Origin of the sequence: Paenibacillus alginolyticus DSM 5050 = NBRC 15375, assembly GCF_000422905.1 — a bacterium.
In the GTDB taxonomy this organism is placed as follows: Bacteria; Bacillota; Bacilli; order Paenibacillales; family NBRC-103111; genus Paenibacillus_E; species Paenibacillus_E alginolyticus.
The window spans coordinates 1-115343 of record NZ_AUGY01000013.1; the positions used below are offsets into that span (position 1 = coordinate 1).

The following is a 115343-nucleotide window of genomic DNA, read 5'->3' on the forward strand; positions in this document are numbered from 1 at the left end:
AGGCGTACAACACGCGATTAGAAGCATTCGGCGTTAAAGGCAGCCACTCTCGCAAAGCAACCTGCCTGGATAACGCATGCATCGAATCCTTTTTTTCGCATCTCAAGTCAGAGAAGTTGTATCTCAAACAGTGTAAATCAGGAACTGAAATTCATCAAGCGGTGGAAGATTATATTTATTTTTATAACTACCAACGGTTTCAAACCAAACTTAAAAAGCGCGCCCCGATTGAATATCGGTGCGCGCTAGCAGCATAGCTTTTTTCATCTGTCTACTTGACAGGGGTAAGACCACTCTATCTTGTGTACGGCTTTTTTGTTTAAATGGCGTTAGGATTCGCGAATGTATTCTCGGTCCCCTGACCTAGGATTGTAATACACGCGATAAGTGAATCCATCCTTTGGATCAATGAACACCTCTGATGTTGAGACAAAGCCGTTTGAAGGCTTACTAGGCGTCGTTGAACCGTTGTTTTTATAGCGTTTGTCATAAATGAGATAGCCCAGAAGAAGGAGAATAATAAAGCCGATGACCCATGTTCCATAGATAAGTAAAATTGGACCGAGTCCACTCATAGCCTTCGTGTCCGGACGGCGGTGCCATAAGCGACAATTTCACTCATATTTTGTCCGATGTCACCGCTATCGAAACGCATCATTACGATAGCATCAGCACCCATAGCTGCGGCGTTTTTGACTAATCGGTCCATGGCTTGCTTGCGTCCGTCTTCTACCATCTGTGTATATTGCGTGACTTCCCCGCCGACAAGTCCCTTTAATGAAGCAAGAATATCGCCGCCAATCCCTCTTGCTCGAACAACGACCCCAAATGTACTGCCCAATACTTCCGTGACTTCATAGCCTGCGATGTTTTCTGTTGTAGCTACGATCATGAAGATCATCTCCTTTTTTTGTAAAATTGACTCTTGCTACTTGATTGAGATTCGATATTATTAACTTAGTACGAAAATGAAAATAGGGGGTTTCACATTGAGTATGATAAAAACAATTGAATTATGGCCCGGAGCATCCAAGATTAGCATAGGTGAAAATAACCAAGGATGCCCGAGTTTGACTTTGTACCCTGTGTCTAAGGAAGGCCTGAGCTCTGCAATTATAGTATTTCCCGGAGGAGGCTACGGTACGCGTGCTGCTCATGAGGGAGAGCCTATTGCGAAATGGTTAAATGGACTTGGGATTTCAGCTTTTGTTTTGAATTACCGTGTAGCTCCATACGAACACCCGGTTCCACTCCAAGATGCACAACGGGCAATTCGAACAGTAAGGCATCATGCGGAAGAATGGCAGATCGATCCGAACCGCATTGGTATTCTCGGCTTCTCAGCAGGTGGGCATCTGGCTTCTACAGCCGGTACACATTACGATGCAGGGGATCAGGAGTCCGTCGATCCGATCGAAAGACAAAGCAGTCGTCCCGACGTGATGGTGCTCTGTTACCCCGTGATTACATTCTCCACAGAGTATGGACATGAAGGCTCAATGCTTAATTTATTGGGTAAAACACCGGATGAGAAGCTGGTCTCGCTGCTATCCAATGACCAAAAAGTTACAGCGAATACGCCTCCGACGTTTCTCTGGCATACAGCTGATGATGCGGCCGTTGCTGTTGAGAACAGTTTGCTATTTGCAGGGGCGCTTAGCCGCCATAAGGTGCCTTTTGATTTGCACGTTTTTGAGAGCGGGCGTCATGGTATTGGCTTAGCGGATGATCATAGTGAAGCTTACATTTGGACTGAACTTTGTGCGAATTGGCTCAAAAAACAACATTTTGCATGACCAAGCTCTCTTACGAATGCCATATGCTTGGAGATTCCGCTATTGTGATTAAGCTTGGTGCGGACATTCATGTATCCATTCTGAATCGAGTACGTCAGTTAGCAGCTTACCTAGAGAATAATCGTTTTGAAGGTTTTATCGAAGTCGTATCGGCATATACAACAATCACGATCTATTATGACAGCTTTCAGGTTTACAACCACTATTCAGAAAAGGGAACCACCCGTAAAAATGGACGGGCCAGTTGGACGAATACGTTATTACCCTATGATATTGTCTTTTTACATATACAACATCTCTTGGATAATTATGAAAATGAAATTGAGGATAATGGCATCGCGCCTGAACGAATCATTGAAATCCCTGTTTGTTATTGTGAAGATTATGGTCCAGATCTTGCAGATGTCGCGTCCTATCATCGGGTTAGCAAGGAAGAGATTGTGCGGATGCATACCTCACGGATTTATCCGGTATTTATGATAGGCTTTGCGCCTGGATTTCCTTATTTGGGTGGGTTGAATGACAAGTTAGCTACACCAAGGAAATCGGTACCTCGGACGAGGATACCTGTCGGTTCGGTAGGCATTGGCGGCGCTCAAACAGGCATTTACCCCTTTGAAACGCCGGGCGGCTGGAATTTGATTGGTCGTACCCCGCTGGCTTTATTTCGTCCAGAATCCGATCCGCCATCTCTACTGAAGGTAGGAGATCAAGTAAGATTTGTAGCCATCACGGCAGAGCAGTTTCAATATGAAAAAGAGAGGAACATGGGAAATGGGCTTTGAGGTCATCAAGCCAGGGTTATTATCAACCTTGCAGGATGAGGGACGGTATGGACAGCGGAAATATGGTATCGTTACTTCAGGCCCCATGGACCTCTTTGCGCATCGAGCAGCCAACATACTTGTTGGGAATGATAGGGGCGCAGCTGCGCTAGAAATGACACTGTTAGGACCGAGCATGGTAGCTAATATGGACATGCTTCTATCCTTATGTGGAGCTGATATGGAAGCTGATGTGGACGGTGTTCGGGTTCCATTGTGGCGACCCTTTCTGATCCGCAAAGGAGACCAGCTAAATGTGCATTACGCAGTCAAAGGCTGCAGAGCCTACTTAGCAGTATGTGGCGGTTTCGAGGCCAAACCTGTAATGGGCAGCAGAAGCACCTATTTACGTGCGGGCATAGGCGGTCACCAAGGAAGAGGACTCCAAGCAGGAGATGATTTGCGGGTAAGACAAGACGTGGTAGGCGATTATCTTCACCATCCAGGGTCTGTGAGTGCTTTTATTCGTCCGGGCTATGAAGAAAATCCAGTTGTAAGAGTCATACAAGGTAAGGAAGCCGCCCTTTTTACAGACGCAAGCAGACAGAGCTTTCTGGCTCAAAGCTATATCGTTACCGCGCAATCAGATCGTATGGGTTATCGCTTGGAAGGGAAGAAGCTGGAACTATCTGATGGCGTACCGAGTGAGATGATCTCGGAAGCGGTCGTTCAAGGTACGATTCAAGTGCCCCCAAGCGGACAGCCGATCCTGCTGATGGCGGACTGCCAAACAACCGGAGGCTACCCGCGCATCGCGCAGGTCATCACGGCCGATCTTCCCTTAGCCGCTCAGGTGAAACCAGGCGGAAAGCTTCGTTTCCGGGAGGTCAGCAACAAGGAAGCGCAGGAGCAGAACTTGCTGCAAGCGATGGATTTTCGGCTGCTTGAGGCTGGGGTTCGGGCTTGGGTGCGGGATCGTGGGTGAGGATTGAGCTGAAGGAATGAAGGAATGAAGTGCTAAAGAGATGAAAGGATGAAGTGACAAAGAGCTGATTGAATGAAGGAATAAAGTGCAGAGAGCTGAGGAATTGAGGAACTGAGAAACCGTGAACTAAAGTAGGAAAGAAATGAAGAGTTGGGAGTGAGGATTCTGCGTATTGACTTGAATTGTGACATGGGCGAAGGCTTCGGCGCTTATCGCCTTGGCCGGGATGAGGAGCTGCTCGACTTCGTCAGCTCCGCCAACATCGCCTGCGGGTTCCACGCAGGCGATCCCGCAACCATGCGCAGCACTGTGCAGCTGTGCTTGCGCAAAGGCGTTGCGATCGGGGCCCATCCGGGCCTTCCCGATCTACAGGGCTTCGGCCGGCGCGAGATCGCCATCACGCCGGCGGAGGCTTACGAGCTGACGTTGTATCAGCTCGGGGCGCTGCAGGCGTTCGTCCACGCCGAAGGCGGACGCCTGCAGCACGTCAAGCCGCATGGCGCGCTCTATCACATGGCTGCGAAGCGCCATGATCTCGCCGCGGCCATTGCGGCTGCGACCGCCAGCGTCAGCGCGGAGCTGACGCTGTTAGGCCCGCCCGGCAGCGAGCTGCTGCGGGCGGGTGCCGCCGCGGGGCTGCGGACCGCGAGCGAAGCCTTCGCGGACCGCAGCTACCAGCGGGACGGCACGCTGACGCCCCGCGATCAGCGGGGGGCGCTGCTCTCCAGCGCCGCCGACGCTGCGGCGCAGGTCGTAAGGCTCGTCCGCGAAGGGAAGGTCCTCTCCCGAGAGGGAGAGGACCTGAGCATGCGCGCGGACACGATCTGCATCCACGGTGATGGTGTACACGCCGTGGAGTTTGCGCGCGACATCCGCGCTCTGCTGAACAGCAGCGGCATCGCAGTTGTGGCGCTCGGGCAGTAGTCACGATGCCGGCACCGCCGTAATATCCCTAAGTTCCGAAAAACATGTATTTCCTAGTCAATTTCATAATTCAAAACCCTTGCTACATAAGGACTTATAGCGCATTCAAAAACAGTCACCTACCCAAGATATCCATTGGGTGCCAAGATATCTTGTTATTCTCCGTTTAAGTACTACAAATCAGGGCATTTAAGTGGATAATCCTTTTCTGAATTCTGTAATTGGTTTGAATGTCAATAGCTTGTACGATTTTTAAGGCGCCTTGTAGGAAAATTCGGCTTTTATTGTGAAATTAGCTCCTTACTTGAACGTTAAAAGTCTCTAGGGACTCTTATTTTTACAAAATACGCTGGAAATGAAGACATAGCAGTCTCTAAAGAGGCTCTTATCCAACTTCGCATTTCTCCTGAATTGATCAGCCTCTAGTGTTTGAACTCTCGTTAGTTAAACAGCTCTGAACGGGTGTTGATGGCCGAAAATCATGTAGGAAAGAATCGATTTCATAATAATTTCCACAAGGCTGCTGGCATCAGGTCGGTGGCTTTTTCTCTTCTACCATTTATTTTGAATGTCCAATCAGGTTGTGGTTCTCGACATAGAATAAGTTGACGCGTAAATTGCTCTGTTGAGATGTCATTACTTGAATGGGGGATGCTGCCTTGATTCAAATGGACGAGTACATGAAAAGGAAAATAAAAGGGAAGAAATACATTGGGGCTGGGGGAACGAGAGTTGTATACGATTTAGGTAACGGGTATGTGTTGAAGATAGCAAAATCAAAAAAAGGGATCATATGCAACCAGATGGAAGTAAACCTGTATAAATCATCTTTGAAATCGATAAAAAAATATCTTGCGCAAATTATTGATTACGACGCGGCATATCGCTGGGTAACCATGAAAAAATATGATAGAAAATTCCCCAATTCTCCAATATATAGACGAGAACTTAAGAAAATTGTAAAGAAATTTTTGGGCAATGGCATCATTCCATCAAATGGTGTGGGTCAGTATCATAACCCCCATACTCCTAACCTGCGTTTAAAGCGGAATAATCAGGTCGTGGTCATTGATTATGGGGGATTTAAATATGACCATAAATGAGAAGGAAAAAATATAAACTGTTTACAGTTTTTAATCAGTTAGAATCACGTTGCTTATTCGCCGCTGAGCGTTTATTCCGGAAATCATCCATATATACCCTTTGTGCACTAGTTCTACGTTATGTGCTGTCGTAACGCCATACAAGCTTCGCTAAGCTACACGTTTCGCTAACAAAAAGCGACCCCTCCAATACGTATTAAAATCGGTAAAAGTAACCCCGGGCTGCCCGTACGTATTAATGAATCTCCCATTACCCGCATATATCCCCACATGGCCTACAATGCGATTGCTAGCAAACCGCCCAGGTGTGTAAAAGAACATCAGGTCCCCGGTTTGCAAGTTATTGATGTCTACGGTTTGTCCTACTTGCGCTTGAGAACGTGAAGATCTTGGCAGATCAACGCCGAAATGGGAATACACATACTGGACGAAGGAAGAACAGTCAAACGTATGCGTACTATCGTAGGGTCCCGATGAAAAGCTGTACGGCGTTCCTAAAAAGTTCTGGGCATAGCTTATTAAGTTACTTTTATCTACATTATTTACGGAAAGGCTCTGTATTTGTTCTGTTGAACTTCCAGGCTGCTGTGCAGATGCGTTTTGTTGTTCGGACAACGCATTGTCATTGATCGGATTAAAGACAATCTGCGAATTTTGAGCGTTCCAATTTACTGGGGTACCCATCAATGTTGATAACGCCTGTGTTGTCATATAAGGTTTGTGATCGAATAATCTCGGAGCCTGCGGAAGTTCAATGGGTTTATCGCCTACTAAAGCTTGAGTTTGATTCAGTTTAACGGAATAAACGGGGTCCGTGGCACCCATTGTGAAACTCTCGCCCACGTAGTGCAAATCAAAATCTATCGATGCAGAGGTTTCCTCCAGCGGTACCCAGACTAGTCCGTTTGTTTCACTGTAGACCTTAACATTGGAAAATGTCGAATTGTCCGATACAAACATGCTGGCACTCTGGCCGGCTTGGGCAGGAGTAGTCGTAGGCGCTCCGATGTTTTTGGTTTGTTTAGTTGTACAACCTCCACCCATGAAGATTATAGTGATACAAAGGGTGGCTAAAACAACCTGCCATTGCGTTTTCTTTTGAAGCATCATAAACAAAACCCCTTTACCAAGTTGTTATGGGTTAGGTTTTGTCAGGAAAAAATAATTATGCATGAAATAGACCGAAGGCGGAATGTTATAACTAGGAGAAAACGAATATAACCATTCTTTCACTTGAGAACAAGTTGGAAATATGAGTAAATATAGAGGTAGCCGGCCGGCTAATTACTTCGGAAAGGAGTGATCAAGGTGATTACAACAAAAACAGAGGTGGTCTCTGCGTAAGCAGAGTCCATCGTTCCAAACGGGGGTCGCTAGGCCCCCGCATATTTTTCCTTAATGAGTAGACAGCGAGATGCTTTTTACATATAATGAGAATGTGAACACAAAGTGAACACCATTAAATAGGAGAGACTTTGCTCTCCAACCCAAATCCCTAAATTAAACTATAAGGTGAAAGGAGTGCTTTTTAATGAACACAATGACAGTAGCGATGAATGTTGCGGCCGCCGCAGAGGTACTCGTCTCCTAACTGAATATCATTCGTGGAATAACCGTTCACCTGAATTGTATAATTGCATACAACCGACAGGCACGATTATGATCGTGTTTTTTTTATTCCATTTTTGAGAATGGTAGGAGGTTAAGGGGCGATGAAGATACTCTCTGCAAATCAGACAAAGTTTAACTTTGCTCGACAATTTGAGGAGGTTTTCATCTATGAGTTACAAGAACGGGAAAGACGTTCTTCCCCCTAACCTATTGAAACAATTACAAGAATATATCCAAGGTGAAATTGTATATATCCCTAAGAAAGAGCAGAAGCGCGCTGGATGGGGAGAAAATAACGGAACACGCATTATCATTGAGCGTAGAAATCGAGAAATTTTCCGGTTGTACCAAACCGGTTCCACGGTGATGGAACTAATCAAAGTCTTTCATTTATCGGAAGACAGCATCCGTAAAATCATCGTGAAAACACGTGAATTAACAGCCAATCAAGCATAGAAGCAGCATCCCTAGAGGTGCTGCTTTTTTTTCGTTGAGCTTGCCAAGTGCAGATTGCCGTCAAATTAAAGGAAATGCTTTTATTTTCTTGAAATTAAAAAGAAAGAATATGTAATGAGCGTCCGGTCCGCTTGGGAGGTGGTTCAAGACAAATGCAAAATGAGCTGGATATCCGCAGTTTTATCGGCACGCATGATGCCGATTTTTATGATGATGGATTTCACCGTCATTCGGCCGTTGAAGTCAGTATCGTGCTAGAAGGACGCTGTTTGTTCGAGTGGTCGAAGCGAAGTTGGATGGAAGCAGGCCATATCGTTATTATCCCGCCAGACTTGGCGCACAGGTTTGAAGCCGTGACGAATGTGAGGTTCGGGGTTATTTTGCTGCAGGGCGTAACGGCACGTACGATGGAGCTGGTCGCGAAGCTCGGAGGCAGCGGATTTACTGGTGACGGAGGTGCAGATAGATCACCTATATTCCTTGCTTTATCCCGACTGGACAAAGAGCGATTCGAGCGATTGTTCCGGGAGTGGCTTCGGATGAAAGCGTCGTTTTTAAAGGAAAAGCAAGCTAATTATTCAGCATGGATGGAAGTGCTGCTGCTTTTTTTGCTCGAACACTCGCAGCAGGATTTGCAGGGGATGACCGTGACGAAAGCGGCTGACTACATCCGTGAAAATGTGCAGGAATCTGTTCACATTTCTGATTTGGCAGAGATGGCTGGTTTTACGGAGCCCGCCTTTCGTCGCGTATTTGAACAAATGTACGGCGTTAGCCCAAAGCAATATCAGCAGCAGTGCCGTTTGCAGGAGGCAAAATGGCTGCTTAGCTCAACAGATAAGGATATACGTGAAATCGCCGAGCAGGTAGGCTTTTTCAGGTTGCATTCCTTTTCACAGTGGTTTAAAGAGCAAGAAGGTCTCCCACCTACGGTTTGGCGGAAAAGTCAACGGTTGCAGCATGGTTCGATGTTGGACTAGTTGCGTTTTGCGTAAATTGCGGTTCGGTTTCCCTAAATACAAGCGCTTTCTGATTCGGTATGCTAGTGGAGTAAACGTAAACACATAGGAGGGCTCAACAGATGGAAAAAGTAAGAATTGGATTTATCGGTGTAGGCGGCATGGCGGAGTACCACATGAAAACATTGCAGCAAATCGATGACGCAGTGATTACGGCCGTATGCGATATGAACGCGGATCGGGCGAGGGAAATAGCTGAAACTTTCGGCGCAAAGCCGTACGGCACTTTGGAAGAAATGTTGGATGCAGGAGTAATCGATGCGCTTTATATATGCACGCCACCTTTTGCTAGGGAAGGGATTGAAGAAGCGGCTGCCGCACGGGGCATACATCTGTTATCGGAGAAACCTACCGGCTTGCAAATGGAGGAAGTGCGTCGTAAAGAGCAGATCATTCGCCAATCGGGCATCATTCATTCGTCAGGCTATTGCTTGCGCTATCTGGACACTGTGCAGAAGGCAAAGGAGTATTTGGCAGATAAGCAAGTAGATATGGTGCTCGCGTACCGAATTGGCGGCATGCCAGAAGTAGGTTGGTGGAGGCTTATGAATCTTTCGGGCGGTCAACTTGTAGAGCAATCGACACATCAAGTGGACTTAATTCGTTATTTGGCAGGTGAGTTTGACTACGTCCAAGCGAACTACGAGCAGCGACACATCCATCGAAATTATCCAGAGGCAACGGTGTATGATGTGGGTATCGTATCTTTCGGCCTCCGCAGCGGGGCACTAGGCACGATTAGTAATACGGTCTTGTCCCGTAAAATTGGACGCGGGGATGTGGAGTTTTTCGGGCATGACTTCTACGTGTCAATTAGCGGTATGACGGTTCGGATTGTAGATGACACGCAAGACGTGACGTTGACGTCGGAGATGGATTTTTACCTTGAGCAGAATCGGGCGTTTGTTGCAGCTGTGAAAACAGGACGGCAGGAGCTAGTGCTAGGTGATTATAGTGAAGCGGCAGCGACGCTTGAGGTTACATTGGCAGCGAATGATTCGGCGGTTGCGAAGCAAACGATAAAGATCACTTCAGCATAAGAATACGAATGTTTCCATTTTGAAATACACGAAGGAGGTTAAGGCATGTTAAAAGGAGTAAATCAATGGTGTTTCCCTGAAGGGCTGCCGCTTCAGCAGTTATTCTCGATTAGCCGTGAGGCCGGTTATGACGCGGTTGAGCTGAATGTCAATCCATTGGGTGGCGTTGGTTTGACCATGGAGACGACTGCGACGGAGGCAGAGGCGATTGGCCGCATGGCAAAAGAGTACGGTATTCAGCTGAGAAGCTTGTCCACTTCTTTGCTGTGGCAAACTCCACTATCTTCGGCGGATGCGTCTGTACGTGAGCAGGGACGTCGCGTTGTCGAGAAACAGCTGGAGCTAGCGGAGCTGCTAGGTATCGATACGGTACTTGTTGTGCCTGGAGCCGTCAACGAGATGACCTCGTACGATGAGTGCTACGACCGCAGCCGTGCGGAACTCGCTTTGCTGGTGAAAGAAGCAGAAAGACGTCGCGTTCGCATTGGCATCGAAAACGTGTGGAACAAATTTTTACTTTCGCCGCTTGAAATGCGTGCTTATGTCGACGATCTTCAATCATCTTATCTCGGTGTTTATTTTGATGTAGGCAATATTTTGCATAATGGTTATCCGCAGCAGTGGATCAAAATTCTTGGATCCCGTGTATTCAAAGTGCATGTGAAGGATTACCGACCAGGTGTAGGTAACGGTAACGGATTTGTCCCGCTGCTCGCAGGAGATGTCAATTGGACGGCAGTCCGCACTGCACTAGAGGACATCGGGTATACCGATACGGTAACGGCTGAAGTAGGTCTTTATGCAGAAACTCCGCTGCAGACGGTGTATGACACTTCTCGGCATTTGGATATTATTCTTGGCGGAGCTGCGCGATAAGATCAGGGAGTGAGGCTATGATATCCGTTTTTGTTTATGGGACATTGCTTGTTGGAGAGAGCAACTATTATGTTGCCGAGCCTTTTGTGCGCTCCGTACAGCCTGGTGCGGTTCGCGGCCGTTTGTACGATGTTGGACACTATCCATCACTTGCTTTAAATACTGCCGAAGATGCTGAAGCGCAAGAAGGGATTGTCGTCGGCGAATGGTTAGAGGTCACAGAAGAAGGACTGAAGGCCATGGACATTTTGGAAGATTATTACGGCCCGGGTCAGTCCAATGAGTATGAACGAGTGTGGATAACTGATGTGAACGGCTCACGAGAAGGTTGGGTATATATTTGGCAAAATGTCAGCGGTCTTATTGAAATAACGAGCGGATCGTGGAAAGTGAAATAATAATATGGAAGGGCCAACAGGATAGAATTCTGTAGGCTCTTTTTTGTTAATAGGCTATAATTGCGATGGAAATTTGGAACATTTTAGTTCCTTGCTTCGACACTAGATGCTATAATTGGTGGTAATTCTACAGGTTGAGGAGAACGCCATGTCTGTTTATAAAATTTTACTTGCAGATGACGAAATCGCGCTGCGTTTTCTGCTTACGGAAACTCTTTCTGATGAAGGTTATGCCATCTCGGAAGTTGAAGATGGTCAACAAGCGATGGAGCAATTGCAAAAAGATACCTACGATCTTATCATACTTGACTATATGATGCCGGAGCGGACGGGTGTTGAAGTCTGTGAATGGCTGCGGCATAGCGATAATGCCAATCGGGATATACCGGTTATTTTACTGACGGCTAAAGCCTTAGATAAGGACAAAGAAAAAGCCAAAGCAGCAGGCGTTACCACTTATATTGTTAAACCATTCAGCCCTCTTCAATTAATAGATACGGTCGGACAATTATTACAACGTTAATTCGAACGATATAGGGATTATTTTATATATAAAAAAGGGTGATTGGCTGTCATGAGTAATACGAATCTAGAGGGGTTGAAGGACTCCAAGTCAGAATCGGAAAGAGATGCAAGAATTCTTAGACAAGGAAGAAAGCTGTTTATTCGTGAATTTGAAAAGCAACTTAAACAGCTTAACTCGCTGTTAGATACGATCCAAATGGCGGCTGCAGCCGAGGATTTAAAACAATTTTATCGCATCGTACATACGCTTAAAGGCAGTGCGCCTATTTTTGGTTATGTCCGGATCGGCAAACTGGCTGAGGATATGGTTCGAGCTTGGGAATGGACGCAATCCATGGATAATGACGGAGAAGAGTTACTCATGGCGATCAACCCGATTATTGAATGCGCAGAACGCAGTATACATGCACTTCGTGAAATGAATATGGAATATGATATCTGTGTGACGGAAATCAAGATGGACGAACAGCAGGATCCTGGAGGCGGATCTTTGCTTGGGTCTATGAAGAGTCGATTGCTGCTTGTCGATGACGATGAGGTGCTGCGTAATTACTTGACCCGTCGACTTCAACTCGATGACTGTATTGTTGATGAAGCAGCCGATGTGGAGAGTGCGATGAAATTATTGCGTGAACACACGTATGATTTAGTGACGCTGGATCTCATGATGCATCCTCAGTCTGGGTATGAGCTATTTGAATTTCTCAAAGAGGATCCTACATTGAAATGGTTACCTCTAATTGTATTGTCGGGACGCAACGATTTGAATGATAAAGTCCGCTGTTTCCACTTAGGAGCCGATGATTATGTGACGAAGCCATTTCAGTATGAGGAATTGGCCGCAAGAATTTATGGACTGCTCAAAAGGACTAAAAATTTCGAGTAGCTTGCCTTCCGTGATCCGCTGACGGGGGTGTTCAACCGGCGTTATTTTGATCTTCAAATTGGTATGGAATTACAGCGTATTGAACGCTATCCGGCACCAATCTCGCTTGTGTTTATTGATATTGATTGCTTTAAACGGATCAATGATACTTATGGGCATCACGTAGGAGATTTAGTACTGCAAGGCTTAGCTCATTTGCTCCAAGTGAACTTGCGTTCGACAGACCTGCTAGCACGTTTCGGCGGCGAGGAGTTCGTTATTGCCCTTCCGAATACAACGGTGGAGCAGGCCTGTGCAACCATGCAGTCCATTCTTAATAAAGTTCGTTTAAATGCAGTTGCACAGTACGAGGGCCAAACCTTCTCGATCACCTTTTCAGCAGGTGTTGCAGAGTGGCATGAGGGGATGACGGTTGCGGAATGGTTGGCTAAGGCTGATGATGCGATGTACCAAGCTAAGCAGCAAGGCAGGGATAGGATTGTTATCGCTTCGGAAGAGGATGAAGGGACAGAGCATCGCAAGTTGACTGCCAGTCCGCAAATTGACAAGAAAAATCTGCTCATTGTGGACGATGATCCGATTTTGCGAGCGATTCTCACATCACATTTAGAGCATTTACCGATAACAATTACGTATGCTGCCGATGGTGAAGTCGCGCTCAGCTTAATGCTCGCTAATACCTATGATGCTTGTATTCTCGATGGCATGATGCCGAAGCTGGATGGGTTCTCATTGTTGTCGCAGAAAAAGAAAGACCCGCGTCTAAACGTTAGGGATATGAAGGTACTTATGCTTTCAGGTAAGAAGAAGGAAGATGATCTAGCCAGAGGCTTTCAAATGGGTGCTGGCGACTATATGACGAAGCCGTTCTCGCTCGTTGAGTTGGAAGTTCGCGTAAGACAGTTAATGAACCTAGTATGATGAATAAATAAAAAATACAAAGCTGCTTCTGCCCTATGTGGCGAGCAGCTTTTTTTGTTTTGTCAATTTGTATTTGACTTCTATGGATTACACATGTAATATAACTATTGTATTACATGTGTAATCCATATAAGTCAGGAGGTAAACCTGTGAAAAATGTTCCCCATATCTCCGATGCAGAATGGGAAGTAATGAAAGTTCTCTGGGCTAAGACACCATGTACGGCAAATGAAGTGATTGAAGCTTTGGAAGTCCGAACGGATTGGAAACCGAAAACAGTTAGAACGCTTTTAAACAGATTAGCCCAAAAACAAGCGATTTCGTATTCACAAGAAAACAGGGTGTACGCCTATTTTCCATTAGTATCCGAAGACGAATGTGTGAAATCAGAAACGCAATCGTTCCTCAAGAGAATTTACGGCGGTGCCTTTAAGCCGCTGCTTGTTAATTTTTTGAAGGAAGAACAGCTCTCAGCGGAAGACATTAAGGAATTGAAAAATATTCTAGATGACAAAACAAAATGAACGATTTGCGGGTTTGCATCGTGCTAGCTTTTACCTCTTTAACTCAATGAAGGAAGGGCAGGGTGAATGTGAAACAATTAACGGAACACCTTATTGATTTCTTTGATTGGGTTTGGTCAGTCTCGACTATGGCAAGTGTTCTGGTTGTGCTGATTATAGTGATGCAGCACATGTTAAGGCATCGCTTGAAACCAAGATGGCACTATTTGATGTGGCTGCTGGTTATTGTCCGATTAGTTTTGCCATGGGGCCTAGAGAGCGAATTCAGTATTTATAATTGGATCGGTTACACAGATGCCGTTCATTCGGCAGTACAAGTTAATCAGGAAGTCATACTTACAAGAGCTGCTGTATCGGAAACTGCTGCCCAATCTGTTTATCGGAATTTAGTTGTATTATGGCTGGTTGGCGTGTGTTTTTTTGGGATATATACCATCATGATCAACAGGAAATTTGCCCGAAAAATGAAAAATGAGACGGTTGCGATAACCGATGGAAGAGTAATGGAGCTTTTCAATCAGTGTAAAAAAATGATGTCGGTACATAAACCCATTGCTCTCGTTGAATCTAGCAATTTGGCGACACCAACCCTATTTGGTTTTGTAAAACCCCAATTGATTATGCCCAAAACCATTTTAAACAGCTTGAATGACGATCAATTGCAACATGTGTTCCTACATGAACTGGCTCATAGTAAGCGTAATGACATTGGGGTTAATTGGTTCATGCATACTCTACTGATTATTCATTGGTTTAATCCAGTCCTTTGGTATGCTTATCGCCGAATGCGGGAAGATCAGGAAATCGCCAGTGATGCTCTTGCTCTAAGCTGCCTTACTCCGGACAAAAGCCAGGATTATGGCTATACGCTTATCAAGCTGTTGGAAAATTTCTCGCGACCTGTTCAATCTTTTGGAAATGTAAATCTAACAGGAAGCAAAATACAACTGCAAAGGAGAATAAAAATGATCAAACAATTTAAAACAAATTCGTATCGTTGGTCGTTTCTTGGAATAGCAACCATCATCTTCATAAGTGGATGCGCGTTAACGAATCCTAAGGACAGTTCGACAACTACACCATTGCAAAGTTCGGCTGTTTCCGAAGAAAAAGTAAAACAGCAGGATTCTGTAAACTCAAATACGACAGTTTCCCAAGAGACGACGAAGGTGGCCGTTTCCGTAGTGCCGCAGGCAACTCCTTCGGATGAGAAGTCGAGAACTGCGACTTCCGTAGGCGTGCAGCCAACGGTGTTGGATGATAAGCCGAGAACGGCGCCGGTAAGTCCGGAACCAAGAGCAGCGCAAGACAAACCGAGAGTGGCAGCTCCCGTAGGACCATTACCAACCGCTGTTGCTAACTAATCGTTCAAATTTAAGATCTTCTCAGCCTCTAGAACGATAATCCCCCCTCTAGGGTCGAGGTTGTTAACCCGACGTATGGTTGGTGTAAAGACCATCTCTTTTCATTATGCTTTAAGAAAGCAAGTTGAAAAGGTGGAGGGGAGAATTAAGATGAGGTTAGTATTACGTATCGTTATTTATGTATGTATTTTCGTTGTTTTTGTGGGGGGAGTCGGAGCTATCGGATATTCTAGGACGATGCAAAGCGAGATGTCGGGTATCGATAAGCCATCTCCACTTTTGCAAGAAGTTAAGATACCCGAATACGATCCGCGGAAGCCGACCGTAGCCGTTATTCTAGGGGATAGCGTGACCGAAGTAATCGATTTTCTGGTTCCTTATGAAATGTTCTCCCTTACTGGAGCCTATAATGTTTTTGCCGTTGCCTCGGATCGTCATATTAAGTCATTAACGGGCGGTCTTGATCTGCTGCCGCATTACTCTTTTAAAGAGATGGATGATTTATTAGGTAAAAGTCCCGATATTATAGTGATTCCCAACATTCCCATCATGGAAGACAAGAAGGTTCACCCCGTGCAAGACTGGATCATAAAAAATTCAGGAAATAAACCGATTCTACTAAGCATTTGCAATGGAGCCGAGACACTTGCCGAAACTGGTTTGTTGAACGGGAAATCAGCAGCAACACACTGGGGCGATATGAATAGATTGGAAAAGAAATATCCCGAAGTCCACTGGCAAAGGGACCAGCGTTATGTACCCGACGGTAACATTGTATCCTCGGCAGGTGTGACATCTGGAATCGATGCTGTCTTATATGTCATTTCACAACAATTAGGCGAAGCTGTAGCAGTGAAAATAGCAGAAGAAATGAATTACCCTACGTACCAATTTGTTCATAACCCGAAGATGGAGCCCTTTTCCATAGAACCAAAGGATGCGGCTTATATTTTAAATTTTGCCTATCAGTGGAACAAGAAACAAGCCGGCGTACTGTTGTATAATGGTATAGAGGAAACGGCATTAGGTTCGATTTTTGATTCTTACTCTGCTTCCGGTACGACAAAGACGATGACAATTTCAAGCTCAGAACAACCCGTAGTGACAAAATACCACCTTAACCTGCAGGCTAGATATCAAATGTCCAATGCCCCGAGATTAGATAAAATGATAATTGCAGGCACTCAGGCAAAGACTCTAGCGGCTGAAACCGTAAACCAATGGAAGCAGCTTGGTAAAAACACTGAACTTCTATTCATCCATAGCGATTCTCCGAAAAGATTTGTCATGGAAGCACCATTGGAGGATTTATCGAAACAAGAGGATGTTCTAACTGCTCATTTTGCTGCAAAACGACTTGAATATCGTGCTAACCATCTAAGTCTTGACGGCAAACCATTTTCACTTGATGCGTTCGGCATACCTCTTTTAATCGGTGCACTTTCAGTTGGAGTAACTTTTTATATAGATCGAAGATTTATCAGGAAGAAGAGAATGACTAAATCTAAATAATTGTTAAGTGAGGGAGTTGCTAATCGGCGGCTCCTTTTTTTGTTTGTAAGAGGATTTATTCTTTGGAATAAAAAACCGATAATCATTATGAAAAATAAATGTTATAATCAGAATCATCTATGTAAATGACTGCTAGTTCATTATCCTGTGTGTTCATTTAAAGTGAAAAGGAAGGTTAAGGAAGAATGATATGCATAATTGGTCAAAGGCACTAAATCTCAGAAATCCTTTTAAAATCACTTTGGTCTATATCTTTTTAGGAAGTCTATGGATTATCCTATCCGATAAATTTATGGACATTTTTAACTTATCAGGAGCAATCACTATTCATTCAACTAAGGGGTTATTTTATGTATTACTTACGGCATTGATTCTATATTGGTGGGTAAAACGTTTGAAGAAAGCCCTTACAGAAAGCGAGGAACGGTACCGAATACTTGTAGAATACTCACCAGAACCGTTAGTTGTTCACAGTAAAGGAAAAATAGTCTATATCAATCCGGCCGGTGCCGAAATATTTGGCGCAGCTAGCCCAGAGGAACTTATTGATTATCCTATAATGAATTTGGTGCATCCCGATTATTTAGGCATAGCGAAAGAACGAATTAGGCTGATCGAAGAGGAGAGAGTGCCTTCTACTCCCATTGAGCAGAAATTTCTTCGTGTTGATCGTCAAGTTATTGATGTAGAAGTCAGAGCGGTACCTTGTATCTATTTAGGCAAACCGGCCGTACAGCTTATCTGCAGGGATATCACTGAGCGTAAACGAGCCAGGCGTATGCTGGAAGAGAGAGAGCAGAGTTATAAGTCCCTTGTTGAAAATAACCCCGATGCTATATTTGAATTAGATCTAAATGGGCGAATACTTAATATGAATTCAGCTACTGAAAGGATTACGGGCTATCAGCAGGAAGAGCTGCTGGATCAAAGTCTTTGTAAATTAATGGTAGGCGAAGATCACCTTAAAGCAAGCAATCTGTTTGAAGCGTCTACAAAAGGTGAATCAAACAATATCGAAGTCACCATTATTAATAAACGAGGCTATAGTGTCGAATTAAATTTAAAGACGGTTCCGATTATCATAAATGATAAGATCGATGGTGTGTATGGTATTGCAAAAGACATAACCGAACGTAAAAGAACTGATGAGCTTCTGATTAAGTCAGAAAAGCTATCCGTAGTGGGGCAGCTAGCCGCTGGAGTTGCTCACGAGATTCGGAATCCATTAACTTCTCTAAGAGGATTTGTCCAATTATTACAAACCAGAATGGATAATTATAATGAGTATTTTCAAATTATGTTAACTGAATTAGACCGAATTAATTATATCGTGAGCGAGTTTTTGGTTATTGCCAAGCCGCAAGCCGTGTGTTTTGAGATGAAAGATCTTCGTAAAATTCTACTTGATGTGATCTCGCTGCTTGACACACAAGCCATTCTTAGCGATGTGCAAATTCATACGGTATTTGATCCGGACATTCCGTTAATCAATTGTGAAGAAAATCAATTAAAACAGGTCGTTATTAATATTCTTAAAAATGCGATTGAAGCGATGACAGAAGGCGGTATTATCGAAATTATTATGAGTGTAGACGACAATAAAATCGTTATTCGGTTTATTGATCAGGGGTGTGGAATTTCTGAAGATCGAATAGGGATGTTAGGAGAACCCTTTTATACGACGAAAGAGAACGGGACCGGACTAGGATTAATGGTGAGCCAAAAAATTATTGAAGCACATCACGGTAGTCTTACGATTAAAAGTCAGATCGATAAAGGAACAACGGTTGACCTTATTTTACCTTTAGATCCAAATTAAAATGCTAATGAACTCCTGAAGAGGAGTTTTTTTAATGAAAAAGAGGATTACTTGACAAACAAATTAGCCTAAAGTTAGCATAGTATTATGACAACTCGATGTAGAGAAGACTAAGAAAGGATTTACACCAAAGGAGGAACGATCATGTACCAGGGAGACGAACAAAGCCAGCTTGATTTAAGATTATTCCGAATCTGGAGTAAAGCAGCTAAAGCTATAGCTGATAATACCAAACGAGATATCGAAAGTCATGGAATCAGTCCTGACCATTTTATGATTTTAGAGCTCCTCTACAACAAAGGACCTCATCCTATTCAAAGGATTAGTGAAATATTTAGCATTCCAAGCGGGAGTATTACCTACGTGGTAGATAAGCTTGAACAGAAAGATTATGTGAGACGGCAATCAAGTCCTACGGATAGAAGAACCTCCAATGTCGCCCTTACTGAGCAGGGGGAAACCTTATTTAATGAGATTTTTCCGAAACATGCAGCTGTTATATCTGAGAATTTCTCTTTTATAAGCAATGAGGATAAACTTCAGATGATCGATCTGTTAAAGAAACTGGGGTTTGGAGCACAGGAACTCAGTAAGGATAAGTAACAAAATTACGGATATCCGCTAAAACCAAAAAGGACCGTCAGGGTGATCTTCCCTGGCGGTTTTTCCTTATTTGGATGGAGTTTTGCAGTGCCTTGTTGAAAATGGTTGACAAATAAATACCCTAATGTTAGTGTATATTATAATAATATTAGGATATCTAATTGTAGTCTATCTATGATTAGGTAAAAAGAGGAGAGTTTTAGCATGAGTATTGCAGCAATTATTATTCAAATCGTTTTAGCACTTGGGTTTTTGATGTTTGGAGCCTCGAAGCTAGGCTCAAAGCAAATGGTGGATGAATTCACACGTTACGGGATGCCTCAGTGGTTTAGGGTAATAACTGGCTTGCTCGAAATTGCCGGTGCCGCACTTCTGGTTGCAGGAATTTGGAACGATCGACTTGTTGTTTTCGGCGGATGGTTGTTGGTCGTAATTATGGTTGGAGCCGTCATAACGCATCTACGTATTAAGGATCCTGTATCTAAAATAGGTATGCCCGTTATTTTAATCATTCTTACATTGGTTGTTCTGTTAATAAAATAAGAATTACAAACATGAATAGTGCCTAATTATCAATTTCATGGATAAAACTAGAACTAATAAATGCCGGGTCCTGTTCAATAGGATCCGGCATTTTAATTGTTATTTTGCTTATACCGGGGATTTTCTCATCGAAAGTGAACGGTTTTGCGAATTCGCTCCTAGTAAGGTTTGCTACAGAGCTCCTTTCTGCTAGAGTAAGGGTATAGGAAATGTTATACGAAAAGGAGTGGGCGGATGTCTGACAAAGAAAATCTAGTGCGCTTTGGAATCTCCATGCCGCAATCTCTCATAGAGCAATATGACCGGCTCATTGCCTTGCAGGGCTATGATAATCGCTCAGAAGCCATACGTGATCTTGCGCGCAAAGCGCTGTTAACGTCTAGCAGTATGCAGCCGGAAGAAACTGTAGCTGGAACGATCGTGATGGTGTATGACCATCATATTCGTGATTTGCCGATTACCTTAATGGAGCTGCAGCATGATTTCCATTCTGCGATTATTTCAACGATGCATATCCATTTAAATCATCAGCAATGCTTGGAAATACTAGTTGTTCGCGGTAAGGTGCAGAAGCTCAGAGAGCTTCAACAGCGAATTCAAGTACTCAAGGGTGTAGGTTATGCGGAGCTGTCTGTTACTCATGTGGACGAGCATGGGCACTCGCATGAGCATCCTCATTCTCATTTGTAGAATTCGTAGTTGATCTGTTTTTTTGATAAAATTAAGGCACGGAGGTGCGAGATGTCGGTTAAAAAGTGGTTCAGTTTAGAAGAGGCAAATGGCATGCTGTCGTTTGTCGATCAGGAATTGAAGAAAATGCAAGCATTGAAGCGGAATTTTGAAGAAAAATATGCAGAGCTCCGTATGAAGAAAAACGAGCATGCTGAGAAACCCGGCGCAGAGAAGGACCCGTTTTTCGTCATGGAAGCAGAGCTGGAATTCCTTCAAATTGAAGCTCGCGGGCTTATTCACAATTTTCAGCTTACAGGTGTAGAGCTCAAGGATATAGATACCGGACTTGTTGATTTTCCCGCGTTGATGGATGGACAAGAAGTGCTGCTTTGTTGGAAACAGGGAGAGGATAGAATTCGTTTTTACCATGGCAAACAGGATGGTTTTGCCGGACGTAAACCGATTTCGGAATAGAGGAACATAAATGCAAAGATCTTTACGTTATATGGCTAAACGCTTTTTCATACCTACATGGCTTATATGTATGTTCGCCTTTATTCTCATGAGCGCAGTTGCTGTTCCTCAGACAGCCTCTGCTCATGCGTCATTAGTACAGGCTCAACCTGAAGCGGGCACCAAGCTTGAAAGCTCCCCCCCTCAAGTTGCTGTTACTTTTAATGAACAGTTAGATGCAGGACTCTTTTATATCAAAGTATTGGATCATAACGGTAACGAAATAACAAGGAATAAAGCTTATATGAACAAAGAGCAGACAGGATTAATTCTTGATCTGCCGAAATTAACTGAGGGTTTTTATTTGATCAGCTATCACGTCATTTCTGCTGACGGTCACCCCGTTGCAGGGAGTTATCCGATAACGATTGGCAATCCGCCGCAAGAAGAAGCTCTTGATCTGCCTTCCGTATACGGTGGGCACAATCATGGAACGGGTCAGTTAACAACGAAAGATATCCTGCAATATGCGTCTCGCGGTCTGTGGTATTTGATGATGTTGGCGTTGACAGGTTGGGTTATCTGGTTAAGGCTGTTGGGAGCAAGCGGGACTGAAACCCGGAAATCACTTTCAGCTTGGACTCTTAATCTTCAGCGTGCACAATTAGTAGCCTTATTGCTGCTCATTTTCACGCACATCGAAGCACTGCTTGGCGGCGGTGGGGTGGAGGAGATTTGGAAACTATTTAGTGCAACTAGTATCGGTATTTCCTGGGCGCTGATGCTAGTACTATCTTTCCTTGGATTTGTACTTGTGGGTAGGGCAAAGTGGCTAGATTTATTATGGCCTTTATGTTTCCTAGCGGTGAAAAGCTTTAGCGGTCACGCGGCGTCATTTTCTCCCTTATGGGCAACAATCGGGCTGGATTTTATTCACTTGCTCGGCGCGGCATGTTGGGTTGGGGGCTTAGTGCTGCTCTATGCGAAATGGCGTCAAAAAAGTGATGATGTCAGTTCCTATATGCAGCAATTCTCGAAAATGGCTTTGATCTCCATTCTTGTACTTACCCTGTCTGGATTTTTATCCGTCTTGTTATTCCTGCCAAACTTGCGTTACTTGCTCTACACGTCGTGGGGAATATTGATGCTTGTGAAAATTGGTGCTGTAGCACTTGTGATACTCATTGGTTTTATTATACGGCTCAATTTGCGCAAACAGAAGGCCAAACAATCGGTTCTCTGGATTAAGGTTGATCTTACCTTCATGGTGATTATCGTGCTGCTGGTTGGGCTCATCACATATATGGCGCCAATTCCTGTCAATGAGCCGCTTGAGTGGCATCAGATGGGCGAGAAGGTCCATGTATCTGCGGATATTACGCCGAAAATCCAGGGAACCAATACCTTTGTAGCAAAAGTATGGCTCCCAGAAAAAGCAGGGAAACCGAAGCAAGTGCTCATGCTGCTTCATTATTTAGACGATAAAGAAATGGCGCCAATTTCTGTGCCAGTAACCTTGTACGAGGATAACACACAAGAAGAATCATACGGTTTTGTGAAATTCAGCTATAAAGCACAGGGGGCCTACCTGCCGTTCCGCGGCAATTGGGAATTAGAGATGCGTGTCATGGATGCGGATGATAATGAAACGGTGTACAACAAAGAATTTATGGTGTATTAAAAAGTATTAAATACATGATGGCTGAAAGTGGGTGGCGATAATGGCATGGATTCAAGTGCTCGACAAAGAACATTTGTCAGTCAAATTTGATGACCAGGATGAAATGGCATTGCTGGAGATCAACGATGGCGGCATCTCGCCTAATTATGTAACCATTCGTTTAAATGAAACGGAGATTGATGATCTGATTGAGGCATTACATCGGATTAAACAAGCCATTCAATAATAATGACTTAGGAGGAGGGGCACATTGTGCCCCTTTTTTTCATCCCTTCTTACTCTATTCAAATTGCGTATATCATGATATATTAATGGTATCGTATGATATAACATTTGGTTGGGTGCAGGGGGTAGGTAGCATTGTCAACGGATTCGAGACCCATTTACGAGCGAATATTCGAAACGCTGCGTGAAGAAATTATACAACGTAAATATAACGTTGGAGACCGCGTTCCTTCCGAGAAGGAACTGGCGGATGAATATAACGTAAGCCGTATTACGAGTAAAAAGGCGCTGGAGATGCTCGCAGAAGAGCGTCTCATCGTGCGTAAGCCAGGGAGAGGCTCCTTCGTCATGGAAGGAGGGGGGATTCCGGCTGAAGGACCATCTACGGGTGAGAGAACCAAGCATACGTTGATTGGCTTAGTCATAACGGATTTCGGCAATACCTTCGGTACGGAGATGATTTATGGCATGGAGCGGGCTTCCGCTGAGAACGATAGCTTCCTAGTACTGCGCAGATCGTTTGGAGTGCCTGAAAATGAAGTGAAAGCTATTCGATCGTTTCTTGAATTAGGCGTGGATGGCATTATTGTGTTTCCTGCACAAGGGGAGTTCTATAATGATGAACTTCTGAAGCTGGTCATACAGCAATTTCCCTTAGTTCTCGTTGACCGTCATCTCAAAGGGGTGGCCGCAGCTTCGATTAGTACAGATAACATAGCAGCTGCTCGCACGGGTGCTGACTATTTACTTGATTTAGGGCATAAGCAGATTTGCTTACTTACGCCGCCTCCTATGGATACAACAGCTATTGAGGACCGTATAGAAGGCTTCGTACGGGCTCATGCGGAACGCGGGGTCATGGTTGACCGGTCGCTCTGGTTAGATGAAATCACCTCTACGCTGCCAAATTCATTTCATTCACCTAATATTGATAAAGATATCGATATGATTAAGGAACACCTGCGCAGCAATCCGCAAATTACCGCCTTGTTCGCTATAGAATATAATATTGCTCTATTAGCCAAGGCTGCCGTGGAACAAATGGGACTTCAGATACCTGCGGATATTTCCATTATTTGTTTTGATAGCCCTCCTACGACGCTTGGCAGCGGCTATCGCTTTACCCATCTGATCCAAGCCGAGGATGAAATCGGCAAGCTCGCTGTAGAGAATGTGCTAAAGCTGAAACAAGGCGAGAAGGTAGCCAATAAAATAAGTCTGGAAGCCAAACTAATCATTGGGGAGTCAACGGGACCCTCCAAATGATCGGTGTACTCATCATCATGGATTCGACACTTGAGACTGCTAATCTAGTAGTCTCTTTTTAATTGGTATATCAACCAATTTAAATGATATGTAAATAGTATGATAAATATATATTGACATACTTTATACATACCAATATAATCGTAAATGTAAGCGGTTTATTTGTCGGAATAGAGAGGAGCGAACCCGATGACGAATGAGGCTAAGTTACCTGCATCGATGAGTAAACTCATTGAGCAAGTAAGTGACGAGTTACTGAAGGAACAACGGCCGAAGCTAGCTGCCATGTTCCGCGATTGCTTCTCCAACACGTATCAAACAACGATTCAAAGACTAAAGGATGGATCAACTTTTGTAATCACCGGTGATATACCGGCCATGTGGCTCCGTGACTCATCGGCTCAGGTTCGAGCTTATCTGCTTCTAGCGAGTGAGGACTCCAGCTTGGCGGATATGATTGAGGGTGTGGTTAAGCGGCAAATGCAATATATTCAACTAGATCCGTATGCCAATGCCTTTAATATAGAGCCAACCAGCGCAGGGCATCAGCAGGACTTGACCCAAATGAGCCCATGGATCTGGGAGCGTAAATACGAAATCGATTCACTGTGTTATCCTATTCAGCTCAGTTATTTACTTTGGAAAGCAACAGGGAGAACCGCACATTTCAATGATGCCTATCGATCTGCAGTACGTGAGATCCTTCATCTTTGGCGCATTGAACAAGATCATGAAATGAAGTCTCCTTATCGCTTCCAACGATTGAATTGTCCTCCGACAGGCACGTTAACGAGAGATGGAAAGGGTAGTCCAGTAGGCTATACAGGAATGACTTGGTCAGGTTTTCGCCCTAGCGACGATGCTTGCTCGTACGGATATTTGATTCCAGCTAACATGTTTGCCGTTGTGGTGCTCGGTTATATCGCTGAAATTGCAGAGCAGGTATGGCAGGATGCCAGTCTTAGCCTTGAATCGACTAAGCTTGCCGCTGAGATTAAAGTGGGGATAGAAGCATTCGGAACGATCGAGCATCCCAAGCTCGGTACGATGTTTGCTTATGAGACGGACGGACTTGGCAACTTCAATCTGATGGATGATGCCAACGTACCCAGCTTGCTCTCGATCCCATACTTGGGATATGTCGCCGAATCCGATCCAGTTTATCAGCATACACGCAGCTTTATACTTAGTGATGAAAACCCTTACTTTTATAAAGGTAAAGCGGCTCAGGGAATCGGCAGTCCGCATACGCCGGATCGCTACATTTGGCATATTTCCCTGGCAGTTCAAGGTCTTACGGCTTCAAGCCGGGAGGAAAAGCTGCGTATCCTTGATATGTTAGCCGACACGGATGCTGGAACGGGCCTGATGCATGAGGGCTTCCACGTGGACGATCCATCGCAATATACGCGGCCATGGTTCTCTTGGGCGAACTCCATGTTCAGTGAGTTGGTGTTAGACGTATGCGGCCTATCGATTAAGAAGCTTCTGAGAGATCGCGTGAACGCATCGCACTCATCTTAGGTTATACAGGGGGTGGAACCCCTATTAACATAGCAACTGCACTTGTAACGTTTACTTAAAAAGGGAGGAAGAAACATGAAAAAATGGATGACCGTTTTAACTGCTCTCTCGCTCACGTTTGGTTTGGCAGCATGCAGCACGAAAACTGGCGGGGATCAACCGGCTGATAGCAAAAAGCCTGAGGCCACGACAGCACCGGCAGCATCGACAGCCGCCACCAAAGCAGCACCTGTTGAAATTACGTTCTGGGGCGACTGGGGCGGAGAAGGTGAAAAGCAGTTTGTGATGATGGCTGATGCATTCAATAAATCGCAAGACAAGATTAAAGTTAAATATGTTCTGCAGGAAGATATGATCACGAAGTTTCTGACAGCGGCTACCTCAGGCGGTTCGCCAGATATTATGTTCTGGGACAGATGGCGGACTTCGCTGTATGCATCCAAGAACGTGCTTCACCCGATAGACGATTATTTGAAGAAAGACAATATTAACCGTGGCGATTATTACGATGAAGCCTTGAAGGAGCTTTCCTCTGGCGGAAAGCTGTATGGCCTTCCATTAACGGTTGATGCTCGCGCACTATTTTATAATAAGAAATTGTTCGCTGAGAAAGGTCTTCAGCCGCCGAAGACCTGGGATGAGCTGGAGAATGCGGCTAAGCAGTTAACGGTATGGGAAGGCGATAAGCTAGTTCGCTCCGGCATGTCGATGCAGGATAATGGCCTGTTCAATATGTGGCTGCAGCAAGCAGGCGGTTCTATGATGACCAGCGATCTGAAGAAGACGAATTTCAATAATGAACAAGGCAAACAAGTATTGGATTTCTGGGATAAATTGATCAATAAGGATAAGGTGTATAAAGTAGGGTTTGAAAAAGGTCTAGGCGAAGGCACGGATGCTTTTGTGACAGGAAAAGTAGCTATGACTTATACAGGTCCGTGGATGCTTTCAACTTATAAGAAATACGGCAAGGATCTTGACTTCGGTGTTGTTCCTCCTCCAGCAGGACCTGGCGGCGCCAAAGGAAGCGTAATGGGCGGTTTCGGTCTCGTGATACCAGCGGGCTCCAAGCATAAAGACGAGGCATGGGAATTCGAGAAATGGTGGTTAGCGAATAAAGACAACACGCTGCTATGGGCGAAAACAAGCTTAAACCTGCCAGGCTTCAAACCGGCTCTGCAGGATCCGTTCTTCAAGGACGATCCGAACTGGAAGCCATTCATGGATACACTGGAATTCGCCAAGATTCGTCCGCAGCATCCAGGATATTCAGTTATGGAAGGCGATGGTCTAATGCCGAATATTGAGCTATTCATTCAAGGCAAGCAGGATGCGGCCACGACGCTCAAGAAGGGGCAAGAGCAAGGTGATAAGCTGCTGGATCAGAACGCAGCAGGGAAGTAACTAGAAATGCCGGGGAGGGGTATCCCTCCCTTTTTGTGGAAGGGGGAATTCGCTTGGCATCGATAACCAAGCTGGGTCGACATCAAGCTAGGATGGGTTATCTCTTTATTACGCCAACGATTTTGCTATTTATAATTTTTACGATCATTCCGGTCATCATGGCATTCTATCTAAGCTTCACGAATTATGACATTGTAAGTAAAAACGATTTCGTTGGATTGGATAATTATAAGCGTCTAGCTGAAGATAACATCTTTTGGACGACTCTGAAGAACGTTTTGTTTTACTCCGTTCTTTATATTCCGCTGAATATTGCCATCTCTTTATCGATGGCCTTGCTGTTTATGCGCAGCCGTTTTGGCGTAAAGCTGTTTCGTACCGCCGGTTACTTGCCAACGTTAACCTCTGGCGTTGCTGCGGCCACGGTGTGGATATGGCTGTTAAATCCCGAGTTTGGACTCGTGAACGATATTCTGAGCAAGTTTGGAATCACAGGACCTTCCTGGTTGGCTGAAATGCCTTACGCCATGCTGTCCATTGTGTTAGTGACCTTGTGGCAATCCGTTGGATCGAACATGATCATTTATTTAGCGGGACTTAACGGGGTTCCCGATCATCTGTATGAATCCGCAAAGCTGGACGGAGCTAATGCTTGGCAGTCCTTTCGCTATATTACTTGGCCAGTGCTGAGGCCAACCACCTTTTTCGTAAGTACAATGGCCATTATTGGTGCGCTGCAGTTGTTTGACCAGGCTTTCGTATTGACCAAGGGCGGTCCCGCCAACTCGACGAAAACAACGGTGTATCACATTTATCAGCAGGGCTTCAACCAGCTCCAGATGGGCTACGCGGATGCGATGGCGTTTGCGCTGTCTATTATTATATTAGTGTTTTCGCTCATTAATATGAGACTAAACAAAGAGGAATCCGTGATTTAGGAGGGATGGCAAATGAAGCTACAAACCTATTGGCAAACGACAATCTTGTATATCATTTCCATCGCCGTCTGCATCGTCATGGTCGTCCCGTTTGTATGGAGTCTTATCACTTCCATCCGTCCGGATGAAGAGATTTTCATGCTGCCGATTCAATGGATTCCTTCCAGCATAACGATGGAGCATTATCGCAAGGCATTTGAGCTCGTTCCATTCGGTCTATATTTCTGGAATTCATTTTACCTTGCGTTCATGGGCGTGCTCTTCAACTTGCTTTTCGGCTCTTTAAGCGGCTATGCCTTCGCTAAGCTTCATTTCCGCGGAAGAGATGCGATTTTCAAAATTCTGCTTGCTGCCATGATGATCCCTGGTGTTGTGACGATGATCCCGCAATTTTTCGTGCTGAAGCACATTCCTTTCATAGGTGGAAATGATTGGCTGGGCGTTGGCGGCAATGGCTTGCTCAATACATTTTGGGCGATTATTTTGCCAGGAGCATCGGGATCCTTTGCGGTATTTTTTATGAGGCAATTTTTCGTATCTTTACCTAGTGATTTGCAAGAAGTATCTCGAATTGAAGGCAGCGGGGAGCTTCGTATCTTTTGGAACATCTATATTCCGCTCGCGAAGCCGGCTTTGGCTACACTCGGCATATTCACCTTTCAAGCAGGCTGGAACAGCTTTCTCGGCCCACTCATTATGCTTAACGACCCTGCCAAGAAAACGATTCAGCTAGGCTTAGCTGCCTTTACTTATAACAAACAGGTCGACTTCGGCCCGTTGATGGCAGGTGCTTTAATTGCGGTAGTGCCGATACTGATCTTGTTCTTGCTGCTGCAGAAGTATTTTGTGCAAGGAATCGCTTTTACAGGAACGAAAGGATAGTACGCAGGTCGGACAGATAGGTGAAGCGAATTGACAATTCGATTAAAAATGATCATAGCCCTGATGATTGTTGGGATAGGCATTATCGTGGCTGCTAGCTGGGGAGTGGAGACAATGGACAAAAACAATAAGATGACCGATGTGCAAGTGAGCACAAAGAGAGAAACCTGGGAGCAGCGTGCGGATCTAGCGCAAGCCGGGCTGCTGAAGCAATATTGGAACGGAAAGCTGAACTTATTCGATAATTTGTCGCCTTGCAATGATCTATGCAATGAGAAATTCCATTACTGGTGGCAAGCGCATGGTGTAGATACGCTGGTGGACGCTTATGCAAGAACCGGCGATACGGCATATAAAGGCTACCTGGCGAACATGTATCAGGGGATTTTGGACCGCAATGGCGGCGTATGGCCGAATGATTTTTACGATGATATGGAATGGTTGGCTCTAGCTTGGCTCCGTGCGTATAACGCTACAGGCGATGAGAAATATAAGGAAGCCGCACTTGAGCTTTGGGAAGATATTAAGACGGGATGGAACGAAGAGCAAGGCGGAGGCATTGCATGGCGCAGGCCGCAGCTTGATTATAAGAATACGCCGGCGAATGCGCCAGCTGTCATTCTAGCTGCTAGATTGTATAAGCAGTTCGGCAAGTTGGAGGATCTAGCTTGGGCGAAAAAGATTTACGATTGGCAGAAGGTAAGTCTCGTTGATCCGGATACGGGCTTCGTCTGGGATGGGAAAAACCGCGAAGGGGACGGCAAGATTGATAAGAGCTGGGAATTCTCCTATTGCCAAGGTGTTTATATCGGAGCAGGAGTTGCGCTGTTTCAGGCGACTGGGGACAAAAGCTATCTTGCGGATGCGGCTCGGACTGCGCAAGCATCGAAGCTCAGACTGACAAGTCCGGCAACAGGCATGCTGCCTAGTGAAAGCAATGGCGACGGCGGATTATTCAAAGGCATATACGTTCGTTATTTGACGGAGCTCGTTCTTGCTGACCCAGGTCAGAAGGAGTCGCTTGAGCTTCTTGTAACGAATGCAGACAGCCTCTGGAAATACGGGAGAGATGAGCAGCGCGTCATGTTCAGTAAATCATGGGCGGCAACACCTGAGCCTGCAGAGGATTTGAGCGTAAATCTAAGCGGCGTTATGCTCCTTGAGCGTATGGCCGCGTTGGAGAAGCAAGGATTGCTGAAACAGAATTAAGGCATTGAGAAGAGGGGCAGCCGAAAATCTGCCCCTTTATTAATAACACAGAGGAGTCGAAGGATAGATGCGGAAAGGAGGTGAAATTTACAGTTTTGAAAGCGCATTCACAACAACTAATTTTATGTGAGAAAAGGAGTTGTTTTATGTGATCGTGCAAAGAAGATCAGTTGTCAAATGGTTAAGTGTGAGTTCAGTAATGGCCCTTTTCCTATCCGTTTGGGGAGGTGCGAATCGTGCATCTGCTTTCACAGCGTCGAATGCTGACACCGCGATGAATTCATTAGTAAACGTATTCTACGATGCTAACGCTAAATACTTCTACACGAACAGCGATCATCTCATACATGCTGCACATGCTTTTGGACCGAATGGAGGACTGTACACTGATTTCTGGTGGGAGGCTCAGATGTGGGAGACGGTCATGGATGCTTATCAGCGGACGGGAAGCAGCACTTACCGCACAATGATCGATGATATTTACACCGGATTCAATGCAAAATATACGAATATGATTGATAACCAATTCAATGATGATCTTGGCTGGTGGGCGCTTGCTTGTCTGCGTGCATACGAAATTACCGGTACGCAAGAATATTTGAACCGCGGGTCCTTCCTTTTCGATCAAGTCTATGCCTACTGGGATACGACTTATTACGGAGGAGGAATCTGGTGGAGAAAGGATGCAACGGACCCGGCAACCAGCAGTAATGCTCAGAAAAATATGGCTTCCAATGCTCCTATGGTAATGACGGCTATTAAACTAAAAAATGCCTATAATAACAGCACTTATCTTACGAAAGCCCAGCAAATGTACACTTGGATTAAAACGAAGCTGGTCAGTGGAAACAAAGTAAATGATCACATGGAAGGCACTGGAGCGGGTATCGTCAAGGATTGGGATTTCACCTACAACTACGGAACTTTTCTTGGAGCGGCGACCGCTTTATATGGGGCTACTGGTACGAGCAGCTACCTAACGGATGCGAATAATGCAGCTGGATATGTGATAGACAAAATGACTTCGGCTACTACCTTGATGTACGAAGAAGAGAATGATGCTCCTGGATTTAAAATGATCTTTGCCCGCAATCTGAATCAGCTTCGCGTACAAGCAGGCCAATCGCAATATCTAAACTTTTTGCAGCAAAATGCCACACAAGCATGGAATCATAAAAGAACTTCGGATGGCATTATCGGAAGTGATTGGACGGCTCCAACTGGTTCCGCCTATATCCAAAGCCTAACTGCGGCTGCGGGTGCATCTATTCTTCAATTCGTTTCTCCGGATAATTATACGGGCAATATAGCGGGGAACGGTCTTTATGAAGCGGAAAATGCCCGGCGCACCTTAGCCAGCGGTGTTGGCATGATCAACGAAAGCACACAGACCGGCTTTAATGGCCGGGGCTATGTCGCAGGCTGGAATACGAATGGAACATCGCTTGATTTCTATGTGAATCAGAATAATGCGGGAACGAAGACGATTACATTCCGATATGCAGCGGCCGCCGGCAATGCAAGCCGATACGTCAAAGTAAATGGTGTAGACGTGGCTGCTAATTTGAACTTTTCGGGAACTTCCGGCTGGAGCAGTTGGAATACTGTTTCTATGACCATATCCCTTCAAGCAGGATCTAATACAATACAACTTGGTTATGACACCTCGAAAGGAAACAATAACTGGCTGAATGTAGACCAACTTTATGGCTTGTAAGCCCAATTTATTTCCAAAATGGAGGTTTTTTATGAGAAAATCGACTCGGAAAAAAATTCATTTTATCGTGCAAATCCTACTCGCTTTCCTGCTTGCTATGCCCATTGTGCTGTTTGGCAGCATCGCTCCGCAAACAGCATCTGCCTTAAATAATGGCTTATCGCCAACTCCGCCAATGGGTTGGAATAGTTGGAACTTCTATGCTTGTAACGTGGATGAAGTGAAAATTAAGCAAGCGGCCGATACGATGGTAAGCAGCGGTATGCAGGCAGCCGGATACAAGTACATTGTGATCGATGATTGCTGGCAGACAGGCCGGACCAGCGACGGTACCATAATTGCCGATCCGGTCAAATTCCCAAGCGGTATGGCATCACTTGCGAGCTATGTGCATAGCAAAGGCTTAAAATTCGGGCTCTACACGGATGCCGGGTTCACTACTTGTGCTGGAAAACCGGGGATGTATTCACATGAGGTACAGGATGCGAATACGTTTGCTTCCTGGGGTGTTGATTACGTCAAGATCGACTGGTGCGATAATGGAGGCATGGATCCGCAAACCAGGTATACGATCATTCGGGACGCTCTCGCTAACTCGGGAAGGCCCATCCTATTCAGCATTTGCAATTGGGGCATCAACAAACCATGGGTGTGGGGTGCGGCCACGGGCAATATGTGGAGGACAACGGACGATATCTTCGACTACTGGGACCGAGTAACTTGGATCATTGATCAGAACGCTCCGCTTGCCAATTTTGCGGGGCCTACCAAAGGCTGGAATGACGCAGATATGCTCATGGTTGGTAATTATGGAACTGGCGCCGTCTTCGGCGGAGGCATGACGGATACGGAATACCGTTCGCATTTCTCGATGTGGACGATTATGGCTTCGCCATTAATTGCTGGAAATAATTTGAGTACGATGAGCCAATTTACCAAAGATACACTGATGAATTCTGAAGTAATTGCTGTAAATCAGGATGCGCTTGGCAGCCAAGGCATTTTAGTAAGCGATCTCGGAGGATTGCAGGTGTACTCCAAAAAACTGCAGACTACTGGAACGCGTGCGGTAGTGTTGTTTAATCGTACAGGTGCGGCTGCGAACATGACGATCAATTTTTCGAGCATCGGCCTCAGTGCTACCGCTAGTATCAGGGATTTATGGTCCAAGACCGAGAAGGGGTCGTTCACCAACAGCTACACAGTGAATGTACCTTCACATGGGACGGTTATGGTGAAATTGACGGGATCAGAAACAACGAGCGGTTCCTTTATCTCAGGTAAAACGTACCGAATCGTACCCAAATCGACGGGCTTATCCGTTGCCGTTGAAGCAGCTTCCTTAAACAATGGAGCGAAAATATTTCAATGGGATTACGGCACTGCGCAAAATGACCAATGGGTGATTACATCAACAACGGCAGGCTTTAATAAAATTATCAATGTGAAGAGCGGTAAGTCAATGGCTGTCAGAAACGCCTCCTTGATGGACGGAGAAGACGTGATCCAATGGGATTTCGGCTCGACCCTCAATGATCAGTGGGAAATTTCGGGCGTAGGCGGCGGTTATTTTAAAATTATTAACAGGCTATCCGGCAAGGCATTGAATGTAGCCGATAACTCGCTCATCGCTGGCGGTAAAATGATTCAATGGCCGTATTCCGCCGCGGATAATATGACGTTCCAGTTAATTCCGTTGAACTAACCCAGTATTTTTCTAACATGCCCCAAAAATACCCCGAAAAAGGTCAAAGAACCTTCCCGATAATGGGAAGGTTCTTTTTAGTATTAATGAACTCTATTATAGCTAAAATAAGCTCCAATCAAATTCCTGCGACAGCGTGCCCAAAAGGTGAACGCCAGCAGTGCTGTTGCCTTTGCGGTTCAACGCCGGTCCGACCAAGCCGATACCGTACTGTCCCGGCACCATCGTCAAAATGCTGCCGGACACACCGCTTTTGGCGGGCAGCCCAACGTTCATGGCGAATTCCCCAGAGGCGTTGTACATCCCGCAGGTAAACATGAACGTCTTAGCGATCTGCACGAATCGCCGTGGTATAAGGCGTTGATTACGAATTGGATCTACGCCATTATGCGCAAGAACGAGGGCCAATCTAGCCAAATCGGTACAGTTCACCTCGACAGAACAATGGCTGAAATAGACGTGGAGAACGTCGTCAACCTCGCTATCCAGCACACCGTTGTCTTTCAGGAAGTAAGCTAACGAACGATTCCGGTGTGCGGTATCCGACTCAGATTGAAACACACTTTGATTAATTTTAAGTGAAGGATTATTAGCGATGTCTCGGAAAAAATGGAGAATTCGCTCGACTTGCTCCCTAGGACCACTACCTGCAATCAAGGATGAAATCGCAATAGCCCCTGCATTGATAAGCGGGTTAAACGGGATGCCGGGCTCGACGAGTTCGAGCTTCAGCATCGAGTTGAAATCGTCTCCGGTAGGCTCCATGCCCACCTTGGAGAAAACAACCTCTTCCCCGTTATCCATCAATGCCAAAATTAACGTAAATACTTTCGAAATACTTTGCAAAGTAAAACGGAAATCAGATTCGCCGGCTACAGCGATATTCCCATCGGCATCCATAATACAGATACCTAGAACATCCGCTGGTGCGTTAGCAAGTTCAGGAATGTAGGAAGCAACCTGTCCGTCTGATGTATGTGCCTTGCTCTCCGTAACCCACTGAGGCAAGTGCTCCTTGAGCTGCTTCCATGTTTCTGCGTGTTGTGTATGACTCATTCCGAAGTCAATTCCTTCCTCATCACTTAAGCTTTCCAAGCCTGCGGGTGGTTATCGCTGATAAGCTCCGTTGCGCTTGCATTGGCAATAACCTGTTCAGGGTTTTTACAACCTGGAATGACCGTTGTAACAGCATCATGCTTCAAACACCAAGCTAATGCCCATTTGGCCATGTCCATTCCTTCAGGAACCTCTTCCTTTTGCATGCGCTGCACGTCCTCAAGCTTCTGCTTCACACTCTCGGCATCATGACGATGGCGAACGTCTGTGTTGCTGAACACCGCGCCAGGCTTATACTTACCGCTTAAATAGCCGCTAGCCAAAGGGACACGTGCCAGAACGCCAAGATCTTGATTCACACAGGAAGGGAAAACAAGCTCTTCGGGAGCTCGATCCAAGCGATTGTACACGACTTGAATGGCTTTGGAATTGACCTTGCTGGAGGCTTCTGTTTGATGAATATTTGCATTGCTGCCAATGGAAGTTCCCAGATGGCGGATTTTCCCAGATTGAACTTGTTTGTCCAAAGTCGTCCAAAGATCATCATTATCAAATAAATGATCAGGTCCGGAATGGAATTGATATAAGTCAATGTAGTCCGTTTGCAAAGCTTTCAGAGAATCGTCCAGTTGTTTGACGACGTCTTCCGAACTGAAATCATCTGTTCGGGTGAACAGATCGTGGAAATGGTGGCCAAATTTCGTAGCCACGATCCAATTCTCGCGATTGCGGCGGGATAAGTAATTACCGATTAGAGATTCCGATAAATGGTCACCATAGCATTCTGCTGTATCGATCAGATTTATACCCAGTTCAGCTGCTTGATCGAGAATAGCATCTGCTTCAGCTTGCGTGTAGGTAAGTCCCCATTCTCCGCCGAACTGCCAAGTCCCAACACCTACGATGGACACTTTCAAATCCGTTTTACCAAGTCTGCGATATTTCATGGCGAGCACTCTCCTTTTTAAGGTATCCAAGTTTATTAAACGCTATAGCTTGCTCCGTGTCAAAAAGAAAAAGCTCTTTCCTCTCATGAAGAGAAAAGAGCCTTTTGTATTAAGCGAGTCCTGGTGAGAGTTCATTTTCTTTGTTCTCATCAGTTTTCTTAGATTTACGGTCAGAAACTTTAATATTTCCGATAAACAGTGTCAGAATAGCCCCAAGTAAAACGAACACTAAGCCTACAATAAACACTTGGTGAAGCGATGTAACCAAGGCATTTTTTAGAATTGGCAGCATATGATCCACGAATTCTTTTGGCATTTTAGCCAGGGTCTCAGGACTTAGCAGTGAAGAATATAAAGCTTGTGGATTGGTATGGATCATATCCGTCATTTGTGTAGCGAGCCCGCCTGCTTCCGCGGGAAGCTGATTGACAACAGGAGTTAAGTCTTGTTCCAACAATACAGTTGACTTGTGATTCATAATGGCTCCGAGAATCGTCATACCGAATGTACCGCCAATTTGACGGAAGAATTGACTGGAAGACGTAACGACACCAAGCTCAGATTTCGGGAAGCTCTCTTGTAAAGCAAGTGTTAGGATTGGCATAACTAGCCCCATACCGAGACCAAGAATAAGCATGTAGCTTGAAGCGATCAACTTCGTGGTGTTTATGCCCATAGTACTAAGGAAATAAAAGCCGATAGCCATAATAATCATTCCACCAAGCATTTGCTTTCGAACGCCGATTTTTTGAATGAATTGACCGGAAACAACGCTGGCTGCAATCATTGTAATCATGAGCGGCGTCATCACTGTACCCGATGCTGAAGCACTGATACCGACGATGCCTTGCATGAAGAGAGGAACGAACATAATAGCTCCGAACATCCCGACAGCCATTAGGAAGCCTACACCGTTAATTGTTGTAAATGTTCTATTTTTAAATAACCGAACAGGAAGGATCGGCTCTTCGGCTTTACTTTCAATAATAACGAAGGAAACCAACGATATAATAGCTAATGCAAAAAGTCCAATGATTTGCCAAGACAACCAAGCGAAATCTTTACCGCCAAATGTTAAAGCGAGCAGTAAGCTGACAACCCCGACAATCATGGTGACAATTCCCGGAATATCGAATTTTACTTTTCCTGTTGCTTTATGCTTTGGTAAGGCAATTGCAATTAAGACAACAGCAAGGATACCGACTGGAAGGTTGATGTAGAATACCCAGCGCCAGTCCAATGCGTCAACGATCCAACCACCGATTTGGGGGCCAATAACCGATGATAAACCGAAGATCGCACCGAATACGCCCTGCCATTTGGCACGTTGTTTTCCGGTAAATAAGTCCCCGATAATAATCATCGCCATGGGCATCATAATACCGCCGCCAAGACCTTGCAAACCGCGGAACAGAATCAGTTCCGTCATGTTCTGAGACATCCCGCATAAGGCGGAAGCCGCGATAAAGATGACTAAACCTGTTACATAGATGACACGACGACCAATTAAATCGGCAAGTTTACCTGCAATTGGAACGACAACCGTTGATGTCAACATGTAAGCAGTAGTCAACCATGCCATGAGGCCAAGACCGCCGAATTCACCGACGATACGCGGCATTGCTGTTCCGACAATCGTACCGTCCAAAGCGCCAAATAGCATAGCAATGATAAGACCGGTAAGCAGGAGACCTCGATTTTTGAGTTCGGGTCCTTCTGCTTCTATGGAATTCTCTGAAGCTGTTTTTTGTATGTTTTCCACTTGTACCACTCCTTGAATATGATGAAATTAATAATAATTAGTTAACTTTTCAAAGGCACTCACAAGAATACGCATTTCGTCCGGAGGAAGCTGTGACAGTCCACGAGCAATGACTTCTTTCTGGACATCTTCTGCTTGTTTGAGTATAGCCTTTCCGGTTTCGGTTATTTCAACTAGCACAATCCGTCGATCTGTCTCATGGTGTTTACGTATAACATGCCCACTTTGGACAAGTCGATCAATCATAACGGTGATCGCACTCGGTTTAACGCCTAGTTTATCAGCGAGATGAGTTTGTTTCGGAGCGCCTTCTTTAGAAATCATGAATAACATGAATATTTGTGGCTTCGTTAACTCCGAATTTAACTGGCTAAGTACGGTGTGACTAATTTTCCGATGTGCTGTTTCAAATGTTGTGCGAAACCGATTCGTATAAGCAAGCAGTTCATCTTCCATTTCAAAAACCTCCTTACCACTTTATTAAAGTATCAAATCATTAAACAATAAAATGTTTAAATTAATTAATGTTTAAATTGTTTAAATAAAATATACGCCGATGATGATTCGAAGTCAACAGGTAAATTCAGTACCCAGGCTAGTTAACTTGCATATCCGGCATATCTTGCATATAATAATTGATACATATACGTGAAAATGCTTTGACGGAGAAGAGTACGCAGTGCTTCTTGACAGGGAGGGAAAGCCGATGATTGAGAGCTATCCCCGAGAATCAGGCTGCTGAAGTTCGCTCCCGAGCAGTCCTTTGAACAGAGGCTTTATCAATAGCTTCTAAATAGAGGGAACCGGACACAACGTCCGTTATCTGAAATGAAGTGAGAATCGTTTATTTGGCTTTTTAGCCGGTGAGCGAATCTAATTAGGGTGGTACCACGGCTTTTCGTCCCTTGTAAGGGAGCGGAAAGTCTTTTTTGTGTTTTCATTTAGGGTGATTAAGGGGCCTAATTCAGGAGGGATTTCGATGAAAGAGCGGTTAGAAGCTTTGAAGCAGGAAGCGCTGCAAGAGCTAAGCGGCGTACAAAGTCAGCAGGAGCTAAATGATCTACGTATTAAGTATTTGGGTAAAAAAGGGCCACTAACTGAGGTACTGCGCGGTATGGGTGCATTAAGTGCAGAGGAAAGACCGGTTATCGGCCAAGTAGCGAACGACGTTCGTGCAGCGATTGAAACCGTTATTGAAGAGAAGCAAGCAGCATACCAACAGCAAGAAACCGAGAACAGATTGCGTGCAGAAATGATTGACGTAACCCTGCCGGGACGTCCATCACAGCAAGGTGCCGTGCATCCTTTAAGCAAAGTTATTCAAGAAATTGAAGATATTTTCATTGGTATGGGGTACACCGTAGCGGAAGGCCCAGAGGTAGAGCAGGACTACTACAATTTTGAGGCGCTTAATCTGCCGAAGGATCACCCAGCTCGCGATATGCAGGACTCATTCTATATCACGGATGAAATTCTCATGCGTACACAAACCTCCCCAGTTCAAGTTAGAACAATGGAGAAACGTAAAGGGGAAGTTCCGATCAAAATCATTTGTCCGGGCAAAGTATATCGCCGAGATGACGATGATGCGACACATTCCCATATGTTTACTCAAATCGAAGGTCTGGTCATCGACCGTAACGTACGGATGAGTGATCTGAAAGGAACCTTGCTTCAATTCGTTCAAGAAATGTACGGCAAAGAGACGAGAATTCGCTTGCGCCCAAGCTTCTTTCCATTCACAGAGCCAAGCGTTGAAGTTGATGTGAGCTGTGCGATGTGTGGCGGCGTTGGCTGCCGTACTTGTAAACAAACGGGCTGGTTAGAAATCCTCGGAGCGGGCATGGTACATCCACGCGTTCTGGAGATGGGTGGATATGACCCGAAGGAATACACAGGATTTGCATTTGGAATGGGCGTTGAGCGCATTGCGATGCTGAAATACGGCATTGAAGATATTCGTCATTTCTACACGAACGATTTGCGGTTCTTAAAGCAATTCTTACACTTGTAAGCATCAGGAAAAGGAGGGGTTAAGCATGAAGGTTTCTTATCAATGGTTATCGGAATATGTAGACGTATCAGGCTTCACAGCCGAGGAATTAGCAGAAAAACTGACCCGAAGCGGCATCGAAGTGGATATCGTGGAAGATCGCAATAAGGGTGTAACGAACGTCGTCGTTGGATTTGTAAAATCACGCGAAAAACACCCAGACGCAGATAAATTAAGCGTGTGTATCATTGATGCCGGACAAGGCGAAGACTTGCAAATCGTTTGCGGGGCTAAAAATATTGATGCCGGACAAAAGGTGCCTGTCGCTATGATCGGTGCCGTGCTTCCTGGCGGATTGCAAATCAAACGCGCTAAGCTGCGCGGCGTAGAGTCACAAGGCATGATTTGTTCAGCCAAAGAACTTGGTCTGAACGATAAGCTGCTGCCGAAGGAAATTCAAGAAGGTATCCTAGTTTTGCCTGAAGAAACCGAAATTGGCAGCTCAATTCTGGATGTCCTTGCTATTAACGACAAGGTGTTAGAGCTTGACTTGACACCAAACCGCTCCGATTGCTTGAGCATGCTCGGAGCAGCTTATGAGATCGCGGCGATCCTCGGACGCGATGTCAAACTTCCTGATGCGGAAACAGCGCTTCAAGGGACTGGAACAGCCGCAGTAAAAGCTGCTGATCGCATCAGTGTGAAGATCACAGCGACGGAGCAATGCACGCATTACGCGGCTCGCCTTATCGAAGGCGTACGCGTCGGCACTTCTCCGCTGTGGATGCAGAACCGCTTGATGGCGGCTGGTATCCGCCCGATCAACAACATCGTTGACATCACAAATTTTGTGATGCTCGAATACGGCCAACCGCTCCACGCTTTCGATGCCGAGCAGTTGAACAATGGCCACATCGATGTACGCCTCGCTGAGGCCGGCGAGAAGCTCGTTACGCTCGACGATGTGGAGCGTACGCTAGAGCCGCACATGCTGCTCATCACGGACGGCACAAAGCCTGTAGGGATTGCAGGTGTTATGGGTGGCGCTAACTCAGAAGTGACAGAAAGCACCACACGGATACTGCTTGAATCCGCCAAGTTCACAGGCAGCTCTGTACGCCGAACGTCGCGCCAGCTAGGGCTCCGCTCTGAAGCGAGTCTTCGCTTCGAGAAAGAAGTGAACCCGGAAGCGGTACTTCCGGCATTAAACCGTGCTGCTGCGTTAATGGCTCAGTACGCAGGAGGTCAAGTCGCTGACGGCATCGCCCAAGCCGTAGCAGGCACACACAAGCCAGTCAGCATCGAGCTTGCAGCTGACCGTGTAAACAATTATCTCGGCACTGAACTTTCCTTGGCCGAGATGGGTCAAATCATAGAGCGCCTGCACTTCACCTTTGAGCAGGCAGGAGAAGGCAAGCTGCTCGTGCATGTGCCGAGCCGCCGCGGAGACATCACACGGGATGTCGATTTGATCGAAGAAGTAGCTCGCCTATTCGGCTACGACAACATCTCGACAACCTTAATGACCGGCGTGACGACGCCCGGCTCCTTGACCAAAGAGCAGTCGATCCGCCGCATCATTCGGAATCTCCTGACTCAAAGCGGACTGCATGAAGTCATCACCTATTCCTTCACGCAGCCGGATCAGACCGTTTCGCTGCCGGGTCTATATCCAGCAGCTAAACCAATCTCACTCGCTATGCCAATGAGCGAGGATCGCAGCCAACTGCGTACTAGCTTGCTTCCGCATCTGCTAGACGTTGTTAGCTACAATCGTAACCGCACGATGGATGATGTGGCTATTTTCGAAATCGGCAAAGTATTCATCACGGATGAGACTACACTTACAGCTTTGCCGCAAGAGAAGCTTCTTCTCTCCATTGTACTGACAGGCAAACGCCGTCAAGCACATTGGGCTCAGAAGTCAGAAACTATCGACTTTTATGATATCAAAGGTGTTTTTGACCGTCTTGTAAACTACCTAGGCGTTAAAGGGCTCACCTATAAATCAGCATCACCAGATGGTTTCCATCCGGGCCGAACAGCGGAGCTTCTCTTAAACACAGCTGAGGGTCAGCAAGTCATAGGTCGAATCGGTCAACTGCATCCTACCGTTCAACAACAGCGTGATCTTGACGACACTTACGTACTAGAGGTTGAACTTTCCCCAATCTTGGAAGCTGCTGGAGATGCAATTGTATATAAATTGCTGCCGCGTTATCCGTCCATTGGGCGTGATCTTGCTGTAGTAGTGAACCCTAGTGTACCTGTAGGTCTTATGGAGCAAACCATCACCGAAGTTGCCGGAGACTTGTTAGAATCTATTCAAGTATTTGATATCTATACCGGAGAGCGTTTAGGTGCAAATCGCAAGAGCGTAGCCATTGCCTTAGTATACCGTCACGCAGAAAGAACACTGTTGGATGAAGAAGTAACAGAGCTCCATGCCAAAGTTGTGCAAAGCCTTGAACAACAATATGAGGCAGAGTTAAGAAAATAGTCTAACTTTCATTTAAGTTGCAGGAAAACAGGCTGGTCTTATCGAAATTACACTCGATAGGGCCAGCCTTTCATCTAAGGGAGGATATAAAAAAGTGAACGCTGAAGATAAAACGAGGATTACCGTTGATATATATGGACACCAATACAAATTAAAAGCAAGCACCAGCACCAATTATATGAAGCGAGTAGCTGAATACGTAAATGAACAAATGTTTCGTATTGCCAAGGGCTATCCGCGGCTAGATTCACAGAGAATCGCTGTTCTGGCTGCGGTGAACATGGCTGATGAGTGCTTCCGTATGAATGAAATTATGGAAGAACTGACCAAAGCTCAAAAGAACCAAGAAGCAACAAAAGCTGCCTATGACAAATTAATTGTTAACTTTAACGAAATGAAACTAGAATACGAGCAACAACAAACATACATAAGTGAGCAAAATGCTAAACTAGTACAAGGTAACCAAACGCAAGAGCAAATGAAACAAGAAGTTCAGAAAGCAATACAAGAACAAGAGCAATTGAGGCAACAATTACAACAAGCTAAACAACATCAAGAACAAGTTAAACAACAACATCAAGAGCAAGCTAAACAACAACAAGAACAAGCCAAACAGCAGCAAGAGCAAATCAAACAACAACTAGAACAAGTCAAACAACAGCTCGAGCAGGAAAAACGTCAACAAAAACAAGTAAGACAACAGCTAGAGCAAGAAAAACAACAACACCAACAAACAAAGCAACAATTGGAGCAGGAGAAACAACAAAAGGCGCATCAGCTGCAAAAGCTGAACGAACAGCACAGAGTCGAAAAACAGTCACTCTCAGAAATCCACCAACAAGACAGAGAAATGTTAAATCAGCAATATCAACAAGAAAAAGAAGCACTAATGCAGCAGCATCTGCAAGAAAAAGAAATCATAAACATGCAACATCAAGAAGAGATCTTTAAGCTTTCGAATCACTACCAGTTGGAAAAGGAAACACTCGTAAATCAACATAAAGAGGAACTAGAAAACATCACAATCCATCATCAAACGGAAATTGAAACTATCACAAACAAACATCAAGAGAGAATTGATACTATTAGGAACCAACTTCAAGAAAAACTAAGTACAATTTCAAATCAACATAAAGAGAAAATAGATAATATTACAATTCAACATCAAGTGGAAATAGAAACACTCACAACTGCGCACCAAAAGGAGATAGATACACTCACAACCTCGCACCAAGAAGAAATAGAAACACTCACCGCCCTATACCAGGACGAGGCAGAGGCTAAGATACTGAGTTATGAGCAAGATAAAGGCAATCTAGTTGGGGAATTTCAAGAACGACAAACAAACATTATTCAACAGCTTGAAGACCAAAAATCAACAATTATTACACAATATCAAGCTCAAATTGATGCTTTACTAGAGCATCAGCAATTAGAACGAAGTGCACTTGCTCAACATTTTGAAGAAGAAAAAGAACGGATCTTAGCCCAAGCACGCAGAGAAAAAGAAGAATTAATGCATCAAAGCTTGAACGACGAGGCTCAGCAAAAAGAGCTTCAAAACATCAAAGAAGAGTATAAAGAGCTGCGCGAGGAATATGCTAAACTGCAGAATGAATACAATGAGTGGATCGAGCTTGTAGAAACAGATAGTCCTGGCAGGTAATCCATAGTGACAATGAATACATTAGATTATGTCATGTTGTCAATAGTAGCTTTGGGTCTGCTGCTTGGTTACTTTAGAGGATTTATTGCCCAGATTGTCTCACTCTCAGGTTTTGTTCTCGCCTACCTCGTTGCATTTTATTTTTACAGGGATTTCGCTCCGCTGCTTCGAAACGCAGTTTCACTGCCTACCTATCAAAATTACCAAAAATACGAATTTATTGTAAAAGGCCTTAATCTGGATACCTATATCCTGAACGCTTTAGCCTTTGCTATATTGTTTTTTGGTGTAAAATTCGCACTAGTCATCGTAGGCAGAGCACTTAATATACTAGCAAAAACCCCAGGCCTAAACTTCATCAACCGTTGGAGCGGCGCATTGTTGGGCTTAGCAGAAGCACTTTTGATCATCATCATAGCCGTCAATGTTATCACCATCATGCCCTCAGATGAACTTCAAAAGCTGCTCTCAAGCTCAACCATAGCTCCATATTTAATTAACGAATTACCCAATATAGCAGGTAAACTCCAAGAACTCTGGAAGCAAGGAATCCCCTTATAGAAGCTGCCTTCTATCTAATATAGAAAGGGCAGCTTTTATCAGTAATACCACGTTGATCCAGAGCGAGTACTTCCGGACTCACATCCACTAAACATATGAGTTCTGTAGTATCTACAAAGTCGCGAAATATCACAAATCCATAACGCGGCTGCAGCTACGTCCACAACTATCTCCAGAAGCACTTAAACAACGATAACTAAACGACGGCCACGGTCAAAGGTACAAATACATCCATAACTATAACCAAACGACCGCCGCAGCCACAATTACAATCACATCAACTACGATAACCAAACGACTACCACAGCCACATCCCAAACTGAACCCGAACCCGAACCCGAATCCGAACCCGAACCCGAACCCAAAACAAAAACCATACTCATCAGCCTCAACCACAGCCACGGCCACAGCACAGCCAAGCACCAGCACCAGCCACACCCACACCCACACCCACACGCACCATAACCTATTTCAGTAGCTTTGAAGTCATTACTTAAGTAATTGAGGCTGGGAAGGTCGAATAAAACTACTAATCACATATAATATCAAGTCCAGTAACCTTCGCGACTGGGCAAGAATGATTATTCTTATAATTCCGAAAATACCTTCACTCGAAAAGATATCATCTAAAATTTAGTTTTCTGTAGTATCTACAATCATCAAAAAACTTCAACTAAGCCTAAAAAAACACATTCTATGTCCCTGACTGAGACGACATCTGTTCAAATTCTTACAAAGGCTTAAAATTAAAACTAACAAATTATTTATTAATCGAACTCAAATTGAAATTTCATTGTAGATACTACAGAAATTGAATATTCATCATATTAATCTTAGAAAAATAATTTTCTTTACATGCAAACAGATGTTCTATATAATACAAATATAGGAAATTATTTGGGTCGCATTATACTTGAGAGGAGTCAATTCATGGATGCATATTTATTTGAATCGTTGGATGACACTTTTAAGACGGAGGAAGATTGTGTAAGATTTTTGGCGAAAAGACGGTGGGCGGGTGGGTTTTGTTGCCCGAGTTGTGATTATCATTTATTTTATATAGTGAAGACTCGCAATTTATTGGAGTGTAAAGAATGCCGTACGCAAATTTCATTAACAGCTGGAACGGTTATGCATAAATCTAAGCTTCCCTTGATGATTTGGTTCAAAGCTATTCGAACATTGATCCAGGATAGCCAAACTTATTCGATTTCAGCTTTTGCGAGCTTGCTTGGAGTGAATTATCGAACTGCTAAATTGATGCTGGAGAAGCTACAACTAGCTTTATATAAGCAATATTCACGTATGGGCTCAGGTGCGCGCAAGATGAATGAACAAAGAGTAAAATCCAATCCAAATAAAAGAAAGCATACAACTATTACCTCTCGAAAGATCAACACTAACTTCTGTAAGTATTTATTCACAAATTCAAAGAACATAAAGTATGTAGAGGATGTTTTGTTTAGAAAATGGATGGATGCTTTCTTATCCGTTTTTTTGTTTCCTGTCTATTTAAGGTATTGTCAAGTGCTTTGATGTAACGTTAAAGTCACTTATGAATGCACATGACCCCAACCTAGTGGCTAGGGCAGCCAAGGAAGCCAGGGATACATGAATGGACAGGCTTTAACAAATCCAACATTCATTTTTTTGAGCTGATGGCTGCTTTACAGGTAAGATCTACCAGCCCTATTTAATCATCAATTGTTGTTGATTAATGATAAGTGATTGGAAGTTTGAAGAAAAAATGTTATACCTTGTGCAAATAAAAAAGACTTACCGCCTATTACCGCGATAAGGTCTTATGAATTGACTGAATTAAACTATTCAACAATCAATGTAGTTTTCATATTAGCGTGACCACTGCCACACATGATGGAACAGTTAATTGGGAAAGAACCCGCTTTATCTGGCGTAAAGGTAACTGTTTTATTGCTGTTATCGAGGTTAACTTTGAATTCTTTAATGGATGCACCATGAACGCCTTGCGTATTATCAAGCGTAATTGTAACGGGCTCTCCTTTTTTGACGCGATATTCGGATTGGTCAAATTTGAAGTTAGAGGCTTTCAATAATACTTGCTGGCCTGCTGCTGCAGTAGCGGCGGGAGATGAGGATTGTGTTGATTTTGTATCTTTGTTTCCACAAGCGGCTATCGCAAAGATTAAGACTATTCCCATAAAAAGAACGAGTAATTTCTTCAATGTATACCCCTCCGAAATTGTATTGATTCCCCTCATCATTGTACACGACCTCTTCCAAAAAAACAGTGACAAACTCGTGAAAGTGATTTTTAACATAGAAAAGATCGGTCCGGCGAGTGAATACGCGGCAGACCGATCTTTTTTGGGCCTTAGCATGGATATCAGTTATCGAAACTGATAGGTTTTTATCGACGATCTTCTTTTCCTGAGATCCCTTGTTCAAAGGGGGTTTTCACAGGAATGAATAGGTCGATGATTCCGATGACCAAAGCAGCTAAAATGGCACCTATTATGCTCGTAGATACATTACTTACGACAAACTGGGCGGCCCAAATAACAAGCGCGCTCACCAGAAAGCCTACGATTCCCCTGCCAAAGGGAGTGATTTGTTTGCCGAAGATCCCTTCAATGATCCAAGCAGCAACAGCAATGACCAAAGCTAGAAAAAATGCGCTCCAGAAACCGCCGACTTTAAAACCTGGAACTAACCAGCTGACAAACATTAAAACCAAAGCAGAAACAATAAACCTTACCAGATGTCCGAGAAGATGCATCTCGTGAACCTCCTTCTTTTTGTGATGAGAACAAGTTCTCATGACAAGAAGTGATTTTTTGCAAACAATGCCTCGTGTGTTCAAGTCTTGCATTCCTTTTGGCAGGAAGATAGGTGCACAGCTTAGTGTGTCCAAATCCAGTGAATATTATGGTAGGCAGCATCTTCCATATAACGATTGTCTCCGTAGCTAATCAAGCTTGTTTTGGTTTATAATATAGGGTAGAGAAAAGAGGTTGGGATCGTTGAATAAGAAAATAATTAAAACATTAGATTATCAGAAGATTTTACATAAACTAGCTCATCATGCGTCAACTTCGCTTGGTAAGGATGCCGTGGAAAAGCTTGAACCTAAGGGTGATTTTGAACTTGTCAAGCTTCGGCTGCAAGCAACCGATGAGGCTGTTAATGTAGAGCGATTAAAGGGGAATGCCCCTTTCGGTGGAATTCGAGATATTAGATCTTCATTGCACCGAGTTAGAATTGGCGGAATGTTAAACCCAGCGGAGCTGCTTGATATTTCGACGACAATGTTCGGTACACGCAGGTTAAAGCGATTTGTTCTCGCGGTTCATGAAGAATATGCAATACCGATGCTCAAAGGGCAGGTTGAATTACTCACAGAAAATAAGCCATTAGAAGATAAGATTAACAGCTGTATCGATGAGAATGCTGTAGTTGTTGACGGTGCGAGCCCTGAACTGGGACGTGTGAGAAGTGAATTACGCACAGGTGAAGGAAGAGTCCGAGAGAGGTTAGAGCAGATGCTTCGCAACTCATCTGTTCAGAAAATGTTACAGGACGTATTGATCACTATTCGTAACGACCGTTTTGTAATCCCGGTTAAATCGGAGTACCGATCCAGCTTTGGCGGGATGATTCATGATCAGTCAGCATCGGGAGCGACGCTATATATTGAGCCCGATGCTATTGTTCAATTAAATAACAAAATTCGTGAATTAAAGTTTAAGGAAGAAGTTGAAATTGAAAAAATTTTAAGAGCACTCTCAGAGCTTGTTGCTGAACAAGTGGATTTGCTTGTGCTTGATGTGGATCAATTGGCTGAGCTTGATTTTACGTTTGCTAAAGCTGGTCTGGCTAGGGAACTGAAAGCCACAATGCCTAGATTAAATGATCGAGGCTTCATTAAGATAAAGCGAGGCCGGCATCCGCTTATCGCGGCTGATTCGGTAGTGCCGCTTGATTTGGAGTTGGGCAATGATTTCTCGCAAATCATTGTGACAGGGCCTAATACAGGTGGTAAAACAGTCTCCCTCAAAACAGTGGGACTCCTTAGCCTAATGGCAATGTCAGGCTTGTTTGTTCCAGCAGAAGAAGGCAGTCAGTTATGTGTATTCGATGCGATTTATGCGGATATTGGTGATGAGCAGAGCATCGAGCAGAATTTAAGTACTTTTTCGAGTCATATGACGAATATCATAAGCATTTTAAGAGATATGACACCAAAGAGCTTGGTTTTGCTGGATGAGCTTGGAGCAGGTACCGATCCTGCTGAAGGTTCGGCTTTAGCGATCTCCATTTTGGATTATATTCATCAAATCGGCTGCCGAATTATTGCAACGACGCACTATTCGGAGTTAAAGGCTTATGCCTATCAAAAGCAAGGCACCATTAATGCAAGCATGGAATTTGATATACAAACGCTAAGTCCAACTTACCGCTTGCTTGTAGGTGTTCCTGGTCGAAGTAATGCGTTTGCGATTGCAGAGCGCCTAGGCTTATCGAAGCGCATTATTGAGCACGCACGTACGCAGGTGGGCGAGGAGGATAAGCGCGTCGAGTCAATGATCGCGTCGCTTGAGGAGAACCGCCTGATAGCGGAAGCTGAGCGCCAAAGCGCTGAGAGGATGCGACGTGAGGCGGAAGAGATGCGCCTAACGTTAGAAGCTCAGCAGGCCAAGTTCGATGAGCAGCGCGATAAGCTGCTCGAGAAGGCCGAGCGCGACGCGCGTGAGGCTGTTGCCAAGGCGCGCCGCGAGGCGGATGAAATCATCGCCGATCTGCGGCGCATGGCGCAGGAGGAAGCCGGTGGGGTCAAGGATCACCGGCTGGTAGAAGCGAAGCGCCGCCTCGATCAGGCGGCGCCGGAACTGCGCGAGAAGCAGGTTCGCGCGGCGAAGAAGCGGCCTGAGAGAATCGAGGCCGGGGATGAAGTGCGTGTCGTGACCCTGGGTCAGAAGGGTCACGTCGTAGAGGTTGTTAGCGCCACAGAAGCAACGGTGCAGTTGGGGATTATGAAAATGAAGGTCGAGTTGTCGAATCTCGAGAAGATTGGCAGCACGGCTCAGAAAAAGCCAGCTCATCAGGTGGCTACAACCGTCAAACGAACAAGAGATGATAACATCCGGATGGAACTGGATATGCGCGGTCTCAACATGGAGGATGCCTTGATCGAGGCAGATCGATTCCTGGATGAATCTTTCTTGGGCAATTTAGGTCAAGTGTACTTGATTCATGGCAAAGGAACAGGTGTGCTGCGTACTGGAATGCAGGAATACTTGCGCCGTCATAAGCATGTGAAGAGCTACCGTATGGGGAATTACAATGAAGGCGGAGCAGGAGTTACAATCGTCGAATTGAAATAACTTTTAATTTTTTTCATCTTTTTGAAACTCATTCTTTGGGACTGCGTATGTAATATGTGTAAGCACCGGTGATTAAAAAAGAATTCGCATTACCCAAATATTAAATATACGTTTATAAACCTTAGGAGGAATTCAGAAATGGGAATTTTTAAAAGACTTCGTGATATGACAATGGCTTCAGTCAATGACTTGTTGGACAAAGCAGAAGATCCGGTTAAAATGTTAAATCAGTTTCTGCGTGACATGGAAGAAGACATCTTAGAGGCTGAGACTGCGGTAGCTAAGCAGATCGCAATTGAGAAGAAATTCAAGCTTCAAGTCGAAGAATCCGAAGAGATGGTAACGAAGCGTACAGAGCAGGCTATGAAAGCCCTCGAGTCTGGCAACGAAGACCTGGCTCGCCGCGCGCTGGAAGACAAGAAAGAGCACCAAGGACGTTACGATGAATTGAAACGCCAATATGATCTTGCGAAAACGAATGCTGATCAACTTCGCAGCCAATTGACGGAAATGAAAGACGAGTTCAACAAAATGAAGAACAAGAAGGATTTGTTGATTGCTCGTGCTGAAACAGCAAAAGCTCAAAAACAAATCAATCAAGCGATGTCTGGTTTTGGTACGGACAATGCAGCTAAAGGTTTTGACCGGATGAGTGAGAAAGTGCTTCAAATGGAAGCTGAAGCGCAAGCAAGTGGCGAAATCCGCGCTAAAAACCGCAGCTTAGATGATGAGCTTGACGGACTTGGCGGAAGCAGCAGCGGAATAGATGACGAATTGGCAGCTATGAAAGCAAAGCTTGCTGAAAAAAAACAATCCTAATGCTATACTAATAGTACCTGCGAGAGACTGAGTCAAACTCAGTCTCTTCTATCTTTCGTGAAGGAAGGCAGGAGACGATATGAACGAAGAGGTGGATGTATTGCTAAGTAACCCATATTTATCGACGCTTGCCTTTTTTGCAGTTGCTGTAATCGCGCTTGTTGTATTTCTAACGATTTTTGAAATGGTCACCAAATATGATGATTGGGCTGAGATCAAAAAAGGCAACTTATCTGTAGCGATGGCTACAGGCGGGAAGATTTTTGGGATTTGCAATCTGTTCCGGTTCGCTATCCTAAACAACGATACGATGATTCATTCCCTTATTTGGGCAGGGTACGGATTCTTGCTATTGCTGGTTGCCTACTTCATTTTTGAATTCTTGACGCCTTATTTCAAGATCGATGAAGAAATCAAAAAAGACAATCGCGCTGTAGGTTTCTTGTCTTTGACACTGTCTGTCTCCCTTTCCTACGTGGTCGGAGCTTGTGTAACTTAGAATCATACATAATCTTGGAGGCTTGAACAATGAAATACCTGTGGGGCACTTTGTTTGCCATTGCATTTGTATTTATGGCGGCAGGGGTTTATTATTTATTGAAATATGCATGAATGCATTAGGTTGGAGGATTATGTAATGAGTGCCAATGATGAAATAGTTTGTCCATGGTGCCAAACGGAGATCGTTTGGGATCCGGAAATTGGACCAGAGGACGAATGTCCACACTGCTTTAACGAACTGAATGATTATAGGACTATTGATTTAAAGGTGAAACAAACGGGTCAACCGCTCCGCTTTGATGAACAAGAATATGCCGATTCGGATGAAGATTTGTCATTAGCTTGGGATGATTCGGATGAACCTCTCGATAAATACGGAGAAAAAGTTCAGCATATTACGGATGAACAAGAAGAGGCGCCTGAGTGTTCAAGCTGTCATGAACTAATGTTATTTGCTGGTACTGAGGTCACGAGTGGCACTTCTTTCACGCCAGTTATTCCCAAAACGTTAGGAAGTGCTTTCCTAACAGGTCCCTTTACTTCAAATGTTTTTGTATGCCCGTCTTGCTTCAAGGTAGAGAAAATCTTGTCTGATACCGATCGACTGCTTATGGTTGAACGTATTAAATCGGAGTAATAATGGAACCGAGTCCTTGATGGATTCGGTTTTTTATATGTCCAGCCTCATATTTTCACTCGATTGGGGAAGCTTAACAAGAGCTATTTCGATCTATGGGGAAAGGTGAGGAGGAATATGCAAAAGGATAAGAGTAAGCAATTTGTTCAACCAAGCAGAGCAATAGATGGCACAAGAAGCAATTATTTTGAAGAACGTGGAAGTGGAGCCGTCGAAGCTAAAGGTTCACAGAAGAAAGGCCGGCTAGATGCGCAAGCGATTCTTTTGCTCATCGTTCACACGCTATTTGGCAGTGCAAATGCCTTGTCCGGAACTTTCGTTGGTGTGTATTTGTGGAAGGCTAAAAATGACTTCGCTTTAATTGGTTGGTTTACGTTGACGACTCATTTGACAATGGCGATTACCTTCTGGTTAGCAGGGAAATGGGTGAAGGAACACAATAAAATGAACTGCTTACGGATCGGTGTTGCGGTTTCCGCGGGTTTTTATATGCTGGTATTGTGGCTTGGAGCAAGCAGCTTTCACTATTTTGTTTGGTTAGGTATGGTCCAGGGAATTTCAGCTGGCTTCTTCTGGGTTGCTTTTAATGTTGTTTATTTTGAAGTGACGGACCCCGATAATCGAGATCGGTTCAATGGCTGGGTTGGGCTATTGGGTTCCGGCGCAGGCATTATCGCACCATGGATCTCCGGTTTACTAATTGTGAGTTTGGGAGATGTTGCTGGATATCGGTTAATTTTTTCAATCTCATTGGGTATCTTTGTGCTAGGTGTGATTATCAGCTTCTTTTTGAAAAAAAGGAAATTACAAGGCAGCTACGAATGGTTGTTTCCTTTTCGTTGTTTAAGGCAAACTGAAACACCCTGGAAGCGCGTTTGCTTAGCCTTGGTATTTCAAGGAGTTCGAGAAGGGGTCTTTGGCTTCATGATTGCCCTCCTCGTCTACATAGCCACATCAAGTGAAGCGAGCTTAGGTAAGTTTGTACTGATTACTTCTGCGGTATCTCTAGTGAGTTTCTGGGCGGCGGGACGATTTATTAAACCGCGTTTTCGTAAGATCAGTATGCTGATTGGCGCTGCTATGATCGTGGTCGTTATTATTCCTTTTTTCTGGAAAATGGGGTACAGCACTTTACTTATTTTCGGCATAGGAGCTTCGCTCTTTTTTCCGATGTATTCGGTGCCTATGGTGTCGGCTGTATTCGATCTAATTGGTTCAAATGAAGCCAGTGCTAAGCAGCGGGAGGAGTATGTTGTTCTTCGTGAGCTTTCACTCAATGTGGGGCGTGTGTGCGGTGTGCTCTTATTCATTTGTGTCATTTCGTGGAGTACGGCGCCACTTGTAATAAACGTACTGTTATTAATCATTGGCAGCTCATCGCTGGTCAGCTGGTACTTTATGAAGAAGCAGTTAACTGTAATTAGAACTTGACATTTTTCGTGCTTCCCGTTAAAGATGTGGGTATAGATTGTTTCATTGGGAAGAGGAGGGGGAAACCCTTGACACATAAAAAAATGGTGAATAGCATCACAGAGCTGATTGGTGATACACCGGCTGTAAGGATTAACCGATTGGTAGGTCCAAATGATGCGGAGCTCTACGTAAAGCTTGAATACTTCAATCCAAGCGGCAGTGTAAAGGACCGGGCTGCGTTTAATTTAATCGAACAAGCGGAGAAAGATGGGCTGCTTAGTCCAGGTGCTACGATTATCGAGCCGACTAGCGGTAATACTGGCATTGGACTTGCTATGAATGCGGCTGCCAGAGGCTACAAAGCCATTCTAATCATGCCGGACAACATGACCAAAGAACGGATTAATCTGCTCAAGGCCTATGGCGCAGAGGTCGTTCTCACTCCCGCCGTGCTGCGGATGCCTGGAGCGATCGAGAAAGCGAAGGAGCTGAGGGATCAGATACCAGGCAGCTATATCCCACAGCAGTTCGAGAATCCGGCGAATCCGAACATTCATCGGACGACAACAGCTCCTGAAATTCTGGAGCAAATGGACGGGCGTCTGGATGCATTCGTAGCAACCTCAGGTACGGGTGGAACGATCACCGGAACCGGTGAGGTGCTGAGGGAGAAGCTGCCGGATATTCAGATTTATGTGGTTGAGCCGAAGGGCTCACCGGTTCTGTCTGGCGGAAGCCCGGGTCCGCACAAACTCGTCGGTACGAGTCCAGGCTTCGTACCCGCTATTCTGAACACAAGCATTTACGATCAGATCGTGCAGGTGACGGATGAAGATGCGATCCGCACCATGAAAGATCTGGCCAGTAAGGAAGGCATTCTTGTAGGACCTTCAGCTGGAGCCTCGGTGTGGACAGGTTTGCAGGTTGCCAGTAAATTAGGAGCGGGCAAAAGAGTGCTCTGTATTGCTCCGGATACGGGCGAAAGATATCTGAGTATGGACATTTTTGATTAAATTCATGAATAGGCTTTGTAAATATATAGCGGCTCACCGGATCTAAAAGATCCGGACGGGCCGTTCTTCATTATTTTTTAACATAAGAGTTGATAAAAGAATATTGAATAAAAATTCATAATTGAGTATAATTATAAGTATAAGAAAGTTGGAAGCGAAAGGTGGAAATGCTGTGAAATTAGCTTATATTAATGCACTTCCTGAAAAAGATCAATTCCAGGAGTTTATACAGACATATACAGAAGAATGCATAACATTAGGAGCTCAAGCGATTGTGAATTGGAACGATTTCCAATCTGAGCACGTTATCTCGGTTTATGATGAGAATAAACTTGTCGGAATCGGTTGTATGGCGGGAGAATGTCATGTCCATGTGCGTCCTACGTATGAGCATCGTGAAATTGAATCTATGGTGAACAAATTGCTGCAAGCGGAATCTAAGCTTAGTTTGGTTCACGGACAATGATTATAGGCAGGCAGAGGCTACTCGGAGTTTCCGGTGGCCTTTTTCTTATTTATGAGGTGGAAATTTCGGTTATACAAAAATATTCCGCTCTAAAACAAGCTCAGTAATTGAATTAGGACGGCAATTCATTGTAAGATTAAAGGATGAACGAATCAGATTTCAGAAAGGTAGGTTTAACCATGGATGCTTTGAAGCTAAAAATTCTCGAAATACTGAAGGAAGATGCCCGCAGGAGTGCGGACTTGATCGCCACTATGCTAGGAACGGCGGAGGCCGAGGTGGCGCGAGCGATAAGCGAGATGGAAGCGGATAAGGTCATCGTCAAATACGCGACAGTAGTTAACTGGAGCAAAGTGGATGACGAAAAGGTTACCGCCCTGATTGAAGTGCAAATTACGCCGGAACGCGGACACGGGTTTGATGCTATCGCGGAACGGATCTATTTATATCCAGAAGTCAAATCGGTTTATCTCATGTCTGGCGCCTATGATTTACTTGTGGAAATTGAGGGCAGTTCCCTCAAACAAGTCGCTTCTTTCGTGTCTAACAAGCTTTCACCGATCGATCGCGTACTTTCAACAAAGACGAATTTTATATTAAAAAAATACAAACAAGACGGCATTATATTCGAGGATCAGGAAGACGATCACCGAATGCTCGTTTCGCCGTAAAGAAGAGGGAACGCCATGATCAAAGATGAGATAACGATCCAGCAGAACAAAGTCAAATCGATGCAGGACTACCTCGCTCCTGCCGTACGTGAAATGAAGCCTTCAGGTATTCGGAAGTTTTTTGATTTGGTGAGCAACAGCAAGGAAGATATTATTTCTCTTGGTGTAGGGGAACCGGATTTCTCAACACCTTGGCATGTCCGTGAAGCGGCTGTGCATTCCTTGGAACGCGGTAGAACGAAATACACGCCAAATTCAGGTATTCCTGAGCTTCGTGAAGCGATTGCCGATTACCTTCATACGTCCTTTAAAGTGAAATATGAGCCATCGAATGAAGTCCTTGTAACGGTTGGCGGCAGTGAAGCGATTGACTTAGCTCTCCGAGCTTTAATAACGCCTGGCGACGAGATTCTTATACCTGAGCCTTGTTATATTTCGTATTCTCCAATTACGAGTATAAGCGGCGGCGTAGCTGTTGGGATCGAGACCTTCGCGAAGGACCAGTTTAAGCTGACAGAGAAAGCTCTTCGCGATGCGATTACACCACGCTCCAAAATATTAATTCTCTGCTATCCTAGCAATCCAACAGGCGGCATTATGACCTATGAGGATTGGCTGCCGATTGCCAAAGTCATTGAAGAGAACGATCTTATTGTTATTTCCGATGAAATATATGCAGAGTTGACTTATGGTCAGAAGCACGTGAGCTTCGCGGCTATTCCTGGCATGAAAGATCGGACAATTTTGGTTAGCGGGTTCTCCAAAGCTTTTGCCATGACAGGCTGGCGGATGGGATATGCTTGCGGTCACCATGAGCTTATTTCGGCGATGACCAAAATTCATCAATACACGGTGATGTGCGCACCGGTGATGGGTCAAGTTGCTGCTCACGAGGCGTTGACGAACGGCTTGGAAGAGAAAGATCGGATGATCGAGTCTTATAACCAACGCAGACGTTTGATTGTAAAAGGGTTCCGAGATATTGGTCTCGAATGCCATGAGCCGCAAGGTGCTTTCTATGCATTTCCAAGTATTGTCGCAACAGGATTAACCTCAGAAGAGTTTGCGCAGCGGTTATTATTTGAGTCAAAGGTTGCTGCCGTGCCTGGAGATGTGTTTGGTTTAGGCGGAGAAGGCTTCCTTCGCTGTTCATATGCCTATAGTGTTTCTCAACTAAATGAAGCATTAGAGAGAATTGGTAATTTTATGAGAAAATTGTAATCTATAACGTAAATAAATATGTTCATTATTGATGAAAACTGGTATTCTTGTAGTAAGGAGGGATGAGCATGGCTTTTATGGAATATCAACTATCAACCTATCAAAAACATTTTCAAATTCGTGAACAGGATTTCGGACAACGTTGGTTGACCAAGCGTGCGAAGAAGCAAAACTCCCTTACCTTATTAGAAGAAGAGATTCATTCTCTGCGACGCAGGTTAGAACAGATGGTTTTTGACGGGGAAGAAATGACATCGGAATCCGTCGTTGAATTGAGTACAATCCTAGACCAAAAAATAAATGAATATATGCACAATGGGAAAAAAAGTCGGTGAAAACCGACTTTTCTCACGACTATCGATGGATTCAGATAACAAACGGAGGTACGCTCACAACATGAAAGTGAAATGGCTGTTGGTTATGATGATGGGTCTTATGGTGATGCTTACGGGTTGCGGCGGGCCGAAGCCGGATGTATCGATATTTATTATGGGCGCTAATGGTTTTCCAAGTGAAGCGGGGGACAAGCTGGAGAGTTCATTGAAATCCAAGGTTGGCGAGGTTCCTACAGTCAAAGTCAATACATCCCCTATATTTTCGTTGGAAAAAATGATTGTGGAACTGGCAGCAGGAGGCAACGGCATCTTCATTCTTGCTGAAGATCAATTCAAATCACTAAGTAATCAAGCGGGTTTCGTTTCTTTGGATGATACGATCAAACCAGAAGATTATCCGGATGGCGTTATTCAAATAGCGGAAGAGGGCAAGCCTGCTGAAAAACATCTTTATGGTATTCCGCTTGCAGGAAACAAATGGATGAAAGAGCAAGGTTTTGAAGGGAAAGGCTTGGTAGCTTTTATTCCTCAAAATGCTCCGAAGATGAATGAGTCGAAGCAAGTGCTCAAAATAATTGCACAAAAGTAACAAGAAGTCTATAATCGACAAATAGATTGATAGTAAAATATGCAGCCACAGGTGCTGGTAAGCTCATAGAGATTGCCACTTAAAAGGGAAGCCGGTTAAAGTCCGGCGCGGTCCCGCCACTGTAATCCAGGCATGAATTGCCGGGAGAGTCAGGATACCTGCCTATGGTGCCGTTTACGACATCCTTCGAGGAAAAGGATCGCGTTAAATCAGGAAGCAACCGTAAGGGTTGCTGAGCGCCGCGATTTATCGTCCCCTTTGTTCCTTTGAGAACAAAGGGGCTTTTTTGTTAGTTGATAAGAAAGTATAAGTTTTATACTTTTGCTCCACATCAACCTTGACAAACGCGCTCGTCTCTGAGAGACGGCGCAGCCGTTTATCCTTGGGGTCAATCGAAATAAATTGTTCAGAGAGAGGGTTTACCAGATGAAAAGGAATTCAGTAAAAAATGCATTTATTCTTACAGTAGCGCTAGCAACAGCAATGAGTCTCGCAGCTTGCGGTAAAAAGGAAACGGAAATCTCTAATCCGTCCAAGCTTGGCGGGGAGGGGACGAAAGCCCCTGCTGCAACGGCGGCACCAACAACAGCAGCAGCCAAGAAGACGGTTTATCCTTTGAAAATAAAGGATGCTACGGGCAAGGAGTTTACATTTGATAAAGCGCCTGAACGTATTGCTTCTGTGTCCCCGGCTGAGACTGAAGCCCTTTTTGCAATTGGACTTGAAGCTAATATTGTTGGTGTATCTGATTATGATGATTATCCAGAAGCCGCGAAAACGAAGCCAAAGCTTGGCAGCATAACGAAGCCTAACCAAGAAGCGGTTATCGCAGCAAACGCTAATGTCGTTTTTACGGGGGTTTCGATGAATCCCGATACGGTAGAAAAGCTGCGAGCTTTGAATATCAACTTGTTTAAAGTGGAGCCTAAAACAGTGGATGATGCCATTGCGAATATTCAAACGTACGGAATAATTACGGATCATCAGGAGCAAGCGGAAAAAGTGGTTGCTAAAATGAAAGCGGACCGTCAAAAGGTTGTTAATGCAGTGAAAGACGTGAAGCAAGAGAACAAGAAAAAGGTATACATTGAATTTGCCCCGGGATGGACAGTGGGCAGTGGCGAGTTTATGGATGAATTGATCAAGATTTCTGGCGGTGTTAACGTTGCAGGGGACAAAAATGGCTGGTATCAAATCAGTGAAGAGAAAATCATTCAACAAAACCCAAGTGTAATTCTGTTCGCTAATGGGGTTGTCGATAGTAAAAGTAAGAAACCACTAGATGAAATTATCCGTACAAGAAGCGGTTGGGATGCCATTGATGCCGTGAAGAACAAGCAGGTGGTTGGCCTCGACCAAAACATGCTTAGCCGTCCAGGCCCAAGATTGACCGACGGGTTGCTTGAAATGGCGAAAGGCATTTATCCTGAACTGGTGAAATAAAATGAAAAGAAAATTAATGCTATGGGGAGGAGTAGGGGTTATACTCCTTCTTCTTTCTATTGTGGCGAGCTTGTCGCTGGGTACCGCAAATCTCCCGGTTCTGCAAATTGCAAGTATTCTCGCCAAGCATATCCCTTGGCTGGGAGATCACATCCATGCAACCTGGCCGCAGTCTTCAGAACAAATCATCAATAAAGTGCGATTTCCCCGTGTATTATTAGGGATTCTTGTAGGGGCTTCACTTTCAATCGCAGGGGCAGCCTTTCAAGGTGTGCTGCGCAATCCACTTGCGGATCCTTATGCACTCGGTGTGTCCTCGGGGGCTTCTGTAGGAGCCGCATTTTTAATCTATTTCGGACTGCAAGTAGCGTGGTTTGGGCAATGGTCGATTCCAATTGTTGCCTTCGTAACAGGACTTATTTCTTTATTTCTGGTTCTTAAGCTTGCGCAGATCGAAGGGAAGCTGAAGATGGAGACGCTTATTTTATCAGGCGTGGTCATGCAGGCATTTCTAGGGGCAATCGTATCCTTCATGGTGTCAATTTCCAAACAAGTCATTAATGAAATCATTTTCTGGCTAATGGGCAGCTTGGCTATGCGAGGTTGGTCGTATACGTATATCATTTCCCCCTATTTAATAATCGGTTTTATCGTGCTGCTTAGCTATGCAAGGTCGTTAAATTTACTGTCTTTGGGCGAGCGGCAGGCGTCACATCTTGGTGTGAATGTAGAGCGTACGAAGCTGATTGTGCTTATTGTGGCCACTTTCCTTACTGCTGCTGCGGTATCGGTTGCTGGTGTAATCGGCTTTGTAGGGCTCATCGTGCCGCATTTAGTGCGACTTTTGGTAGGTCCGGATTATCGGTTGATTATTCCATTGTCCGCAATTGGAGGAGGCATTTATGTCCTCTGGGCAGATACACTTGCTCGTACCCTGCTGAGTCCAACTGAAATACCACTTGGGGTCATTACAGCATTTCTGGGCGCGCCATTTTTTGCTTATTTGCTCCATAAGGATAAGAAAACGTTAAGAGGTTGATCGAGATGATTAAAGTGGAGAACCTTTCCCAGAGCTTTAGGGAACAGCAAGTGCTGGAGGGCATCAGCTTTGAGATCAAGCAGGGTGAATTTTTTGGCATAATTGGGCCAAACGGCAGCGGTAAGTCGACGCTGCTCCGTCTATTATCAGGGATTGATCCTGTTAAAACCGGACGTGTTGACCTGGGTGGCCGTTTAGTATCCTCCTATTCGCGAAAAGAACTGGCTAAATGGCTTGCTGTTCTCCAGCAGGATGCGCTGCCTCCAGTTGGCTTTACGGTCCGTGAAGTGGTGGAAATGGGCCGATATCCTTTTCAGAATTGGCTTGGTGAGGAGCCGGCTGATGCCGAAGGTTTAATTGATGGGATTGTCCGGAAGCTGCACTTGGAACCGCTGATAGATCGAACAATCGAGCGTCTTAGCGGCGGTGAACGGCAGCGTGTTTCTCTTGCTAAAGTGATGGCGCAGCAGCCGCGGCTGCTTATGTTGGATGAACCAACAACGTTCTTGGATATCGGATATCAAGTACAGATGATGGATTATATCAAGGAATGGCAGCGAGAATCCGAGTTGACGGTTGTAGCTGTCCTGCATGACTTGAATTTGGCTGCGCAGTACTGCACGCGATTAATGGTTGTACATAATGGCAAGCTTGCAGCGATAGGAACACCTGATGAAATCATTACTAGCGGATTAATCAGCGAAGTGTATGGAACAGAACCGATTGTCCTGCAGCACCCCGTTAACGATGCGCCGCAAATTTTATTACAGCCCGGAAAATAGTTGAGCTATCGGAGGACACAATCATGAATAAGATGCAAAAGATTATAGATAGCATTAAGCCTGTTCATCAAGAGGTGGTGAACCAAGCGAATGAGCATTTGAATCAGTTGACTAAACCGCAGGGAAGCCTCGGTAAACTGGAAGATATTGCGCGTCAAGTTGCTGGAATTACGGGCGAAGTGATGCCGATTTTTGAGAAAAAAGCGGTCATCGTAATGGCTGGAGATCACGGTGTATGTGAAGAAGGGATTAGTGCATACCCGGCGGAAGTAACGCCTCAAATGGTGCTTAATTTCCTTTATGGCGGGGCTGCTGTCAATGTTCTTGCCAGACATGCCGGCGCTGAAGTCGTCTGTGTCGATATGGGGGTTAATGCTGATCTGGAGCACCCTAATCTCCTTTCTCGCAAAGTAAGAAAAGGGACGCGTAATATGGCGCGTGAAGCGGCATTAACGCTGGATGAGACTGTGCAGGCGATACAAGCTGGCGTAGAAGTTGTAGACGAGTTGGTGGAAAAGGGCTATCGACTCTTCGCTATGGGAGAGATGGGGATCGGTAATACAACGGCTAGCGCGGCGATTTTGTGCGCTTTGACGGGCTTGGATGCCAGCATTGCTGTTGGCCGAGGAACGGGCATTGATGATGGCAAATGGCTGCATAAAGTGTCCGTTGTGAATAAGGCGCTGGATGTGAATGGGCTTCGTGTGGATGAGGTGAACAGATCAAGCGCAGAGTATGCGTTCGATGTGTTGATGAAGGTCGGCGGACTGGAGATCGCCGGACTTGTTGGTGTGATTCTCGGCGCAGCGAAGAATCGCTGCCCGGTGGTCGTCGACGGCTTCATCTCGTCGGCAGCTGCCCTTGTGGCGAGCCGATTAGCACCGCTAAGCGCGTCCTACATGCTCGCGTCGCACTTATCGCAGGAGCAGGGACATGCGAAGCTGCTCGAAGCGGTTGGCCTCGCAGCGATACTGCAAATGGATATGCGCCTGGGCGAAGGAACAGGCGCGGTGCTTGCCTTTAACTTGATCGATGCCGCAGGCAAGATCATGAAGGAAATGGCGACATTCGAGAGCGCAGGCGTGTCGCGGGGTTAGAGGCTTGGCTGCAGCGATGATTCGTTAGCTTACGCAGTAAGTGGAGAGAGGGAGGCGAAGGCGCCATGGCGGTTTTGGTTACGGGCGGCGCGCGCAGCGGCAAGAGTTCTTTCGCGGAGAAGCTCGCCATGCATGGCAGCGAGCGTGGGATTTATATCGCGACTTCCCACATCTACGATGAGGAAATGAAGGAGCGGGTTGAGCTGCATCAGCAGATGAGGCTTGCCTCGGGGTATCCCTGGGATACCCGGGAGGAGCCTTTCCAACTGCGGGAGCTGCTGCTCCACCTGCAGGAGAGCGGGGAGGATGCCGTGGTCTTGGTTGACTGTTTGACTCTTTGGCTGTCCAACTGGTTGCTCCAACATGAGGGGGAAGTAGATGCTTCTGCTCGGGTAATGAAACGTATAGACGAGCTTGTAGAAGCCGTGTCCTCCTACCGTGGACACCTCATCTTGGTTACGAATGAAGTAGGTGATGGCATTGTGCCGGAATATCCGCTTGGCCGCAGTTTTCGCGACTTGGCAGGACGAATGAATCAACGTTTAGCTGGGGTATGTGAGCAGGTATTCCTTGTCACGGTTGGCATACCCATGGAGCTCAAAAGCAGAGCTTATCGACTGGAAGAATCGACTGGAATAAATACTGGAATAAATAAGTCTTTAAGCATAGAACGGTGATCAATATGTGGATATATTCTTGGCAGGAAATCGTTAGTATGACGGCTGCTGCCATTGCGCTGGATTGGCTGATTGGTGATCCGAAGTGGCCTACACACCCGGTTATTCTCATTGGACGCTTCATTCGCTGGGTAGAAGGCAAGTTACATAAAGGAAAAGAGACATCAGTTATCTCATCTGGATGGGTACGAACGAAGGGTGTCATGCTTACTGTTTCTACTGTAGTGCTGAGCTTTTGCGTGATGCTGCTGCTTATTCTTGCTGCTCGCTCGATCCATGAGTGGCTCGGCTACTTGGTCTCTACATGGTTCATTTCCACAACGATAGCTATAAAAGGATTAAAGGATGCCGCATATCTAGTTTATAATCCGCTGCGTGCAGGTAATCTCGCAGATGCTCGCAAGTACACGGGCTACATCGTAGGCCGCGATACGGATGAGCTCGGCGAGGAAGAACTGACGCGCGCGGTTGTGGAGACCGTGGCAGAGAACATCGTCGACGCGGTCATCGCGCCTTTGTTCTATGCGCTGATCGGCGGAGCACCGCTCGCGATGATGTACCGGGCATCGAATACGCTGGATTCGATGGTCGGCTACCGAAATGACAGATACCGTCATTTCGGTTGGGCGTCGGCCCGCTGGGACGACGTTATGAACTGGATCCCGGCTCGGCTGACCGGCCTCCTGTTGATCCTCGTCGCCCTGCTGCAGCCGGGCCTCTCGGCGAAGCGCGCAGCGGCAGCGATTCGCCGCTTCGCGCATCTGCACCCCAGCCCGAATAGCGGAATTCCGGAGTCGGCGGTAGCCGGGGCACTCGGAATTGAGCTGGGCGGGCTGAACGTCTATGGCGGCGCTGCGAGTGAGCGCGCTCGCCTCGGCTGGCCACTGCGTCAGCGGACGCAGCAGGATATTGTCTACGCCGTAAGGATGCTTTACGGCGTCAGCTTTGTAGTGATGGGAGGATTGCTGTGCATACTACTCGTACTGTTTTACTAGACTGGCTGCGTGCTTGCATAGCAGCCTTTCAGTTTTTAACTCGTTTGCCTATTCCTGTGCAAATTGACTATACGAACCGAGTATTCCAAAGAAGCGTGATATTTTATCCGCTAGCAGGATTCGTCATCGGTCTTCTTTTACTCCTAGCAGGTGAGGGGGTTAGCCTCGTCCTGCCTGCGATGCCCGCAGCCGTTCTGCTGCTTGGGTTCTGGATCGTCTTAACAGGGGGCCTGCATTTAGACGGGCTAATGGATACCGCTGATGGTATTCTTAGCCACAGACCCCGCGAGCAAATGCTAGAAATCATGAAAGACAGTCGCGTTGGCGCCATGGGTGTCATCGTTTGTGTTATCCAACTGCTCCTCAAGTTTTCGCTTCTATACACCTTGCTAGATACTGGTGGGATGGGCGGCGTATGCTTCTTACTTGCGGTCGTGCCCATCTGGAGCCGCTGGTTTATGGTTGCAGCTATTCATGGTTGGCCCTATGCCCGGCGAGACTCGGGATTAGGTAGTTTTTTTCGCGGAGTTACCAAATGGCATGTGACTTTGTCTAGCCTAGTAGCTCTCTTTACTACTACGCTTTTTATTACAATATTTTCCGTATGGCAAGCTGACTCTGGCGTTACATTGATCTCCTTCACCAATGGTTTAGCTATCATTTTTAGCTTTGCTATAGGCACAATTCTAATAGGTTGGATTTTGGCCACGTATATAAGTCGTAAATTGGGCGGTTTAACTGGAGATACATACGGTGCATTGAACGAGCTTATCGAAACTCTACTTTTATTGGGTGTTACCATCTTCTCAGCTTCCCACATGTAGGTTTGCAAATCCCGAACAATGATCATCCATCCAGATTATACCTCAGAGAAAGGAGTGAATATCATGCTAGAACGCTATGGGCATGGTGGCGATCTCTGGACGGCAGAAGAAGCCTTTGGCCGTCCGAAGGAGCAATTCTTGGATTTCAGCTCGAATATGAATCCGTTAGGCCCTCCTTCGATTGTGCAGCATATTCTCAGAGACGGGTGGCGCGATATGGTGAAATATCCAGACCCCGCCGTGCGTGAGCTGAGAAACAAGCTTTCGTTGAAATATGATATCGAGGTGGATAGTATTCTGGTTGGCAACGGGGCTGCGGAGCTGATCGATCTTACTGCGCGAGTGTTAAAGCCCTCTGTTACCGGAATAGCGAGGCCTTCTTTTAGTGAATATGAGGAAGCGGTTCATAAATCAGGTGGCGGTATTTACAACATCCCTCTATCATCAATACACAATTTTGAATTGCAGAAACAAGATATCGAAGCCGCCAATTCGGCCGTGGACTTGTTCTTTCTAGGTCATCCGAATAATCCAACAGGGAAGCTGGTTCCTCGTCAGGTGTTGGACATGCTTATGCAGAGTAACCGTAGATTGGTGCTTGATGAGGCTTTCATGGATTTTGTACCGAATGAGCAGGAACACTCTTTCCTCAAACTCGCTTCCACAAGTCAGCAGCTTGTCGTCATCCGTTCGATGACGAAATTTTATTCCATCCCGGGTATACGTTTAGGCTTTATGGTGGCTCACCCCGATAGGATTCGGCACATCCAACAACTTCAGGTGCAGTGGAGCGTAAACTATTTAGCTCAGCGCATCGGAACTGCCGTGCTTGATGATTTGGATTTTGAGCAGTCCAGCCGGCAGTGGCTGGAGGAAGAGAAGCCTTGGCTCACTCAGCAGCTCGAGCAATTAGGTCTTGAAGTCGTTCCTAGTGATGTGAATTTCTTGCTTTTTTCATTTCCTGAGTGGATGGGTATCGATGTGAAGATGGCCCAGAAGCATTTGGGTCAGCAGGGGTTATTGATCCGAGATGCTTCCCTTTTTGAAGGTCTCCATAAACGCTATTGCCGAGTTGCGATACGACTTCGCGAAGACAACGAACGGTTAATAGCTGGTTTACATCACATGATGGCCGAATTCATGCAGAACCGGGGGCAAGCTGATGACGAATAAGACTGTGCAAGCTGCAACACTGATGGTTCAGGGCACAGCTTCCGACGTGGGTAAAAGCATTCTAACGGCCGCATTGTGCCGCATTCTCGTTCAAGACGGCTGGCAAACGGCGCCATTTAAGTCGCAAAATATGTCCCTTAATTCGTATGTTACTTTTGATGGCAAAGAGATTGGCCGAGCGCAAGGGGTGCAGGCGGATGCCTGTCGTATTTTAGCTTCAACAGATATGAATCCGATCCTGCTTAAGCCGAAGCAAGACATGGTTGCTCAGGTTGTTGTTCACGGGAAGCCATACTCGGATCTAGATGCCAGGACGTATAGAGAGTCCTATTTGCCGCAGGCTGAAGTCATTGTGAAGGAAGCTTTAACCCGTTTACGCAGTCAATATGACGTAGTGGTGCTGGAGGGGGCAGGAAGCCCTGCTGAGGTTAATTTGAAGGACCGTGATATTGTAAATATGCGGCTAGCGGGTTGGGCGGATGCTCCTGTACTTCTTGTTGCTGATATTGATCGTGGAGGCGTATTTGCCTCAATTGTAGGGACACTGGAGATCTTGACGCCGGAGGAAAGAGACCGGGTTAAAGGCTTTATTATTAATAAGTTTCGTGGAGATGTTAGTCTGTTGAAACCGGGCTTAGATTGGCTAGAAGAGAAGACGGGTAAACCTGTTCTTGGGGTCATTCCTTATCTGCCGCAGTTAGGCATTGAGGATGAGGACTCAGCTTCACTAGATTCCAAGCGCATGCAGAACAAACGGAATGAGAGTCCTCAAGGGAAACAGGCTGATCAGCTGGATATCGCGGTTATTCGCTTGCCACGCCTCTCTAATTTTACGGATTTTGATCCTCTGCAAGAAGAGAAAGATGTCCATTTCCGCTATATTACACACCTTTCCGAGTGGGGAGAGCCGGACGTCGTATTGCTGCCGGGCAGCAAGAATACGATGGATGATTTACGATATTTGAACGAATCCGGTCTGGCAGAACGAGTAAAGGCTTTTGCGCAAATAGAGAATGGTTGGGTCGCCGGTATTTGTGCAGGCTATCAGATGCTAGGCGCTAAGCTGCTGGATCCAAACGGCTACGAATCCGATCATCCTGAGCTGGAGGGGCTAGGGCTTTTACCAACGGAGACGGTATTTACTTCCGATAAACGGACCGTTCAAGTTCAGGGGAGCAGTACACTTTTTGCTGAAAATAGTGCTGAGATTGTCATCGATGGCTACGAAATTCACATGGGACGGACGCGTTATTTGCAAGAACTGGTGACGCCTTTCCAGATCAAGGCTCTTACCAGCCTCGATAAGGATAGCCCTGACAACGTTCTGCACGGAGACGGGGCAGCTGCGGATCATGGGCGTGTTTGGGGGACGTATTTACATGGAATATTGCATAATGATGACTTCCGCAGAGCCTGGTTAAATCGTATTCGCAAGCATAAAGGATTATCCCTCATCGAGGGCGGACTTCGTTTTAAAGAACGTCGAGAGGCTGCTTTCGATAGATTGGCTGACCACGTTAGATGTCACTTGGATATGAATCGTGTTTATGAGATGATGGAGTTATCAAAGCCTTGGAAAAGGGAGGATGTTTGAAAATGAAAATTTATACTCGAACTGGTGATGCGGGGCAGACAGGCGTAATCGGTGGCCGTGTGGATAAAGACGATGTTCGTGTTGAAGCTTATGGCACAACAGATGAACTGAATTGTTATGTGGGTCAGGCGATGAGCTTTATGGATCCAGAGAAATATCCTGATTTACTCCCGGATTTGCTGCAGGTGCAGCATGAACTGTTTGATTGCGGCTCAGATCTTGCTCTCTTGAAGCAGGAGCTGCGTCCTTATAAAGTAACAGCCGAAATGGTCGATATGCTGGAGACTTGGATTGATAAATACGATGCTGAAACTCCGGATATTACACGATTCATTTTGCCGGGCGGCGGAACCGTTTCATCCACACTTCATGTTTGCCGTACCGTTTGCCGTAGAGCTGAACGCCGGGTGGTAACGCTTGCTAGAACACAGGAAATTAATCCGGAAGTCCGAAGATACTTGAACCGACTGTCCGATTTATTCTTCACCATTGCCCGCACTGCGAATCACCGTGAAGGAATTACGGATGTGGAATATGTACGAAGCGCTGAGGTGTTTAGACGTAAATCATGAGTTATTATGAACCGTTAGTATACATCGTACCTCCAGAGGAAGAGGGCTTCATTCTCAAGACGGTGCTGCAAAAAAGATTGATGGTCTCACGCAAATTGCTATCCCGTATTAAGCTGACCGAGCAGGGCATAACGGTGAATGGGGTTAGACAATACATCAACATTAAGGTGAAGGCTGGCGATCGTGTAGAAATTCGTATGGAAGAAGAGCAATCCGAGGATATCTTGCCGCAAGATCTTCCACTGCAAATTCTGCATGAAGATGAGCATCTGTTGATATTAGCCAAAGATGCGGGTATCATCGTACACCCAACGCATGGGCATTATTTGAACACAATCGCCAATGGCGTTGTGTATCATTGGCAGCAAGCGGGCATTACGTGCCGTTTCCGCCCAGTGCATAGGCTAGACCAAGAAACCTCAGGTGTATTGGCAATCGCAAAGACGCCCTATGTGCACCAGCAAATATCGGAGCAGATGATTCAGCATCAGGTGAAAAAAGAATACCTAGCCTTTGTGTGGGGCGTCGTCACAGCGCAAAGCGGAACGATCAATGAACCTATTGATCGCGATTCTGAACAGCCGCATATTCGCATCGTTACCGCTGACGGGTATTCGGCCGTAACTCATTATGAGGTCGTGGAACAATTCGCGCATGCCGCTTTAGTTCGGATATGGCTTGAAACCGGTCGAACACATCAAATCCGTGTTCATATGCGGCATTTGGGTCATCCGCTGCTTGGAGATAAGATGTACACACTGCCTGAGTTTGAGCATAGTTTATCAGCTGCAGAGGCTAGTGAACGACTGGGTCGTCAGGCACTTCACGCGTATAAACTGGGCTTTGTGCATCCAGGAACAAGGGAATGGACGGAGTTTCATGCTCCTCTGCCTGCGGATTTAACTGTTTTGCAATCATGGCTGCAGGAAAGTAAGTAATTAAACAGAAACCATCCCTTTTTAGGATGGTTTTACTTTGTTATAACTTGACTTTCCGTATCAATTAGCTCAGAATTTTAAGTAGTTCGTTTCATTTCAACTTAGACTTAAAGGAGCTTTAAACATCATGGGAGTAAAAATATTTTGTTATGATAAATGCGGGACATGCCGTAGTGCCATAAAGTGGCTGAAAAATCATCATGTAGATATTACAGAAAGTGTCCCTTTATTCGAAACGCCGCCTTCTGCCAAGGAATTGGCTAAGCTGCTTGGTGATAGCGGTCTGGAAATAAAAAAGTTTTTTAATACTTCCGGAGACGTATATAAAGAGATGAGTCTGAAAGACAAGCTTTCCAGCATGTCGCAAGAGCAAATGCTCGAATTGCTCGCCTCAAACGGCAGGTTGATTAAGCGTCCGATCGTAACCGATGGCCATAAAGTAACTGTTGGTTTCAAGGAAGCAGAGTATGATGAAGTATGGGCGAAGGGGTGATCATAGGTTGGAAGAGAAGAAGAAACCAGCAGGTAAAAAGTCACCGCTAGCCATTGGAGGTTTCATAGCCGTTCTATTATCACAAGGAAAGCTGCTCTTAGGCTTACTAAAGCTTGGTAAGGTTGGCGGAGCCATCATTTCGATGTTCATAACAATTTGGGCCTATGCCTATCTGGCTCCGCTGCCCTTTGCAATTGGCATTGTTCTGATGATTCTCATTCATGAGCTCGGTCATGTTTTCGCTGCCAAGATAAAGGGGCTTCCCGTGTCAGCTCCCGTATTTATTCCTTTTCTTGGAGCACTGATAACAATGAAAAAGAATCCTTCCGATGCTGCAACAGAAGCGTTTATTGGCATAGGTGGTCCTATTCTGGGGACTGTTGGTGGCGTTGCCGCTTTTGGTTTGGGTGTATATATCAATTCTCCTGTCATTGTCTCGGTTGCCTACGCTGCATTCTATTTAAATTTAATTAATTTACTCCCCATTCATCCACTAGATGGAGGGCGAATTTCTACAGCAGTAACTCGTTGGCTATGGATTCTGGGTTTAATCGGCGGTCTGGTATTTATTTACTATATAAATAGCCGTGTAAGTCAACTTATTTTCTTTGTAATATGGGCCATGTTTGCTTGGGACTTGTATAAAAAATTCGTGAAATACAGAAATCGAGAAGAGATTCTTTCGGTTTCGACTCGGTTCGATTTTAGGGCTGATCATCTACTTCAACAGGGATATATCATTCCAGGTGAAAATCATACACGAGATCTTGAATATACAACTTATTCGGATTTACAGGGCCCTGGGGAGAGTAGACAAACTATTGTGTTGTATTGGCAGGGGATCGGATTCGAGGGGCATGCGTTATTGCCTCAGCAATCCATTATTAAAAGAGTTCAATTAACCAAAGTGGAACGTATGCAGAAAGAGACGGGGTTTTATTTAGGGTTGCAAGTAAAAGTGGATTATACACCTCTAGGGATACAGGAGCTTTATTATGAAGTCCCTGCGAAAACCCGTTGGAAATTCGGAATCGCATATCTTGCCCTCGTATTGTTTTTGCTTTATATGATTAGACTTGTTCATCAAGTTGGAATTATCGACTGATGATTTACACTCGCCCTATTAATTAATGATATGAAGTGAATTCATTATAAAGAGGATATGAACCATGAAAATTACAGGATCAAAGCGACTTAGTCAACTAGGATCGGCTATTTTTTCAGAAGTAGCAGATTGGAAGAGAGAGGTTATGAACCAAGGGGTAGACGTCATAGATTTAGGTATAGGAAGTCCTGATCTACCTCCTTCTGATCGAATTATTGAAGCGATAACAGAGGCCGTTCGCAACCCTGCGCATTACGGTTATCCTACATCAGAAGGAAGTTTAGCGTTTCGAGAAGCGGTTGCCCGATGGTACCGCTATCGATTCGGTGTGGAGCTGAGTCCCGAAAGTGAAATATTGACTCTGATGGGCTCACAAGATGGTCTTGCTCACTTAGCGCTTTCACTCTGTGATCCTGGGGACATGGCCATTGTCCCTGATCCAGGTTACCCCATATATTCGGCAAGTCTCGTGCTGGCGGGAGTCGAACCTTACTTGTTGCCGCTGCGCGCAGAACACAACTTTTTACCCCAATTAGAGGACATTCCAGTAGACGTGGCTGCTAAGGCTAAATTCATCCTGTTTAACTATCCAAGCAATCCATTGTCTGCTGTTGCAGATCGCGCTTTCTTTGAGCATTTGATTACCTATGCCAAGAAGCACGACTTGCTTGTCGTACACGATCTTGCCTACTCCGAAATGGCTTTTGACGGTTACCGGCCAATAAGCATTTTGGAGATAGAAGGCGCTAAGGAGGTTGCTGTCGAGTTTCATTCACTGTCAAAAAGTTTTAATATGGCAGGTTGTCGAATCGCTTTCTTAACCGGAAATGCAAGCGCAGTGAATGCTCTAAAAACGCTGAAATCCAATATCGATTACGGTGTATTCAGTGCCATTCAAGCGGCTGGAATTGCAGCATTAGAGGAAGACATGGAGCATAATCACTCCGTTGCCTATGTGTATGAAAGAAGACGAAATGTGTTTATCTCGGCACTAGCGGAAGCGGGTTGGATCATACCACCACCCAAGGCAACTATGTTTATCTGGGCTCCAATTCCGAAAGGATGGACATCTCGACAAATTTCCCGGGAAATGTTATATCATGCTGGTGTTGTCGTTATTCCTGGAGACGCTTTCGGGGCCGAGGGAGAAGGCTTTGTGCGAATTGCATTGGTACAAGAAGAGGGTCGATTACTTGAGGCGGCAAAGCGAATAGGAGATTGGCTTCGCACGTTAGAATGAAAATTAGAGATATTGGTAAAAATAGGAGAATGAGAGACATATAGATGTTTACGTAATGAAATAAAACTTATTTGTTGAAAGGGGTAAGCATATGGATGCCATTTCCTCATTATCGGAGCTTTTAGCTGACCAGAAGCCTTCATCGTTCGTAGAAATTCCCGGAATTCTGGGGCAAACATTTGGGCAAGCGACAATTGCAGCTACACTGCCTATGAGCAAACTATTTTCAATCTATGAAGTTGATTTAGAAGTTCAACGTGCGATTATTCCGCGTAATCTTTCTAAACTAATTGATTACGTTAATTTGTATTTAGAAGATCGCCAACCTATTTATTTCCCGGGAATCATTTTCTCGGCAAGAGGTGCAGGTCACTATGACGAAGATCAACAAGCGCTTCGTTTGCAGCCTATTGAGAAATTGTATGTCGTGGATGGTCAGCATCGGTTGGCCGCTTTCCAGCGCATAATGGAGACGTTACAAAGTCAAATGGCTCGTGCCAAGGATCGTCGTGAGTACGACAAGATGGAAGAGATCACGGAGAAGCTTCGCCGTTTGTACGCGTTCCCTATCTCAACCATGACTTATTTGGACATTAATGCTCGTCAAGAACGTCAATTGTTCTCCGACATTAATAAACTTCCGCGCAAGCTAGGCGGCAACCTGGCGGTACTTCGCGATCAGCGCAGATTCTATCACGTTGCTGCGTCGGAGCTTGCAGCCAAAGCGCCAGCTATGCAGAAGCTGACCGTAGATATGTTCTCTGAACGCGGCAAGTCCCCTGAGTATTTGTTCTCCTACCACTTGCTGATCGAAATATTGATTGCTTTGTTTGAAGGCAGAATGAAATCAGCAGCGCGCAATAACGGCTATCAATATGAGGATAAAGAGCTGCAAGATCTGGTATCCTTGGCAGGAACCTATTTCAATGGCTTGTTGAATTACTTGCCCGAACCAGCTAAGGGTGAAATCGTATGGTCGGAGAATATCCAAATTGCACTAGCCATGTTTGTGCATGAAGAAGCTACGAAACCAGGTAAATTTAATCGCTATGCACTTGAGCACGTGTTGAAAATACTTCCGCATGTGAATTGGAACAACATTTATGCGGGTGAAGAGAAGGATCGGTTGCCGAGACGGACTCGCATTATGAAAGCCTACAACCATATCAAAAACTTTTATCAAGATCAGAATGCATTTCTCATCAGCGATGCCGATTCTTATAATTCCAAGGAGGACGTGAGCTAATGGAAGGATTACGCCTTAAGATGACCATTCATCCTTTTTGTGATAAGTTCGGACTTTCAACCGTAGCTTTACGCGTTCAGGATCTGTTGAATTATACGATGATTGACCCTATGGTGCAGCGTAAGCTGAGCAACATGCAAAGACGCAAAATCTCCACCTATTTGCAAGAGCGGGAGCTCGATCATGTGTTCTTCGGACCGGTTACGCTGTCATTGCGTGAAGTGAATCAGCTGTCCAAGGGCGAGAAGGAATTCCTTCTGAAGCATGGATCTAAGCTGTCTATTTTGGATGGTCAGCATCGTATCTTAGCGCTTGGCTATGTGAATGATCAGATGCAAAAGGAAGTTAGACGTTATGAGAAAAAATTAGTGGTGCTAAAGATCAAACAACGGAAGTTCCCGGAGGATGCTGAAATTAAGCAAGAGGTTGAGGAAACAGAAGGTACCATTAATCAGCTTGAGGGAAGACGTCTAGATTTGATGGAAACACAGCTTGCCGTACAAATCTATATTGGCTTAACAGAGGAAGAAGAGCAGCAGTTGTTCGGCGACATTAACTCTAAAGTTCAGCTGGTGAGTAAAGAGCTTGGTCACTCCTTCGATTCCATTGACCCGTTAAATCTGGTTATTCAACAAGTTGTCGATCATAATGTGTATCTCAAAGCAGCCGGTGTTGAGCGTCGCAACAACTTGACTTCGTTCAATAGGAACTTTACTTGCTTCAGCTGGTTATATGCAACGGCGACGATGCTCTTTTCAGGCAGAATGCAGCCATCTTATGAGCTTCAGCGTAAAATTCGCCACGATCCATCGACGTATGTAGAAATTTTGCACCAATTTTTTAATACGATCCTGCCGATGATGCCAGAGCAACCAGGCTTGGCGCAGTATACATCTGCCAATCGTGTGATTCAAGAAAGTATCGCACTGTATGCTAATCGCTTCTTATTCCCGAACGGGGAGTATAACGAGGAATGGACGAATGCCTTGCAGATTCTGGATGGCTTCGATTGGTCGCATGACAATGAGGAATTGATTTACGTATTTGGCGCGTTGGATAACGGTAAGATCAATCTCATCCACGAGAAATCGCTGAAAAAGCATGTAAAGCTTGTTCAATTCTTCCTTGAGGGCACGGATAGTGGAAGTGCGGCTGAAGATGATGTAGCTTCGTCTGCTTCATAAAAACACAGGCAAAAAGACAAATGAGAGATTGATCTCATTTGTCTTTTTTTTGTTTAGTAGATAAGAAAGTATAAGTTTTATACTTTTGCTTCGCATCTACCTTGACAAACGTGCTCGTCCCAGAAGGACGACGGAGTCGTTTATCCTTGAGGGGCGCGGGGGAGAATGAATGCAAATGTGACTGACTTTTTCCCTGCTTGTTTGCCTGGGAGTTGTACGGCGTACAACAATTTCCTTAATATTTTCCCATAAATAGAAGATGTTGTATTTTGTACAAGAATTAAACCATTTTTCATCCAAATCGGCTCATTTTTGTGGGGATTATTGTATTTACTGCAACATTCTCCCCGGACAGAGCTGACTAGCTTGAATAGTGTTGTACAAAACACAACATTGCTTGTTGCCACAAGGTGGTCAGAATCCAAGGGTTCCCGCGTGAAACTGTTCACCTAAAAAGGGAAGAAGGCTGTTCCTGATTATCCAAACTTTGTCATAAATATTTATTAATATGTGCATGCTATACGTATTCTCGAAAAAACAAAGGAGACAACATGCAAACTCAACAAGAACAACAACAAAACGCCATTATGCAAGTACCACCTCAGGTAATTACTACCAAGGACTCTCAGTATCTAAAGGACCAATTATCGTGGGAGCTCTTAGCCATGAAAAAATGCCGCCATTTTGCACAGGAATGCTCGGATTCTGAAATTAGACAATTGATTGATAAGGCCGGTCAAATGCATCAAAAACATTACATGCTCTTATTGAAACACCTGCAAAACAATAATACAGAGGAAATGAAAAAAGTTCCTCAAACACAACAATGAAGGAGGATCGTATATGAATCAGAATCCACAAGTCATCAAGAATCCTAAACCTGCCAATGAGCCGCAAGTCAAAGGTCCCGAATTGAATGACCGTGACCGGGTAAACGATATCTTGGCGACGGAAAAATACTTAACGGACAGCTTTAACGTATCTGCCAGAGAAGCAAGTCACACTTCTCTACACCAGGATATTATGACGATTTTGAACGAGACACATCAATGTCAATATGAACTATTTGAAATGATGTTTAGAAAAGGGCACTACAAATTAGAGGCCGAAGAACAAACGAAACTGGATCAAGCCTTTCAACAGTTTTCTAATTATTCAACGCAATTCCCATATCAAGGCACAACCATTCAGTAGTGGTTGCTTGCGGCAGGAATTGATGCTCTCATCGTGAATACAAAAAGACACCATTTTTGGTGTCTTTTTGTGTTCATTGGAAATGTGCTGCTCCGCGCGCAGCACGGCGAAGCCATAAGGCATAAGCTTCACCTGGAGCTTCCCGCCGACCGGCGCCGCCACGCTTGCGCCACCGTGCGCATCGCACCAGCTGCGCTCGCCGCCCATCCAGACGCTCAGCAAGATTGTCTGCGTCGAGTTTTCTTCGTCAGCCCCACTTGTAATGTCATTGCTAACGAACCGTATTGTACTTATACATGAGAATACACCTTCTCGATTGATTTAACGAACACCAGTGACGTTATGGAGTAGAGTATAGGCTGAATGCTAATCTTTTGCTTAAAATAACGCATCTTGAATTCGTAGCAACTTCAGATCTATGCTTTTTGATCAAATAAGAATTTTTAAGTTCGTAAGGCGTAAGAACGATAAAGTTGCCTACCGCTGGCTACAAACAGAAGTTGGTGCTCAACTAACTTGTGAAGAATCCGCCTCGCATGCTGGTCTGTAATTTGTAAATGGGAGGACAACTCTGATGGCGTAAATGGACGAGGTATCCGTCTCGCGTAACGGATCGTTTCAGCTTCAAGCCAGGTCAAATTTTTAGGCACATCCATCGCAATGAACTTCCCACTAAAGGAAAGAACAAACTGCTGGCAACGTTTGGGTTCATCCGTAATGGAAAGATAGGCAATCGGCATAAAGATCCAATCGTCAAGTGCTAATCAACAATGCCGCCAACATAAGTCGTTAACGCGCTCTAGCACAAGCCGCGTATTGCCCGGCTTGGCGTGTAAGAAGCGCAATGCGCCTGTGCTCAGCGCTTCATTGCTTTTCCGAAGCTGGACCAGATGATCAAAATGCTGCACATATGGTTTCAGTCTTCCCATTTTTGACCATACTGCATAATGTAGCTACTCAACTAGCAGGAGGGTATCCCAGACCATGTTGGCCGTTCATCAACGTATGGCGGAGTTATGGACATTACGCAGAGCGCGAGAGTTAACACGAGCAGAGCAAGATGAATTACTGCTGTGTATGGAAGCTAACGCGACATATGTATGGAACCGTTTGAAACTGGAAAATTTATCGCTCTGTGCTTCGCTAACCGGAGACTATGATTGGCTGCATGAAATTTGCGAGCGCATCGAAAAGCTTGAACCCAAGCACTGACCTATCCGGTCGGTGCTTTTTTCCTTTTCTGCAAGAGAGTGGACAGGTATAATGGTAGTAGTCTAAATCTAAGGAGCTGTGACATGGTAAGCTGGTTCAAGCAATTGTGGGGGGCTCCCCATAAATTCTTTCTTCTGGGTTTACTGCTATTAACCGCGTTATTACTAAGATTATATCTAGCACCTCTTTGGAAGGGCTATGATACTGACGTACGAACGTTCCTAGCGTGGTCGGATCGCGCATATACGGTAGGCTTATCCGGATTGTACACGAACGCCAAAGATTACTTTCTCGATTATCCTCCTGGGTATATGTATGTCCTATACCTCGTTGGTTTACTGCACCACAAACTGTCAATTCCCTGGGAAAGTGCAGGGTCACTGGTCATTCTGAAGCTTCCTGCCATTCTGGCTGATATAGTCACAGCATACCTCTTATTTCAGCTAGCGATTAGCCGCCAGGGCGGGGCACGGACGTGGATACAAGCTATTCTAATTGCTGCTTTGTTTGCCTTCAATCCAGCGATTTGGTCGAACTCCGCGATATGGGGACAGGTTGACTCTTTCTTTATGTTATTTATTCTTGCAACTTTGTTGCTGCAACAGCGGGGGAAGCTCCCACAAGCCGCGATTTTTATAGCGTTGGCCCTTCTTCTTAAGCCGCAAGCCCTTCTTTTCGGTATTTTTCTACTTATCGACGTTATACGAAAGCGGAGCATGATGGTATTGTTGTTGAGTGTTCTTAGCGGAGCTGCAACGATGGCCGTGATTTCACTCCCTTTTGCCGTTGGCAGAGGGTATGGCTGGTTGATCGGACTATACTCAGGCACCTTAGCTTCCTATCCATACGCCTCCCTGAACGCATTCAATCTGATGGCCCTCTTGGGCGGCAATTTTATCGATATGAATAGCAAGTTCCTGCACATCTCTTATCAATGGATTGGATGGGTGCTTATGGCGCTCTCCATCGTTTATGTTTGCTATTTATATATTCGCAGCAAAGATCAGCGTGGCGCCTTACTCTATGTGGCTTTCTTATTTATCACGGCCGTATTCATATGTATGACCAAAATGCACGAGCGTTATTTGCACTACGGATTATTACTGGCGCTAACCAGCTTCATTTACATAAAGGATCGCCGGATTCTGTGGCTCTTTATTGGTTTTAGCATCACTCATTTTATTAATATGGCCGATGTGCTGTTGCGCAGTTTTCATCAGGATTATCACATTCCGAGATATGATCTTTTGATGTTGGTCGTATCGGCCATTAATGTTATGATGTTTGCCTATGCATGTTTATTGGGATGGAGGCTTTTCGTGGAATCACAACAAGAACAGAAGGTGGAGGAGCCAGTTCCGCTGCCAACCGAGCAAGAAATTGACGCAGAAATTCATACAGAGTCCGAACGGTGGAAGGCGATTTTCAAACCAAGTAGGGATGAGGTAGAAAGAAGCACAAAGGGACGTTTTTTCACCAAAAAGGATGCGCTTTATCTTGGCGCTTTAGTGTTGGTTTACACGATAATTGCTTTATTTCATCTAGGTGGGCATAAGGCTCCCACAACGTTCTGGAAGCCAACAAGCGCAGGAGAAACGGTCATTGCGGACCTTGGCAGCTCGCACAATATTACGAGAATTAACACCTTTGCAGGTGTAGGTGAAGGGGCATATTCGTTCTGGTTTTCACAAGATGGTAAACAGTGGCAGGATCAAATATCGGTAAAATCCGACCACACCAAGGTATTCACTTGGAACACAGTCGAGCCTAATAAAGATGCGCGTTACGTTAAAATGGTCATGGATGCACAGGAAGGAGCGGCGCTGCATCTTCATGAAATCGGTATTTTCGGAGATGGCAGCACGGCTATCTTGCCGATTGCTAAGCTATCTGAACAAGATGTAAACGCGGCTGATGAAGGAACGACAGCTAATTTGTTCGATGAACCTGCCACAGTACCGTATACGCCTACGTATATGAACGGATCGTATTTTGATGAGATCTACCACGCAAGAACCGCCTATGAGCATCTTCATCAAATAGAGCCGTATGAAAGCACGCATCCACCGCTTGGTAAAGTACTAATGTCGATTGGCATTTATGTGTTTGGCTTGAATCCGTTTGGCTGGAGAATCATCGGAACGCTGTTTGGTGTTGGCATGATTCCAATCATGTATGTGTTCGCTAAGCGAATGTTCGGCCGTTCAGAATATGCCTTTATCGCTGCTTTCCTGCTTACCTTTGATTTCATGCACTTTGCGCAGACGCGCATCGCGACGATAGATGTTTACGGCGTATTCTTCATCATGCTGATGTTCTATTTCATGTATCGTTACACAACGCTTAGCTTTTACAGGGAAAAGCTTTGGACCACGTTAATCCCTTTAGGGCTATCCGGTCTTTTCTTCGGCATTGGAGCTGCATCCAAGTGGATTGTTATCTATGGCGGTGCAGGGCTTGCTGTGCTGCTGCTCTTATCCTTATTAGAGCGGTTCGGCGAATACCGTTTCGCACGAAATTTGCTGCGAAAGGTGGAAATTGAGCCTCCACTTTCAGAACCGGAGCACACGCGTCTACAGCTTGTAGAGAAGCTTTTCGTACGAAACACGCTGCTTACTTTGCTGTGGTGCGTACTCACGTTTATCATCATTCCGCTAGGTGTTTATACGTTATCCTATATTCCGTTCATGATGGTTCCCGGTCCGGGGCACAATCTGAAGGATGTGGTCACCTATCAAGTGCACATGTACAAATATCATAAAGATTTGGTCGCAACGCATCCTTTCTCTTCCCCTTGGTGGGAGTGGCCGATGATGCTCCGTCCGATATGGTATTATCAAGCTAAGCTCATGCCGCAGGGCATGCTTTCGAGCATCGTCTCCTTCGGGAATCCGCTAGTATGGTGGCCGGGCTTCATTGCCGTTATCCTTTCGTTTTATGTGGCAGTTACACGTAAAGATAAGCGGCTGCGGATGCTGCTAATCGCTTACTGCTCGCAGTATTTACCGTGGATTTTAGTACCAAGGCTGACATTCATTTATCACTATTTCGCGATGGTTCCATTCCTTGTGCTGATCTTAACCTATTACATCAAAGAGTATTTAGAAGAAGGACCGCTACACAAGAAAAGATGGGTTTACGGATATTTAATTGCGGTATTCGTTTTGTTTGTACTTTTCTATCCGATTCTTTCGGGGATGATCATTCCATCTAAGTATTCCTTCTTTCTCCGGTGGCTGCCGGGTTGGAATTTCTTTTAAGCAAAAAGTATTGACGTTCATAAAAGGCAATGGTAATATAAACCCAAGTAAATTACTATGAATTAAAATAAGTCGACCCAACAACAGGAGACTCCCACTTTGTACATAGCAAAGGCAGCGGAGTCTTTTTTTCATCCAAACCCTAATGGAGAGTGAATCACATGGCTAAAGTTGTAATTATTTCAGGAAGTCCAACACCTACATCCCGTTTGCATGGCGTTATCGAAGTGGCAAAAAGTGAACTGTTGAAAGCGGGTTTGGAAGTGGAATGGATTAAGGTACGTGACATCCCGGCAGAGGATTTGTTATACGCCAAATTTGACAGTGAAGCTATTGTGAAAGCGAATGCGCATGTTGCTGAGGCAGATGCCGTATTCGTCGCTACGCCGGTCTATAAAGCCTCTTACACAGGTGTGTTAAAAGCTTTCCTCGACCTGCTCCCACAAAAGGGCCTCGATCACAAAGTTGTACTTCCGTTAGCCGTCGGAGGGACGATATCTCACTTGCTCGCGATAGATTACGCTTTAAAACCGGTGCTATCTGCATTAGGCGCGCAAAATATTCTGCAAGGTGTGTATGTACTCGATAAGCAAGTGACGTGGGGTGATCAAGGACAAGCCATACTGGACGATGACATTGCAGATCGACTGCAAGAATCCGTGACTGAATTCATTCAAGAAATTAAATGGCATACGAGCCGTTAAAAAACGAATAAATAATGGAAAACCGCTGCTGGTACCTTTTACTAGTAGTGGTTTTTTGTGTCCTGAACAACCGTTCCCATGCTATACTACTGGTAGAACTTATACGTTATGATTTATAGAATAGGAGCGATTATTTTGTCCGAAACATCATCTGAATCTGTGCTGCTGGTCGATGGCATGGCTTTATTATTTCGTGGTTATTACGCCACTTCTTCCGGTGGTTACATTATGAGAACAAGTGCCGGCACGCCGGTTAACGGGGTTTATGGTTTTCTCAAATATTTGCTAGATGCGATTCAGACGTTCAAGCCTACACATGTTGTTTGCTGCTGGGATATGGGAAGTAAGACGTTTCGTACGGAGAAATTTGATAGTTACAAAGCGAATCGCGGACCTGCTCCGGAAGAGCTGCTCCCTCAGTTTGATTTAGTGAAGGAAGTAACAGCTAGCTTCAACATTCCAAACGTAGGTGTAGTCGGATACGAGGCGGATGATTGCATAGGCACCTTGGCAAGTACATATAGTCCATCTACGAAAGTACAGATTCTCACAGGCGATCACGATATGCTTCAGCTTGTAAATGAGAATACGGAAGTTATTATTATGAAAAAAGGTCAATCCAACTATATGGTGTATACGCTGGAAACCTTGATGGAAGAGAAAAGTCTAACACCTGCTCAAATTATCGATCTGAAGGGTTTAACCGGAGATACGGCGGATAACTATCCAGGGGTAAAAGGAATTGGTGAGAAAACTGCGACCAAACTGCTCATGGAATATCAGGACATCGCCGGGATTTTGGAAAATTTAGCGGCACTGCCGAAAGGTGTTCGCGCCAAAATTGAGGCTGAGATCGACATGCTGCATTTATCACGTGATTTGGCTACGATTCGTTTGGATGCGCCTGTCGCTTGTGCGCTTGAGGAATGCGGATGGTCGATGGAGCGGGAGAAGGTCATTAGCAAGTTCGAGGAATTGGAATTCAAAGGTTTGATGAGATTAATTGGATAAATTCATAAAGAAGGGACAGGGCTATTATTGGCCCTGTCCCTTTATTTTTAACGTGCAGGTGAGAAATTGGCTACTTGTTTGAGGATGACTTCGATTTGTTCCAGTGTCTCGGGTCCAAGCTCAACATCAACAGCTTTCACATTCTCTTCGATCTGTTCAGGTCTAGTCGCACCGATGAGTGCAGAGCTTACGCCTGGCTGACGGAGTACCCAAGCTAGAGCAAGCTGTGCGAGAGAGATATTGAGCTGCTGAGCAACCTGCTCCAGGTCATGAACAACCTGAAGCACCTGATCATTCAGATAGCTGTTAATGAAGCTATTCACAGAATCATTAGCGGCACGACTCTCAGTCGGAATCGGCTGTCCCAGCTTGTATTTACCGGTTAAAATGCCTTGAGCAAGCGGCGAGAACACAACTTGACCCAGTCCTTTTTGCGCTGACACAGGCAATACTTCTCGCTCGATATAGCGCTCAAACATATTGTAAATCGGCTGATTAGAGATCAGCGGTCGCAGGCGCAGACGTTCGGCAATGCCAGCTGCTTCGGTAATTTGAGCACCGTTCCACTCACTGACAGCGGCGTACATAATTTTGCCTTGGGCAACTAAGTCGTCCAAAGCGCGAAGCGTCTCTTCCAGCGGTGTATGGATGTCATAGCGATGGCAGAAGTACAAATCGATGTACTCGACACCTAATCGTTTTAAGCTCGCATCACACTGTTCGAAGATGTGCTTGCGGGATAAACCTCGATCATTCGGACCCTCTCCCATCGGGAAGTAGACCTTTGACGAGAGCACATAGCTTGATCTCTCATAAGGCTTTAGCGCCGCCCCCATCGCTTTCTCGCCTTCACCACGATTGTAAGCATTGGCCGTATCGAAGAAATTAATACCACTTTCGAAAGCTTGCGCGATGCATGCATCTGCTGCCTTTTGTTCGGCTGCTGTTCCGTAAGTAAGCCAGCTCCCCAAGCTAATTTCACTCACTTTTAACCCACTGCGACCCACGTTCCTATACTTCATGAAATGTTATCATCCTCTCATTATGCTGCTTTGAAGTCATTATAAGAGTGGAGAGGATAGCTTGACAATGACGCACTATTAATTCACTTAGTTACTTCCACTTAAGTAACCGCCGATTGCCGATAGCGAAGAGGTGTCGTTTTGGTCATTTGACGGAAAACACGTCCGAACTGCACAAGTGACCCGAAGCCTACCTGCTCAGCGATCAAAATAACTTTAAGTTTCGTAGTTGTCAGCAGTCGCTGCGCTTCTTGCACACGAACGAGATTCACATATTCAATAAGCGAAAATCCGGTAATTTCCTTGAACATCCGGCTTAAATAGGCCGGGCTAATTTCGAATTGCTCAGCGAGTTCTTCCAGACGGAGAGGTTCAGGATAATGAGTATTAATAAATCTCACGATGGTAGAAATTTTTCGGTGCAGAGGGGAAACGTGTTCGGGTGATGTGACCGGATGTAAAAGAATGAAGCGTGCTGTGAACAGCAGCAGCTCAGTTAAATACTGCCGCAAGGCGAAAGTTTGTCCAAGCTGGGGCTCCTTCGCTTCATGAATTAATTTACCAAGTATGTCTTCAACCAAACGCCGAGTAGGCAGATCCAGCCGAAGAACGGGTGAAGCATGCGCGAAAGCATCAAGAAGAAATGGAGCATCCTCTTTGCTTTTTGCTACAAAGCTATCATCGAAATTAATCACAACACGTGCATGTCCTAAGTTGCCCGAGTCCGATGTCGCATGAAGCTCACGCCGATTTATAAGCACAAGGTCCCCCGGAAGAATGAGATACGAGCGATCACGAATGAAATACATACGCTCACCTTCGTACAAATAGTAAAGCTCGTACATGTCATGCATGTGTTGAGTCCTCTCGAACGAACCTGAACGATGAATATGTTGGATATAAAAGGGACCTTCTTCTTCATTGCCGAAGGTGACAGTTCGTGACATAGGTAGGACTCCTTAGGTTCTCTATGATTATTTGAAGTATAGCATGTTTATTGTGAAAAATATGAATAGTTTTTATGGAAAATAAGAAGAGATGATGAGAAAATTTTCGTACCTTGCGATATGATTAAGCTATGAGAAATGAGTAAACGCTTGCATAACAAGGGAGGATGTTCACAATGAAACAGCTTATCGAAGCTATAAAATCAGGAAATATATCTACATTTTCTTCACCGGATGTGAAAGTGTATGCATCATCGTACACGCTGGTAGGTAAAACTTCCCTTGTAATGGTGCGAACAGCAGAAGGAAAGAAGCTTATCGCTGCAGGTGAGGGCGAACTCTACGACCAGCTCATTGGGGATAACGTAGACGGCGGCAAAGTGGCTGCTTTATCACACGAAAATCGTCTGACGCTTAACCAATTTATTCCATATACAGCTCCACAGGCATTTGGTACACAAGTAGCTACAATGGGTTTAGGTGATCGACTTGGGATTGCGAGTCCTGGACATATTCAAACGATTCGGGGCAAGGACATACGCCCTGTCCTAGCACAGCAAAGTATTCGTGAGCTCGCGCTAACAGGTCGAACTTATGAGGATGTTTTGGATGCGGCTGCTTATGCTGTATTCCAAGAGGGCTATAAGGATGGGTATGGCGCGGACGGCGACCATTTGAAGAAAGAAGAGGACATCGAGTACGCGCTGCGTCTTGGTTTTACGATGTTAACACTGGATTGCTCGGAAAATATCGACAATACCATTGAATCTATGTCGGAAGCAGAAATCGCTGCAAAATATGAACAGCTGCCAGTTAGTTTGCGCAATCATTATGAAAAGCGTTATCTTGAGACACCAGCTAATGTTCCCGGAGCAACGTTAGCGTACACGTCACAGGCGCTTAAGAAAGATGTGCTAATCTACGACGCAGCAATCAATTTCATGGAAGCCATCTTCCGTAAGTATATCGCGCCGCTTGATCGCGCTGTCGATTTTGAAATCTCTATCGATGAAACGGCTACGCCGACATCGCCTGAAGCGCACTATTTGGTAGCTAACGAGCTTCGTGACCGAGGGGTTACGATTTTCAGCATGGCGCCGCGCTTCTGCGGGGAATTCCAGAAAGGCATTGACTATATTGGCGATATCGCTCAGTTTGAGCGTGAGTTAGCAAGCCATGCCGCGATTGCCGTACATTTCGAATACAAGCTGAGTATTCATTCCGGCAGCGATAAGTTCAGCGTATTCCCACTTATAGGGAAGTACACGAACGGCCTGTTCCATATCAAAACAGCAGGAACGAACTGGCTCGAAGCGGTACGTGTCGTAGCGAAGGTTAATCCTTCCCTGTACCGCCGCATGCATCAGTATGCGCTTGAGCATTTTGCAGAAGCAACTGCTTATTACCATGTTACGACAGACATCGGGGCTATCGCTCCACTTGCTGAGTTGACGGATGCGGGTTTGCCGGATTATATGGAAGAAAACAATGCTCGCCAACTGCTGCACATCACTTATGGCTTGCTCCTCCAAGCGAAGAATGCTGATGGCAGCAAGCAATTTGCGGACGAATTCTTCCAGACGCTAGCTGAGCAAGAAGAGACCTTCGCAGAAGGTCTTCGCTTTCATATTGGCAGACATTTAGAATTGTTGGGTAAATAGAGGGAATAAGCAGATTTTCCAATATATGGATGAAATTTTAACCCTGTCCCGGCCGGGCAGGAAGTTTCGGTTGCTGTGGACCCTGCCAATGCTTCGTTGGAGGTAAATCCCCGATGACTCATTTGCATTTCAGCACTCCCCCTTTTTTCAAGTAAAATATGTGAGATTGTTGTAGTAAAGAAATACAACAATAGCTCCCTCTAAAAGGGTAGAAGGTAAGAGATGTTGTACGCCATACAACAATTTCTATTAAATCGAGTGAAATAACCCCTATTTAGGCAAAAATGTTGCTTTTTCTACAACAATGGTAAGCTTTACTCACTAAAGTGAAGAAAATAGTTGTACGTTTTGCAACTTGATGGGTTCTATTCACATCTAAAAACAAAAAACGAGCCAAACGTTTGTCGTATCAAACGTTTGGCTCGCTTATTTTTATAAGAGCTTACTCTTCATTTGTAGGCTCATTTCGATAATCGTCTTCACCTGGATAGTCCCGCTTAATGCCTTCATGCAGCTCGCGATTTTCGTAAGAAAATGGATTCGACGGACGTTGATCCTTACGCCAGGGTGAGCTCTTTCCCAGCGATTCTGTATTTAGGCTAGTGCCATAAGGACCCTCTGGGAATTCCTCTGGAATTAAGTCATTGCGCTGCGACTCAACCGTCTCCAGATCAGTAAAGTCATCGCGGTATTCAGGGATGAAGCCTTTTGCTTCTGATTTCTTAGCTAGTTGGGGGGATTCGTCAATCATGGATAAAGCCTCCTTATGTTGCTATGCTTTTTCCAGTTTCCCCTTTAGACAGCTTAAATATCCGTGAAATGAATGGAACCAATAATTTGCGACAAGAATTCATTAAGTTCTTGCGCTTGTTCCTCATTCAGTTTATACACATGTTCCAAATACCCTTCTTCAGCCAGATCATCTGGACCAATAACAGCGCTGCGTCCGGATTGCAAATCAATAACAAGCTTCTTGCCGAAATAACGGGATGTAGTCATAATTGCTAGATCAAATCGGTGCAATGCGTTGCCAACGAAACAAACAAAACGCGTTGTTGTTTCTTCCTGATGGTCGTATAAAAAGTCATAATCAGACATGAGGGCCCTCCATTCGCTTTCTAGTATGTACCCCATTATAACCGAAAAAAGCTCGGCAACAAAACATATCTTGCGCCCATCTGACAAACATGGTATGATTTGGATATTAGAAAAAGGGAAGCACCTTTTCAGCTAACAGCTGAAGGGGTGCTTTTTCGTTTTTCTGAACCTATTTTTAGTTACCGTTTGGAGGAGAAAGCATGAACATTGTATTTATGAACACATTGGAGAAAGAAGCGGGGGATCATCGTGTTACATCGGCCCAAGTGTCGATTGGGGAAGAACAAGGCATTTGGAATGTCTATTGGAATGAGCCTGATAGCGCTGGCAAAATTCAGCAAGATCAGTGGTATCAAGGGGTGAGCTGGGATGAGATGCTGAGTGCTTTCCGTCAGGGGCTGCGGGATAAAGTCCGTTCCGGTTATCGTCCGCTTGTTAGTACGGATTTGGAATCAGCGCAAGGACTGTCTGGCAAAGCTAGAATGACACAGATGCTGACCTACTACTGCGAAGAAAATCCAAGTGAGGAAGTGTACGAAACGCTCCGCGCTTGGCGGCGCGAACAAGCTGCCCGCGAGGGGAAAGCGCCGTATATTCTCGCTACGAATCGTGTCCTTCGCATGATCTCCGTCTTCCTGCCTCAGAGTAAGGAAGAGCTGCAGCAAATTCCTGGCTTCGGCGAGCAGAAGACGACCATGTACGCAGCAGATGTGCTCAATCTCACTGCTGAGTATACACGTTCGAATGGCTTTCCGTTAGATTGGGTAGCTAAAAGCGTAGACACAGTGAAGTTTGAGGCTTGGCTCCATGCACAGAAGGAGCAAAAGCTGCGTACAGAGCTTGACCGTGAAGTTAGCAAGCGCAAACTTCTTGAGGTTGTGGCCGGCGGAGGAAGCTTGGCGGATCTGCAAGCCGTTCTAACTATGCCGCGCAGGGAACTGCTGCTTTGGGTGGAGGATTTGGAGCGTGAGGGATACGATATGGATCCGCTTGTAGAGGCGGAGCTAGCTTCGATCCCGGAAGAAGAACAAATCAAAGCCTGGAACGCCTTCGAATCAGAAGGTGATCGCTACCTGAAGCCAGTGCTGCAGCGCATCATCGGCGCGGAGGAGCTCAAAGGCAAAGAACTCGACCGCGCCTATGAGTGGCTGCGCTTGCTTCGTTTGCGCTTCCGCAGGGAGAAGGAAAGGTTTGCTTCTCAAGCAGCGAGCTAGTTGGTGTTGACTTTGGTTAGGATTATATGATTAAATGGTCATTAATCTAAATATCAAGGAAAGCGATGACGAACATGGGCTATGCCCAAAGTAGGAGAAATGCCGCTGCTGCAGAGAGTCGGTGTAGGGTGCAAACCGATGCAAGTATGGCTCCGAATTACAGTTCTGAGTTGGTTAAGGGAACATGCTCGTTAGAGCATCAGTAGCTTTTACCCGGCATTCATTTGTCGTTATGAAACTAAGTGAAAGAGAAATTTGCGAATGAGAGCGCGAATTCTTCTCTTTAATTAGGGTGGTACCGCGAGACAACCTTCTCGTCCCTTTGTGGACGCGCAGGTTGTCTTTTTTGTTTTATCATGATGAGGAGGGATTAAACAATGTTGACATGGGATCAGCTTACCGAAATACAGCAGCAGGAAGTGGAACGACAATTGCTTGTTGTTGGGCGAGGCGCTGCCGAAATCGTGCCTGAGGAAGCACTTAAGCAAAAGATCATGCACGCCGTGGCTACAGGAAAGCCGTTAAAAGTGAAGCTTGGCTTAGATCCATCTGCGCCCGATATTCACATTGGACACACCGTCGTTTTGCAGAAGCTGCGTCAATTTCAAGATTTGGGACATGAGGTTCAACTCATTATTGGTGATTTCACAGGACGCATCGGGGATCCAACCGGAAAGTCAGAGACTCGCAAACAGCTGTCAGAGGACGATGTTAAGCACAATGCACAAACGTATCAGACGCAATTATCCAAAATATTAGATTTATCCAAGACCACCTTTTACTACAACTCATCTTGGCTTGGAGTGCTTAAATTCGATGATGTGCTGAGGCTGGCAGGTAAAGTAACTGTTGCCCGAATGCTGGAGCGGGACGATTTTGCCAAAAGATACGCGGCTAATCAGCCGATTCATGTTCATGAGTTTTTCTACCCGTTAATGCAGGGCTATGACTCGGTTTCTCTAGAAAGTGACATTGAGCTAGGCGGAACGGATCAAACCTTCAATATTTTGATGGGCCGAACGCTCCAAAGTGCTTATGAGATTAAAGATGGACAAGTGGCGATTCTAATGCCGCTGCTCGAAGGCTTGGACGGTGTTCAAAAAATGAGCAAAAGCTTGCGAAATTACATTGGCATCGATGAGCTTCCTAACGAAATTTTCGGCAAAACGATGTCGATTCCGGATGCGCTCATGACCAAGTACTACGAATTAACAACATCCATCTCGAATGATTCTCTGGATGATCTCAAACGAGGGTTAGAAACAGGTACCATCCATCCGAGAGATGCCAAGATGAAGCTGGCTAAGGAATATGTGCAAATGTATCATGGTGCGCAGGCGGCAGAAGAAGCAGAGCAGCATTTCATTACCGTGTTCCAAAAGCGAGCTTTGCCCGAAGACATTGAAGAAATGACTCTAAGCATCAGCCAGTTGGAAGATGGCCAAATCTCCATCATTAAGCTTCTCGTCTTATTAGAACTCCAAGCTTCCAACGGGGAAGCAAGACGCAGTGTGGATCAAGGGGCAGTGAAGATCAATGAACAGAAGATTATGCAAATTCATGAACAAATAACCCCAAAGGATGGGGATATTATTCAAGTGGGGAAACGGAAGTTTGTTAAATTGAAGCTGATTTAAATCAGCAAAAAGGGCCCCTTGATAGGGGCATTCTGCTCCAAGAAGCCCTCACTCTTTCCACGTTCAAAATGGATCTACAGCCACTCTTTTTTACGAAATAAGACATACATGCCTATGCCCAATGCGGCCATGAACGCCAATACAATTTCATCGCCATGAGGGACACGAAGCCCGAGAATGTTATCGAAATTCATTCCGAATACGCCTGTTATGAATGTCAATGGCATGAAGATGGTCGTGAGTGCGGTAAAAACGCGCATGATCTCATTCGCTCGGTTAGCGACGCTAGACTGATAGGCTTCTCGTAAGTTGCCCATGAGATCGCGCAGCGTATCGAAGGTATCCACGATCTTTACGGCATTTTCATAAATGTCTCCGAAATATTTTTGCAGCTGATGGTCAATCAGTCTAAGCTCTTTCTTGCCAAGTGTTCCAATGACATCGCGCTGAGGAACAAGCACTTTTTTGAGCCATAGAATCTCTGAACGAAGCCCGATAATTTCATTCAAATGTGACTTTTTGGTTGCCACCAGGATATCTTCTTCCAGCTTTTCAATCTTGGCCTCGATACGGTCGCCGACCGCCACATAATTATCGACGACAAGATCGACCAGATGGTATAGGAAACGATCGGCGCTATTTACTTCCTCTTCCCAAAGGAAAGGTTTCAAAGCCCGAAGTTCATTAATTTTTTGCCTAGTAACCGTAATAATGACATGTTTGCTTAGAAATAGATTAAGTGCGCGAAGAAAAATTTCCTCATCATCAAATCGAATACTATTAATAACGATAAAATAATGGGAATCGTAGAACTCAATTTTGGGACGTTGTTCTTCTTCGCTTAAGCAATCCTCCACGGCCAAATCATGAAGATGGAACAAAGGTTGAAGGATCTCTAAGTCTTCTACCCCTGCATCAATCCAATAAAAGCCTCTTTCTGGAGGTGTAAGGGCGACAGTCACGTCATCAACCAACGTAAAAATGCCATTCTGAACCCACCGTGTTTTCATCTGATCCACCCCTTTGAATGGAATCAGTCGGTTAGTTCATCATTTTAGAGCAAGGCTCCGAATGAAGGAATAACCGACTGCATTCCTACACTATTAAATTGTTTAAGATCCTTGCAGGTTCTACTCCTCGGTTCTCCGTCCAAACGTATGCCCTCCTTTTTCGTCCGTGTCGAATACTTGTCTAGTATAACCCTTCATATATCACGTTTCAAGCTATAAAAGTTTGCAGAAACTGGGGAAATTGTCGTTTAGATAACGTATGGAAATAACGCTCAGTCGGTGCCAAAAAAATAGCCACCATGATTACATGGCGGCTTTCAAAATTTTGTTTTTAATTTCTTTGTAAATTTCAATTAATTCAGGATCACCGCGCTGCAGCAGTTCTTCTTCACTGTTAGCACCATAGATACGGCATAACAGGGCAGCAGCATCCTCTGCTTGTTGAATCGTTGGTTTTGTGGTTTCAATCAGGGTGAAAAAGCGATTTAATGAAGCAAAAGCGGAGAAACTATCGATCGTTTGGGTTGACATAAATGACCTCTTTTCATGAAAATTGATTATTTATCCATAGAGTGTTGTTATATATATGAACGTTTTAATATCATATAACCCGTTTTTAATCGTGCTTAAACATATTCGTTTGATACATTTTGTATCAATTTTATCATAAGGGGACAAACTGTTGCAATTTCTTTGCCCGAATTTCTTTTGAGAAGCGTTTCATGCCTTGACTTTGGGTGAATTTATAGTATGATAATTTTAATCGCATACGTTACATTTTCTTATCAAGAGTAGGTGGAGGGACTAGCCCTATGACACCCGGCAACCGACAAACCTTTGCAAGCAAAGGGGAGCACGGTGCTAATTCTTGCGGAAACGCTGATTACAGCGAATCTGGGAGATAAGAGAAGGACATTGACTTTGATTTTCCATGGCCTTTCTCTGATTCCAGAGAAGGTCATTTTTGCATTTATTTTCCAAATTAAACATATGAAGAGGAGTGAACAGGATGCCGATCAAGATTCCTGACAACCTGCCTGCCAAAGAAATTTTAAACCAAGAGAATATCTTCACCATGGACGAATCTGTCGCGTATCACCAGGATATACGTCCACTTCGGATTGCTTTATTGAATTTGATGCCAACCAAAGAAACGACGGAGACGCAGCTGCTGCGCTTAATCGGGAATACGCCCTTGCAGGTGGAATTCGTGCTTCTGCATCCTAAAACTCATACTTCTAAGAACACTTCCGTCGAGCATTTGGAAATGTTTTATAAAACATTTGACGATATTAAAGATGAAAAGCTGGATGGCATGATTATCACGGGTGCTCCTGTGGAACAGATGGAATTTGAAGATGTGAATTACTGGGAGGAATTGACGCAAATCCTGAATTGGAGTAAGAACAACGTCACTTCTACCTTGCATATTTGCTGGGCAGCACAAGCAGGCTTATATCATCATTTTGGTGTGCGAAAGTTTGCGCTCGATAACAAGATGTTCGGCGTATTTCCTCATACCGTTCAGGTACCGAATACTAAGCTGCTGCGCGGCTTTGATGAAGTATTTTATGTACCGCAATCTCGTCATACGGATATTCGTCGTGAAGACATTGAACAATGTCCAGATTTGGAGATTTTATCGGAATCTGAAGAATCCGGTGTTTATATCGCCGCAACGCGAGATGGGAAGCATATTTTCGTAACAGGACATTCCGAATATGATGCTTGTTCATTGAAATGGGAGTACGATCGGGATGTGAGTAAAGGGCTTTCAATTGATATCCCCAAAAATTATTACCCGAATAACGACCCGAGTAGACAGCCTTATAATACTTGGAGAGCGCATGCGAATCTCCTGTTCTCTAATTGGTTGAATTACTATGTCTATCAAGAAACACCATTTGAATTGAACGCTAATATCAACGAAAGCTTGGCAAGCTCGCAATTGTAATCAGAACCCATACCCTGAGGAGGAACTCCCTTTGTTGAAAATCGAAAGTCGTCTCGCCCAAATTGGCTCTATTCAAGAACCCGTTACTGGAGCTGTCAGCTTCCCAGTCTACCAAGCTACTGCGTTCCGTCATCCGAAGCTTGGGCAAAGTACAGGATTCGACTATGCACGCACCAAAAGCCCGACTCGCAAGGTGCTCGAGGATGCTATTGCTCAGTTGGAGTCAGGAGATGCGGGCTTTGCTTGTTCCTCAGGAATGGCTGCGCTGCAAACTATTTTCGCTTATTTCAGCCAAGGAGATCATTTGATTGTTTCCTTGGATTTATATGGCGGTACGTACCGTCTGCTTGAGAAAATCATGTCGCGCTTTGGTGTGACCGCTACTTATGTAGACACGAATGATTTAGACGGATTGGAAGCGGCTTATCGGCCGAATACCAAAGGGCTTGTCATTGAGACACCAACGAATCCGCTGATGATGATTACAGACCTTGAGCTTGTGTGTACATGGGCTCGTAAGAAAGGCATCGTATCGATTGTCGATAACACGTTGTTAACGCCGTATCTTCAACGCCCTATTGAGCTTGGTGCTGATATCGTCATTCATAGCGCGACCAAGTACCTCGGCGGTCATAATGACGTGCTTGCTGGTCTTATCGTGACCAAGGGCAAAGAGCTCTCGGAGCAGATGGCATTCCTGCACAACTCCATTGGTGCTGTGCTTGGACCGCAAGACAGCTGGCTCCTTATGAGGGGAATGAAGACGCTCGCACTTCGCATGGAGCGTCATGAACAGAATGCAACGGCCATTGCGAAGTTCTTATTGGAACACCCGCTGATCGGTGAAGTTTACTACCCCGCGCTTGAAACGCACCCTGGTTATGCGATTCAAAATAAGCAGTCGAGCGGGAACACGGGTATTTTCTCCTTTAAAGTAACGGATGCAAGACTGATTGAACCGATTCTTCATCACATAGAGCTTATTGCTTTCGCAGAAAGCTTAGGAGGGGTTGAATCGCTAATGACCTATCCGGCTGTACAAACCCACGCGGACATTCCACTCGAAATTCGTCAGCAGATCGGTGTAGATGACCGTCTTTTACGCTTCTCTGTTGGCATCGAGCATATTGATGATCTGATTGCGGATCTATCGAACGCCCTCAACAAGGCGCAGGCCGAATTGGAAGGAGATTCGTTATCATGAGCCACCCACAAGATGATAAACGTAAGCCGCATGGCAAATTCGCAACGAAGCTCATTCATTTCGGTGGTGAGATTGATGAAGCGACAGGGGCATCCAGTGTGCCTCTGTATCAAGCTTCGACTTTTCATCAAGCGGACTTAGAGGTCTCACCCGAATATGACTATACGCGTTCAGGTAATCCAACGCGCCAAGCTTTGGAAGACTACATTGCATTACTCGAAGGCGGTACGCGCGGCTTTGCTTTTGCCTCGGGTATGGCAGCTATTTCATCAGCCTTCATGCTGTTATCGCAGGGTGATCATGTTATTTGTACCGAAGATGTTTATGGTGGTACGTATCGCCTGCTGACAACGATTATGAATCGTATGGGCGTTGAGTCGACATTCGTCGATATGACCGATATCGCCCAAGTACGCGCAGCACTGCGATCTAACACAAGAGCCGTATTTATCGAGACACCTTCGAATCCGACACTCCGAATTACAGACATCGCCGAAGTTGCTGCTTTTGCTAAAGAGCACGATTTGCTTACGATGCTGGATAATACGTTCATGACACCTTACCATCAGCGTCCAATCGAGCTGGGTATAGATATTGTACTGCATAGTGCAACGAAGTTCCTCGGCGGACACAGTGACGTTCTTGCTGGGCTGGCTGTGGTCGCAAACGACAGTCTAGGTCGCAGAATGAAACAAATCCAAAATGGCATGGGGAACGTACTAGGCATTCAAGATTCTTGGCTATTGATCCGTGGTATGAAAACCTTGCGAGCTCGTATGGAAATGTCCGAAATTAGCGCCCGTAGATTGGCGCAGTGGCTTTCAGAGCAACCTGATATTGATGTTGTTTACTACCCGGGACTTCCGAACCACCCTCGTAGAGACGTACATGAAAAGCAGTCTTTAGGCTATGGAGCCGTTGTTTCGTTCGATGTTGGTTCCGGCGAGAAAGCGAAAAAGCTATTAAGCAAAGTACGTATTCCACTCGTTGCGGTAAGCTTGGGCGCGGTGGAGAGTATCCTGTCCTATCCGGCTATGATGTCGCATGCCTCAATGCCGAAGGAAGTTCGCTTGCTGCGCGGCATTACGGATGGTCTCGTGCGATATTCGGTAGGTCTTGAAGATATCGAAGACATTATTGAAGATTTGGAACAAGCCCTTCGCGGTTAGACCTCCATGAATTCGAAAATTAGTCATATTTGAAATGGAATACGCCTTGGTAAAAGCAGCATATTGCTGCTTTTTTGGTATGAATATGGTACGATGAGTGGATACAAGCCTTCAGAAAGTAAAGGAGTGAGTAGCTTTGAAACCGATTGATCGTATTTTAAATAAAGCACAGTCAGGCGGACGAATTGATATAGAAGAATGTATTACGCTTTTCGAGTCCGATCAAATAGAGAAGATTGGCGACACCGCCAATCAGATTATGAAGAAATGGCATCCTGATCCCATAACGACATTCGTCATTGGACGGAATATTAACTATACGAATATTTGTGACGTTTATTGCAGATTTTGTGCGTTTTACCGTCCACCCGGTTCATCAGAAGGTTACGTATTGCCGGATGAAACCATTTTCCAGAAGATCCAAGAAACTCTGGATGTAGATGGGACCGAAATCCTTATGCAGGGCGGCACGAATCCGAATCTTCCATTCAGCTATTACACGAATATCCTTCGAGAGATTAAGAAGCGTTTTGACATTACGATGCATTCTTTCTCGCCAGCAGAAATTATGAAAATGAAAGATATTTCAGACGGTTTATCTTTAGAGGAAGTCGTTCGTCAATTGCACGAAGCGGGACTTGATTCCTTGCCAGGCGGCGGCGCTGAAATTCTGGATGATCGCACTAGACGCAAAATTAGTAAGCTAAAAGGTTCATGGCGCGATTGGATGGACGTTATGCAAACCGCTCACAAAATTGGTATGCATACAACGGGGACCATGGTTATCGGTTTTGGCGAATCCATGGAAGAACGCGCGCTTCATATGCTGCGTATCCGTGATGCGCAAGATGATGTTCTGTTCCAGAAGCTCAATACACCAGGCTTCCTAGCTTTTATTCCGTGGACATTCCAACCGGATAATACAAACATGAAGGCAGAGAAAGTCACGCCTGAGGAGTATTTGAAGACGCTGGCCATTAGCCGAATTATGTTGGATAACATTCCTAACTTCCAATCATCGTGGGTGACGATGGGACCTGAAGTTGGCAAGCAAACGCTCAGCTACGGCTGCAACGACTTTGGAAGTACGATGATTGAGGAGAACGTGGTTTCCGCGGCGGGTACAACGCATAAGGTCAACGTTAACTCCACGCTGCGAATTATCCGCGAAGCAGGTAAAATTCCAGCACAACGGAATACGAAATACCAAACATTGCGGGTATTTGATGACGAGTCGCTCGTTATTGATAAGGATTTCGTAATGCAAAACTAACGAATATAAGTTAGAGAGCAGCTGCGGCTGCTCTCTTTTTTATTTCAAATTTTAATTGAACAAGTTATGAAAAATTAATGTTATTTTCATGTTTTTTTCTGAAAAAGGAGTACAATTGAAGTAATTCACAATTTAGACAAAAACGATAGGAAGTGATTCTTGTGAAACTATTCAAAAATTTTCTTCAAGGATTTTTTTATGCTTTTGTCTCCATTGGTGCACTTCCGTTCTTACTTATCAAAAGTATTTTTGAATCATACTTAGGATAATACCTACAAAAAAGCCTCCAACTTGGAGGCTTTTTCTTTTACGACTAGATGTTTCAGCATGGAATGTGATGTGGTTATATAGATCCTTTAGAGCATCCATTTTGGACAATTGTCCATAATAATATTTTTGATCATCAACTCTTGTTTAAGTTCGGTGGTTTCCCGAGATTGGCATATATGAACGAAAGAATTGACAAAAAATTAATGAATGGAAATGGCAAATTGTTCGTTGTATATCTGATTCCTATCGACCATATACTCTTAGGAGGAGGATGATTGATGAAAGGAGTTAGCCTATGGAACTGTTTGCGATTGTTGTAATGAATGCCGATGAGGCCTATGTACGTTCGCTAAGCGCTCAGATAGAACGTGAGCTGCAGCTTTTACATATCGCTGAAAGTGGAGTAACAGCCCCTTTTGATTTACACGATACACATGCTTACATTCGAGTAGAAGTGAGGATGAAGGATAGAGAAATATCTTCCATTCACAAGGAAGTAAGGGAGGGACTAGCTAGCGTTTTGGCTGATCATATCATCGCAGAGAAAGAGTTGCCTATTTTGCGTGAGTTGATCGTTAAAGAATTTAAATATGATGCCATAGACGATTTGGAAGCAATTGAAGGGTATTGTAAGCAATCCATGTGTGCGGAGACGGTCATTGATGAATTGCCTATTTTGAATGGCAGCTCAGCAAAACTTCGCCGCAAACAAATGTTAACGGAGCAGCTCGTGCAGTCTCTGGAGGAAACCCCTCGGCTAAGCTTGGATGGCTTTCTTACATTCCGTTTACAGGATTACACTGAGGAGCTGCGAGAGATAGCTGAGTATGCCATTGATGAATTTATGATGGATCGCCAGTATCAGGAATTTATTTCTCTACTGCAGTACTTTGTTTATATTCAGGAAGCCAAAATACCCGTTGCTCATCTAATACATAAAGGCGGGCATGAGTTTGTCATCCTGAATGATCAGCTTGAACTCATAGACGCAAATGAATTCGATACAACCTTTAAGCTAGAAGTGCTTGAGAAAGATATTAATTTCGAGGATATGATTGTTAGCACACTCATTACGGTATCTCCGGCAAATATCTACATCCATACACGAGATCCCGAATTAACGATCATCAAGACGATTAGACAAATATTTGAAGATCGAACAACGGTCTGCTCCTATTGCCGGACTTGTGACATCTTCTTGGGTGAAGCCAAGAAACAAGATCAACTGTCCCCTTGACCTTAAGTGAAGAGGCAATTATAATAGTGATCGAAGGCGTTAATATCAAAGACATGAACTTTCTGCAAGAACTGCTCAGAGAGAGGAGACTAGGCTGCAATCTCCTTCAGCTATTCAGAAAAGTTTACCCCTTTGTAGCCGTATTGTGGAATTCGACCTGATTTGCAGGATCGTTAGTATACAATACCGGAATCATTCCCGTTACCGAATGCTGATGAGGATTCGCCTTACCCGTGTGGGTATGCAGCGAATCGAACTAGGGTGGAACCACGAGCTGAGCGCACTCGTCCCTTTTGGGATGCAGTGTGCTTTTTTGCGTTCAAAATTACCTATAGGAGGAACAAACATGGTTGTACAAGTGAAATTACCAGATGGCGCAGTGAGAGAGTACGCAGTTGGAACGACCATTGAACAAGTGGCGGAATCCATTTCATCCGGACTGAAGAAAAATGCGATTGGCGGCAAAGTTAACGGGAAATCCGTGGATCTGTCGTTCTCATTGGAAAATGATGCAGACGTAGAAATTCTAACACTCGATAGTGAAGCGGGATTAGAGATGTATCGTCACAGCACAGCGCATTTGATGGCTCAGGCGATTAAACGTATTTATGGTGAAAAAGCGGTTAAATTAGGGATTGGACCTGTCATTGAAGACGGATTTTACTATGATATCGATTTGGAAACACCGCTTAATCCCGAAGATTTGGTGAAAATCGAGAAGGAAATGGAGCGTATTTCTGGTGAGAACCTGGCGATTACTCGCCGCGTTGTTTCCCGTGAGGAAGCGATTCGCATTTTCACTGAAATGGAAGATCCGTTTAAGCTGGAATTGATTCGTGATCTGCCGGAAGACTCGGTACTTACGATCTATGACCAAGGTGAATTCTTTGATTTATGCCGCGGACCGCATCTGCCATCAACTGGCCGAATCAAAGCGTTCAAATTATTGAGCGTTGCTGGCGCTTACTGGCGTGGAGATGCGAAGAACAAAATGCTGCAACGTATTTACGGCACTGCTTTCCCTAAGAAAGCGCAGCTGGATGAGCATTTGCATCTTTTGGAAGAGGCGAAGAAACGTGATCATCGTAAGCTGGGCAGAGAGCTTAAAATGTTTGCTTTTTCACGTGAGGTTGGGCAAGGGTTACCGCTTTGGCTGCCAAACGGCGCTAAATTGAGACGTACAATGGAACGTTATATTGTCGACCTGGAAGAGCGTTTGGGTTACCAACACGTTTACACACCAGTTCTCGCTAATGTTGAATTGTACAAAACATCCGGCCACTGGGATCATTACAGCGAGGATATGTTCCCGAAAATGGTGATGGACAACGAGGAGCTTGTCCTACGTCCAATGAACTGTCCACATCACATGATGGTTTATAAAAGCGATATGCGCAGCTACCGTGATTTGCCGATTCGGATTGCTGAGCTTGGCACTATGCACCGTTATGAAATGTCAGGAGCTTTAACAGGTCTGCACCGTGTTCGTGCAATGACACTGAATGACGCTCATATTTTCTGTCGTTTGGATCAAATTAAAGAAGAGTTCTCCCGCGTTGTGAACTTGATTCGTCAGGTTTATGCGGATTTCGGAATTACAGAGTACCGTTTCCGTCTTTCCTATCGGGATCCTAAGGATACAGAAAAGTATTTCCAAGATGATCAAATGTGGGAAACTTCCCAACGCATGCTGCGTGAGGTTGTTGAAGAGCTAGGACTTGATTTCTACGAGGCTGAAGGTGAAGCGGCCTTCTACGGTCCTAAACTAGACGTTCAAATCAAAACAGCGCTCAAGAAAGAAGAAACACTTTCAACAGCGCAAATTGATTTCTTGCTCCCAGAACGCTTCCAGCTTGAATACACAGGTGAAGATGGTCAGAAACATCGTCCAGTCGTTATTCACAGAGGGATTATCAGTACTATGGAGCGTATGACAGCCTTCTTACTTGAGAATTTCGCTGGTGCGCTGCCAACTTGGTTAATGCCTATCCAAGCCAAAGTCATTCCGGTATCTCCGGCATTCGAAGAATTCTCGAATCTCGTGACTGAGCGTCTACGCGAAGCCGGTATTCGTGTTGAAGCAGATAATCGTAATGAGAAGCTGGGTTATAAGATTAGAGAAGCGCAGCTGGAGAAGATTCCTTACATGCTAGTCGTCGGTGAAAACGAAGTGAAGAGCGAAAGCTTATCGATTCGAAAACGTGGTCAAGGGGATCTAGGAACCCATCCGATTGATCAAGTGATTGGCATGATTAACGAGGAAATTAGCAAGAAACTTTAAGAGTTCAATCCTATAAATGAAGCAGAGAAGATAATCTTCTCTGCTTTTTTGTTTTCAAATTCAGTTAATTGGGTATGTATAGGGGAGCGTGATTAGGACACCTTAAACAGTGAGTCTGCATCCGGAGGTTTAAAGGTGGTAGGTATTGGACAACCTGCAATAGTAGGGGAGGTATTAAATAATAGTAATGTTAACCAATTTTTTGACTCAGTCTAAATGGTTTAGTGCGTCGATCATCGTTGTTCTGATGGCACTTTTCGGACAAGAGACGACGGGCAAAAGCGACCAAAGCTACACGACGGCAAACTCCGTCACCCATATACAAGATCAGCAGCAAAAGGTTATTCCGGCCAAAACGGCACCTGTTACACTGCCGGTTGCGCAAGAAAACCTGCAACAAATCAATTATCGTTATGTTCCGAAGTTAGACTCAGATTTGTCCAAGCTCAAGGCAGTCGAAGTGACAGCCACCGGTTATTTTGCAGGTAAGGAATCAACAGGGAAAAATCCGGATCATCCTGAGTATGGGATCACGTATTCAGGTATTAGAGTAAAGCGGGATGATAAATCCTTATCAACGATCGCAGCAGACACGAACGTTTTTCCGCTTGGAACTGTCTTGTTTATTCCCGGCTATGGCTATGGTGTTGTGGCAGATACAGGCAGCGCCATTAAAGGTAAGAAAATTGATCTGTATTTCGACACAAAGGATCAGGTTTATAAAGAATGGGGTAAGAAGACGGTTAAAGTATTTATCGTCAAAGAAGGGCATGGGAAAGTGACCGAACTCATCTGGAATCAACTAAAGGATGAGATCATCGCACCTACCAAAGCACTATGACGAGAATTAGCTCTTCACAAAGCCGAACATTTCCATCATAAATTCTCCTGTTTGGGAAATCCTATACTTACAGGAGGTGATTGAACATGGCTAAGAACAAGAACAACAAGAATAAAAATTTGAGCTCGAATGTAGCTCAAGACGTAGAATTTGCTGCGGAAACATCAGTAGCAAACAAACAGCAACAAACGAATACACAAAACCAAAATAAATAATGCAATATCAATAAGCTAAAAAATGATAGAAGAACAGAGATCTGAAAAGGTCTCTGTTTTTTTATTTCTTTTCAACATCTCCTCTTTTCGTTATAATGTAACAAAAACTAACATTTAGGTTCCTTTTGGGAGGAGTTCCAATTGCTTATGCGCGCAGAAATGAAACACAAAGATTGGTTGAATGCTCTTATTCTCATTGGTATTACGGTAAGTGTACTCGCGTTAATGACTTCTTCTCGATGGTTTACGGCTGCAAGTTTGGCTGTTTTTTTGTTTATAGGTATTCTTGTTTGGCTTCGCACAGGATCAACAATGTCATCAAATAGCCAAGATAATAAGGACCACCACGAACAATTCCGAACGTTTATACAAGAATCTCAGGTTGTTGCGGACAGATTGGCAGCTGCAGTTGAGGAAGTCAATCGCTCGATCGGACATTTGCTGCACATAGCTGATGCTTCAATCCAAGGAGAAGAGGATCTGAAGATTCGAAGTAATCATGCTGTCGGACAGCTGCAGGAAGCATTCGCTGCGATTCAGCAGGTAGCGGCTGCTGCAGACCAAATTCTAGACTCATCCTTACATATGCATCAAGAGAGTGAACAAACCAAAGATACAGTGGTTGATGTATGCCGGTCACTGAATGCCACGGATGAAGTCATGAATGATCTACATATGAATAATGATACTATGCAGAAGAAGATTCAGGATTTGACAGGACATACTTCAAAGATTGAAGAAATCAATACCTTCATTGCTGAAGTAGTTTCTCAAACCTCGCTGCTCGCGCTTAATGCTTCCATTGAAGCGGCCAGGGCGGGTGAGCATGGACGAGGCTTTTCAGTGGTCGCTCAGGAAATAAAGAAGCTTGCTACACAAAGTCATGAAGCGGTTACGAAATCCTCCGAATTATTGGCATCCATCGAGAGCGGTGTTTCCCAAGTTGTGACAGCGGTTGCTGAAGAAAAAGCATCTGTCGCTCATGGAATCGCTGAGATGAAAATAATTAAAGACAAGATCGATACCATCTTCGGGTTGATTATAAATGTCAATAATCTTGTATCGAGTACAACGAGCTCTACCCAGCATCAGTCCTCACTTGTTTCAGGCACAAGAACATCGCTCGCCCAAGTGGTTGATTTGATGAATGAGACGATGTCTAGTGTGGAGATTACCTTGGGTCAAATGAAAAAGCAGCGCGATGAAGTATCGATGCTGCAGCTTATCAACCAAAATCTTGATCGTTCCTCTAAGGAACTGATACAAGCGATTCAAGCCGTAGGGATGCAAAATAAAGAAGGTACGATTCATGTAAATATCCAAGAAATGAAGCAACTACTTAGCTCACTTGTGCTAATACCTGACATAACTTCATTGCTTGATGTTAAGCATGCTTCCCATTTAGGCACTGTCTTACAGAAAACGGCCGGAATTGAAGCAATTTGGTCTAACCGCGCAGATGGAACCTTCATTTATTCAATGCCTGAGGCAGGTCTTGTTAATGCAAAGGGCAGAGAGTGGTGGAAGCGTGCCATGGGGGGAGAACTCTTCGTTTCTCCGGAATACGTGTCAGCTATTACGAAAAAACCATGTATCACGATGTCAAAAGCGATAATAGATGACATGGGAGTACCTGTTGGGGTCGTAGGAATTGATTTAATATTGAAATAAAGGTTCTCAAATCGTTTGTTTTGGTGTAAAATAAGATAACTGTTATAAATCTTGACACGGGGAGATAGGTGAGTGATCATGCTGAATGCTTTGCGAGTGGACGGAAAACCTCAAAGAACGCCAAGGAAAGCTGCAGAGGTATTTCCTTTCTTGGAAGCTTACATTGTCCGCAAGGAACAGCAGGTCCTGGATATTGAACAGGTAGTGGAGCGCTACGAGATCAAAAGAATGAAAGAAGAGCGCGCTTATCAGACGATGTCATCATTTCGCCGCATGTTTTCTGGTAAGAAACCTGACCATCATCTTGCTGTCGAGTATATCCACTATGTGAAGAAGCCCATGGAGCAGGTTAGGAAGCTTCGAGCTGAAATTGCCCATGCGAGACAAATTATGAATGAATCCAAACCAGGCGATGTGATCTCCGTACCGGATGAGATTGAAGAGCTGCTTTCTTAATACAAACAAGGATAAACGACTCCGTCGTCCTTAAGGGACGAGCGCGTTTGTCAAGGTAGATGCGAAGCAAAAGTATAAAACTTATACTTTCTTATCTACTAATAAAAAACCTTCCATTAGGAAGGTTTTTTGTTTATTGGCCTTTCTTTAGATGTTCTAAGTCCAGGAATCCATCCTCTTGGCTATAGGCTGGAACACCGTGGATACCGACGTCTAATCCAACCAATTCTTCATCTCTACTAACTCGCAGTGGAACAATAAGTTGAATTAGCTTCATACAACCCCATGTTATGACGAATCCCCATATACAAATGGTAACAAGCCCTAAGGCTTGAACACCTAGAAGGCTGAAGCCCCCTCCATAGAATAATCCGGCAGTGCCTTCCCGAATTGCGTCAGGCTGAGCAAATAAACCTACAGCGAGAGTCCCGATGCTGCCGCTAATACCATGAACGGGAAAAGCGCCGACTGGATCATCGATCCGTCTAGCTTCAAGCATTTCTGTTGCATAAACCATGGCGATCCCGCATACGGCTCCGATGAAAATGGCTGCAGCGTCACTAACGAATGCACAGCCTGCGGTAATGCCAACGAGCCCAGCAAGGGCGCCGTTGATAACCATGGGAGGATCGGCTTTGCGGTAGCGCATCATGGTGAATAGAATGCAAGTTGCGCTGCCCGCTGCTGCTGCGAGCATGGTGGTTACTGCAATGTGGCCGATCGAAGTATTGGTGGCACTTAGCGTGCTTCCTGAGTTAAAGCCAAACCAACCGAACCAAAGAATAAATGCGCCTACCGAGGCAAGCGGCAAATTAGACGGTGGTACAATATTAGCCGTGCCGTTAGCGGAAAATTTGCCAATCCGTGGACCAATGATCATCGCTGCGGCAAGAGCAGAGAAGCCGCCAAGTGCGTGAATGACAGCAGAACCTGCGAAATCAACCATGCCTAATTTGCCAAGCCATCCATTAACGGCCCAAATCCAGTGGCCAGCAATCGGATAAATTAAACCAGTCATTGCGATGGTGTACAGAATGTAAGCACGAAAATTGATGCGTTCGGCTACAGCCCCAGAAACGATCGAGATCACAGCGATAACAAAGGCGCACTGGAATAGCCAATAAGTCTCATGTGAGATATTTAAAACGATATGTGTTAAATCTCCTCCCATGAAGAAGCCGGTAGTTCCAAATAGTCCAGAAACATCTTTCCCATACATAAGGGCGAAACCGAATAAGTAAAAAATAAGTGCTCCAAAAGAGATATCAACAAACACTTTCATAATGATACTTACGGCATTTTTTTGTCTGACGAAACCTGCCTCCAATAAAGCGAAGCCGCCTTCCATTAATAGAATCATGGCAGCTGTCAGAACCACCCATATGGTATCTAGGCCGCTAGAAAGCTGTTGGATTGCATCCATAAACTGATCTCTCCTTACGTTTGAGGAATTCTTTGCACCAATTATACGGTTCTGATGATAAACATGTCAACGATATACGTAAGAATACATAACATCTGGTGGTTATTGTTCGTTTTTAAAATAATTGATGTCAGTTATTCATCTAATTCTACGAAAACTCAGTCTCTAGACCGAGGAAACCATCAATCTTTCGTCTCTTTTCATTCATGGCTGTATCTTATAAACTAGAGGTATCTTAACGACGTTGTACACAAATGGAGGAAGAAGCATGAATCCGCATATGTTTCAAAGAATAATCTGGGGGCTTGTCCTCGTAACGGCAGGTGTCCTTTATTTACTTAACCAATTAGGGTTTATTGATATTGATCTTGCTTATATGTTTTCCACTTACTGGCCTGTAATTCTTATTTTCTACGGTCTCGTTGGTTTTGTTTGGCAGCGTAAGTATCATTGGGGGGGCTCGATTTGGAGTTTGCTCGTTTGCTGTATTGGAACGATCTTTCTCCTGAAGAATTTAAAGCTGACCGATCGATCGCTTGGAGAGATGTTTCAGATTTTGGGACCTATTGCCTTAATTCTATTTGGTTTGAATGTGATTTTTAAGCCTAGCAAGAAAGAGTCACCGGATTGGCCTTCTATTAAAGAAGCGAAAGAGCAAGCAAAGCAGGCAAGACGTGAAGCTAGAAGATTGCAGCATGAAAAATACAGAAATCCATGGGATCAACCCAAGTGGAGTGATGGAGCGCCATCGCCTACAAAGGATACGGAGCATAATAATAAATCTACTTTTAATGAAGCAAAGCATGAACTCAGTGACGAGGAGAAAGCCGTACTCAAGGATATTCATGGCGAGTTTCATGATAAACATTTGTGGGATGTGCCTGAAGCACCGGGGGTACCCGATCTAAGTAAGCCACCTCAGCCACCGGGACAACCGCAAACGCATGCTTTTAACCATCATGGGCATAAGTACGATGATTTCGTACGTAACTTCGACTCTGGTGATGTACTTCATCGGCATGGATTTATCGGAGATGTGCATCTGGGACAAGAAGCTTGGGAACTAAAGCCGATTCAGATCTCACATTTCATTGGTGATTCCGTCATAGATCTTACTCGTGCAGCCATTCCCTTGGGAGAAACAACGATTCATGTTACAGCATTTATTGGTGATGTGAAAATATTCATTCCTAATGATATTGATGTTGAAGTTCGCGTAATGGCAAGTTCTTTTATCGGAGATATGAAAGTGCTTGATCGGCGGGAGAGTGGGTTTCTGCGCAGCGTGAGAACTCAGACCTCGCAATATGAAGAGGCTGAACGAAAAATTATTGTAACTACGAGTATGTTTATTGGTGACATTACAATTAAAAAGATAGGGTAAGGATGGAGCATGTACAAATTGCGAATGTTCAATATGAAGTGGCAGCTGCTGAATTACTTTCTGATTTCGAGTTTGCTCACGGTATCTAGCATCTATATTGTGCTTGAATATTATAAGGATGAGCTTGTTTCATGGCAGTTCCGCATGTGGTTCCTCATAGCCATTCTCTTGGTCTGTCTAACGGTGGGTTATGTTGCGACCAAAAGATGGCAGCGCAAAGTTGATGAACTTCATGTAGCCATGCTCGAATTGTCCAAAGGGAATTTCTCCAGTCGGATTGAAATGGAACCCGTAGAACCATTCTTGTATTTGTATGATGCTTTTAATAACATGGCCTCTGCCGTTGAAGAGCGTATTCAGCTGCTGCAAAAATTGGGTGAGGCCGAGGCCATTCGGGATCAGGAGCTCACGGAAAATGCTGTGCTTGAGGAAAGACGCAGACTCGCGCGGGATTTGCACGATACCGTTAGTCAAGAACTGTTCGCCATTCATATGTCAGCATCCTCTTTACCCAAGATTCTGGAGAGAAATCCAGATGCTGCACCAGGCGTCATGAATCAGCTTATTCAAATGTCTCACCATGCCCAGAAGCAGATGCGCGGACTCATTTCGCAATTAAGGCCCATCGAACTGGGAGATATGAGCTTACAAGAAGCCCTGGAGAAATGGTTTCCGGAATATTGCCGAAACCATGAGCTGCAGGGCAAGCTTGATGTTTCACTGCATGAATCGATATCTGAAGCGATTGAACATCAATTTTTCCTCATTATACAAGAAGGGCTTGCGAACGTAGTTAAGCATGCTTCTGCCAAACAAGTTCGCCTAGCTATATATGAAAGAGAGCATCAGTATGTACTTCAGCTGCAGGATGACGGTCAAGGCTTCGAACGAAGAGACATTCCATCGGCTTCACATGGTTTATCGACAATGAGAGAGCGAGCTCAGAAGCTTGGCGGCGAAGTAGAGATAGACAGCAAATTAGGATCAGGAACACGAGTTAGAGTACGCATTCCGCGGTTTACGGGACAGTCGAGCTTGTTAATGAAGGAAAGAGAGGGAGAAACAAATGAGCAGTAACATTAAAGTGATGATCGTCGATGATCACGATATGGTACGGGTTGGGCTTCGAACCTACATCTCGTTGGAACCCGGATTGGAAGTTGTAGGGGAAGCAAGCAATGGCCAGGATGCGTTCGATAAGTTAAATCAGGAACTCTCTCATCTTTTGCCGGATGTTATTTTGATGGATCTGACCATGCCGGTGCTGGATGGAATAGGTGCCACCAAGTTGATATGCGGTAAATTTCCACAGATAAAAGTAATTATGCTGACCAGCTTCTTGGAGGAAGCGAAGGTTCTCGAAGCTGTCGAATCGGGTGCCATCAGTTATATGCTGAAGACGGTTTCATCCGACCAATTGATTCATGCGATTATGAGCGCTTACCGCGGTATGCCGGTTATGAATTCAGAAGTGTCCTTGGCACTTACAAGAGGGATCAGACAGCGTACTAGTGTGCCTGAGGAAGAAGGGTTGACTTCGCGAGAGAGAGAAGTATTGCTTTTGATTGCAGAGGGAAAGAGTAATAAGGACATTTCAGAAGAGCTTTTTATTAGTATCAAAACGGTCAAAACACACGTCAGCAACCTCCTAATGAAGTGTGAATTAGAGGATCGGACTCAGCTTGCTATCTACGCACACCGCAAAGGCTTGGTTTGACAATAAGGAACGAAACACACATAAAAACTAGATTTTGACACATTCTATGCGTAAGTAAAATAATATGAGCGCTTAAGGAGTGTCTGAATGAAAACTTTATCATCATCTTTGGAGCAGGTTCAAGAATCTTTCGACAGTGTTCGTGAGCACCTGCATGAATTCGATTTTGCTCTGGGCGGCAATTGGGATTACGATCATGGCTATTTCGACCACTACTTAGATGAAGAGCATCTAGTTTGGCTGCGTATACCTTTTCAAGTTATCACAGGAAGGATTGATGGCGATTCCGAATCAACGGATGCGATCGTCGAAATGGGAACTCCTTTCGTGCTGAAGCATGTGTATAATGAAGGACTTAGCCAGGATGCGGAAGCAGAAACCTTTGGTGCAATGATCGACCAATTCCAAACTCCGCTTGACCCTGATGCCAAAATCGAAGATAAATGGGTGAAAGAAGCAGCTGGGTTGCTCCACAAGGTGGAACAAGCTTGGATACAGTGAGTTAGCCCTTTTTTTACCTCCATTTTATTGTTTTTTAATATTCGTTTAAGGTTGTAGGTGCATGATAGAACTACAGAGAACAAGACATAACCCTTCAAGAACATGCACTTATAACTTTATTAATCAAATGGAGGTAAGAACTATGGAAGACAACAAGAAAGATTATAGCGACTTCTTTAAGTCGCAGAACAACAATAGCAATAACAACGATGGCGTAAATCGAAATGATTCTAATCATCAAGACCCGCAAGACCTGCAAGATCCACAAGATCCTAACAAAGCAAGACCGTCCTACTATTATTCGTATGGCCCTTACAAGTCGGCTTTTAACGAAGAAAACGAAGGACATTCGCTAACAACTTCTTCGTCGGGTACTGAAGGAACTTCCAGTGTTGAAGTTACTCCTCCTAAGAACTTGCGTCCTTTCAGTTTTGGACCGGAAGCAGGCGCTCCGCAAGGCTCGGGACCCTGGGATCCGAACGCAAAAAAGCGTTCATCTGTGAAAAGCATTTTCGCGGCTTTCATGGCAGGCGCCTTGGTCGTAGGCGCACTTATGTTCAGCGCTGATAAAATGAATTTGTTTACTGGCAATCAGCCTCTAGCTTCGGGCAGCTCCACAGCAGCTGCAACGAAGAGCGGAAGCAGTAACGGAGGCGAAGTGAAAAATGTTGGGCTTGATGTTGTTCGCCCGGGAAACATTTCAGCTATTGCACAGAATGCTGGACCTGCAATTGTTAAGGTTGAATCTCTTGTGAAGCCGAAGCAAACAAGCCGTGGCGGCAACTCCCTCTTTGATGATCCGTTCTTCCGTCAATTCTTTGGGGATAATGGCGGCGGCAACACAGCGCCTAAGAGTAATCAGAATAACTCTGGAAGCGGCGAACTGCAGCCAGCAGGTATGGGAACAGGGTTTATTTTCGAAAAAACCGGATATATTTTAACCAATGAGCACGTTGTTGACGGCGCTGATGAAATTCAAGTTACGGTTGAAGGTTATGATAAGCCATTTAAAGCTAAATTGTTAGGTAACAGCTACGATTTGGATTTGGCTGTTCTCAAAATCGAAGGCGATAAAGAGTTTCCAATCCTCCCACTTGGTAAAGCTGAAGATGTGAATGTTGGGGATTGGGTTGTTGCTATCGGTAATCCATACGGCTTCGACCACACGGTTACTGTAGGTGTGCTTAGTGCGAAGGAGCGTCCTATCAGCATTCCAGATGCGAAAGGAACTCGCGAGTATAAGCACTTACTGCAAACGGACGCATCCATTAACCCTGGTAACTCCGGCGGACCTTTACTGAACTTGAATGGTGAAGTTATTGGTATTAATACGGCGGTTAGTTCTCAAGCGCAAGGAATTGGTTTCGCCATTCCTACTAGCACCATTTCTTCGGTTCTTGAAAATCTTAAAAATAATGTTCAAATTCCTAAAGAACCCGTTCCTTACTTAGGTGTAGGTCTACAAGATATCGGTAAAGACTGGGTAAGTGAATTGAAGCTTTCGAACACAGATGGGGCATTAGTTGGCAGCGTTCAACGTAAAAGCCCTGCTTTCCAAGCGGGTCTGCGTCAATACGATGTCATTGTAGACATTAACGGAACCAAGGTGAAAAATTCGCAGGAATTGATTACTAAAGTTCAGGCATCGAAAGTTGGCGACAAGGTTACTTTGGGACTTATTCGAGACGGCAAGCGCATGGAAGTACCGATTACAGTTGGGGATAAAAATGCGTTAGCAGAGACGCCTGCCCAACAATAAAAGAGTTGAATAAAGGTTAGTTCGGAATAAAAGGAAGTGGAGTCCCGCGGCCGCAAGCTTGCAGGCTCCGCTTCTTTTTGCTTGGATAGCTGAATTTGTTACAATGGTTGATAGAAGGGTGGTTTCGTCGATGAGAGAGAACATAATGGTTATTGATGATGATGAGAAAATTACGTCTATGTTGAGAAGAGGTTTGGCCTTTGAAGGATATTCGGTCATCACTGCCGCCAACGGTTCGGATGGCCTCAAGCAAATGTTGACAGCGGAACCGCATCTGCTGATCTTGGACGTCATGATGCCGCATATTGATGGCTGGGAGGTCGTTCGTCGAGTGCGTGAAAGCGGCAGCGAGGTACCGATTCTTATGCTTACAGCCAAAGATGAAATCAGCGATCGCGTGAAAGGCTTGGATCTCGGTGCTGACGATTATTTGGTCAAGCCGTTCGCGCTTGAAGAGCTGCTGGCTAGAGTACGTGTACTTCTTAGAAGGAGAACGGAGCGTCCTGAGCAGCAGACGAATAGATTGAGTTATGAGGATACAATCTTGGATTTGGATACACGTGAGGTTTTTCGCGGCGAGAAACTGATTGAGTTAACAACCAAGGAGTTTGACTTACTTCACTTGTTCATGCAGAATCCAAAGCGTGTCCTTTCACGGGATATTATTATGGAAAAAATATGGGGCTACGATTATAGCGGTGAATCCAATGTTTTGGAGGTTTATATCGCGCTGCTGCGTCAAAAGACCGAAGAATATGGCCATAAACGATTGATTCAAACGGTGCGGGGGGCAGGTTACGTATTGAGAGGGGAATCTTAATATGTCACTTCGCTTGCGGCTAACGCTTTGGTATTCAGGTATTTTGGCTCTAACTATGCTGCTCTTCGGCATTGTTCTTTATTTTTTCTTGAATTATTTCCTATACGATCAAATTCGCCAAGATGTGAAAAGGGAAGCGAGCAATACCTCTTTGCGTATTCAAAAGAGCTTCGCCCTTTCACAGAAGGGACTCGTTGTTGATCTGGAACTGGAGAGTAGAGATTTCTACTCTACGAATACGTTTCTGCAATTATATAATATTGCACTCAAAAAATTTAATCGCTCGGCTAACTTACAATTCTATGATGTTACATTGCCTTTAGCGAAAAATACGATTGATAAATTAATGAATGAGGATGGTTTTTTCGAAAAGACCAAGGTACTGGGGCAAGACTTCCTCATCTACAATCAAGCGATCAGGTCTGATGACCAGAACCAACTCATCGGGGTTCTTCAAGCTGCTGTACCGATTGGCAGTTATGAAAAAACGTCCGTTACCCTCGGGTATACGCTGATGGTTTGGGCATTACTCACGATTATTGTGGCAGCTTCACTTGGCTGGTTCTTGGCGCGTAAGGCGCTCAAGCCGATAGAACGCGTCATTGACGCCGCGAATCAAATAGGAAGCAGCGATGATCTAGAGAAGCGTATTCAATATGACGGTCCACTTGATGAGATTGGACGCTTGACGGAGACGATTAATGGAATGCTCTCTCGGATTGAGATCACCTATCTGGAATTAGATGAAGCATACCGCGCTCAGCGCAGATTCGTATCGGACGCTTCTCATGAGCTGAGAACACCGCTTACAACAATTCGAGGAAATGTCGACTTGTTAGAAAAGATGTGGAAGCAAACTTCGGGGAGTACAGAGCTTGCTACGCCTGATCAAATGCAAATGTCACTCGAAGCTATGCATGATATCGCAGGTGAAGCACAGCGAATGAGCAGACTAGTCAATGATCTTCTGGCTCTGGCGAGAGCAGATGCCGGCGTTCTTATGGAAAAGAGGCCAGTTGAGATCATGCCGCTCGTTCAAGAAGTGGTAAGGCGGGCTCAATTGCTCGAGCATACCGCAGATTGGCAAGTGGGTGATCTAGATGCACTAGAACATGCGGTTGTGCAAGGGAACCGGGATTACTTGCAGCAGCTGTTGTTTATTTTCATCGAAAACGCGTTCAAGTATACCCCAGTTGGAACCGTAAGATTCGAGGCATCGAGAACCGATAGCTTTATAGGTATTCGGATTGCCGACACCGGGATAGGCATGGATAAAGAGGATGTTCCTCATATTTTCGATAGATTTTATCGCGCAGATTTATCCAGGGGACTGACGTCTGGAACTGGACTTGGATTATCGATCGCCAAATGGATTATAGATGAACACGGTGGGTCTATTGAAGTGACAACGCGCAAAGACGAAGGAAGCACCTTTATGATTTGGCTTCCAGCAAACTTTCCTCTCCCTGTATAATCAGCTATAATGAAAGAAAATAATGATTTCTTAGGCAGGTGGAAGAAATGGAAGTAGTCCGAATATCACCCAGAGGCTATTGCTATGGCGTTGTAGATGCTATGGCGCTTGCTATGCAAACTGCTAAAAACTTAAATCTTCCCAGACCTATTTATATATTAGGCATGATTGTTCATAATGCGCATGTTACTGATTTCTTCAAAGAAGAAGGTGTCATCACCTTAGATGGTGAGAACCGGCTTGAAATATTAGAACAAATCGAAACAGGGACGGTCATTTTCACAGCTCACGGGGTCTCTCCTGAAGTAAGACGCCGAGCTCGGGACAAGGGTTTAACTGTTGTGGATGCAACCTGCCCAGATGTGACGAAGACACACGATTTAATTCGAGAAAAAGTAGCCGACGGCTATGAAGTTATCTATATCGGGAAGAAAGCTCATCCTGAGCCTGAGGGCGCAGTAGGTGTAGCGCCTGACAAGGTGCATCTCATTGAAAAGCTTGAAGAGGCCGAACAACTAAATATTAAATCCGAACGTATTATTATTACTAACCAGACAACAATGAGCCAATGGGACATTAAGCATATTATGAATCGATTACTGGAACTATTCCCAAAAGCTGAGATCCATAATGAGATATGCCTAGCCACACAGGTTAGACAAGAAGCGGTAGCTGAACAAGCGAAGGAAGTTGATTTAGTTATCGTAGTTGGAGATCCAAAAAGTAATAATTCGAACCGCTTAGCGCAAGTTTCAGAGGAAATTGCAGGCGTTAGAGCGTATAGAATATCTGATATCACTGAGCTTAATAGCACGTGGTTAACCCATGTACGCAAGGTCGGTGTTACATCTGGTGCTTCGACACCAACACCGATAACCAAAGAGGTAATTTCCTATTTGGAGGCTTATGATTTAAAAGATGAAACCAGTTGGGATATTACGCGTACTATTAATATGAAGAAGCTCATTCCGGCTGTTAAATCCAAAGTGGCTAGTAGTGAGTGATCCTTATTTATTCCACAGGGCGGGATTGAGACCAGCATGCAAAGCACTCAGAAGGTGAAAATGATGAAAGTGAAAGCTCGCTACGATTGGAAAAGCATGAAGCGCTGGTTTAGATATAAATATTTACTTCTCTTACGTGCCAAAGGTGGTCCTTCTAAGGTAGCACGCGGCTTTTCAATTGGATTGTTTGTAGAGATGTTTACACTACCTACAGCCGGTTTTGCATTCGCTCTTATCTTTCCGTTGGTTTATTTATTAAGAGCTAATTTACCTGGAGCGTTAATTGGATTTGTGTTTGGAAAAGTGATTTATATTCCATTCTCGATTCTCAATAAGCAAGTGGGGGATTGGTTGGTACCGAAGCACTTTAAGATTTATCTGATCCATCATTTACCCCACATGCTTTCTAACATTATTAGAAGTGGTTTAGATTTGATTGTAGGCGGTATGGTGGTTGGGCTGATACTCGGAATTATTGCTTACTTCCCAATTATGCTCTTACTTAAATACCATGCGAATCGCCGCAAAGAAAAACGTAGAATCCGTAAAGATCAACTTGCGCCTTCGAATACAAATGAATAGCAAATAAATTAACGCTTGACGAAAACTCGTCAAGCGTTGTATATTTACTTTAGCGGTTAAAAGCGTAGAAGCGAACAAGCGTTGAAGTATTCAAGTGATTCAACCCATATAAATAAGGAGCGTGTTTAAGATGATCGCCATTACATCCAACAAAACGTCAGATGAGCGTATTCAGGAAATTGTACAATTTATAGAAAAGCAAGGTGTTCAAGCTCACGTCTCCAAAGGTGAGGATCGCACAGTAATCGGAATAATCGGCAAGGCCGATCCTAAATTAGCTGAACAGCTGCGTCAAATGTCAGGAGTGGAGCAAGTCGTGAAAATTTCAAAGTCGTATAAATTAGCAAGCCGTGACTTTCATCCGGCAGATACCGTTATCAAAATTAAAGGTGTTGAAATCGGTGGCGAGCAGCTTGTTGTTATGGGCGGCCCTTGTGCTGTAGAAACGCCAGAACAGATAGATGAGATCGCACGTTTAGTGAAAGCAGCGGGAGGTCAAGTTCTTCGCGGCGGCGCATTCAAGCCAAGAACAGGTCCTTATAGCTTCCAAGGTGTTGGCGTAGAGGGCTTGATCATGATGGCTGAAGCGGGTAAGAAGCATGGACTTCTTACTATTACAGAAGTTATGACTCCTGAGTATGTTGATGTATGTGCCCAATACGCGGATATTTTGCAAGTAGGCACACGTAATATGCAAAACTTTGATTTGCTTCGCAAGCTTGGGACTATTCAAACACCAGTACTGCTTAAGCGTGGTTTCAGCTCCACTTACGATGAATTCTTGAATGCTGCTGAATATATCCTTGCTGGCGGTAACCCGAATGTTATGCTCTGTGAACGCGGAATCCGAACATTCGAAACGTACACTCGGAATACACTAGATTTATCGGCTATTCCGGTTCTTAAGCAATTGAGCCATCTTCCGGTAATCTCAGATCCGAGTCATGGTACTGGCCGTAGAGAGCTTGTTGTTCCTATGACTAAGGCATCTGTAGCCGCAGGAGCAGATGGTTTGATCATCGAAATGCACACAGATCCAGACAATTCAATGACTGGGGACGGCGTTCAGTCCTTGTTCCCGGATCAATTCGCTAATTTACTTGTTGATCTTGAGAAGCTAGCTCCGCTGCTTGGTAAAAAGTTTGATACACATAAAGAAGTTATCTTGGCTTAACGGTAATAGTTCTAAGATGACTGGCTTCCTCGAATGAGGAAGCCAGTTTTCCTGTTTATGGATATAAGACGGACAAATATGTGAATTAGTGTGAGCATAGCTTACACATCTTTAAAAAATACCTGACATAAGTATTGACTGTGTAAGCTTAATCGCTATATAATATGTGCAAGATAACAACCAAAAGTTGAACATTAATCATGCAAAGTACGTTGAATGTACGGAAATGGGAGGGTTTTTAAATGTCAGTTCAAAACGTGTTGAACCTTATCAAGGAAAAAAACATCGAGTGGGTAGATTTTCGTTTCGTAGGTCTTTCCGGTAAAGCCCACCATATTTCTTTGCCTGCAACAGAAGTAGATGAAGAAACTTTCGTAAATGGGGTAGCTTTTGATGGTTCCTCCATCGCGGGATTCCGTGGTATTGAACAATCTGATATGGTTATGATGCCAGATCCAGAGACTGCTTACGTAGATCCTTTCACTGCTCACCCAACTTTGGTCATTATGAGCAACATTCATACGCCAGAAGGCGAACGTTATGATCGCGATCCACGCAGCATCGCTCAAAAAGCAGAAGAGTATTTGCAAACAACAGGTGTTGGTACAACTGCATTCTTCGCTCCTGAGTCCGAGTTCTTCATTTTTGACGATGTTCGTTATGAGAACGGCATGAACAAATCCTACTTCGAAGTTGACTCCGAAGAAGCAGGTTGGAATACAGGCCGCAAAGAAGAAGGCGGAAACCTAGCTTATAAGGTTCCAGTCAAAGGCGGTTACGTTCCTGTAGCTCCAGTTGACTCCCAACAAGACATTCGTTCCGAAATGTGTAATAAGCTTGCTGACGCAGGTCTTCGTATCGAACGTCACCACCATGAAGTGGCTACAGCTGGTCAAGCTGAAATTAACTTCCGTTTTGACACATTGACTAAAACAGCAGATAACCTGCTCAAATACAAATATATCGTTGCTAACACGGCTAGAGAATACGGTAAAGTAGCAACTTTCATGCCTAAACCACTGTTTGGTGATAATGGTAGCGGTATGCACGTTCACATGTCCATCTTCGATGGCAGCGAGCCTTTGTTCTATGAAAAAGGAGCATACGCAAACCTGAGTGAAATGGCAATCAACTATATCGGTGGTATTCTTTACCACGCACCTGCATTGATCGCATTGACAAACCCAAGTACGAACTCCTTCAAACGTCTGGTTCCTGGTTACGAAGCGCCGGTTAACCTTGTATTCTCCAAAGGTAACCGTTCCGCAGCAGTTCGTATTCCAATCGCAGCGGTGACACCTAAAGGTTGTCGTATCGAATTCCGTACACCGGATAGCACGGCTAACCCATACCTCGCTTTCGCAGCAATGCTGATGGCAGGTCTTGACGGTATCAAAAAGAAAATCGATCCGCGTGCTCTTGGATACGGTCCTTTCGATACAAACATCTATGAAATGTCCGATGCAGAGAAAGCTGAAATCCGCAGCGTTCCTGGTACATTAGATGAAGCTTTGGATGCTCTTGCAGCTGATTCCGACTTCTTGATCGAAGGCGGCGTATTCACACAAGATTTCATCGATAACTATATCGAATTGAAGCGTGGCGAAGCGAAAGCTGTAGCTATCCGTATTCACCCACACGAGTACAACCTTTACTTCGATTGCTAATTCTTTAGCACTTATAAATCAATAACATACGAGCTGC

General features: G+C 44.9%; 113 protein-coding genes, 1 pseudogene, 2 riboswitches and 1 other annotated feature. Of the genes and pseudogenes, 95 read left to right on the top strand and 19 right to left on the bottom strand.

Translation table 11 applies throughout. The annotated features are described in order from the left end of the window. Positions 1–257: IS3 family transposase (locus G519_RS0106845; protein ID WP_029194037.1), on the top strand; the 257-nt coding region annotated here is incomplete at its 5' end. A gap of 72 nt (positions 258–329) precedes the next feature. On the opposite strand, the gene G519_RS0106850 is transcribed toward G519_RS0106845, so the two are convergent. Continuing rightward, the gene (locus G519_RS0106850; RefSeq protein WP_051253192.1) at positions 330–575 is read right to left on the bottom strand and encodes a hypothetical protein; all 246 of its coding nucleotides are present in this window, start codon (positions 573–575) and stop codon (positions 330–332) included. Further along, positions 572–892, bottom strand: a complete 321-nt coding sequence (locus tag G519_RS0106855; protein ID WP_029194039.1) for a heavy metal-binding domain-containing protein — start codon at positions 890–892, stop codon at positions 572–574. Before G519_RS0106855 ends, G519_RS0106850 begins: the two co-directional genes overlap by 4 nt. Before the next feature lie 103 nt (positions 893–995). Here G519_RS0106855 and G519_RS0106860 point away from each other — a divergent pair, with 103 nt between their 5' ends. From G519_RS0106860 to G519_RS47285, 5 genes are all read left to right on the top strand, one after another. After that, positions 996–1796: an alpha/beta hydrolase gene (locus tag G519_RS0106860; RefSeq protein WP_036632281.1), complete on the top strand. Its 801-nt coding sequence runs from the start codon at positions 996–998 to the stop codon at positions 1794–1796. Positions 1797–1819: 23 nt separating this feature from the next. Continuing rightward, positions 1820–2581, top strand: coding sequence for a 5-oxoprolinase subunit PxpB (gene pxpB, locus G519_RS0106865; RefSeq protein WP_268633664.1), 762 nt, complete (start codon positions 1820–1822; stop codon positions 2579–2581). Then, on the top strand, positions 2547–3545 hold the full coding sequence (locus tag G519_RS0106870; RefSeq protein ID WP_244280047.1) for a 5-oxoprolinase subunit C family protein: 999 nt from the start codon (positions 2547–2549) through the stop codon (positions 3543–3545). Before pxpB ends, G519_RS0106870 begins: the two co-directional genes overlap by 35 nt. A 162-nt stretch (positions 3546–3707) precedes the next feature. Further along, positions 3708–4469 (top strand): LamB/YcsF family protein, encoded by a 762-nt coding sequence (locus tag G519_RS0106875; RefSeq protein WP_029194043.1) that lies wholly within the window; start codon positions 3708–3710, stop codon positions 4467–4469. A 659-nt stretch (positions 4470–5128) separates the two neighbouring features. Further along, positions 5129–5572, top strand: a complete 444-nt coding sequence (locus G519_RS47285) for a hypothetical protein (RefSeq protein WP_051253196.1) — start codon at positions 5129–5131, stop codon at positions 5570–5572. 150 nt (positions 5573–5722) lie between these two features. Here G519_RS47285 and G519_RS47290 read toward each other — a convergent pair whose 3' ends face one another. Further along, positions 5723–6682, bottom strand: a complete 960-nt coding sequence (locus G519_RS47290; RefSeq protein WP_051253198.1) for a C40 family peptidase — start codon at positions 6680–6682, stop codon at positions 5723–5725. A 669-nt stretch (positions 6683–7351) separates the two neighbouring features. On the opposite strand from G519_RS47290, the gene G519_RS0106890 reads away from it, so the two are divergent. From G519_RS0106890 to G519_RS42125, 27 genes and pseudogenes are all read left to right on the top strand, one after another. Further along, positions 7352–7639, top strand: a complete 288-nt coding sequence (locus G519_RS0106890) for a CD3324 family protein (RefSeq protein WP_029194044.1) — start codon at positions 7352–7354, stop codon at positions 7637–7639. A 152-nt stretch (positions 7640–7791) separates the two neighbouring features. Continuing rightward, positions 7792–8619: an AraC family transcriptional regulator gene (locus tag G519_RS0106895; RefSeq protein WP_036632282.1), complete on the top strand. Its 828-nt coding sequence runs from the start codon at positions 7792–7794 to the stop codon at positions 8617–8619. Positions 8620–8720: 101 nt separating this feature from the next. Next, on the top strand, positions 8721–9698 hold the full coding sequence (locus G519_RS0106900; RefSeq protein WP_029194046.1) for a Gfo/Idh/MocA family protein: 978 nt from the start codon (positions 8721–8723) through the stop codon (positions 9696–9698). A 45-nt stretch (positions 9699–9743) separates the two neighbouring features. Then, a complete protein-coding gene (locus G519_RS0106905) occupies positions 9744–10574 on the top strand; it encodes a sugar phosphate isomerase/epimerase family protein (RefSeq protein ID WP_029194047.1) in 831 nt (276 codons plus the stop codon). A 17-nt stretch (positions 10575–10591) separates the two neighbouring features. Beyond that, positions 10592–10972 carry a gamma-glutamylcyclotransferase family protein gene (locus G519_RS0106910; protein WP_029194048.1) on the top strand — a complete coding sequence of 127 codons (381 nt, stop codon included), beginning with the start codon at positions 10592–10594 and terminating at the stop codon, positions 10970–10972. A 148-nt stretch (positions 10973–11120) separates the two neighbouring features. Next, positions 11121–11495 carry a response regulator gene (locus G519_RS0106915; protein WP_029194049.1) on the top strand — a complete coding sequence of 125 codons (375 nt, stop codon included), beginning with the start codon at positions 11121–11123 and terminating at the stop codon, positions 11493–11495. A gap of 51 nt (positions 11496–11546) precedes the next feature. After that, positions 11547–12383: a response regulator gene (locus G519_RS52035; protein WP_244280048.1), complete on the top strand. Its 837-nt coding sequence runs from the start codon at positions 11547–11549 to the stop codon at positions 12381–12383. Between the two features lie 15 nt (positions 12384–12398). Next, positions 12399–12857 (top strand): annotated as a pseudogene (locus G519_RS52910) (GGDEF domain-containing protein); the annotation flags it as partial. A gap of 90 nt (positions 12858–12947) precedes the next feature. Further along, complete coding sequence (locus G519_RS52915; RefSeq protein WP_268617941.1) at positions 12948–13304, top strand: response regulator transcription factor; 357 nt, start codon at positions 12948–12950, stop codon at positions 13302–13304. Positions 13305–13495: 191 nt separating this feature from the next. Next, positions 13496–13828: a BlaI/MecI/CopY family transcriptional regulator gene (locus tag G519_RS0106925; protein WP_064751133.1), complete on the top strand. Its 333-nt coding sequence runs from the start codon at positions 13496–13498 to the stop codon at positions 13826–13828. A gap of 62 nt (positions 13829–13890) precedes the next feature. Then, positions 13891–15192, top strand: coding sequence for a M56 family metallopeptidase (locus tag G519_RS42110; RefSeq protein WP_051253200.1), 1302 nt, complete (start codon positions 13891–13893; stop codon positions 15190–15192). Between the two features lie 150 nt (positions 15193–15342). After that, a complete protein-coding gene (locus G519_RS0106935) occupies positions 15343–16704 on the top strand; it encodes a DJ-1/PfpI family protein (protein ID WP_029194051.1) in 1362 nt (453 codons plus the stop codon). A gap of 190 nt (positions 16705–16894) precedes the next feature. After that, positions 16895–18523, top strand: coding sequence for a PAS domain-containing sensor histidine kinase (locus tag G519_RS42115; protein ID WP_051253202.1), 1629 nt, complete (start codon positions 16895–16897; stop codon positions 18521–18523). Between the two features lie 144 nt (positions 18524–18667). Next, a complete protein-coding gene (locus tag G519_RS0106945; protein WP_029194052.1) occupies positions 18668–19126 on the top strand; it encodes a MarR family winged helix-turn-helix transcriptional regulator in 459 nt (152 codons plus the stop codon). A 204-nt stretch (positions 19127–19330) separates the two neighbouring features. Beyond that, complete coding sequence (locus G519_RS0106950; protein ID WP_029194053.1) at positions 19331–19669, top strand: DoxX family protein; 339 nt, start codon at positions 19331–19333, stop codon at positions 19667–19669. A 234-nt stretch (positions 19670–19903) separates the two neighbouring features. Next, positions 19904–20359 carry a nickel-responsive transcriptional regulator NikR gene (gene nikR / locus G519_RS0106955; RefSeq protein ID WP_029194054.1) on the top strand — a complete coding sequence of 152 codons (456 nt, stop codon included), beginning with the start codon at positions 19904–19906 and terminating at the stop codon, positions 20357–20359. 51 nt (positions 20360–20410) lie between these two features. Next, positions 20411–20815, top strand: a complete 405-nt coding sequence (locus G519_RS0106960; RefSeq protein ID WP_029194055.1) for a DUF2203 domain-containing protein — start codon at positions 20411–20413, stop codon at positions 20813–20815. 10 nt (positions 20816–20825) lie between these two features. Continuing rightward, a complete protein-coding gene (locus tag G519_RS0106965; protein WP_036632284.1) occupies positions 20826–22475 on the top strand; it encodes a copper resistance CopC/CopD family protein in 1650 nt (549 codons plus the stop codon). Between the two features lie 40 nt (positions 22476–22515). Further along, positions 22516–22701 carry a hypothetical protein gene (locus tag G519_RS0106970; protein ID WP_029194057.1) on the top strand — a complete coding sequence of 62 codons (186 nt, stop codon included), beginning with the start codon at positions 22516–22518 and terminating at the stop codon, positions 22699–22701. 134 nt (positions 22702–22835) lie between these two features. Beyond that, a complete protein-coding gene (locus G519_RS0106975; protein ID WP_029194058.1) occupies positions 22836–23966 on the top strand; it encodes a GntR family transcriptional regulator in 1131 nt (376 codons plus the stop codon). 189 nt (positions 23967–24155) lie between these two features. Continuing rightward, positions 24156–25490: a glycoside hydrolase family 125 protein gene (locus G519_RS42120; RefSeq protein ID WP_051253205.1), complete on the top strand. Its 1335-nt coding sequence runs from the start codon at positions 24156–24158 to the stop codon at positions 25488–25490. Positions 25491–25565: 75 nt separating this feature from the next. Then, positions 25566–26894: an ABC transporter substrate-binding protein gene (locus G519_RS0106985; protein ID WP_029194059.1), complete on the top strand. Its 1329-nt coding sequence runs from the start codon at positions 25566–25568 to the stop codon at positions 26892–26894. A gap of 92 nt (positions 26895–26986) precedes the next feature. After that, a complete protein-coding gene (locus G519_RS0106990) occupies positions 26987–27832 on the top strand; it encodes a carbohydrate ABC transporter permease (protein WP_084160062.1) in 846 nt (281 codons plus the stop codon). Between the two features lie 12 nt (positions 27833–27844). After that, the gene (locus G519_RS0106995; protein ID WP_029194061.1) at positions 27845–28714 is read left to right on the top strand and encodes a carbohydrate ABC transporter permease; all 870 of its coding nucleotides are present in this window, start codon (positions 27845–27847) and stop codon (positions 28712–28714) included. Between the two features lie 30 nt (positions 28715–28744). Next, positions 28745–29923 (top strand): glycoside hydrolase family 76 protein, encoded by a 1179-nt coding sequence (locus G519_RS0107000; protein ID WP_244280050.1) that lies wholly within the window; start codon positions 28745–28747, stop codon positions 29921–29923. Positions 29924–30071: 148 nt separating this feature from the next. After that, positions 30072–31640, top strand: a complete 1569-nt coding sequence (locus tag G519_RS0107005) for a glycoside hydrolase family 76 protein (RefSeq protein ID WP_029194063.1) — start codon at positions 30072–30074, stop codon at positions 31638–31640. A gap of 31 nt (positions 31641–31671) precedes the next feature. Beyond that, positions 31672–33345 carry an alpha-galactosidase gene (locus G519_RS42125; RefSeq protein ID WP_064743398.1) on the top strand — a complete coding sequence of 558 codons (1674 nt, stop codon included), beginning with the start codon at positions 31672–31674 and terminating at the stop codon, positions 33343–33345. Between the two features lie 102 nt (positions 33346–33447). Here G519_RS42125 and glsA read toward each other — a convergent pair whose 3' ends face one another. The 4 genes from glsA to G519_RS0107030 all read right to left on the bottom strand — a co-directional run bounded on the left by glsA (position 33448) and on the right by G519_RS0107030 (position 37566). Then, positions 33448–34401, bottom strand: a complete 954-nt coding sequence (gene glsA, locus G519_RS0107015) for a glutaminase A (protein WP_029194064.1) — start codon at positions 34399–34401, stop codon at positions 33448–33450. Between the two features lie 26 nt (positions 34402–34427). Beyond that, positions 34428–35348 (bottom strand): aldo/keto reductase, encoded by a 921-nt coding sequence (locus G519_RS0107020; protein ID WP_029194065.1) that lies wholly within the window; start codon positions 35346–35348, stop codon positions 34428–34430. Between the two features lie 109 nt (positions 35349–35457). Further along, positions 35458–37074, bottom strand: a complete 1617-nt coding sequence (locus G519_RS0107025; RefSeq protein ID WP_029194066.1) for an MDR family MFS transporter — start codon at positions 37072–37074, stop codon at positions 35458–35460. Between the two features lie 63 nt (positions 37075–37137). Beyond that, entirely contained in the window at positions 37138–37566 is a 429-nt protein-coding gene (locus G519_RS0107030) for a MarR family winged helix-turn-helix transcriptional regulator (protein WP_029194067.1), read from the bottom strand. Between the two features lie 523 nt (positions 37567–38089). Here G519_RS0107030 and pheS point away from each other — a divergent pair. From pheS to G519_RS0107050, 4 genes are all read left to right on the top strand, one after another. Next, entirely contained in the window at positions 38090–39124 is a 1035-nt protein-coding gene (pheS, locus tag G519_RS0107035; protein WP_029194068.1) for a phenylalanine--tRNA ligase subunit alpha, read from the top strand. 25 nt (positions 39125–39149) lie between these two features. Further along, positions 39150–41603, top strand: coding sequence for a phenylalanine--tRNA ligase subunit beta (gene pheT / locus G519_RS0107040; RefSeq protein ID WP_029194069.1), 2454 nt, complete (start codon positions 39150–39152; stop codon positions 41601–41603). 94 nt (positions 41604–41697) lie between these two features. Beyond that, entirely contained in the window at positions 41698–43269 is a 1572-nt protein-coding gene (zapA, locus tag G519_RS0107045; protein WP_029194070.1) for a cell division protein ZapA, read from the top strand. A gap of 12 nt (positions 43270–43281) precedes the next feature. Further along, positions 43282–43830, top strand: a complete 549-nt coding sequence (locus G519_RS0107050) for a CvpA family protein (protein WP_029194071.1) — start codon at positions 43282–43284, stop codon at positions 43828–43830. Positions 43831–44067: 237 nt separating this feature from the next. Here G519_RS0107050 and G519_RS51585 read toward each other — a convergent pair whose 3' ends face one another. Next, positions 44068–44286 carry a hypothetical protein gene (locus G519_RS51585; RefSeq protein ID WP_208860880.1) on the bottom strand — a complete coding sequence of 73 codons (219 nt, stop codon included), beginning with the start codon at positions 44284–44286 and terminating at the stop codon, positions 44068–44070. Positions 44287–44760: 474 nt separating this feature from the next. Between G519_RS51585 and G519_RS47295 the strand changes: the two genes are divergently transcribed. Next, positions 44761–45366, top strand: coding sequence for a transposase (locus G519_RS47295; protein ID WP_029194072.1), 606 nt, complete (start codon positions 44761–44763; stop codon positions 45364–45366). 287 nt (positions 45367–45653) lie between these two features. On the opposite strand, the gene G519_RS0107065 is transcribed toward G519_RS47295, so the two are convergent. Further along, positions 45654–46034, bottom strand: a complete 381-nt coding sequence (locus G519_RS0107065; RefSeq protein WP_029194073.1) for a cupredoxin domain-containing protein — start codon at positions 46032–46034, stop codon at positions 45654–45656. Positions 46035–46219: 185 nt separating this feature from the next. Next, entirely contained in the window at positions 46220–46588 is a 369-nt protein-coding gene (locus tag G519_RS0107070; protein WP_029194074.1) for a phage holin family protein, read from the bottom strand. Positions 46589–46832: 244 nt separating this feature from the next. Here G519_RS0107070 and G519_RS0107075 point away from each other — a divergent pair, with 244 nt between their 5' ends. The 29 genes from G519_RS0107075 to G519_RS0107220 all read left to right on the top strand — a co-directional run bounded on the left by G519_RS0107075 (position 46833) and on the right by G519_RS0107220 (position 74454). Beyond that, positions 46833–49193, top strand: a complete 2361-nt coding sequence (locus G519_RS0107075; protein WP_029194075.1) for an endonuclease MutS2 — start codon at positions 46833–46835, stop codon at positions 49191–49193. 138 nt (positions 49194–49331) lie between these two features. Continuing rightward, complete coding sequence (locus tag G519_RS0107080) at positions 49332–50012, top strand: PspA/IM30 family protein (protein ID WP_029194076.1); 681 nt, start codon at positions 49332–49334, stop codon at positions 50010–50012. Between the two features lie 79 nt (positions 50013–50091). After that, positions 50092–50511 (top strand): DUF350 domain-containing protein, encoded by a 420-nt coding sequence (locus G519_RS0107085; RefSeq protein WP_029194077.1) that lies wholly within the window; start codon positions 50092–50094, stop codon positions 50509–50511. Between the two features lie 138 nt (positions 50512–50649). Then, positions 50650–51150 carry a hypothetical protein gene (locus tag G519_RS0107095; protein ID WP_029194078.1) on the top strand — a complete coding sequence of 167 codons (501 nt, stop codon included), beginning with the start codon at positions 50650–50652 and terminating at the stop codon, positions 51148–51150. A 117-nt stretch (positions 51151–51267) separates the two neighbouring features. Then, positions 51268–52581, top strand: coding sequence for an MFS transporter (locus G519_RS0107100; protein WP_029194079.1), 1314 nt, complete (start codon positions 51268–51270; stop codon positions 52579–52581). A gap of 83 nt (positions 52582–52664) precedes the next feature. Next, positions 52665–53576, top strand: a complete 912-nt coding sequence (gene cysK / locus G519_RS0107105) for a cysteine synthase A (protein ID WP_036632317.1) — start codon at positions 52665–52667, stop codon at positions 53574–53576. A gap of 172 nt (positions 53577–53748) precedes the next feature. After that, positions 53749–54042 carry a hypothetical protein gene (locus G519_RS0107110; RefSeq protein WP_029194081.1) on the top strand — a complete coding sequence of 98 codons (294 nt, stop codon included), beginning with the start codon at positions 53749–53751 and terminating at the stop codon, positions 54040–54042. Positions 54043–54221: 179 nt separating this feature from the next. After that, complete coding sequence (locus tag G519_RS0107115; RefSeq protein WP_029194082.1) at positions 54222–54713, top strand: Lrp/AsnC family transcriptional regulator; 492 nt, start codon at positions 54222–54224, stop codon at positions 54711–54713. Positions 54714–54728: 15 nt separating this feature from the next. Next, positions 54729–55934, top strand: coding sequence for an aminotransferase class I/II-fold pyridoxal phosphate-dependent enzyme (locus tag G519_RS0107120; RefSeq protein WP_029194083.1), 1206 nt, complete (start codon positions 54729–54731; stop codon positions 55932–55934). A gap of 68 nt (positions 55935–56002) precedes the next feature. Further along, a complete protein-coding gene (locus tag G519_RS0107125) occupies positions 56003–56269 on the top strand; it encodes an aspartyl-phosphate phosphatase Spo0E family protein (RefSeq protein ID WP_029194084.1) in 267 nt (88 codons plus the stop codon). A 61-nt stretch (positions 56270–56330) separates the two neighbouring features. Next, a complete protein-coding gene (locus G519_RS0107130; protein WP_029194085.1) occupies positions 56331–56858 on the top strand; it encodes a type 2 periplasmic-binding domain-containing protein in 528 nt (175 codons plus the stop codon). Positions 56859–56890: 32 nt separating this feature from the next. Beyond that, positions 56891–57038, top strand: a riboswitch (cobalamin riboswitch). A 246-nt stretch (positions 57039–57284) separates the two neighbouring features. After that, a complete protein-coding gene (locus G519_RS0107135) occupies positions 57285–58301 on the top strand; it encodes an ABC transporter substrate-binding protein (RefSeq protein ID WP_029194086.1) in 1017 nt (338 codons plus the stop codon). A gap of 1 nt (position 58302) precedes the next feature. After that, positions 58303–59340, top strand: coding sequence for a FecCD family ABC transporter permease (locus G519_RS0107140; RefSeq protein ID WP_029194087.1), 1038 nt, complete (start codon positions 58303–58305; stop codon positions 59338–59340). Between the two features lie 5 nt (positions 59341–59345). Further along, positions 59346–60122: an ABC transporter ATP-binding protein gene (locus tag G519_RS0107145; protein WP_029194088.1), complete on the top strand. Its 777-nt coding sequence runs from the start codon at positions 59346–59348 to the stop codon at positions 60120–60122. A gap of 23 nt (positions 60123–60145) precedes the next feature. Beyond that, on the top strand, positions 60146–61219 hold the full coding sequence (gene cobT / locus G519_RS0107150) for a nicotinate-nucleotide--dimethylbenzimidazole phosphoribosyltransferase (RefSeq protein ID WP_029194089.1): 1074 nt from the start codon (positions 60146–60148) through the stop codon (positions 61217–61219). A 65-nt stretch (positions 61220–61284) separates the two neighbouring features. Next, a complete protein-coding gene (gene cobU, locus G519_RS42140) occupies positions 61285–61896 on the top strand; it encodes a bifunctional adenosylcobinamide kinase/adenosylcobinamide-phosphate guanylyltransferase (RefSeq protein WP_051253207.1) in 612 nt (203 codons plus the stop codon). Between the two features lie 5 nt (positions 61897–61901). Beyond that, positions 61902–62891, top strand: coding sequence for an adenosylcobinamide-phosphate synthase CbiB (gene cbiB, locus G519_RS0107160; RefSeq protein ID WP_029194090.1), 990 nt, complete (start codon positions 61902–61904; stop codon positions 62889–62891). After that, positions 62864–63715: an adenosylcobinamide-GDP ribazoletransferase gene (cobS, locus tag G519_RS0107165; protein WP_036632286.1), complete on the top strand. Its 852-nt coding sequence runs from the start codon at positions 62864–62866 to the stop codon at positions 63713–63715. Before cbiB ends, cobS begins: the two co-directional genes overlap by 28 nt. A gap of 63 nt (positions 63716–63778) precedes the next feature. Beyond that, on the top strand, positions 63779–64888 hold the full coding sequence (gene cobD / locus G519_RS42145) for a threonine-phosphate decarboxylase CobD (RefSeq protein WP_036632287.1): 1110 nt from the start codon (positions 63779–63781) through the stop codon (positions 64886–64888). Then, positions 64878–66482 (top strand): cobyric acid synthase, encoded by a 1605-nt coding sequence (locus G519_RS42150; RefSeq protein ID WP_036632289.1) that lies wholly within the window; start codon positions 64878–64880, stop codon positions 66480–66482. Before cobD ends, G519_RS42150 begins: the two co-directional genes overlap by 11 nt. Before the next feature lie 2 nt (positions 66483–66484). Continuing rightward, the gene (locus tag G519_RS0107180) at positions 66485–67054 is read left to right on the top strand and encodes a cob(I)yrinic acid a,c-diamide adenosyltransferase (RefSeq protein ID WP_029194092.1); all 570 of its coding nucleotides are present in this window, start codon (positions 66485–66487) and stop codon (positions 67052–67054) included. Then, positions 67051–67992, top strand: coding sequence for an RluA family pseudouridine synthase (locus G519_RS0107185; RefSeq protein ID WP_029194093.1), 942 nt, complete (start codon positions 67051–67053; stop codon positions 67990–67992). Before G519_RS0107180 ends, G519_RS0107185 begins: the two co-directional genes overlap by 4 nt. 127 nt (positions 67993–68119) lie before the next feature. Then, positions 68120–68485: an arsenate reductase family protein gene (locus G519_RS0107190; protein ID WP_029194094.1), complete on the top strand. Its 366-nt coding sequence runs from the start codon at positions 68120–68122 to the stop codon at positions 68483–68485. Further along, positions 68460–69590, top strand: a complete 1131-nt coding sequence (locus tag G519_RS0107195) for a site-2 protease family protein (RefSeq protein WP_244280051.1) — start codon at positions 68460–68462, stop codon at positions 69588–69590. Before G519_RS0107190 ends, G519_RS0107195 begins: the two co-directional genes overlap by 26 nt. 64 nt (positions 69591–69654) lie before the next feature. After that, positions 69655–70830, top strand: a complete 1176-nt coding sequence (locus tag G519_RS0107200; RefSeq protein ID WP_029194096.1) for an aminotransferase class I/II-fold pyridoxal phosphate-dependent enzyme — start codon at positions 69655–69657, stop codon at positions 70828–70830. 91 nt (positions 70831–70921) lie between these two features. Next, the gene (locus G519_RS0107205) at positions 70922–72076 is read left to right on the top strand and encodes a DNA sulfur modification protein DndB (protein ID WP_029194097.1); all 1155 of its coding nucleotides are present in this window, start codon (positions 70922–70924) and stop codon (positions 72074–72076) included. After that, positions 72076–73260 carry a DNA sulfur modification protein DndB gene (locus G519_RS0107210; protein WP_029194098.1) on the top strand — a complete coding sequence of 395 codons (1185 nt, stop codon included), beginning with the start codon at positions 72076–72078 and terminating at the stop codon, positions 73258–73260. The genes G519_RS0107205 and G519_RS0107210 overlap by 1 nt, the downstream gene beginning before the upstream one ends. Positions 73261–73811: 551 nt before the next feature. Continuing rightward, the gene (locus tag G519_RS0107215; protein ID WP_029194099.1) at positions 73812–74090 is read left to right on the top strand and encodes a hypothetical protein; all 279 of its coding nucleotides are present in this window, start codon (positions 73812–73814) and stop codon (positions 74088–74090) included. 13 nt (positions 74091–74103) lie between these two features. Beyond that, positions 74104–74454, top strand: coding sequence for a spore coat protein (locus tag G519_RS0107220; RefSeq protein ID WP_029194100.1), 351 nt, complete (start codon positions 74104–74106; stop codon positions 74452–74454). Here the strand turns inward: G519_RS0107220 and G519_RS50005 are convergent. Both G519_RS50005 and G519_RS48780 read right to left on the bottom strand, forming a co-directional pair. Further along, complete coding sequence (locus tag G519_RS50005; RefSeq protein ID WP_127528199.1) at positions 74416–74676, bottom strand: hypothetical protein; 261 nt, start codon at positions 74674–74676, stop codon at positions 74416–74418. The two genes, G519_RS0107220 and G519_RS50005, sit on opposite strands and share 39 nt — an antisense overlap. A gap of 221 nt (positions 74677–74897) precedes the next feature. Then, on the bottom strand, positions 74898–75194 hold the full coding sequence (locus tag G519_RS48780; protein WP_409371996.1) for a hypothetical protein: 297 nt from the start codon (positions 75192–75194) through the stop codon (positions 74898–74900). 244 nt (positions 75195–75438) lie between these two features. On the opposite strand from G519_RS48780, the gene G519_RS0107225 reads away from it, so the two are divergent. The 4 genes from G519_RS0107225 to G519_RS0107240 all read left to right on the top strand — a co-directional run bounded on the left by G519_RS0107225 (position 75439) and on the right by G519_RS0107240 (position 80641). Further along, positions 75439–75666, top strand: coding sequence for a DUF7667 family protein (locus G519_RS0107225; RefSeq protein WP_029194101.1), 228 nt, complete (start codon positions 75439–75441; stop codon positions 75664–75666). An 83-nt stretch (positions 75667–75749) separates the two neighbouring features. Further along, a complete protein-coding gene (locus G519_RS42155; protein WP_051253209.1) occupies positions 75750–78926 on the top strand; it encodes a glycosyltransferase family 39 protein in 3177 nt (1058 codons plus the stop codon). A 161-nt stretch (positions 78927–79087) separates the two neighbouring features. Then, on the top strand, positions 79088–79630 hold the full coding sequence (ssuE, locus tag G519_RS0107235) for an NADPH-dependent FMN reductase (RefSeq protein ID WP_029194102.1): 543 nt from the start codon (positions 79088–79090) through the stop codon (positions 79628–79630). Positions 79631–79807: 177 nt separating this feature from the next. Continuing rightward, a complete protein-coding gene (locus tag G519_RS0107240; RefSeq protein ID WP_409371997.1) occupies positions 79808–80641 on the top strand; it encodes a 5'-3' exonuclease in 834 nt (277 codons plus the stop codon). A 47-nt stretch (positions 80642–80688) separates the two neighbouring features. On the opposite strand, the gene G519_RS0107245 is transcribed toward G519_RS0107240, so the two are convergent. Next, positions 80689–81663, bottom strand: coding sequence for an aldo/keto reductase family protein (locus tag G519_RS0107245; RefSeq protein WP_029194104.1), 975 nt, complete (start codon positions 81661–81663; stop codon positions 80689–80691). A 101-nt stretch (positions 81664–81764) separates the two neighbouring features. Beyond that, on the bottom strand, positions 81765–82610 hold the full coding sequence (locus G519_RS0107250; RefSeq protein WP_029194105.1) for an AraC family transcriptional regulator: 846 nt from the start codon (positions 82608–82610) through the stop codon (positions 81765–81767). A 176-nt stretch (positions 82611–82786) separates the two neighbouring features. Between G519_RS0107250 and G519_RS0107255 the strand changes: the two genes are divergently transcribed. Continuing rightward, complete coding sequence (locus G519_RS0107255) at positions 82787–84271, top strand: tagaturonate epimerase family protein (RefSeq protein WP_244280052.1); 1485 nt, start codon at positions 82787–82789, stop codon at positions 84269–84271. A gap of 442 nt (positions 84272–84713) precedes the next feature. On the opposite strand, the gene G519_RS0107260 is transcribed toward G519_RS0107255, so the two are convergent. After that, complete coding sequence (locus G519_RS0107260) at positions 84714–85022, bottom strand: hypothetical protein (protein WP_173188982.1); 309 nt, start codon at positions 85020–85022, stop codon at positions 84714–84716. Positions 85023–85075: 53 nt separating this feature from the next. Further along, the gene (locus G519_RS0107265; protein ID WP_029194108.1) at positions 85076–85369 is read right to left on the bottom strand and encodes a DUF3055 domain-containing protein; all 294 of its coding nucleotides are present in this window, start codon (positions 85367–85369) and stop codon (positions 85076–85078) included. A 200-nt stretch (positions 85370–85569) separates the two neighbouring features. Between G519_RS0107265 and G519_RS0107270 the strand changes: the two genes are divergently transcribed. Next, positions 85570–86583, top strand: a complete 1014-nt coding sequence (locus tag G519_RS0107270; RefSeq protein ID WP_029194109.1) for an HRDC domain-containing protein — start codon at positions 85570–85572, stop codon at positions 86581–86583. Between the two features lie 72 nt (positions 86584–86655). Beyond that, positions 86656–86908, top strand: a binding site (T-box leader). A 55-nt stretch (positions 86909–86963) separates the two neighbouring features. Then, positions 86964–88220: a tyrosine--tRNA ligase gene (tyrS, locus tag G519_RS0107275; protein WP_029194110.1), complete on the top strand. Its 1257-nt coding sequence runs from the start codon at positions 86964–86966 to the stop codon at positions 88218–88220. A 74-nt stretch (positions 88221–88294) separates the two neighbouring features. Here tyrS and corA read toward each other — a convergent pair whose 3' ends face one another. Both corA and G519_RS0107285 read right to left on the bottom strand, forming a co-directional pair. After that, on the bottom strand, positions 88295–89230 hold the full coding sequence (gene corA, locus G519_RS0107280) for a magnesium/cobalt transporter CorA (protein WP_029194111.1): 936 nt from the start codon (positions 89228–89230) through the stop codon (positions 88295–88297). Between the two features lie 303 nt (positions 89231–89533). Beyond that, on the bottom strand, positions 89534–89761 hold the full coding sequence (locus tag G519_RS0107285) for a hypothetical protein (protein WP_029194112.1): 228 nt from the start codon (positions 89759–89761) through the stop codon (positions 89534–89536). 248 nt (positions 89762–90009) lie between these two features. Beyond that, positions 90010–90138, top strand: a riboswitch (SAM riboswitch). Positions 90139–90239: 101 nt separating this feature from the next. Between G519_RS0107285 and metA the strand changes: the two genes are divergently transcribed. The 10 genes from metA to G519_RS0107345 all read left to right on the top strand — a co-directional run bounded on the left by metA (position 90240) and on the right by G519_RS0107345 (position 101801). Further along, on the top strand, positions 90240–91184 hold the full coding sequence (gene metA / locus G519_RS0107295; protein ID WP_029194113.1) for a homoserine O-acetyltransferase MetA: 945 nt from the start codon (positions 90240–90242) through the stop codon (positions 91182–91184). Positions 91185–91218: 34 nt separating this feature from the next. Further along, positions 91219–92388, top strand: coding sequence for an aminotransferase class I/II-fold pyridoxal phosphate-dependent enzyme (locus G519_RS0107300; protein ID WP_029194114.1), 1170 nt, complete (start codon positions 91219–91221; stop codon positions 92386–92388). Beyond that, positions 92385–93557 carry a trans-sulfuration enzyme family protein gene (locus G519_RS0107305; RefSeq protein WP_029194115.1) on the top strand — a complete coding sequence of 391 codons (1173 nt, stop codon included), beginning with the start codon at positions 92385–92387 and terminating at the stop codon, positions 93555–93557. The genes G519_RS0107300 and G519_RS0107305 overlap by 4 nt, the downstream gene beginning before the upstream one ends. Positions 93558–93693: 136 nt before the next feature. Next, the gene (gene mqnC / locus G519_RS0107310; RefSeq protein ID WP_029194116.1) at positions 93694–94830 is read left to right on the top strand and encodes a cyclic dehypoxanthinyl futalosine synthase; all 1137 of its coding nucleotides are present in this window, start codon (positions 93694–93696) and stop codon (positions 94828–94830) included. Positions 94831–95395: 565 nt separating this feature from the next. Continuing rightward, the gene (locus G519_RS0107320) at positions 95396–96337 is read left to right on the top strand and encodes a putative sporulation protein YtxC (RefSeq protein WP_029194117.1); all 942 of its coding nucleotides are present in this window, start codon (positions 95396–95398) and stop codon (positions 96335–96337) included. 346 nt (positions 96338–96683) lie between these two features. Then, positions 96684–98618, top strand: coding sequence for a threonine--tRNA ligase (gene thrS / locus G519_RS0107325; protein ID WP_029194118.1), 1935 nt, complete (start codon positions 96684–96686; stop codon positions 98616–98618). A 187-nt stretch (positions 98619–98805) separates the two neighbouring features. After that, on the top strand, positions 98806–99459 hold the full coding sequence (locus G519_RS52920; RefSeq protein ID WP_029194119.1) for a 3D domain-containing protein: 654 nt from the start codon (positions 98806–98808) through the stop codon (positions 99457–99459). A gap of 86 nt (positions 99460–99545) precedes the next feature. Then, entirely contained in the window at positions 99546–99674 is a 129-nt protein-coding gene (locus G519_RS52925) for a hypothetical protein (RefSeq protein ID WP_261302307.1), read from the top strand. A 147-nt stretch (positions 99675–99821) separates the two neighbouring features. Then, a complete protein-coding gene (locus G519_RS0107340; protein ID WP_051253213.1) occupies positions 99822–101345 on the top strand; it encodes a methyl-accepting chemotaxis protein in 1524 nt (507 codons plus the stop codon). 78 nt (positions 101346–101423) lie between these two features. Continuing rightward, positions 101424–101801: a hypothetical protein gene (locus G519_RS0107345; RefSeq protein WP_051253223.1), complete on the top strand. Its 378-nt coding sequence runs from the start codon at positions 101424–101426 to the stop codon at positions 101799–101801. 133 nt (positions 101802–101934) lie between these two features. On the opposite strand, the gene G519_RS0107350 is transcribed toward G519_RS0107345, so the two are convergent. Beyond that, positions 101935–103224 (bottom strand): ammonium transporter, encoded by a 1290-nt coding sequence (locus G519_RS0107350; RefSeq protein WP_029194122.1) that lies wholly within the window; start codon positions 103222–103224, stop codon positions 101935–101937. A gap of 268 nt (positions 103225–103492) precedes the next feature. Between G519_RS0107350 and liaF the strand changes: the two genes are divergently transcribed. From liaF to glnA, 11 genes are all read left to right on the top strand, one after another. Continuing rightward, a complete protein-coding gene (gene liaF, locus G519_RS0107355; protein ID WP_029194123.1) occupies positions 103493–104608 on the top strand; it encodes a cell wall-active antibiotics response protein LiaF in 1116 nt (371 codons plus the stop codon). Positions 104609–104617: 9 nt separating this feature from the next. After that, a complete protein-coding gene (locus tag G519_RS0107360) occupies positions 104618–105685 on the top strand; it encodes a HAMP domain-containing sensor histidine kinase (protein WP_029194124.1) in 1068 nt (355 codons plus the stop codon). After that, on the top strand, positions 105675–106325 hold the full coding sequence (locus G519_RS0107365) for a response regulator transcription factor (RefSeq protein WP_029194125.1): 651 nt from the start codon (positions 105675–105677) through the stop codon (positions 106323–106325). Before G519_RS0107360 ends, G519_RS0107365 begins: the two co-directional genes overlap by 11 nt. Before the next feature lie 87 nt (positions 106326–106412). Then, positions 106413–106826: a YugN family protein gene (locus G519_RS0107370; protein ID WP_029194126.1), complete on the top strand. Its 414-nt coding sequence runs from the start codon at positions 106413–106415 to the stop codon at positions 106824–106826. A 142-nt stretch (positions 106827–106968) separates the two neighbouring features. Beyond that, positions 106969–108585, top strand: coding sequence for a S1C family serine protease (locus G519_RS0107375; RefSeq protein ID WP_029194127.1), 1617 nt, complete (start codon positions 106969–106971; stop codon positions 108583–108585). A 130-nt stretch (positions 108586–108715) separates the two neighbouring features. After that, complete coding sequence (locus G519_RS0107380) at positions 108716–109405, top strand: response regulator transcription factor (protein ID WP_029194128.1); 690 nt, start codon at positions 108716–108718, stop codon at positions 109403–109405. A gap of 1 nt (position 109406) precedes the next feature. Beyond that, positions 109407–110879 carry a sensor histidine kinase gene (locus G519_RS0107385; RefSeq protein WP_029194129.1) on the top strand — a complete coding sequence of 491 codons (1473 nt, stop codon included), beginning with the start codon at positions 109407–109409 and terminating at the stop codon, positions 110877–110879. Between the two features lie 47 nt (positions 110880–110926). After that, on the top strand, positions 110927–111883 hold the full coding sequence (locus tag G519_RS0107390) for a 4-hydroxy-3-methylbut-2-enyl diphosphate reductase (protein ID WP_029194130.1): 957 nt from the start codon (positions 110927–110929) through the stop codon (positions 111881–111883). A gap of 60 nt (positions 111884–111943) precedes the next feature. Next, entirely contained in the window at positions 111944–112465 is a 522-nt protein-coding gene (locus G519_RS0107395; protein ID WP_307720124.1) for a DUF2062 domain-containing protein, read from the top strand. A 130-nt stretch (positions 112466–112595) separates the two neighbouring features. Continuing rightward, on the top strand, positions 112596–113639 hold the full coding sequence (gene aroF / locus G519_RS0107400) for a 3-deoxy-7-phosphoheptulonate synthase (RefSeq protein WP_029194132.1): 1044 nt from the start codon (positions 112596–112598) through the stop codon (positions 113637–113639). A gap of 242 nt (positions 113640–113881) precedes the next feature. Then, positions 113882–115306 (top strand): type I glutamate--ammonia ligase, encoded by a 1425-nt coding sequence (gene glnA / locus G519_RS0107405; protein WP_029194133.1) that lies wholly within the window; start codon positions 113882–113884, stop codon positions 115304–115306. Positions 115307–115343 lie beyond the last annotated feature (37 nt).

What these genes read in the sequence shown, in the direction of transcription:
- G519_RS0106850 (WP_051253192.1), bottom strand. Translation starts at nt 575, where the DNA reads ATGAGTGGACTCGGTCCAATTTTACTTATCTATGGAACATGGGTCATC.
- G519_RS0106855 (WP_029194039.1), bottom strand. Translation starts at nt 892, where the DNA reads ATGATCGTAGCTACAACAGAAAACATCGCAGGCTATGAAGTCACGGAA.
- G519_RS0106860 (WP_036632281.1), top strand. Translation starts at nt 996, where the DNA reads ATGATAAAAACAATTGAATTATGGCCCGGAGCATCCAAGATTAGCATA.
- pxpB (WP_268633664.1), top strand. Translation starts at nt 1,820, where the DNA reads ATGCTTGGAGATTCCGCTATTGTGATTAAGCTTGGTGCGGACATTCAT.
- G519_RS0106870 (WP_244280047.1), top strand. Translation starts at nt 2,547, where the DNA reads ATGAAAAAGAGAGGAACATGGGAAATGGGCTTTGAGGTCATCAAGCCA.
- G519_RS47290 (WP_051253198.1), bottom strand. Translation starts at nt 6,682, where the DNA reads ATGATGCTTCAAAAGAAAACGCAATGGCAGGTTGTTTTAGCCACCCTT.
- G519_RS0106890 (WP_029194044.1), top strand. Translation starts at nt 7,352, where the DNA reads ATGAGTTACAAGAACGGGAAAGACGTTCTTCCCCCTAACCTATTGAAA.
- G519_RS0106895 (WP_036632282.1), top strand. Translation starts at nt 7,792, where the DNA reads ATGCAAAATGAGCTGGATATCCGCAGTTTTATCGGCACGCATGATGCC.
- G519_RS0106900 (WP_029194046.1), top strand. Translation starts at nt 8,721, where the DNA reads ATGGAAAAAGTAAGAATTGGATTTATCGGTGTAGGCGGCATGGCGGAG.
- G519_RS0106905 (WP_029194047.1), top strand. Translation starts at nt 9,744, where the DNA reads ATGTTAAAAGGAGTAAATCAATGGTGTTTCCCTGAAGGGCTGCCGCTT.
- G519_RS0106910 (WP_029194048.1), top strand. Translation starts at nt 10,592, where the DNA reads ATGATATCCGTTTTTGTTTATGGGACATTGCTTGTTGGAGAGAGCAAC.
- G519_RS0106915 (WP_029194049.1), top strand. Translation starts at nt 11,121, where the DNA reads ATGTCTGTTTATAAAATTTTACTTGCAGATGACGAAATCGCGCTGCGT.
- G519_RS52035 (WP_244280048.1), top strand. Translation starts at nt 11,547, where the DNA reads ATGAGTAATACGAATCTAGAGGGGTTGAAGGACTCCAAGTCAGAATCG.
- G519_RS0106925 (WP_064751133.1), top strand. Translation starts at nt 13,496, where the DNA reads ATGAAAGTTCTCTGGGCTAAGACACCATGTACGGCAAATGAAGTGATT.
- G519_RS0106935 (WP_029194051.1), top strand. Translation starts at nt 15,343, where the DNA reads ATGAGGTTAGTATTACGTATCGTTATTTATGTATGTATTTTCGTTGTT.
- G519_RS42115 (WP_051253202.1), top strand. Translation starts at nt 16,895, where the DNA reads ATGCATAATTGGTCAAAGGCACTAAATCTCAGAAATCCTTTTAAAATC.
- G519_RS0106945 (WP_029194052.1), top strand. Translation starts at nt 18,668, where the DNA reads ATGTACCAGGGAGACGAACAAAGCCAGCTTGATTTAAGATTATTCCGA.
- G519_RS0106950 (WP_029194053.1), top strand. Translation starts at nt 19,331, where the DNA reads ATGAGTATTGCAGCAATTATTATTCAAATCGTTTTAGCACTTGGGTTT.
- nikR (WP_029194054.1), top strand. Translation starts at nt 19,904, where the DNA reads ATGTCTGACAAAGAAAATCTAGTGCGCTTTGGAATCTCCATGCCGCAA.
- G519_RS0106960 (WP_029194055.1), top strand. Translation starts at nt 20,411, where the DNA reads ATGTCGGTTAAAAAGTGGTTCAGTTTAGAAGAGGCAAATGGCATGCTG.
- G519_RS0106965 (WP_036632284.1), top strand. Translation starts at nt 20,826, where the DNA reads ATGCAAAGATCTTTACGTTATATGGCTAAACGCTTTTTCATACCTACA.
- G519_RS0106970 (WP_029194057.1), top strand. Translation starts at nt 22,516, where the DNA reads ATGGCATGGATTCAAGTGCTCGACAAAGAACATTTGTCAGTCAAATTT.
- G519_RS42120 (WP_051253205.1), top strand. Translation starts at nt 24,156, where the DNA reads ATGACGAATGAGGCTAAGTTACCTGCATCGATGAGTAAACTCATTGAG.
- G519_RS0106985 (WP_029194059.1), top strand. Translation starts at nt 25,566, where the DNA reads ATGAAAAAATGGATGACCGTTTTAACTGCTCTCTCGCTCACGTTTGGT.
- G519_RS0106990 (WP_084160062.1), top strand. Translation starts at nt 26,987, where the DNA reads ATGGGTTATCTCTTTATTACGCCAACGATTTTGCTATTTATAATTTTT.
- G519_RS0106995 (WP_029194061.1), top strand. Translation starts at nt 27,845, where the DNA reads ATGAAGCTACAAACCTATTGGCAAACGACAATCTTGTATATCATTTCC.
- G519_RS42125 (WP_064743398.1), top strand. Translation starts at nt 31,672, where the DNA reads ATGAGAAAATCGACTCGGAAAAAAATTCATTTTATCGTGCAAATCCTA.
- glsA (WP_029194064.1), bottom strand. Translation starts at nt 34,401, where the DNA reads ATGAGTCATACACAACACGCAGAAACATGGAAGCAGCTCAAGGAGCAC.
- G519_RS0107020 (WP_029194065.1), bottom strand. Translation starts at nt 35,348, where the DNA reads ATGAAATATCGCAGACTTGGTAAAACGGATTTGAAAGTGTCCATCGTA.
- G519_RS0107030 (WP_029194067.1), bottom strand. Translation starts at nt 37,566, where the DNA reads ATGGAAGATGAACTGCTTGCTTATACGAATCGGTTTCGCACAACATTT.
- pheS (WP_029194068.1), top strand. Translation starts at nt 38,090, where the DNA reads ATGAAAGAGCGGTTAGAAGCTTTGAAGCAGGAAGCGCTGCAAGAGCTA.
- pheT (WP_029194069.1), top strand. Translation starts at nt 39,150, where the DNA reads ATGAAGGTTTCTTATCAATGGTTATCGGAATATGTAGACGTATCAGGC.
- G519_RS0107050 (WP_029194071.1), top strand. Translation starts at nt 43,282, where the DNA reads ATGAATACATTAGATTATGTCATGTTGTCAATAGTAGCTTTGGGTCTG.
- G519_RS47295 (WP_029194072.1), top strand. Translation starts at nt 44,761, where the DNA reads ATGGATGCATATTTATTTGAATCGTTGGATGACACTTTTAAGACGGAG.
- G519_RS0107070 (WP_029194074.1), bottom strand. Translation starts at nt 46,588, where the DNA reads ATGCATCTTCTCGGACATCTGGTAAGGTTTATTGTTTCTGCTTTGGTT.
- G519_RS0107080 (WP_029194076.1), top strand. Translation starts at nt 49,332, where the DNA reads ATGGGAATTTTTAAAAGACTTCGTGATATGACAATGGCTTCAGTCAAT.
- G519_RS0107085 (WP_029194077.1), top strand. Translation starts at nt 50,092, where the DNA reads ATGAACGAAGAGGTGGATGTATTGCTAAGTAACCCATATTTATCGACG.
- G519_RS0107095 (WP_029194078.1), top strand. Translation starts at nt 50,650, where the DNA reads ATGAGTGCCAATGATGAAATAGTTTGTCCATGGTGCCAAACGGAGATC.
- G519_RS0107100 (WP_029194079.1), top strand. Translation starts at nt 51,268, where the DNA reads ATGCAAAAGGATAAGAGTAAGCAATTTGTTCAACCAAGCAGAGCAATA.
- cysK (WP_036632317.1), top strand. Translation starts at nt 52,665, where the DNA reads ATGGTGAATAGCATCACAGAGCTGATTGGTGATACACCGGCTGTAAGG.
- G519_RS0107115 (WP_029194082.1), top strand. Translation starts at nt 54,222, where the DNA reads ATGGATGCTTTGAAGCTAAAAATTCTCGAAATACTGAAGGAAGATGCC.
- G519_RS0107120 (WP_029194083.1), top strand. Translation starts at nt 54,729, where the DNA reads ATGATCAAAGATGAGATAACGATCCAGCAGAACAAAGTCAAATCGATG.
- G519_RS0107125 (WP_029194084.1), top strand. Translation starts at nt 56,003, where the DNA reads ATGGCTTTTATGGAATATCAACTATCAACCTATCAAAAACATTTTCAA.
- G519_RS0107130 (WP_029194085.1), top strand. Translation starts at nt 56,331, where the DNA reads ATGAAAGTGAAATGGCTGTTGGTTATGATGATGGGTCTTATGGTGATG.
- G519_RS0107135 (WP_029194086.1), top strand. Translation starts at nt 57,285, where the DNA reads ATGAAAAGGAATTCAGTAAAAAATGCATTTATTCTTACAGTAGCGCTA.
- G519_RS0107140 (WP_029194087.1), top strand. Translation starts at nt 58,303, where the DNA reads ATGAAAAGAAAATTAATGCTATGGGGAGGAGTAGGGGTTATACTCCTT.
- G519_RS0107145 (WP_029194088.1), top strand. Translation starts at nt 59,346, where the DNA reads ATGATTAAAGTGGAGAACCTTTCCCAGAGCTTTAGGGAACAGCAAGTG.
- cobT (WP_029194089.1), top strand. Translation starts at nt 60,146, where the DNA reads ATGAATAAGATGCAAAAGATTATAGATAGCATTAAGCCTGTTCATCAA.
- cobU (WP_051253207.1), top strand. Translation starts at nt 61,285, where the DNA reads ATGGCGGTTTTGGTTACGGGCGGCGCGCGCAGCGGCAAGAGTTCTTTC.
- cbiB (WP_029194090.1), top strand. Translation starts at nt 61,902, where the DNA reads ATGTGGATATATTCTTGGCAGGAAATCGTTAGTATGACGGCTGCTGCC.
- cobD (WP_036632287.1), top strand. Translation starts at nt 63,779, where the DNA reads ATGCTAGAACGCTATGGGCATGGTGGCGATCTCTGGACGGCAGAAGAA.
- G519_RS42150 (WP_036632289.1), top strand. Translation starts at nt 64,878, where the DNA reads ATGACGAATAAGACTGTGCAAGCTGCAACACTGATGGTTCAGGGCACA.
- G519_RS0107180 (WP_029194092.1), top strand. Translation starts at nt 66,485, where the DNA reads ATGAAAATTTATACTCGAACTGGTGATGCGGGGCAGACAGGCGTAATC.
- G519_RS0107185 (WP_029194093.1), top strand. Translation starts at nt 67,051, where the DNA reads ATGAGTTATTATGAACCGTTAGTATACATCGTACCTCCAGAGGAAGAG.
- G519_RS0107190 (WP_029194094.1), top strand. Translation starts at nt 68,120, where the DNA reads ATGGGAGTAAAAATATTTTGTTATGATAAATGCGGGACATGCCGTAGT.
- G519_RS0107195 (WP_244280051.1), top strand. Translation starts at nt 68,460, where the DNA reads ATGATGAAGTATGGGCGAAGGGGTGATCATAGGTTGGAAGAGAAGAAG.
- G519_RS0107200 (WP_029194096.1), top strand. Translation starts at nt 69,655, where the DNA reads ATGAAAATTACAGGATCAAAGCGACTTAGTCAACTAGGATCGGCTATT.
- G519_RS0107205 (WP_029194097.1), top strand. Translation starts at nt 70,922, where the DNA reads ATGGATGCCATTTCCTCATTATCGGAGCTTTTAGCTGACCAGAAGCCT.
- G519_RS0107210 (WP_029194098.1), top strand. Translation starts at nt 72,076, where the DNA reads ATGGAAGGATTACGCCTTAAGATGACCATTCATCCTTTTTGTGATAAG.
- G519_RS0107215 (WP_029194099.1), top strand. Translation starts at nt 73,812, where the DNA reads ATGCAAACTCAACAAGAACAACAACAAAACGCCATTATGCAAGTACCA.
- G519_RS0107220 (WP_029194100.1), top strand. Translation starts at nt 74,104, where the DNA reads ATGAATCAGAATCCACAAGTCATCAAGAATCCTAAACCTGCCAATGAG.
- G519_RS48780 (WP_409371996.1), bottom strand. Translation starts at nt 75,194, where the DNA reads ATGCCGATTGCCTATCTTTCCATTACGGATGAACCCAAACGTTGCCAG.
- G519_RS0107225 (WP_029194101.1), top strand. Translation starts at nt 75,439, where the DNA reads ATGTTGGCCGTTCATCAACGTATGGCGGAGTTATGGACATTACGCAGA.
- G519_RS42155 (WP_051253209.1), top strand. Translation starts at nt 75,750, where the DNA reads ATGGTAAGCTGGTTCAAGCAATTGTGGGGGGCTCCCCATAAATTCTTT.
- ssuE (WP_029194102.1), top strand. Translation starts at nt 79,088, where the DNA reads ATGGCTAAAGTTGTAATTATTTCAGGAAGTCCAACACCTACATCCCGT.
- G519_RS0107240 (WP_409371997.1), top strand. Translation starts at nt 79,808, where the DNA reads ATGGCTTTATTATTTCGTGGTTATTACGCCACTTCTTCCGGTGGTTAC.
- G519_RS0107245 (WP_029194104.1), bottom strand. Translation starts at nt 81,663, where the DNA reads ATGAAGTATAGGAACGTGGGTCGCAGTGGGTTAAAAGTGAGTGAAATT.
- G519_RS0107250 (WP_029194105.1), bottom strand. Translation starts at nt 82,610, where the DNA reads ATGTCACGAACTGTCACCTTCGGCAATGAAGAAGAAGGTCCCTTTTAT.
- G519_RS0107255 (WP_244280052.1), top strand. Translation starts at nt 82,787, where the DNA reads ATGAAACAGCTTATCGAAGCTATAAAATCAGGAAATATATCTACATTT.
- G519_RS0107260 (WP_173188982.1), bottom strand. Translation starts at nt 85,022, where the DNA reads ATGATTGACGAATCCCCCCAACTAGCTAAGAAATCAGAAGCAAAAGGC.
- G519_RS0107265 (WP_029194108.1), bottom strand. Translation starts at nt 85,369, where the DNA reads ATGTCTGATTATGACTTTTTATACGACCATCAGGAAGAAACAACAACG.
- G519_RS0107270 (WP_029194109.1), top strand. Translation starts at nt 85,570, where the DNA reads ATGAACATTGTATTTATGAACACATTGGAGAAAGAAGCGGGGGATCAT.
- corA (WP_029194111.1), bottom strand. Translation starts at nt 89,230, where the DNA reads ATGAAAACACGGTGGGTTCAGAATGGCATTTTTACGTTGGTTGATGAC.
- G519_RS0107285 (WP_029194112.1), bottom strand. Translation starts at nt 89,761, where the DNA reads ATGTCAACCCAAACGATCGATAGTTTCTCCGCTTTTGCTTCATTAAAT.
- metA (WP_029194113.1), top strand. Translation starts at nt 90,240, where the DNA reads ATGCCGATCAAGATTCCTGACAACCTGCCTGCCAAAGAAATTTTAAAC.
- G519_RS0107305 (WP_029194115.1), top strand. Translation starts at nt 92,385, where the DNA reads ATGAGCCACCCACAAGATGATAAACGTAAGCCGCATGGCAAATTCGCA.
- G519_RS0107320 (WP_029194117.1), top strand. Translation starts at nt 95,396, where the DNA reads ATGGAACTGTTTGCGATTGTTGTAATGAATGCCGATGAGGCCTATGTA.
- thrS (WP_029194118.1), top strand. Translation starts at nt 96,684, where the DNA reads ATGGTTGTACAAGTGAAATTACCAGATGGCGCAGTGAGAGAGTACGCA.
- G519_RS52920 (WP_029194119.1), top strand. Translation starts at nt 98,806, where the DNA reads ATGTTAACCAATTTTTTGACTCAGTCTAAATGGTTTAGTGCGTCGATC.
- G519_RS52925 (WP_261302307.1), top strand. Translation starts at nt 99,546, where the DNA reads ATGGCTAAGAACAAGAACAACAAGAATAAAAATTTGAGCTCGAATGTA.
- G519_RS0107340 (WP_051253213.1), top strand. Translation starts at nt 99,822, where the DNA reads ATGCGCGCAGAAATGAAACACAAAGATTGGTTGAATGCTCTTATTCTC.
- G519_RS0107345 (WP_051253223.1), top strand. Translation starts at nt 101,424, where the DNA reads ATGCTGAATGCTTTGCGAGTGGACGGAAAACCTCAAAGAACGCCAAGG.
- G519_RS0107350 (WP_029194122.1), bottom strand. Translation starts at nt 103,224, where the DNA reads ATGGATGCAATCCAACAGCTTTCTAGCGGCCTAGATACCATATGGGTG.
- liaF (WP_029194123.1), top strand. Translation starts at nt 103,493, where the DNA reads ATGAATCCGCATATGTTTCAAAGAATAATCTGGGGGCTTGTCCTCGTA.
- G519_RS0107360 (WP_029194124.1), top strand. Translation starts at nt 104,618, where the DNA reads ATGTACAAATTGCGAATGTTCAATATGAAGTGGCAGCTGCTGAATTAC.
- G519_RS0107365 (WP_029194125.1), top strand. Translation starts at nt 105,675, where the DNA reads ATGAGCAGTAACATTAAAGTGATGATCGTCGATGATCACGATATGGTA.
- G519_RS0107370 (WP_029194126.1), top strand. Translation starts at nt 106,413, where the DNA reads ATGAAAACTTTATCATCATCTTTGGAGCAGGTTCAAGAATCTTTCGAC.
- G519_RS0107375 (WP_029194127.1), top strand. Translation starts at nt 106,969, where the DNA reads ATGGAAGACAACAAGAAAGATTATAGCGACTTCTTTAAGTCGCAGAAC.
- G519_RS0107380 (WP_029194128.1), top strand. Translation starts at nt 108,716, where the DNA reads ATGAGAGAGAACATAATGGTTATTGATGATGATGAGAAAATTACGTCT.
- G519_RS0107385 (WP_029194129.1), top strand. Translation starts at nt 109,407, where the DNA reads ATGTCACTTCGCTTGCGGCTAACGCTTTGGTATTCAGGTATTTTGGCT.
- G519_RS0107390 (WP_029194130.1), top strand. Translation starts at nt 110,927, where the DNA reads ATGGAAGTAGTCCGAATATCACCCAGAGGCTATTGCTATGGCGTTGTA.
- G519_RS0107395 (WP_307720124.1), top strand. Translation starts at nt 111,944, where the DNA reads ATGATGAAAGTGAAAGCTCGCTACGATTGGAAAAGCATGAAGCGCTGG.
- aroF (WP_029194132.1), top strand. Translation starts at nt 112,596, where the DNA reads ATGATCGCCATTACATCCAACAAAACGTCAGATGAGCGTATTCAGGAA.
- glnA (WP_029194133.1), top strand. Translation starts at nt 113,882, where the DNA reads ATGTCAGTTCAAAACGTGTTGAACCTTATCAAGGAAAAAAACATCGAG.